The sequence below is a fragment of the Hymenobacter sp. PAMC 26628 genome (genome assembly GCF_001562275.1).
GTDB lineage: Bacteria > Bacteroidota > Bacteroidia > Cytophagales > Hymenobacteraceae > Hymenobacter.
In genome coordinates this window covers 739,961-851,937 of record NZ_CP014304.1, presented here as the reverse complement: position 1 = coordinate 851,937, position 111,977 = coordinate 739,961, and the positions used below count along the sequence as shown (strand labels likewise).

The following is a 111,977-nucleotide window of genomic DNA, read 5'->3' as shown; positions in this document are numbered from 1 at the left end:
ATCTTCTTGCCGATGCTGTCCACCAAGTGGAAATGCACCTCCGGAAACGCAACGGCCAGCGGCAGGCCGGGCAGGCCCCCGCCGGTGCCCACGTCGAGCACGGCGCTGCCCTTCGGGAATTGGACCACCTTGGCGATGCCCAGCGAGTGCAAAATGTGCCGCTCCGCGAAGTTGTCCATGTCGGCGCGCGACACCAAGTTCACCTGCTCGTTGATGATGCGGAACTCAGTTTCGAACTGCTTAAATAGCTGGAGCTGCTGGGGCGTGAACGTGGGGAAGTGCTGCTGGAAGAGGTTCATGCGTGCAAAGTTGCACGGTTCGGCGACTTTGGGGCCCCGGCGGGGGGCTTGCGCTTGGCGGGGCTATTCGACAAAATAAGTATCTTATACTTAATTGCTTTACGATATAAATTTATTTTTTATCAACACATATTTATTGAATATCAATAAATATGTGTTCCTTTGCCAGTGTTCAATCAATTCTTTTATCACATGGCAGCCATAAGATTAAAACGCTTAATGGGGTTAAAAAATACCGTCGTCTTCAGTCGGGTGCTCGTCGGACTATTTATGTTCGGTACGTTTGTATTCTCCTGCCAGATGATAGGCAAGACCTACGAAGCGGCCACGGGTAATCCCGAAGTGCGGTTGGCGCTCAACACCACTTCGCCCAACCTATTTTCGGCGGCACACGACATGAACGCTGGCTTCGAAGATGGGGCTGCTGGCCGGCCAATGCGGCCGGAGCGGGGGCCCCTTCCGGCGTTGAGCGCCGCCGTGGGTTTTGAATTGGCAGCGGATCCACACACGCCTTTACTTCGCTACCGCGAACCCAACCCCTGGAAAAGAGTAGCGCTGCTGCACCTGGGGGCCGCCGATGGTCTTTTTTCGTTGTCCTGGCTTGTATTCATCGGCGTGGGCAGTTGGCTGCTGTGGCATTTACTGCTCGATGTAACGCCCGAAACGCCTTTTACCCGCGCCAATGCCCGGCGGCTGGCCCGGCTGGCCTTGCTGGTGTTGCTGCTGGGCCAGGCCCAGCATTTGGCTTATCTGGCGCTGCGGGCGCTGGTACCCGCGTTCCACACCCCCGGCGTGGCCGAAACCCTCAACCACTACGTGCGCCTGAACACCGACGACAGCCTGCCGGGCACTTGGTCGGGCGTCATGCTGGCGGTAATCGCCGTCGTGTACCGGCGCGGCGTGGAGTTGAGCCAGGAAGCCGAACTCGTTATCTGATGCCGATTATTGTGAACCTTGACGTGATGCTGGCCCGGCGCAAAATGACACTCAGCGCCCTGGCCGAGGCCGTGGGCATCACCCTGGCCAACCTATCTATCCTGAAAAGCGGCAAGGCCAAAGCGGTGCGCTTCAGTACGCTGGCCGCCATTTGCCAGGCCCTGGACTGCCAGCCGGGTGACTTGCTGGAGCACAGCCCCAACCCGGCCGACCTGCGCCCGGGGGCCGACGGCGAATGAGCACTGGGGCCCCAGCGGCCATAAAAAAAGCCCCGACTGGCGAGGCTTCTTTTTATGGCTAGATGATTTGCTTGGTGTGTTTCATCATGTCGTAGAGCAGCTCGCGGGCGCGGTGCAGCTGGGCTTTTACGGTGCCGAGGGGAGCTTTGAGCTCGGTGGCGATTTCCTCGTAGCTCAGCTCGTCGAAGTAACGCAGGCTCACGAGGCGCTGGTACTTGTCGGGCAGGCGCGAGACGACGTGGCGCATGATTTCGATTTTCTGGTTGCGCACGGCGTGCTCGGCCGGGTTCAGGTCGTTGTCGCGGAAATCGATGGTGATTTCGTCGCCGTTGTCCACCTTAATGGCCGAGTCAATCGACATCGTTTTGATTTTATTCTTGCGGATAAAATCGATGCAGTTGTTGGTGGCGATGCGGAAGAGCCAGGTGCTGAAGGCGTACTCGGGGTTGAACTTGTGCAGGTTTTTGAAGGCCTTGGCGAAGGCCTCGATGGTGAGGTCCTCGGCGTCGTCCTGGTTGCGCACCATTTTTAGCACCACGTGGTACACGGGCTTCTTGTAAATCTGCATCAACTCGGCGTAGGCCTTCTCGTCGCCGTGGTCCACGGCGGCGCGAATTAGCTTGAAGTCGTGCTTGGCCTTGGCGGAGAATTGCTTCTGGATATCTTGATTATTAGTTACTTCCATCGAAGGGAACGCTTGAATAGCAAGGAAAGGCTGATGGTAACGTATTGGGCGAAGTAAAGGCCGTCGAGCAGCGGTAGCCACGCAGTCGGCAATTTCTGTTCCAATCGCCGGCCAAGGACGCCATACACGTAGGCCTGCGCAAAGGTTCGCAGGGCCCAAACAACCGCCAAAGGTACCCAATGTTCGGGCGAAAATACTAGCCCGACGGTAAGGGCGTAGGCCAATACATTGGCCATTACGAAGGTGCCGATGCGGGCGCGGTCGGCCAGACGGTAGCGGCTACCGGCCGAAAGGTGGCGGCGCTTCTGCGTCCACCAAGCCCCCCAAGTGGCGGCCGGCTCGCTGAGCGTGTGGGCAGGCGGGTCGGCCACCACGGCCGCGCGCAGGCCTTGGGCCACTGCGTCTTGCACCAGCAGGTCGTCGTCGCCGCTAAGGCGGCGGATGTGGCTGGCGAAGCCCTTGGTGGCCACAAACGTGGCCCAGGTGTAGCCCAGGTTGCGGCCCACGCCCATGTAGGCCCGCCCGCGCCAGGCAAAGCTGAGGTACTGAGCGGCCGTGAGCAACGTTTCGTAGCGGATGAGGCGGTTGAGCAGCCCGGGGCCCTCGGCGTAGCCCGAGAAGCCGAGCACCAGGCCGGCCGGGGCCCCGGGGCCCCCAAAGCCGCGCTGCATCAGGCGCAGCCACTGGTTGGTGGCCGGGATGCAGTCGGCGTCGGTAAATAGGAGCCGGGCGTGGGCGGCGGCCTTGATGCCCAGGGTGAGGGCGTACTTTTTGGGGGCGAAGCCGTCGGGCGTGCTCTTCACCGTGACGAGGCGGAAGCGGCCGGCGTAGTACTGCCCCAACTGCTGGGCGTAGTCCTGGGTTTCGTCGTAGCTGCGGTCGTCGATGAGGACGACCTCGAAGCCCGCCGGGTAGTCCTGCTTCAGCAATAAAGGCAGCAGGCGGCGCAGGTTTTCGAGCTCGTTGCGGGCGCAGACGACGACCGATACCGGCTCGTCGTCGGGCCCCGGGGCGTCGGCCGGGGCCTCGGCGGGGCGGCGGGCGAAGGGCCCAAAGTAGTAGAACCAGTAGTAGAACTGCGCCAGCACGCAGGCCACCAGCAACCAGAAAATGGGGGACTTGGGCAAATACGGAGGCAACGGCAAACGGCGCGGATGAGCCGGCAAAGGTAGGGGCCCCGGGCCGGCGGGGTTACCTTTGCGGGTGCTTATGACCTTTGACCTTCTCGCCCGCGACCCCGCTACCAAGGCCCGCGCCGGGCTGCTGCACACGGCCCACGGGGCCATCGAAACGCCCATTTTTATGCCTGTGGGCACGGCCGGCACCGTGAAAGCCGTGAGCCAGCAGGTGCTGCGCACCGATGTGCAGGCCCAAATCATCCTCGGCAATACCTACCACCTGTACCTGCGTCCGGGCCTGGAGGTGCTGCAAGCCGCCGGAGGCCTGCACCAGTTCAATGGCTGGGACGGGCCTATTCTGACGGACTCGGGGGGCTACCAGGTGTTTTCGCTCAGCAACACCCGCAAGATCAAGGAAGACGGCGTGACGTTTCGCTCGCACGTCGACGGCTCGAAGCACCTGTTTACGCCGGAGGGCGTGATGGACATCCAGCGCGTGATTGGGGCCGACATCATCATGGCCTTCGACGAGTGCACGCCCTGGCCCTGCGACTACGACTACGCCCGCCGCTCGCTCGACCTGACGCATCGCTGGCTGCAACGCTGCATCCAGCGCTTCGACGCCACCGAGGGCCTGTACGGCTTCGAGCAAAACCTCTTCCCCATCGTGCAGGGCAGCACCTTTAAGGACCTGCGGGTGCAGTCGGCCGAGTTTGTGGCGGCCCAGGGGCGGGCCGGCAACGCCATCGGGGGCCTGAGCGTGGGCGAACCCGCCGAAATGATGTACGAGATGACCGAACTGGTCTGCGACATCCTGCCCGCCGACAAGCCGCGCTACCTGATGGGCGTGGGCACGCCAGCCAACATTCTGGAAAACATTGCCTTGGGCGTGGACATGTTCGATTGCGTGATGCCGACCCGCAACGCCCGCAACGGCATGCTGTTCACCACGCAGGGCATCGTCAACATCACTAATAAGAAGTGGGCGACGGACTTCACGCCCATCGACCCCGGCCTGCCGGGCGTGGCCAGCACGTTCTACTCGCGGGCTTATTTGCGGCACCTGTTCCAGTGCAAAGAGCTGCTGGGGCCCCAAATTGCCTCGGCCCACAACCTGGCCTTCTATTTGTGGCTGGTGCGCGAAGCTCGCACGCAAATCCAGGCCGGCACGTTTGGGCCCTGGAAAGACCGGATGGTGCAGCAGGTGATGACCAGATTGTAATTAAAAATTATGAATTAAAAATTAAAAATGTCCGACAAGAATAGCCACTGAACTGCCGGGCCCAGGTTTAAATTTTTAATTCATAATTTTTAATTTTTAATTCCTTTTCAGGTGAACATCCTCGATAAATACATTATCAAGAAATTCCTCACGGCGTTCGTCTTCACGGTGCTCATCATCGTGTCGGTGATTTGCGTGATTGACTTCACCGAGAAGAACGACGACTTCATCCAGCACAAGCTGACGATGAAGCAGATTGTGTTCGAGTACTACGTGTTCCTGTTTCCGTACTTCTCCAACCTGCTGGCCCCAATCACTATTTTCATCGCTGTGGTGTTCGTAACGGCTCAGCTGGCGACGCGCACCGAGATTGTGGCCATTATGGCCAGCGGCGTGAGCTTCAAGCGGTTGCTGGCGCCGTACCTGGCGGCGGCCGCGCTAGTGGGGCTGTTCATTTTCGCGCTCACGGGCTGGGTGCTGCCGCTGGCTAATAAGCAGCGCGTACGCTTCGAGCGGGCCTACGTGAAGCTGCCCTATACCTTCAAGGGCCACGACGTGCACATCCGCATTGGGCCCCGCAGTTACGTCTACATGCAGAGCTACGACAGCAACCGCAACGTGGGCTACCGCTTTGCCTTAGAGACAATTGACAGCACTATTCTGCACCGGCGCATGACGTCCGACGCCATCAGCTGGGACTCGACCAAGCAGGCTTGGCACATGTCGCCGCAGCTCATCCGCACCTTCCGGGGCCCCCAGGACGAGACGCTGCTGACCGTGGCCGCCCGCGACACCACGCTGCGCCTTACGCCCAAGGACTTCGCCAGCCACTACCACGAGGAGGAAACGCTGACCCTGCCGCAGCTCAACGCCTTCATCCAGGAGATGGTGGACCGCGGGGCCGACGACACGGCCACCTACATGAGCGCCAAGTACGAGCGCTACTCCTACCCCTTCGCCACGCTTATCCTTACCCTCATCGGCGTGTCGCTAAGCGCCCGGAAGTCGCGGGCCGGGGTGGGCGGGCAAATTGCGCTGGGCTTCGTGCTGGCCTTCGTGTTCATCATTTTCGTGATGCTGAGCCGCAACCTAGCCCAGGTGGGCACCCTCGCCCCGCTGGTGGCCGCCTGGGTGCCCAACAGCATTTTCCTGGTCATCGGCTTGGCGCTGTACCGCTTCGTGCCGAAATAGGTGAATGGGCGACTGAGGGAATGGAGGAATGAGGGAATGAAAAAAGGCCGTCATGCCGAGCGCAGCGCAGCATCTTTATAGCTGACTAATTAATTCCTGGCGCGGTAAAGATGCTGCGCTGCGCTCGGCATGACGGCCTTTTGCTTTTAAATAGGCGGCCTCTTTTGCTCCCCTCATCCCCCATATTTCTTCGTTCCTCCATTCTCTCATTCAACCATTCCTCCCTTGCTCAAAGACTACCTCCGCCTTCATTTCATTGTGCTGCTGTGGGGCTTCACGGCCATTTTGGGCAAGCTGCTGGCCCCCACGCCGGCCGTGGAGCTGGTATTTTGGCGCACGCTGCTGGCCAGCAGCGGGCTGGGGCTGCTGCTGGCGGCGCGGGGCCTGGGCGGGCGCCTGCCGTGGCGCGAGGCCCTGAAGCTGCTGGGCGTGGGCACGCTGGTGGCCGCGCACTGGATTACGTTTTTCCTGGCCGCGCGCCTCTCGTCCGTCAGCGTGTGCCTGGCGGGCCTGGCTACGCTGGCCCTATGGACCTCGCTGCTGGAGCCGCTGTTGCTGTGGCACCGCGTGCGGGCCTACGAAGTAGCCCTGGGCCTGGGGGCCATGCTGGGCCTCTACCTCATTTCGCAAGCCGAGCTGAGCCAGCTCACGGGCCTGCTGGTGGCGGTGGGCTCGGCGGGGCTCTCGGCCTTGTTTAGCGTGCTGAATTCGCAGCTGGTGAAGCGCCACGCGCCGGTCAAGCTTACCTTTTATGAGATGGCGGGGGCCTGCCTGAGCATCGCCCTGTTCCTGCCTTTCTACGGGCGCTACTTCACCCAGGGCGCGGGCGTGCAGTTGGCCCTGCACGGCTACGGCTGGCTGTGGATGGCCGTGCTGGCGGGCGTGTGCACGGTGTACGCCTTCTCGTCGTCGGTGGAATTGATGAAGCGCCTGTCGGCCTTCGTCGTCAACCTGACCATTAACCTGGAGCCTGTCTACGGCATTTTGCTGGCCCAGCTGCTGTACTGGTGGCGGGTGCCGGGCTTCGGGCAGGAGCGCATGTCGGGCGGCTTCTACCTGGGCACGGTCATCATCCTGGCCAGCGTGCTCATCCACCCCGTGCTCGACCAGTGGAACCGCCGCCGGGCCCGCCGCACCCAGGCCCTGGGCGCAGTGGTGTAGCGTGGGGCGCTGCACGCTGGGGGCTCCAAGAAGCTAGTTGAGTCAATAAGAACGCCCTAGGCGGTCATGCTGAGCGCAGCCGAAGCATCTCTCCCGCTGAGTAAATCTGATTAGTGGAGCGGTAGAGATGCTTCGGCTGCGCTCAGCATGACCGTTTTTAGTAGCTCAGTCAGCTCATAAGGAGGTTTTTCGGGTTGCTTTGTTGAAAGGCCTACTACGCCTCTTCCCATGACCATCATTTACTGGCTGCGCAACGACCTGCGCCTGCACGACAACGAAGTGCTGGCCGCCCTGCCGCCCGGCGCCACGGCCCTGCTGCCGGTGTACTGCTTCGACCCCGCCGCCCTGGGCCCCGACGCCTACCTGGGCCTGCCCAAAGTGGGGCCCCACCGCCTCCCCTTCCTCCTCGAAACGCTGGCCGACTTGCAGGCGCGCTACGCCGCGCTGGGCTCCGGCATCCATTTCGCCACCGGCCAGCCTGCCGACGTGCTGCCCGCGCTGGCCCGGCAGCTGGGCGCGCAGGCCGTGTGGGCCAGCGCCGAGCCCATTACCGAGGAGGCAGCCGCCGAAACCGCCCTGGCCGCCGCCCTGGGGCCCCAGGTGCCGCTGCGCCGCTTCGAGAACCTGTCGCTGCTGCCACCCGCCGACCTGCCCATTGCCGTGCGCGACCTGCCGTTTTCGTTCAGCAAGTTCCGGTTTGACGTGGCGGCGAAGGTGCCGGTGCGGCCGCCGCTGCCCCCGCCGCACCAGCTGCCGCCACTGCCCGCTGGCTTCGCGCCGGCCGCGCTGCCCACGGCGGGGGCCCTGGCCGCGGCGCTGGGCCAGCCGGCGCTGGCCTTAGTGGACCGCCACCGCCACTCGGCCCGGCCAGCGCTGGGCGGGGGCGAAACTGCCGCCCTGGCCCGCCTGCACGACTTTGCCGTGGCGCGCCGCCTCATCGGGCGCTACGACGACACCCGCAACCAGCTGCTGGGCGAGGCTTTTAGTACCAAGTTTTCGGCCTGGCTGGCCAATGGCAGCTTATCGGCCCGCCAGGTGTGGGCGGCCATTGATGGCTACGACGCCGCCCACGGAGCCCGCAGTAAGGGGGCCCAGCAATTGCGGCTGGAGTTGCTGTGGCGCGACTACTTCCGGCTGCTGGCGCGGCGCGTGGGGCCGGCGTTTTTTGGCTGGCGCGGCCTGCGCGACCAAATTCCCAAACCTATCCGTCCCGACCGGGCCGTGTTCGACGCCTGGGCCGGCGGCCGCACCGGCAACGGCTTCGTGGATGCCAACATGCGCGAGTTGGCCGCCACCGGCTTCATGAGCAACCGCGGCCGCCAGAACGTGGCCAGCTACCTCATCCACGACCTGCACCAGGACTGGCGCTGGGGCGCCGCCTGGTTCGAGCACCAGCTCGTGGACCACGACGCGGCCCTGAACTGGGGCAACTGGAAGTACATCGCCGGCACCGGCACCGACGTGCGCGACACCGCCTTCGACGTGGCCCAGCAAGCCAAGCGCTACGACCCGCAGGGCCGCTACGTGCGCACCTGGCTTGCGCAAGCCGTTGGATTTTAAACGCTTTTCTGGGTTAATAGCACGGTCATGCTGAGCGCAGTCGAAGCATCTCTCCCGCGGACTAATCATCATTACTGCCGCGGGAGAGATGCTTCGACTGCGCTCAGCATGACCGTTTTACCAGTTTAAGTAGCTTCTCATACGATACCTCACAAACCAACTTATCAACCGCCCTGGGGCCCTACAGCTGCCCGCGCCACACCAGGTACTCGGTGGGCCACTCCAGCGCCGGGGCCTCGGCTTGGCCGGGCCACAGGCCGTACACGGCCGAGCCTGAGCCCGACAAGCTGGCGTAGGCCGCACCGGCGGCGTAGAGCTGCTGCTTGATGGCGGCCAGCACCGGGTAGGTGGGCGTCAGGGCGGTTTCGAAGTCGTTGGCTACGGTGCGGCGCCAGGTGCTAATCGGGGCCCCCAGGGCTTCGCGTAGCGGGTGGGCGGGCGCGTGCGGCACGATGCGGGCGTAGGCTTCGGCCGTGCTGATGTGCAGGCCGGGGTACACCACGGCGCAGGCCGTGCCGGACAGGTCGAGGCTAATTTCTTCGAACACGTCGCCTTTTTCGCGGGCCAGCACGGGCTTGTTCTGGATAAAAAAGGCGCAGTCGGCCCCCAGGCGGCGGGCGTAATTTTCCAGCGCTTCCGTTGATAAATTCAACCCAAACAGCTCGTTGGCTGCCTTCAGGGCAAAGGCCGCATCGGCCGAGCCGCCGCCCAGGCCCGCCCCGATGGGCACCACTTTGTGCAGGTGCAGCTGCACGGGCGGCAGCTGCGGAAAATCGGCTTGCAGCAGCGCGTAGGCTCGCACGCACAGGTTCGTATCGGGGGCCCCGGGAATGGGGCGGCCGCTGAGGCCCAGGCTGGTGGAGTGGCCCGGGGCGGCGGGCAGCAGCTCCAGTGCGTCGGTCCAGGGCAGGGGCACAAACACGGTTTCGAGGGTGTGGAAGCCGTCGGGGCGGCGGGCCGTGACGTACAGGCCCAGGTTGAGCTTGGCGTTGGGGAAGTTGAGCAAGGCGGGAAAGAGTGCTGGGTGGAGAATAATTAAATAGCTACAGTAGACCGTCATGCAGAGCGCAGCGAAGCATCTTTACCGCGGCAGCAATCAGAGTTAGTTACGCAGTAGAGATGCTTCGCTGCGCTCTGCATGACGGTCTAATAAATCTGTACCGGAGCCCCTGGAACGTTTTAATAAATCTGCCTGGGAGCCCTGGGGATTACCGGGCAGCCGGCGAAAAGCTGGCCGCCCGGGCCGGGGGCCTATTTTTGTTCATGCCCGCGGCCGCCCAAAATTCAGCATTCCCCGCCCAAAGTTTCTACGTGCGCCGTGGCAAGCGCTGGCTCGACGTGGCCGGGGCCCTGGCGCTGCTGCCCCCGGCCCTGCCACTGCTGGCGCTGGGGGCCCTGCTGGCCGCCGCCCAAAACCGGGGCCCCTGCCTGTTTCGGCAGCCGCGGCCGGGGCTGGGCGGCCGGCTGTTTACGCTCTACAAACTGCAAACCATGACCATGGCCCGCGACCCAGCCACTGGCCAACTGCTGCCCGACGCCCAGCGCCTGCCGCGGCTAGGCCGCTGGCTGCGGGCCACTTCGCTCGACGAGCTGCCCCAACTCTGGAACATCCTGCGCGGCGACCTAAGCTTGGTGGGGCCCCGGCCGCTGCTGCCGCAGTACCTGCCGCTGTATTCGCCGGCGCAGGCGCGGCGGCACCTGGTGCGCCCTGGCCTCACGGGCTGGGCCCAGGTGAACGGGCGCAACGCCATTGCGTGGGAGGAAAAATTCGCTTTTGATACCTGGTACATCGACCACCTGTCGTTGGCGCTGGATCTGAAAATACTGTGGCGCACCGCGGGCCGCGTGCTGGGCGGCGCGGGCGTGGCGGCCCCGGGCCAGGCCACAACCGAGGCTTTTCGGGGCCCGGCGTAGGCGGTGTGGGGCCCCGGGCCGACCTTTGCGGCTCACTTGCCCCCTGCCCCACCTGCCCGCCGCATGACCCAATTGTTCTTTTCGGATTACTACGCCGGGCCCGGCACCGGCCGGCCGCTCGTCATTTTTGGGGCCGGCGGGCTGGGGCGCGAGGTGCTGGGCCTGGTGCAGCAGCTGCCCCCGGGCCCCGACGGGGCCCCCGCCTGGGAGGTGCGCGGCTTTTACGACGACGTAGCGCCTGCCACGCCCACCGTGGCCGGCCTGCCCTACCTGGGCACCGGCGCCGACCTCAACGCCACCGCTGAGCCGCTGGCCGTGGCCGTGGCCGTGGGCAGCAGCGCCGGCCGGGCCACCGTGGTGGGCCGCCTCACCTCGGCGCAGCTGGCGTTTCCGGCGCTGGTGCACCCGGGCGTGGTGCTGGGGCCCGCCCAGCGCATCAGCTTGCGCGAGGGCTGCATCATCCAGCAGGGCTGCATTTTGACCTGCGACATCGCCCTCGACCGCTTTGTGCTGCTCAACCTGGGCTGCACCGTGGGCCACGACGCCGTGCTGGGCGAGTTCTGCTCGCTGATGCCGCGCGCCAACGTGGGCGGCGCCGCCCGGCTGGCCCCCGGCGTGTACCTTGGCACCGGGGCCACCGTCATCCAGGGCGTGGCCGTGGGCGAGTACACCACCGTGGGGGCCGGCGCCGTGGTGGTGCGCGCCCTGCCGCCCCGCACCACGGCCGTGGGCGTGCCGGCCCGGGTGATTAAATAGGTTAATTAAAAATTAAAAATGATGAATTAAGAAGGGCTGCTCAAGCAGAGCCGAACAATTCCTCCCTCAAAATTTTTAATTTTTAATACATAATTTTTAATTCCCCTTAGTGCGCAGCCAAGACCACGACCGAATTTTCCTTTCCCCACCCCACCTCGGCCGCCACGAGCTGAACTACGTGCACAAGGCCATCGAGGACAATTGGGTGGCGCCCGTGGGGCCCAACTTGGTGGGCTTCGAGGCCGACATCTGCGCGGCGGTGGGCGTGCCGTTTTGCGTGGCCTTGAACTCGGGCACGGCGGCGCTACACCTGGGCCTGCTGCTGCTGGGCGTGGGCGCCGGCGACGAAGTGCTGTGCCCCTCGTTTACGTTCGTGGCCACTGCCAACGCCATCCGGTACTGCGGGGCCACGCCGGTATTCGTTGACAGCGAAGGCGATACCTGGAATATCTGTCCCGTGCGCCTGCGCGAAGCCATCGAGGACCGGCTGCGGCGCGGCCGCAAGCCCCGGGCCCTGCTGCTGGTGCACCTCTACGGCATGCCGGCCCAAGTGGCGGAGATTGTGGCCCTGGCCCAGGAGTTCGATATCCCCATCCTCGAAGACGCGGCCGAAGCCCTGGGGAGCACCTGGCGGCAGCAGCCGCTGGGCGGTTTCGGGCGAGTGGGCGTGTTCTCGTTTAATGGCAATAAGATACTGACCACCAGCGGCGGCGGGGCCCTCGTGACGCACGACCCAGCCTTGGCCGAGCGCGCCCGCTACCTGGCCACCCAGGCCAAGGACGCCGCCCCCCACTACCAGCACTCGGAGGTGGGCTACAATTACCGGCTGAGCAACGTCCTGGCCGGCATCGGCCGCGGCCAGATGGGCCTGCTGGCCGACCGCGTGAAGCGCCGCCGCGAGATTTTCCGGTGGTACCAGGAGCACCTTGCCGGCCTGCCCGGCTTGGCCGTGGCCCCCGCCGCCGAGCCCCCCGGGGCCCAGTCCAATCGATGGCTCACCACCGTGCTGCTCGCCCCGCCTGACCCGACCGCCGGGGCCCCCGCCGCCACCCCCGAAACCCTGCGCCTGGCCCTCGAAGCCCGCAACATCGAAAGCCGCCCCCTCTGGAAGCCCATGCACCTGCAGCCGCTCTTTGCCGAGGCGCCGATGTACGGCGGCGCGGTGTGTGCCGGCCTGTTTGCCCGGGGCTTGTGCCTGCCCAGCGGCACCGCCCTCACCGATGCCGACCTGCAGCGCATAACAGGGGCCCTAAAAGAAGCGTTGCACTGAAGGAGGCGCCGCGCAGCCTGGCCCCTTTATTGCCGTAGGGCCCCCGCGGGGCCCCGCTTTGCCGTTAAAGGCCCAGCCAATCTTTTTTACCCATGAATCATTCCCGACTTCTTGCCGCCGTGCTGCTGCTGGCGCTGCCCGTGGCCGCCCGCGCCCAAACCAACCCCGCCACCAAAACCACCACCGTGGCCAAGCCCACCACTGCGACTAAGCCCGCCTCCGAGCAGGTAACCGAAGTAATTGAGGACCTGGACCCGGCCACGGGCAAGGTCATCCGCCGCACCACCCGTACCACCACCCTGCCCGCCGGCACCGCGTTGCCCAGCGGCGGCAGCACTGCCATAGCCGCCGATGGCCGGGCCACCGATTCGCAGGTGTCGGATTTCTTCCGTGAGAAAACCACCGTAGGGGCCCTCACTGCCCCCGCCCTGCTCGACGCTTACAGCCGCTTCATCGAGAAAGTGCGCGCCGAACGCCGCACCTGGACCCCAGCCAACTGGGCAAACGCCGCCGCCGTGCTCGGCAGCCTCAACGGCCGTTACGAGCAGGTGCGGGCCAACTTCGTGCTCGACGACAAGGTGACCATCCGCTCGCAGCAGGCCGAATTCCAGACCCTGCGCACCGCCCGCCAGCTCTCCGACCAGGTATCGGACAAGCTGTAAAAGGGCCCCGAACCTGAACATTGGGCCGTGCCGCTGGGTTGGGGCCCTTCACCGTTTGCGTTTTTCATGCCCCTTTCCAAACCCACCGTCCTCATCACCGGCGCCACCGGTCAGATTGGCGGTGACACCCTGCGCCGCCTGCTCGCCGGCGACTCCATTACGCCCGTAGCCGCGGTGCGCTCGGCGGCAAAAGCCCAGCCGTTTCACGACCCGGGCATTCGCACCGTTATTCTCGACTTTGACAAGGAAGAAACCCTGGGGCCCGCCCTGCACGGCATCGACCGGGCCCTGCTGGTGACTGGCTACACCGTGGACATGCTGCGCCAGAGCAAGGCGTTTCTCGACTAGGCCCAAAAAGCCGGGGTGCAGCACCTGGTGCACCTGGGGGCCTGCGGGCGCGACGATGCCACGGTGGCCCACTGGGCCTGGCACCAGCTCGTGGAGCGCTACATCGAGTGGCGCGGCTTCTCCTTCACGCACCTGCGCCCCGAAACCTTCATGCAAAACCTGCTGAGCTACGGCGGCACCCAGGTGGCGCGCCAGGGCCTCAATACAGCAGTACGTGGGCGACGCGCGCCTGAGTTGGGTGGATGCCGAGGACGTGGCCCAGGTAGCAGTGCAGGCCCTGCTGCACCCCGAGCGCCACGCCGGCCAAACCTACCGGTTGGGCTACGAGGCCAAATCGTACGACGAAATTGCCGCCACCATGGCCGAAGTACTGGGCAAGCCCTTTCGCTACGAAGCCGAGGCCCCCGAGATTTTCCGCAAAAACATGCGCGCCGCTGGCGCCGAAATGGCCTACATGGACTGCGTGTACGACCACTACAAGCGCTACGCTGCCCACACCATCCCGGGCGCCGACGACACGTTCGACAACTTTCCCGCCATCACCGGTTAGCAGCCCACTTTATGGGCCGATTTCGTGCAAAAGCACCGCGCTTCGTTTGATTATTAGCGCCTCCGGGCGCTCGTAATCGGTTGATGGGTTTCCAGATATTTGTCTGGAGAAAAACAACGGTCATGCAGAGCGCAGCGAAGCATCTTTACCACGCAAGTAATCATTTACTGCTGCGGTAGAGATGCTTCGCTGCGCTCTGCATGACCGTTGTTTTTATAGCCTTACGACTACATCCTTACCTAGGGCCCCAGCCAGCTCAATGGTGATGATGCTCCTCCTCGGGCGGCGGGGGCAGCTCGGCGGCGGCGCGGTAGAGCAGGGCGGTGGGCACGCGCGGGTAGTGGTGGTGCAGGTGATGGAAGGCGAACGAGGCCGTAATGGGCGTCCAGGCTTGGGCGAGGGCGGCGGCGGTGCGGGCCACCGGGTTGCGCGACGACACGTGGTGCGGCACGTACGAGGCCCAGATGGGCATCGTAGCGCTCATGAAAAATGCTACGGCCCAGTACACCAGCCCCACCGGCGAGCCGGTGAGCCAGTACAGCGCCACAAACCCCGCCAGCAGCGCCAGCGTGCTGGCCGTTTCCAGCAGCTGGATTTGTTTGGTATTGGGCGCGATGCGCAGGGCTTCGCGGCGCAGCATCAGCGTGTGCCAGGGGCCTTGCCAGAGCACGCGTCCGAAGCTCCAGGTGGCGGGGGCCCCCTCGGGGTCGGCCTCGGTGAGGCAGCGGCCGTGGTGGCGCAAGTGCGTCACCTGCAAACCGTGGCCACTTTTGAGGATGAGCAAGCCGCTGAGGCTGAGCACCCGCTTGTTGGCGGCTTTGCTGAGGCCCAGCGCGTTGTGCATGGCGTCGTGCATCTGCACGAAGGCCGCCAGGCACACCACCACCACCAGCGGCACGGCCAGCCACCACCAGCCCGCCATCGCCAGCAAAACGTAAATGCCCAGCAGCACCCAGGGCCGGGCCAATTCGATGCGCCGCTGGGCGGGCGTGAGTTGCAGGTTCATACCGGATAAAGCTGGTTGAAAAATGCCTTTTGGGGCCCCGCAGCGCGCTGGGGCCCCGCGCGGCTCAGTCGCGGATTTCGTGGCGTACGGGCAGCGCGTAGGCCGGAATGTCGGCCGCGGCCACTGTGCGCCAGGTGGGCCGGAACGAGCCATAGTAGCCGAAGAGCTTGCCAAACACCGGGTTGCGTACCTCCACCTGGATGCGGTAGCAGTCTGCCTCGTCGTCGTACCACTCCTCCACGTCGGCCAGGCCCGAAAACAGCATCGGGAACCGGAACGTCACGGGCCCCTCGTGGAAGCGCTGCTCGCCCGAGCGCAGCCGCAGGCCGCCCCGCGCGGTCACGGCCAGGTCGATGTCGACGGCCAAGTGCTGGTGCGTGCCCAGGTAATCGACGATGCGGCCGCGGGTTTCGCTCCGAATCATGGTGGCGTCGAAGCAGCGGGTGTGGCCCGGGAAGGCGAAGCGCCGCACCCAAGTCACGGTTTCGCGGCCCAGCGGGTCGCGGTAGGCGTAGTTTTCGATGCGGAACGGCACGTTCTGGCCCGCGTCGGGAAACATAATGTTGCGCCGTAGTCCAATGCGCAAAAAAGGCTGGGTGTAGAACGGCCCGTGCCACACGCGCTCCATCGTGCCCTCGCCCACAAAGGCGCGATTGTCCTCGCTGCTAAACGCCAGCCGCTCCTGAATGCGCGGGTGCAGCTTATAAAAATCGGCGCCAAGCTGCTGCTGATAAATGGAGGCCATGGACGGGGTTGAAGAAGGGAGACTTGTTTTAGATTATAAAAAAGGCCGTCATGCAGCGCGTAGCGAAGCATCTCTCCCGCAGCAGTAATCCTGATTAGTTGAGCAGTAGAGATGCTTTGGCTGCGCTCAGCTTGACGGCCTTTTTTTGGGTTTTTTATTCGGGAGAAGCTCTGGCAAATTCGGGAACCACTCTAATGAGCAAGACGAACTAAACGAGTTGGGGCACAGGCGCTACAGCGGTAGGCGCGGCCACGGGGGCCCCAAGGGGCGGCTGGCGCAGGCAGCGAGCGGCGCGGGGTACCATTTCGGCGGGTAGCAGGAGTGCCACGGCGGCCAGCGCCATCAGCGAGACGTTGAGCGTGAGCGGGTTGAAGGGCGCCACGAACACGGCTGGCTGGCTAAACAGGGCCCCGGCGCCCAGCACCAGCAGCCCCACCAAGTGCAGCCAATACACGGGCCGCAGCCGCTGCGCCGGCAGCAGCCAAAATAGCAGGCCAAACAGGATTTCGCCTATTCCCACACCCGCCGCTATGTAATGCGCCGCGCCGGCCGAAAAGCCCGCGCCCTGCAAAATGGACAGCTCGCCGGTGTCCGGAAACAGCAGTTTGGGCACCACGCCCTGGTACACCCACACCGCGCCCAGCGTGGCACGCGTCAGCCCGTCGGCCAGGGCCAGGCGGCGCGACACGGCCGGCCGCTGCCCGGTTTCGAGCCATAGCCGCAGGCAATCGAAGCTCCAGGCAGTGGCCCAGCCGATGAGCGGCCGGAACGCCAGCCGGTCGAGCCACTGGCCCGCGGGGCCCCCGCGCGTTTGGTAGTCGTACTTGGTGAAGAACCGCAGGCCATCAGCCGTGGGCACGTACTTCCAGAAGCCAGCGCCCTCGCGGATGAGCGACACCCATTCGTCGGACCAAAACTTGAGCACCGACGTGCGTTCGCCGTTCTTTTCCTTGGTGCCCAGGCTCTCGCCGCGCCCGGCCACGCCCAGCCCAAAGCCGATGCGCGTGGCGTACAAAAACTGCTGGGGCGCGGCCTCCGACGGCCGGGGCAGGTAGGTGATTTCGGTGAAGCGCAGGTCCCATTGCTGGTGCAATTCGGGCTGCTGGGTGTGCTCCCACAGCGCCTCCAGGGGGCAGCGGATGCGGGCTTCAACGTAGAGCGGCGGGTTCTTCATAGCGCGTGCGAAAGGTAGCCCAGCCCGGCCGCGAAGCCAAGCGCTGGTGCTACCTATTCGCCTCCTTCTCAGGAGAATGCCGCACCTGCTTGGCTTAATGCAACGGCCAAGCGGGTCCCGGGGCCCCTACCCCAGCGCCTGGGCCAAATCGGCGAGCAGGTCGCTCGCTTCCTCGATGCCCACGCTGAGGCGGATGAGGCCCGGGGTGATGCCCAGGGCCCGGCGGCGCTCGTCGGGGATGTGGCGGTGCGAAGTGGCCAGCGGGTACGAGCACGACGAATCGACGCCGGCCAGCGACGGGGCCAGCGGAAAGAGCTGGCTCTTCTGAATAAAGGCATCGGCGGCCGCCGCGGTGTCGTCGGCCAGCCGGAACGAGAGCATGCCGCCGAACTGGCCGCCGCGCAGCTGGGCCGCCGCCAGGGCGTGGCCGGGGTCGGTGGGCAGGCCGGGGTAGAACACCTGCCCCACGGCCGGCTGCTGGGCCAGGAACTGGGCCACGGCCAGGGCATTTTCGGAGTGCTGGCGCATGCGCAGGCGCAGAGTTTTGGTGCCGCGCAGGGTCAGCCAGCTTTCCAGCGGGGCCAGGGTGAGGCCGAGGCTGCCGCCCACCTGGCGCAGGCGTTGGGCCACGGCCGGGTCGCGGGCCAGCACCAGGCCGGCCGTCACGTCGGAGTGCCCGCCGAGGTACTTGGTGGCTGAGTGCCACACCAGGTCGGCGCCCCAGCTAAATGGCTGGCTGATGGCGGGCGAGGCGAACGTGTTGTCAATCAGCAGCAGCACGCCCTGGGCCCGGCAGGCGGCGGCCAGCCGGGGCCCGTCGAGCACGGTCAGCAGCGGGTTGCTCAGGGTTTCGGCCAGCACCAGCTTGGTGTTGGGGCGGGCGTGGCGGGCCAGGTCGTAGAGGTCGGCCAGGGGCACGTAGCTGGTTTCGATGCCCAGGCGGCTCAGCTCATTGGAGAGCAGCACCACCGAGCCGCCGTACAGCTCGGCGGGGCAGAGCACGTGGTCGCCGGCCTGGCAAGTGGCCAGCACGGCGGCCAGCAGCCCGCTTAGGCCCGCGCCGGTGGCCACGCCGGCCAGGGCCCCGCCGGCTACGCCCTCAAGTTGGGCTACGGCGGCCACCAGCTCCTCGGTATTGGGGTGCTCGGAGCGCGAGTAGCCGTAGCGGCCGCCGCGGCCCGGGGCGGTGTAGTACTCTTCTAACTCGGCCAGGGAGGCAAATTTGAAGACCGAAGTTTGGTAGATGGGGGTGACTTTGGGATGGATATTGGTCAAATTCATGGCAAAGGGCTCAGACCCGGGCGAAAGAATGCGTCAAAGTAACGCCGAAGTTAGGGCTCGTTGATGGCCCCGACGTATCTTTCCTTCCCCATTCTCCCCCCACATTTATGCATTATAAAATTACGTTACTGGGCTTGTGCTTGGCCGCGGCGCCGCTGCTGGCGCAGGTGGCGCCGGCGCCGCCCCACGCCCCGCGCGCCGCCGCGGGAGCCCCCGTAGGGCCCCGCGCGGCCACCGACCCCAACTCGCGCATCGGCGGCGAACTGCAACAGCTATACCAGCAGTGGCACACCGGCAGCGCAGCCGCCGGCAAAGGCGGGGCCGGGCGGCTGGCCGCGGCGTTTCCCCAACTGCACGTAGCCCCCACCGACGACGCGGTGCTGGTGCGCATCACGGCCAAAGACGTAGCTACGCTGCTTCCGGCGCTGTTGGCCCGCGGCTTCGTGGTGGTGTCCGACCAAAGCAAATTTCACTTCATCGAAGGGCGGCTGCCGGTGAGCCAGTTGGCGCCCGGCACGGCCGGCGTCAGTGCCCTGGCGGCGCAGGGCCTGCTCGGCGTGCTGCCCATTTACCTGCCGGCCGGCCGTGCGGGTAAGGTGGTGAACCAAGCCGATTTCGTGCTGGAGGCGGCCCGCGTGCGCGCCACCCGCCCCGGGGCCTACGACGGCACGGGCGTCCGCATCGGCGTGATGAGCGACTCGTACAACGCCCTGAACGGGGCCCCGGCGGGCGTGGCCTCCGGCGACTTGCCCGCCACCGTGCAGGTGTTGCAGGAGTACTCGCGCGGCACCGACGAGGGCCGCGCCATGATTGAGCTAATTCACGACATCGCCCCCGGCGCCGGCAAGGCCTTCAGCTCGGTGGAGTTCGGCGAGGCCGACTTTGCCGCCCAGATTGCCCGGCTGGCCAGCCCCACGGGGGGCAACTGCAAGATTTTGGTCGACGACATTGGCTACTTTGCCGAGCCCCTGTACCAGGACGGCGTGGTGGCCCAGGCCATCGAAACGGCCGTGGCCGGCGGGGCGGCCTACTACTCGGCGGCCGGCAACCAGGCCGACGAGGCTTCGGAGTACGTTGCCCCCACGTTCACTAACGCGGCGAAGGGGGCTGATTTGGACTTCGGCCTTTCCACTGGGGGCCCTACCGACACGCGCCAGCCGTTCACCATCGCCGCGTCGGCTAAGTTCACCATCAGCTTGCAGTGGAGCGACCCGTTTTACACCGCCGCCGGCGTGAAGACTGACCTCGACGCCTACCTGGTCATTGCCCGCGCGGGGGGGGCCATCAAGGGCGATACCGTGGCCACGGCCGCCAACAACAACATCGCCAGCCAGGCGCCCTACGAAATCCTGAGCTTCACCAACGGCGCGGCTAGTACCAACACGGCCTACAACCTGATCATCAACCGCCGGGCGGGCACCGCCACCCCGGCCCGCGTGAAGTACGTCTCGTTCGGCGACGTGTTTGTGCCCACCAAGTACTGGACGCACAGCGGCACCATTACGGGCCACGCGGCGGCCGCTAGCGCCATGGCCGTGGCCGCGGCGCCGTCGTTCAACCGCCTCATGGCCGAGTCGTACTCGTCGATTGGCACCCCTACTATCCTCTTCAACCCCGACGGCTCGGCGCTGGGGGCCCCGGCCACGCGCCAAAAGCCCGACTTCACGTCGATTGACTACGTGAGCACCACGTTCTTTTCGGGCACGGTGTTTCCCGACCCGGCCGATGGGTTCATCTTCGCCGGCACCTCGGCGGCGGCTCCCAACGCGGCGGCCGTGGCGGCGCTGCTGCTGCAAGCGCGCCCCACCAGCACGCCCGCCCAACTCAACGCCCAACTCAAGGCCACGGCGCTCGACCTGAACACGCCGGGCTTCGACATTTCAACCGGCGTGGGCCTGATCAACGCCTACGCGGCCGTGTATGGGTTGCCCACCGCGGCCACCGTGCCGTTTGTAGACGTGTTCGACGGCACGGCCCTGGGGCCCAACTGGAGCGTCACGAGCCGCGGCGCGGCGCGGGTAGCCCTCCGCTCGGACTTCTCGCCCGCCTCCAGCCCCCGCCACTTGGTGCTGGATGCATTCTTCCCGTACTACGGTTTCAGTAGCTACACCGGGGCCCGGACGGCCCAGGCCGACCTGCGCCTGAACCTGGCCAGCGCCCCGGCTGGCGGCGTGCTGCTCACCTTCCGCCACAAGAAAATCCTGGGCGAAATCGACCAAGCGATGCCCGCCACCTTCACCGGCAGCAGCGACACCGACGGCGTGGCTATGAGCGTGGACGGCGGTACCACTTGGTACAGCCTGGCCAGCATCACGGGCGCCAACGCTACCACCGACTACCAAACGGTGAATGTGAACCTGACCCAATTTGCCGCCGCCAACGGCCTGACGCTGGGCGCCGACGTACGCATCCGCTTCCAGCGCACCGGTATCACGCAGGTAGACGCGGCCACGAGCACTTTGCGCGGTGGCCGGGCCTTCGACGACATCGCCGTAACCGGCACCACCGCCGCCCCAGTGGCCTTGTTCAACACGTCGGCCAGCGCCGCGGCGCCCGTGTGCCCGGGCACCGCTGTGCAGTTTGCCGATGCTTCGCTGCTGGGCCCCACCGCCTGGAGCTGGAGCTTCCCCGGCGGCACGCCCGCCACCAGCACCGCCCAAAACCCGAGCGTGACCTACGCCCGCGGCGGCACCTACGACGCGACCCTGACCGTGACCAGCGCCAACGGCACTTCCACCCGCACGGCCACGGGCGTCGTGGTGGTATCGGGCGCCGTACCGGTTGCTAGCTTCACGGTGAAGCCTTCGCCGGTGTGCGTGGGCGGGGCCGTCACGTTCACCAGCACGTCGGGCCCCTGCCCCAGCACCTACGCCTGGAGCTTCCCCGGCGGCACGCCCACCACCAGTACCGCCGCCAACCCCGTGGTGACCTACGCCACCGCCGGGGCTTACACCGCCACCCTGGTGGTGAGCAACGGCAACGGCACCAGCGCCGCCGCCACCGCCACGGTGGCCGTGCAGGGCAACGGCCTGGCCCTGCCCTACGCCGAGCCCTTGTCCGGTGGCATTCCCGCCACTTGGACGGTGGCCAACCCCGACAACGCCCTCACCTGGGGCCCCACCGACAACGTGGTGCGCAAAGACGGCACCACCGGCCCGGTAGCTGCCATCAAGTTTTACAACTATTCGGCCCGGGGCCAGCGCGACACGCTGCGCACCCCCGCCGTGGACTTGCGCGGCCAGGCCAAGGCATTTTTGCGCTTCGACTTAGCCTACGCCGCGGTATCGGCGGCGCCCACGGCCAACAACGATTCGCTGGCCGTGGATGTGTACACGGCTTGTTCGGCCACGCGCCTCGGCCGCGTGTACTTGCAGTCGGCAGCTACGGGCTTGGGCACCGCCCCTATTCAAGCTTCCGCCTTTGCCCCCACGGCCGCTAGCCAGTGGCGCACTGAGAACGTGGACCTGACGGCCTTTGCCGGCCAGCAGGTGTATTTCCGCTTTACGGCTTTCAACGAGTACGGCAACAACCTATACCTCTCGAACGTGCGGGTTGAAAACACCGTGGCCACCGCCACCCGGGCCCTGGCCGACTCGCCGGCGCTGCAAGTGTACCCCAACCCCGTGGCCGGCGGCCGCAGCCTCGCCCTGGCCCTGCCCCTGGGCGCCGGCACCGCCACCCTGCGCCTGGTCGACGCCCTGGGCCGCACCGCCTGGCACGGCACGGCTACCTTGAGCCCCAACGCCGCCGCCCGCCGCACCCTCGACGCCCCCCTGGCCGCCGGCCTGTACACCGTCCTCTGCCAGGCCCCCGACGGCCAACTCTACTCGCGCCGCGTCGTGGTAGAATAGTGCGCTCCGACGACTAAAATAGTTTACCAAAAAGGGCCACCCAACTCAGTTGGGTGGCCCTTTTTATGTGTGGCTTCGGGCGGCGGGCTACTAATCTTCGGTGGCCGCCAGGCGTTTTAGGGCCTCAGCCGCCGCGTTGCTGACGTGGGCCCGGGCCCGGTTTTCGCGGGCAAACACCTCCATCAGCACGATGAAGTACGAGAGCAGCAGGGGCCCTATCACCAGCCCGACGATGCCAAAAATCTCCACGCCCAGCGTGAGGCCCACCAGCGTGATCCACGGGTGAATGTTGCCCATGCCCTTCGCCAGCCAAATCCGCAACACGTTGTCGGCGTTGATGATGACGACTAGGCCCACCACCAAAATGCCGATGCCTTGGTTGGTTTGCCCCTGGGCAAACTGGTAGAGCGCGGCGGGCCCCCAAACGAGCGGCGTGCCCAACACCGGAATAAAGGCCATAAAAAAAGCCACCAGCGTCCAGAACAACGGGTCGGGCACTTTGAAAATCCACAGCGTCAGCCCCGTCAGAATGCCCTGCACCAAGGCCACCAAGGCTTGGCTCAGCACGTTGGCATTTACGTTGTTGCGCAGCGAAGCACTCAATTCGTTCATCGTTTTCTCGCGGAAGGGCAGGTAACGGTGCAGGCCGGCCAGAAAAGCTTCTTCCTGCATGAATAGGTAGTAGAGCGTGAACAGCATGAGGCCCACGATGACGATGACATTCAGCACGCTGCTGGCCAGCGTCGGAATCCACTGGCTCACGCGGGCGGCCCCTTGCTGCAGTAGTTGGCGCACGTTGCTTTCCTGCGTTACCTGCATGCCCACTTTGCGCTCGATGCGCTGCACCACCAGCAAAATCTGGTCGGTGTTCTGAGCCAATATATGCAAGCGGTCGATGAGCAACGAGGTCAGGGCGAAGAACGGAATGACGAGCACCACCACCGCAAACAACAGCAGCAGCACCGTTACGAAGGCCCGGTTCCAACCGCGCCGGTGCACCAGGGCCGTGAACCACGGCCGGAACACTACGTACAAAATGCCTGCCCCAAGGAACGCCGTCAGGTACTGGAGCAGCCCGAAAAGGGCCAGCATGCCCAGCAGCACCAGCGTGACGATGAGCAGCAGAAACCGCTGGTACGGCGTGTAAATATTGGTTTCGGCAGGACTGGCAGACATAAAGTGCCGGGGCATGAAGATTGGATTAATTTTATTCGCTCCTTACGAGAGATCGGGCCGGTGGGGCCGAAAACAGCAGCGCCCGCCCCAGCCGAAGCCGGAGCGGGCGCTGCCCTTCGTAGGGGCCCCAGGGCCCTAGGCGCTGGCGCCTTCGGCCAGCACAATCACGTTGTTGCGCAGCACTTCCACTACGCCGCCTTCGATACGGAACGTGTCGCGGCCGGCGGCGCTGGTCAGCATCACGTTGCCGGCCTTCAGGGCGGCAATTAGTGGGGCGTGGTTGTTCAGCACTTCGAACGAGCCGTCGGCCCCCGGAAAGTTGGCCGACGTCACTTCGCCTTCGAACACCTTGCGGTCGGGGGTGATGATTTCTAAATGCATCTTTTTTAAATGTGAAGAGGTGACAAATGTGAAAATGTGCTGATGCGGGACGTGAAGGCTAATTTTCACATCTCCGTATCAGCACATTCTCCACATTTAAGAAATCTACTTGGCTTCGGCGATGAGGCGCTCGCCTTTCACCACGGCATCCTCAATGGTGCCCACTAGGTTGAAGGCGGCCTCGGGCAGGTGGTCGTACTTGCCGTCGATGATTTCGTTGAAGCCGCGGATGGTGTCCTTGATATCTACGAGCACGCCGGGCAGGCCGGTGAACTGCTCGGCCACGAAGAAAGGCTGCGACAAGAAGCGCTGCACGCGGCGGGCGCGGTTCACGGTCTGCTTATCCTCCTCACTCAGCTCGTCCATGCCGAGGATGGCAATGATGTCTTGCAACTCCTTATAGCGCTGGAGCAGCTCCTTCACACGCTGGGCGGTGTTGTAGTGCTCGTCGCCGAGCACATCGGCCGACAGGATGCGCGAGGTCGAGTCCAGCGGGTCCACGGCGGGGTAGATGCCCAGCTCGGCAATTTTGCGGCTCAGCGTCGTCGTGGCGTCCAAGTGGGCAAAGGTGTTGGCCGGGGCCGGGTCGGTCAAGTCATCGGCCGGCACGTACACAGCCTGCACCGAGGTGATGGAGCCGCGCTTGGTGGAGGTGATGCGCTCCTGCATGGCGCCCATTTCGGTGGCCAGCGTGGGCTGGTAGCCCACGGCCGACGGCATGCGGCCCAGCAGAGCCGATAGTTCCGAACCGGCCTGCGTGAAGCGGAAGATGTTGTCGATGAAGAACAAGATGTCGCGGCCGGCGCCGGTGCCGTCGCCGTCGCGGAAGCTCTCGGCGATGGTCAGGCCCGACAAGGCCACGCGGGCGCGGGCTCCGGGGGGCTCGTTCATCTGGCCGAACACCAGGGTAGCCTGCGATTTTTCCATCTCGGCCATGTCCACCTTGCTCAGGTCCCAGCCGCCTTCTTCCATCGAGTGCTTGAAATCAGCGCCGTAGCGGATGATGTCCGACTCGATGAATTCACGCAGCAAGTCGTTGCCCTCGCGGGTGCGCTCGCCCACGCCGGCAAACACCGACAGGCCCGAATAAGCCTTGGCGATGTTGTTGATGAGTTCCTGAATGAGTACGGTTTTGCCCACGCCGGCGCCGCCGAACAGGCCAATTTTGCCGCCCTTCACGTAGGGAGCCAACAGGTCAATTACTTTAATGCCGGTAAAGAACACCTCCGACGTCGTGGCCAAATCCTCGAACGCCGGGGCATTGCGGTGGATGGGCAGGCGAGTGTCGCTCTTGGGCTGGGGAATGCCGTCGATGGCGTAGCCGATAACGTTGAACAGGCGGCCTTTCACGCCGTCGCCGGTGGGCATCGAGATGGGGGCCCCCAGGTCTCGCACCTCCGTGCCGCGGGCCAGGCCCTCGGTCGAGTCCATGGCAATGGTACGGACCCGGTCTTCGCCCAGGTGCTGCTGGCATTCGAGCAATACCACCTGGCCGTTTTCTTTGGTCACCTCCATCGCATCGTAGATGTTCGGAAGCTTGGTGGCTTCCCCAGCGAAGCTCACGTCGACGACGGGGCCGATAACCTGGGTGATTTTGCCGGTATTCGCCATTGTGTTTTTTATATAAAAGAGATGAAGCTGCGAGTTTTCAGGCCGCAAAATTACGCCAGCGCCGCCGCTTTTCCAACCTTGCGCACAGGCGCTGGGGCCCCTGGTTTTGGCCCGAGGGGCCGCGCCGGCGGACTGAAAATCAGCCGGTAGGCCCCGATCACCCACCTTTCGCGGCGGGCACCTCTCAAAGCGAGCAAGATTTTTTTCGACAAAAACTTGCTTAGAATCGAATGGCTCGTACATTTGCAGTCCCAAACGGCCATGGCCCGCGGGGAAATTGTCCGATGGTGTAACCGGCAACACGCTTGATTTTGATTCAAGAAAGTCCAGGTTCGAGCCCTGGTCGGACAACGACAAAGCTCACGTAACACAAGCGAAAGGCGCTGGCTTCTCTTTCTGGAGAGGTCGGCGCCTTTCGCTTTTTACCCCCTGCCCCGCTGGGCCCGTGCGCTGCCTGCCTTCTCCCTACACAACCAGTTCTTTACGCCTTCCCCCAAACCCATGAAGCAAGTAAGAATTTTTGCCGGCAGCGCCTCGCGCGAGTTGGCCGCCGGCATTGCCGCCGCCTACGGCCAGCCGCTGGGCGACCTTAGCATCCAGCGCTTTGCCGACACCGAGTTGGGCCCCAGCTTCAACGAGAGCGTGCGCGGCTGCGAGGTGTTCTTGATTCAGAGCACGTTTCCGCCGGCCGAAAACCTGATGGAGCTGATGCTGATGGTGGACGCGGCCAAGCGCGCCTCGGCCCACAAGGTGAACATCGTGATGCCCTACATGGGCTACGCCCGGCAAGACCGCAAGGACAAGCCGCGCGTGAGCATCGGGGCCAAGGTGGTGGCCAACATCATCCAGAGCGTGGGCACCGACCGGCTGATGACCTGCGAGCTGCACGCGGGCCAGATCCAGGGCTTTTTTGACATCCCCGTTGACCACCTCGACGGGGCCACCGTCACGGCGCCCTACATCAAGTCGCTGAACCTGGAGAACCTCATCTTTGCCTCGCCCGACGTAGGCGGCGTGGTGCGCACCCGGGCGTTTGCCAAGAAATTTGGGGCCGAAATTGTGGTGTGCGACAAAACGCGCCTGCGGGCCAACGAGATTGCCTCGATGCAAGTAATTGGCGACGTGACGGGCATGAACGTGGTGCTGGTGGACGACATGGTGGATACGGCCGGCACCATTTGCAAAGCCGCCGACCTGCTGATGGAACGCGGGGCCCTATCGGTGCGCGCCGTGGTCACGCACCCGCTGCTCAGCGTCCCGGCCCACGAGCGCATCCGCGCCAGCGCCCTCACCGAGTTGGTGGTGACGGACACGATTCCGCTGCAACAGGAAAACGAAAAAATCCGGGTGATTTCGGTGGCCGGTTTGTTCGCCCACGCCATCCGCAACGTGGTGACGCACGAGAGCATCAGCTCGCTGTTCGTGTAACGAGCCAACGCGTAGGGCCCCGGCCGGTGAATAACCGTGCCGGGGCCCTATTCTTTTGATATTATGCCGTTTGCCTGCTTCTTATGCGGGCTGCCAGCTCCCCCCGGGGCCCCTCCCCGTGCCAATGCAAAAGGCCGCCCAACGCAATGCCGGGCGGCCTTTTCTATTATGCGGCTATTCAGCGGCATCAACCTCAGACTTTTACGTCGTAGCGGTCAAGCATCATCACCTTGTCCCACGCCTTCACAAACGCTTTCACGAAGCGCTTGTGGCCATCGTTGCCGGCGTAAACCTCCGCGACTGCGCGCAGTTGGCTGTTGGAGCCGAAAACGAGGTCCGAACGAGTCGCCACGAAGCGGCTTTCGCCGGTTTTGCGATTGTCAAGCGAGAAAGTCATGCCCTTCGCATCCGCCTTCTTCCAATCGAATTCCGTGCTCGTGAGCACCGTAAAGAAGTCGTTGGTGAGCACGCCTACGCGGTCGGTGAAGATGCCGTAGGGGGAGCCGTCGTGGTTGGCGTTCATGGCCCGCAGGCCACCGGTCAGCGCCACCCACTCGGGCGAGGTGAGCGAGAGGAGCTGTGCCTTGTCGAGGAACATCTCCTCCGGCGAAACGTCCTGCGCTATTTCCCCGAATCCTTTGTCAAGGTAGTTGCGGAAACCATCGGCCACGGGCTTCAGCCACGTAAACATCTCGATGTCGGTGAGTTCCTGCGTGGTGTCGCGGCGGCCCGGTGTGAAGGGCACCTCGGTGGCAACGCCCGCATCAGCGGCGGCTTTTTCGAGGGCCGCGCAGCCGCCTAGCACGATGAGGTCGGCGAGCGAAACCTTTTTGCCACCCGCTTGCTGGCCGTTGAACTCCTCCATCACCTTGCGCAAGGCCGCGATGACCGGTACCGTCCGGCGGTTAACTGCCCAGTCCTTTTGCGGAGCCAGGGCGAGCCGCCCGCCATTGGCGCCACCGCGCTTGTCGCTGCTGCGGTGCGTAACCGCCGCCGAGAAGGCAGTGTACACCAGGTCGGACACGGAAATACCCGAAGCCATCACCGACTGCTTCAGCGCCGCGATATCTGCTGCGTCTACCAGGGCATAGTCGGCTACGGGGATGGGGTCCTGCCACAGCAGGTCGTTCTCGTTGCGCTTCTCAGCGCCGAGGTAGCGCTCGCGCGGGCCCATGTCGCGGTGGGTCAGCTTGTACCACGCCTTGGAGAAGGCCTGGGTGAAGGCGTCGAAGTCGTTGAGGAATTTCTCGCACACCGCGCGGTACTCGGGGTCCACCTTGAGGGCGATGTCGGTCGTCATCATCATCAGGGCGTTCAGCTGGCCGGGGATGTGCGCGTCGGGCGTCTGGGGAGCGTTCTTGTCCACCGGGGTCCACTGCAGCGAGCCAGCCGGGCTCTTGGTCTGCTCCCATTCAAACTTGAACAGGTTGATCAGGTAGTCGTTGTCCCACTGGGTGGGGTTCGGCGTCCAGCTGCCCTCGATGCCGTTGGTCATCGTGTTTTCGGCGTTGCCCGCGCCCTTGGGGTTGTGCCAGCCCAGGCCCATCTGCTCCATCGGCGCAATCTCGGGCTGGGCCCCGATTTCGGCCGCCGGTACCATGCCGTGGCTCTTGCCGAAGGCGTGGCCGCCGGCAATCAGGGCCACGGTTTCCTCGTTGTTCATGGCCATGCGCGAGAAGGACGTGCGGATGTCGCGCGCCGCACCCATCGGGTCGCCCTTGCCGTAGGGGCCTTCGGGGTTCACGTAAATCAGGGCCTGGTGCGTGGCCCCGAGCGGGTTCTCCAGGTCGTAGTCGGCATCGCCGTTCTGGCCACGCCAGCGCTTGTCGCGCGTCACCATTTCGTCGGGCGTATGTTTTTGATGCCCGTCCCACACCTCGGGGCCCCAGTAGGTGGCGTCGTCGGCCTCCCAGGCGTCGTGGCGGCCGCCGGCAAAGCCGTAGGTGGGAAAGCCCATGATTTCCAGCGCGCAGTTGCCGGTCAGCACAATAAGGTCGGCCCAGGACAGAGCGCTGCCGTACTTCTGCTTGATGGGCCAAAGGAGGCGGCGCGACTTGTCGGTGTTGCCATTGTCCCACCAGCTGTTGATGGGCGCAAAGCGCTGCAACGCCTCGCCAGCGCCCCCGCGGCCGTCGGCAATGCGGTAGGTACCGGCGGAGTGCCAGGCCATGCGAATCATCTGGGGGCCGTAATTATTGTAGTCCGACGGCCACCAATCAACCGAAGAAGTCAGGAAGCCTTTGATTTCCAGCTTCAGCGCTTCCAAGTCGATGGCGTTGAACGCCTCGGCGTAGTTAAAGTCCTCGCCGAGCGGATTGGCACCCGCGGCATTGTGGTGCAAAAGCTCCACGCGCAGCCGGTTGGGGTACCAGTCGGACAGCGTAGGCGACGACCCTTCCGCGCCGCCGATGCGGTCGCCGCCGAAGGGGCATTTGCCGCCCATTTCAAATGTTTTGGTGTCGGTCTTATCGTGGCTTATGTTGAGCATTGTGATTTCCTTTGAAGTGGGTTTGTTAAACAAGCGTAGGTTGTGTTCTATCTAACTGTTCTACTAATCCTTTAGCGACTGGATTTTCTATTTCTATATTTCTATAACATAGGAAAGGCACTTACTTCTTGTTCATTTTTGCCTTTTCCCCTCACACCGCCAGTTTTTATGACGGGGTACCGCTTATTTCGAATCGTCGGCCTGGGCTTTGGGAGTAGGCGCCGAGCCGTCTTCGACTTCGGCGGGCTTGGTGCGCTCGATGACGGAGAATAGCAGGCTGAATACCACGGCGCTCAGCAGGGTGGCCCACACCGCCGGCGAGGTAGCCAAGCCCATTGCCAGGGCCACGGCGGGGTTTAGCACCCCGTGGCTGACCAGCAGCCCGGCCAGCAGCGCGCCGCCTACCGCAATGCCGCTGCCCGCCTTGGCTACCTGCTTCTCGGTGGTAGCCGCCACCGTTATCATAAGGATGCCAAACCCCAAAAACTCAGCGGCGGCGGGGCCCGCCTGGTAGCTGTGGCCCAACTCACCCACCAATCCGGCCCCGGCCACGAAGCGCGCCAGCAGGGCCCCGGCCACTTGGGCCACGAGGTACAGCAGCCCGTGGGCGAGCGGAAAACGCCGGCTGGCCATCAACCCCACGGTTACGGCCGGGTTGAGGTGCGAGCCCGACAGGCTACCCACCGCGTACACAAAAACGAGCAGCGTGAGCCCCACTGCGAAAGGCGTGAGCGGCGCCGCTATCGTGAGGGCGGCCAGGGCCAGAAAAAAGGTACCCAAAAGCTCAGCCAAAGCAGACCGAAAGGCTTCGCTTCCCAACGGATCAGCGGATGTATCACTCATAAAAGAGAAGGAAGAATTAAGGAATGCGCAGCATCGGCACTATGCCTGCCCGCTACGGCTACCACGCCCGTAAAGGGCTGGCTTATAAATATGACTACGCACCAGATAGTCGGCTTTAACGGCTATGTATCTTAAGACCAGCTTAAGCCCGGCTTAAAATCTGGTTAAATTACTATCAGCCAGTTTTTTGCGAGTTGTTGCGCAAGCAGCGTCCTTGCCCCTGTTCTACCACCGGAAAGCCACGGCGGCTACCACCGGCGGCCAGGCTTTTCAGAAATCAGCCCCACAGCCCGCCTAATGGTGTACCAACTCAGCTTTAGCCCGATCCATACCGGAGCTGGGAGAAGCGCGGGAGCTGATTATAAAAAGGCCGCACCACGCAGCGTGGGGCGGCCTTTTTATAATCAGCCAAAACTGGGGCCCCTACTGAGCGGGCGGCGTCGCGGGCAGCACTTCCACGTCGAGAAAGCTGTCGCCGAACACGCTGTGGGTGGCTTTTACGTAGTCGCTGTCGGCAGCCTTATAGGGGTTGGGCACGAAGGTTTGCGGGTTGCGGGCGATGAAGGGAAACCAGGTGCTTTGCACCTGCACCATGATGCGGTGGCCCTTTTTGAAGGTGTGCAGCACGTCCTGCAAGTGGAAATCAACGGCCGTTTTCTGGCCCGCCACCATCGCCTCGGGCTTCTCGAAGCCGTTGCGGAAACGGGCGGGCATTACCTCCGAGCGCACCATCTGCCAGTAGTTGCTGAGCAGGATGTTCTTATTGGGCATGTAGGCGTGGTTGGGCTCGTCGGCCGGGTACACGTCGATGAGCTTCACCACCCAGTCGGCGTCGGTGCCCGAGGTGGCCACTTTCAGGTTGGCCATTATTTCGCCGCCCAGCGTCACGTCGTCGGCCAGCACGTCGGTTTGGTAGACAAGCACGTCGGGGCGGCGGCCGGCGAAGCGCTGGTCTTCGCTCATGTAGTTGTGGGGCGTGAAGCCCATGGTCGTCGTCATATCCTCGGTGTAGGGCACGGGCTTCAGCGGGTCGCTCACGAAAGTGACGGGCCCCGGGGCCCCGGGCTGTTTATCCAGCTTGCCGTCGGCGCTCAGGTACAGCTTTTGGTGGGTAGCGGTGGCGGCGGGCCACTGCGCGAAGGTGTCCCACTGCTTCTTGCCCGTGTCGTAGAGGTAAGCTTCGGGCAGGCCCGAGTTCTTGTCGCCGTTGCCTTTCAGAAAGTGGGCGAAGAACTTGGCCTCAATGTTTTTCTGGTAGAACGTGGCGATGCTGTCGCCAAAGTACACGTTGCTGTGCAGGGTGTGGCCCGTCTCGCGCGACCAGCGGCCGTGGCCGAAGGGGCCCATTACCAAAGTGTTGTAGGTGCCAGGGCTTTTCTTCTCGATGGTTTTGTAAATGGCCAGGGGCCCCCGTAGGTCTTCGGCGTCAAACCAGCCGCCCACGGTCATCACGGCGGGCTTTACGCCGGCGGTGTAGTGCGGGGGCAGGGCGCGCTTCTGCCAAAAATCGTCGTAGTTGGGGTGGTTGACGGTTTCCTGCCAGAAGAAATTCTTGCCGTAGTACTGGTCCGCGTTTTTCAGGGCCCCTAGGTCCAGCAGAAACTGGTAGCCGTCTTTGGCGCCCGTGGTGATGCCCTGGTCGGCGTACCAGGCCTTGCTGGTGGTGTCGGTTTTCTGCACTCCAAACACCGGGTACGTGAAAATGTACGACTCTAGAAAGGCGCCGTTGTGGTGGAAATCGTCGAAGAAAAAGTCCGATACCGGGGCCTGGGGCGACGACGCCTTCAGGGCCGGGTGGTTGGAGAGGATGCCGGCGGCGGTGTAGAAGCCGGGGTACGAAATGCCCCACTGCCCCACGCGGCCGTTGTTGCTGGCCACTTTCTTCACCAGCCAGTCGATGGTGTCGTAGGTATCCGAGCCCTCGTCCACGTCTTTTTTACCCTTCTTCTTGTCGATGACGGGCGTCATGTTCGTCCAGGTGCCCTGGCTTTTCCAGCGGCCGCGCACGTCCTGGTACACAAAGATGTAGCCCTGCTTCATCATGGTTTCGGAGGGCCCCAAGCGGGCCGGAAACTTGGCGGGGCCGTAGGGCGCCACGCTGTAGCAGGTGCGCTGCATCATGATGGGGTACTTCTTGCCGGCGCCGGCGTCCTTGGGCGTGTAAATGGCCGTAAACAGCTGCGTGCCGTCGCGCATGGCCACGTACACCTCCTGCTTGGTGTAATGCGCCTGGGCGTAGGCAGCGGCCGGCGGGGCCTGGGCCAGCAGCGGGCCGCTGCCTAGCGCCAGGAGCCAAGCGAGAATAGCAAATCTTTTCATGGGCAAAGAGTTAGGGGTGGGAAAGGATGCTGGATGGCCGGGGCTGCGGCGGGGCCCCGCGGGTGGGGGCCCCAGTTAAATATGGCCCCGGGGGTAGCAAATCTAGCAGCGATTCCGTACCTTTGCGCCCCGTTTGGGGCTGATTTTCAGCTCGGGCGGGTTTCTTTTTTCTTTTTTCAAAAACTTCTTTTATGAAAAGCCTCGAGATTGTAGGGTTTAAAAGAGCGAATCTCGGTAAGACGGATGCCAAGGCCCTGCGCCTGGATTCGCAAGTGCCGTGCGTATTGTATGGCGGTGCCGAGACGGTGCACTTTTCAGTGCCCGCCATTCTGTTCCGCGAGTTGCTGTATACCCCCGAGGCCCACATCGTGGACCTGAACGTGGAAGGCACCATGTACCGCGCCATCGTGCAGGATTCGCAGTTCCACCCGGTAAACGAAATGCTGCTGCACGTCGATTTCCTGGAGCTGGAAGACGGCAAAGAAGTGAAAATGGACATTCCGATCAAGTACGTGGGCGTGTCGCCGGGCGTGCTGGCCGGTGGCCGGTTGGTGAGCACGCTGCGCAAGCTGAAAGTGAAGGCCAAATCCGAAAACCTGCCCGACTACGTGGAAGTTGACATCAGCGGCATGGAGCTGGGCAAATCCATCAAAGTGTCGGCCGTGGAGACCAAGAACTTCACCATCCTCACCAACCCCTTGGCCCCCATCGCCAGCATCGCCATCCCGCGCGCCCTGAAAGGCGAGCTGGCCGCTGGCAAGTAAATCACTGATTTAAACTGATTAACCGTGATTTCGCTGATTTGGGCGACGTTGTGAAAATTAGTCAAAAAAGGCGCTTCTCCGGAAGCGCCTTTTTCTTTGTCAGTTATTTCCTCTTTCCACTTCTTCCATGGTTAATCAGCGCAATCACGGTTAATCAGTTTAAATCAGCGATGAAGATTCTAGTCCTTGCCCTGGGCAACATCGGCCCCGAATATGCCGACACGCGCCACAACATCGGGTTCATGGTGGCCGATTATCTGGCCGCGAAATTCGACGCGCCGCGTTTTGAGGTGGGCCGCCACGCCTTCACCACCGAAATTAAAAGCAAGGGCCACACCTACGCCCTCGTCAAGCCCACCACGTTCATGAACCTGAGCGGTAAGGCTGCCGCGCACTGGCTCAGCACGTTGAAGATCCCGGCGGAGAACATGATTGTCGTCACCGACGACCTGGCCCTGCCCTTTGGCAAGCTGCGCCTCAAGGGCCAGGGCTCGGCCGGGGGGCACAACGGACTGAAGGACATTCAAGCCACGCTGGGTACCGACGTGTACGCGCGCCTGCGCTTCGGCGTCGACGCCAACTTCCCCAAGGGCCGGCAGGTCGATTACGTGCTTGATCCGTTCAGCGCCGACGAACGCATCGAGTTGCCCACGCGCATCGAGAAGGCCGCCGAAGCCATCCTGGCTTTTGGGGCCCTGGGCCTGGAGCGCGCTATGAACGTGGTGAACGTGAAATAAATAAGGTGGGGCCCCGCGGCGCGTAACTACGCGCCGCGGGGCCCCACCTTATTTATTTCACGTTCACCAATTAATTAACCGCACTGCCGTTGCGCACCGCTTTGCCGGGCTGCATCAGGGCCAGGCTGCCGTCGGCGTTTTCAGCCATCAGCAACATGCCTTGGCTTTGAATGCCTTTGAGCTCACGGGGCAGCAAATTGAGCAATACCTGCACCTGCTGGCCAATCAATTCTTCGGGCGTGAAATACTCGGCAATGCCGCTCACAATGGTGCGCTGCTCCAGGCCCAAATCGATGGTGAGCTTGAGGAGTTTCTTGGTTTTAGCCACTTTCTCGGCTGCCACCACGGTGCCCACGCGCAGATCCATTTTCTGAAAATCGTCAAAACTCACGGCGGTCTTGGCTTCGGCTACCGGCGCATTGGCCAGCAAGTTGGCTTGCTTGGTACCGAGCAGCTTTTGCACCTGCGCCTCCACTGTGGCGTCTTCTATTTTGGCGAATAGCAAGGCAGCCTCGCGCAATTGGTGGCCCGCCACTAGCGCATCGGGGCGGCCCGCGGCAGCCCAGGAACCGGCCTCAATGCCGAGCATGGCACCCAATTTTTCCGCCGACTCGGGCAGGAAGGGCCCCAGCACGGGCACCAGGGCGGCCGCAATTTGCAAGGCCACGTGCAGCACGGTGCCGGTGCGCACCGCGTCGGTTTTAATTAGGTGCCAGGGCTGGGTATCGGCCAGGTATTTATTACCCAAACGCGCCAAATTCATAACCTCGGCCAGTGCATCGCGGAAGCGGTAATTCTCAATTAATTCGCCAATCTTGGCCGGGAACGCGGCCAGTTGCCGCAGCGCATCCTGGTCAATCTCCAGCAATTCGCCCGCGGCGGGCACTTGCCCTTCAAAGAATTTGTGCGTGAGCACCACCGCGCGGTTCACAAAATTACCCAGCGTGGCTACCAGCTCGTTGTTGTTGCGGGCCTGGAAGTCCTTCCAGGTGAAGTCGTTGTCCTTGGTTTCGGGCGCGTTGGCGCACAGTACGTAGCGCAGCACATCGGCCTGGCCGGGGAAATCCTGCAAGTACTCGTGCAGCCACACCGCCCAGTTGCGCGACGTGCTGATTTTATCACCTTCCAGGTTCAAAAATTCGTTAGCGGGCACATTATCGGGCAAAATATAGCCGCCGTGCGCCTTCAGCATGGCCGGGAAAATAATGCAGTGGAACACAATGTTGTCCTTGCCAATGAAATGCACCAGCTTGCTGCCCGCGTCTTTCCAATACAGTTCCCACTCGTCGGGAAAGGCCTCTTTGGTGGCCGAAATGTAGCCAATGGGCGCATCGAACCACACGTACAGCACCTTGCCCTCGGCCCCGGGCAGCGGCACGGGCACGCCCCAGTCGAGGTCGCGCGTCACAGCGCGTGGGTGCAGGCCTTGGTCAATCCACGACTTGCACTGGCCGTACACGTTGGTTTTCCAATCGTTTTTGTGGCCTTCAATAATCCATTCGCGCAGCCACGGCTCGTACTCGTCGAGCGGTAAAAACCAGTGCTTTGTGTCGCGCAGCACCGGGTGGGCCCCGCTGAGCATGCTGCGCGGATTAATTAATTCGGTGGGGCTGAGCGACGTGCCGCAGCGCTCGCACTGGTCACCGTAGGCGTTTTCGTTGCCGCAATTGGGGCACGTGCCCACGATGTAGCGGTCAGCTAGAAATTGCTGGGCCTGCTCATCGAAATACTGCTGCGTGGTTTGCTCGATAAACTTGCCGTCGTGGTAGAGCTTGAGGAAAAACTCGCTACTGACGGCAGCGTGCGTGGCCGAAGAAGTGCGCGAATAAACGTCGAATGACACGTTGAAATCGCGAAACGAATCGCGAATAAGCGTGTGGTATTTATCGACTACCTGCTGGGGCGTAACGCCTTCTTTCTGGGCACGAATGGTGATGGGAACCCCGTGTTCGTCGGAACCACAAATAAATTTCACGTCGCGTCCCGCCGCCCGTAAATAGCGCACGTAAATGTCGGCGGGAAGGTATACGCCGGCCAAATGGCCGATGTGCACGGGGCCGTTGGCGTAGGGCAAGGCCGCCGTAACGGTGTAGCGCTGAGGAAGAACAGCCATAAAATCGAGAGTTGAAAACAGCAATTGAACCGTACCGAACAGTGGAGGAATTAATTCCGGCGGCGTGGGGCCAAATGATTAATTATGCAGAAGAAAGAAGGAGTTAGAATTAAATTCGGGAAAAACTCTAGGAAAGCTATTTACGTCGGTATTTAAATTTTATATTTGGCCCTAATTAGTGGCAATAACACCGAGGATTCTACCCTGTTTGGTGCGGGCGCACATTTCATTCACTCTTTTCTCATCATGAAAAAACCTGCTCCATCCGTTAAAGCGGAGAAAAAAACCAAGCGCACGCCGGCCGAGAAAACCCAGCAAAAATCGGAGAAAGCCGCTAGCAAAGCCAGCACCGACCTCAAAGATGACCGGGCGGATAAGAAAGCCAGCCAGAAAAAGTCGTTGCGTTCCGCTTCCAAGCAGCTGCAGAAAGAACTCGATGGCCGAATGAACGAAGTAGTGGCTCGCATTCGCAAAGAAACGAAAGCCAAGCTGAAGGAAGTGGTGCGCGAAGCCACCCGCCGCCTGGACGGCGACACGGAACGTATGTTTGAACAGGCGCTGCACACCATTATGCAGCACTACGATGCCTCCGCACCCGCCAGCGTAGCCACCACCGCGGCTCCCACTGCCACCAAAAAGGACAGCAAGGATAGCAGAGCCAAGAAAAACAACTCGCCGCGCAAGTCGCACACCAACCAGGCCGCTGAGCCTGTGGCCGCGGCCCCTGCCGAAGCAACCGAAGCCGCCCCGGTAGCCGCCGCGCCCGCTACGAAGAAGCGGGGCCCCAAGCCCGCCGCCGCGGTTACTACTCCCGCTGCTCCCGCCGCCAAGCGCAGCACAAAAGCCGCCGCTGAGCCCGCCGCCAAGAAGCGGGGCCCCAAGCCCGGCACGCCGGCCACCGGCGCCAAGCGCGGCCCTAAGCCCCGTACCGAGCAAGCTGCGCCCGAAGCCACGGCCTCCGAGCCGGAAACCACGGACCTGCTGAACTCGTCGGACAGCGCCAGCACCGGCGAGGTTAGCGAATAAGCCCCTGGCATTGCCCGCCAAAAAGCCGGCCCGCTGCTTCCCTTGCGAAGCGGCGGGCCGGCTTTTTGGCGGGCTAAACCCCTGGCGGGTCTACGGCTGGCGGCCCAGCGTATCGCCCTCGTAGCGAATGCGGCGAATGCGGGTTTCGGGCGTGGTGGTATTGGCCGAGTTGGTGCCCAGAGTTTCGATGCGCTTGCGGGAGTTGATGTCGGCGGCCTGCTCACCTAAGCGGACGCGGCCGAGCGTGGCGTCGGGCACGGCCCCACCCGGGGTGTTGTAGCCACCGTTGCTGTTGTAGATGGCGCGGCGGTCGGCGTCGGAGTTGACGACGGTGGGCGTCACGCGGGGCGTGGCTAGTTCGGAGGTTTGCTCCGTGGCAGTGCAGGCCCCCAGGCCGGCCGCCGCGCCCAGGGCCACGAGTAGTCGAAGTAGTTTCATAATTCCGGGATGACGCAAAACGGCCGCCCAGATGCGGGCGGCCGTTGCTTCAAACGCGGCGCGGGGCCGGGGGGTTGGGGCCCGGCTACGCGGCCACCAGTGCCAGGGCCCCCAGCACGCCGTCCCACAGGGCCAGACGGGCCTCCAGGCTGCGCTGGGCCACATTTTGGGCAGCTTGCCAGCGCAGCGAATCATCGGCGCACAGCTCGCGCACCATCTGCTGGGCCAGGGGCGTGTGCACCTCTTCGTCGAGCTGGATGTGGCGGTCGAGGTAATAAATAAACGTGTCGAGCTGGCTGGGGAATTGCGTTTGCAAGCGCCCCACCAATTGCCGGAACATGTCGGGAATCAAGTCCTCGCGGCCATAGGTGAAGGCCGCGGCCACCGCGTGCGGCTGCCCGGCCCCGATGATGTCGAACGTGGTGTTGACGAACTGGCGCACCGACGCGGGGGCCCCAGCGGCCTCCAGGGCGGCGGCCACCGACTGGCCGGTGGCCAGCGCGGCCAGCAATCGCTCGGCGGGCGCGGTGTCGGCGCCACACTCGCGCATGGCCTGCAGGTACAGCTCGAAGTGGCTGGTGGGGCGGCCCTGTGGGTCCACGTCCGACTCCTCCTCCAGCACAATTTCGTTGATGAGGCGGCGGGTGGCGGGGTTGGCCGTGGGGTACCAGGGCAGCGTCACGCAGGTCAGGTCGCGCTGCAAGGCTTTCAGCAGCGACATGAAATCCCACACCGCAAACACGTGGTGCGACATGAACAGCCGCAGGTCATCAAGAGACTGGATTTGGTGGTAGAGTCCGTGGGCCAGCAGGCGCTGGCGGGTGGGCAGCAGGCCGGCTTGCAGGGCCTCGGTGGTGTTGGAAGTAGGCGACATGGGCAGCAACGAATGAAACGAGTGACTTAGGGTTTCAAAACCCCGCCGGGGCCCTAAATTGTTTGCCGGGGCCCCGGCCGGCCCATGCAAAAGCCGCCCCTGCGCAATGGGCAGAAACGGCTTTCGCAGCAAACTCAAGGAAAGTCTCAGAAAGCTATTTTTTCTCGAACACCATGGCGTTGCCGTCCATGCAGTACCGCTCGCCGGTGGGCTTAGGTCCGTCGCTGAACACGTGGCCGAGGTGGCCGCCGCACTTGGCGCACACAATCTCGTCGCGGCTCATGCCAAAGCTCTCGTCCGACTTCACCTTCAGGCTGGCGTTGTTGGCCGGGGCCCAAAAGCTGGGCCAGCCGGTGCCCGAGTCAAACTTGGTGGCCGAGCTGAACAGCAGGTTGTGGTCGGCGGCGCAGTAGTAAGTGCCGGCGGCGTGGTTGTCGTGGTACTTGCCCGTGAACGGCCGCTCGGTGCCCTCTTCGCGCAAGATGTAGTACTGGTCGGGCGTGAGCTGCTTGCGCCACTCGGCGTCGGTTTTTTGGATGGGGAACTCGCCGGGCTTGCCCGTGACGGCGGCCGGCTTGGGGTAGGTGCCAGGGGCGGCGGTTTGGCCCTTGGGGGTGGCCAGGGCCACGGCGCCGGGCTGCTGCTGCGAGCAGGCCACGTTGAGGGTGAGGGCAGAAACGACGAAAAACAATAGGGCGGAACGCATCGAAAAAGAGGATTAATTTTAAGGGGTGAAGCTCGAACAGCCCAACATACGGAGCTGGGCCCCGGTTCGGTCGGTGGGGTGGACGCCGACCGGCCGGGAACCTTACACCCCACCTAACCGATTTAGGGCGACACGCTTGGCTGCGCGGCTCCACGCCGCGGCGGCCAGGGGTTAAGACTTGATTACCACGAGGCTTTGCGCCTTTTTGTACGTACCTTTGCACCCGCAAAACCAACCCATATGGCCAACAATATTCGGAACATTGCCATCATCGCTCACGTTGACCACGGCAAAACGACCCTGGTGGATAAGATTATCCACGCATCCAAGATTTTCGACGCGCACCAGCACTTCGACGACCTGATTCTAGACGACAACCCCCTGGAGCGCGAGCGCGGCATTACCATCGTTTCTAAAAACGTATCGGTACGCTACAACGGCACCAAAATTAACATCATCGATACCCCTGGTCACGCCGACTTTGGCGGCGAGGTAGAGCGCGTGTTGAAACTGGCCGACGGCGTATTGCTGCTCGTGGATGCCTTTGAAGGTGCCATGCCGCAGACCCGCTTCGTGCTCGGCAAAGCCATTGCTTTGGGCCTGAAACCCATCGTGGTGGTGAACAAAGTGGACAAAGAGAACTGCCGCCCCGACGAGGTGCACGAGCAGGTTTTCGATCTTATGTTCAACCTGGGTGCTAGCGAAGACCAGCTTGATTTCGTGACTTTGTACGGTTCCTCAAAGCAGGGCTGGATGAGCACCGATTGGAAGCACAAAACCGACAACCTGATTCCGCTGCTCGACGCGGTTATCTCGTCGATTCCGCCCGCGCCGACTCTGGAAGGCACGCCCCAGATGCAGATTACCTCGCTCGACTACTCGTCGTTCGTGGGCCGTATCGCCATCGGCCGCGTGCACCGCGGCACGCTGAAAGAAGGTACCAACATGAGCCTGATGAAGGCTGATGGTACCATCAAGAAAGTGAAAATCCGCGAGCTGCACGTATTCGAAGGCCTCGGCCGCGTGAAAGTGGACGAAGTGAGCAGCGGCGAAATCTGCGCCGTGTCGGGCATCGAAGGCTTCGACATTGGTGATACGCTGGCCGACGCGGATAACCCCGAGCAGTTGGAGCGCATCAGCATCGACGAGCCGACGATGAACATGCTCTTCACCATCAACAACTCGCCGTTCTTCGGCAAGGAAGGCAAGTTCGTGACCTCGCGCCACCTGCGCGACCGCCTGTTCAAAGAGACCGAGAAAAACCTCGCCCTGCGCGTGGAAGCCACCGACAAAGAGGACACCTTCTTGGTGTTTGGCCGTGGTATCCTGCACTTGTCGGTGCTGATTGAAACCATGCGCCGCGAAGGCTACGAGCTGCAGGTGGGCCAGCCCCAGGTGCTGTTCAAAGAAGACGAAAAAGGCAAGCGCACCGAGCCCATCGAATTGCTGGTGGTGGACGTGCCCGAGGAATCGGCCGGTAAGGTGATTGAGCTGGTGAGCATGCGCAAGGGCGAAATGACCATCATGGAGCCCAAGGGCGACTTGCAGCATTTGGAGTTCACCATCCCGTCGCGCGGCCTGATTGGCCTGCGCAACAACGTGCTGACCGCCACCGGCGGCGAGGCCATCATGAACCACCGCTTTGTGGATTACGAAGAGCACAAGGGCCCTATTCCGGGCCGGATTGCTGGTTCGCTGATTTCGCTGGAAACTGGTGCCGGCACCGCCTACACCATCGACAAGCTGCAGGACCGCGGCTCGTTCTTCGTCGACCCGGGCGAGGAAGTGTACGGCGGCCAGGTAATCGGCGAGCACACCCGCCCGAACGACCTAACCGTGAACATCCAGAAAGGCAAGAAGCTGACCAACATGCGCGCGTCGGGCACGGACGACAACGCCAAGATTGTGCCCAAGCGCCAGTTCTCGCTGGAAGAAGCCATGGAATACATCCAGAAGGACGAGTACCTGGAAGTGACGCCGAAGTCGATCCGGATGCGCAAAATTCTGCTCGATGAAAACGAGCGCCTGCGCTACGCCAAAACGGCTGAATAGATTGCCAGAGTTTTTTGGAAAAGGGGCGCGGCTTTGGTCGCGCCCCTTTTTTTATTAGTTATTGCCACCAGAAATTTCCGCCGCCGTTTCCGTTCCCACAATATGAGCCCCACCCCACTGCATCAATTCGTTCAATGCTTCACCGGCGCCAACGCTGCCGCTACCGAACGGGCAACTGCCCGGCTGGCCCTGGTGCTGGCCGACCCAGAGGCGTACCAAATAGAGTTTGCCGGGGAGCTGGCCGAGCGGGGCATGGCCGGGGCCCTGCCCGCCCAGGAGCTGCGCGATGTGGCCCTGCTCGACGCCCTGTTGGCCGAAAACTTGGCCTGGGAAAGCGACGAGCAGGACACCTCCGCCGAGCTTGCGGAAGCCCTTAATGATATCTTGACGCAGCAGGGCGAAGGGCTGGCCTTGCCCCCCGGGGCCTTGGCCGGCCGCCGCGGCTCGGGCCCCGAGCAGCTCGACGCCGTGCAGGACGCGCTGGAGGCGCTGGGCTTGGCACTGGTGCTGTTCACGCTCGACAGCGACGTATTTCCGCTGGGCGTGGTGGCCGATGCGCAGGCAGAGGCCGTGCGCCAGCAGGCCGGGGCCCTGGGCTTTGGCTTGACGGTATATTAGCGCACAGGCCATTCCTGGGGCCCTATACAGGGCCCGCGCTTTTGGTTAAAGCACCGGCCTCGCGGGGCCGGTGCTTTGCTTTACGCCAACTTGCGGCTGCGCCCGCGCATGGGAGCATACCGCCCCCCCCACCTAGCCTGGTGACGACCGGCCAGCAAGCTGGGGAAGCCAATTAGCCAGGGCCCCGGGGTAAATTTTTACCGTACAAGTCCTATTAAGCGGCGCCGCAACCGGGGAGCAGGCCTTAGCTTTCGGGCCAAACCCTGCTTCCCATGCCCCGTCCAGCCCTCCCACTGAAGGCCCTGGCCGCCACGCTGCTGCTGCTGGCCGCCCGCCCCGCCACCGCCCAAGCCCGGCACGAGTACCTGCTCGATACTAATTGGAAATTCAGCAAGGGCGACGTGGCCGGGGCCCAAAACCCGGCCTTCAAGGACGCGAAGTGGCAAACGGTGCGCGTGCCCCACGACTGGGCCATTGCGGGGCCCTTTGACGGCAACAATGACTTACAAGCCGTTAAAATCGAGCAGAACAACGAGGCCAAAGCAACGCTGAAAGCGGGCCGCACCGGGGGCCTCCCGTTCATCGGCACGGGCTGGTACCGGCGGCGGCTAGCGGTGCCGCAGTTCGGGGCCGGCCAGCGGGCGGTGCTGCTCTTCGACGGCGCCATGAGCAACGCCCACGTGTTTGTGAACGGCAAGGAAGTGGGTTTCTGGCCGTATGGCTACAACTCGTTCTCGTTTGACATCACCTCGTTTCTGAACCCCGGGGGTGACAATGTGCTGGCGGTGCGGCTCCAAAACCAGCCGGAGACCTCGCGCTGGTACCCCGGCGCCGGCCTCTACCGCAACGTGCACCTCATCGTGACCGACGACGTGCACATCCCCGTGTGGGGCACGTACCTGGCCACGCCCGAAATCACCGCCAGCTTCGCCAAGGTGAAGCTGCGCACCACGGTGGCCACGCCCACGGGGGCCTACCAGCCGCTGCGGCTCGACACCGAAATCCGCGACGCGGCCGGCCAGGTGGTGGCCACCACGAGCACGCCCCTGGCGGCCACCGACGGGCTGGAATTTGAGCAGAACCTGGTGGTACCCCAGCCCAAGCTGTGGGCCCCTGAGACGCCCGTTTTGTACACGGCCTCGTCGAAGCTCTACGCCGGCGACGCGCTGAAAGACGCCTACACCACGCGCTTTGGCATTCGCTCGTTCAAGTTTGAGGCGGGCAAAGGCTTCTCGCTGAATGGGCAGCCGCGCAAGTTCAAGGGCGTGTGCAACCACCACGACCTGGGGCCCCTGGGCGCGGCCATCAACACGGCCGCGTTGCGCCGGCAGCTGACGCTGCTCAAGGACATGGGCTGCGACGCCGTCCGCACCTCGCACAACATGCCCGCCCCCGAGCTGGTGAGCTTGTGCGACGAAATGGGCTTCATGCTGATGGTGGAGGCGTTTGACGAGTGGAAATCGCCGAAAGTGAAGAATGGCTACAGCCAGTACTTCGACGAGTGGTCGGAGCGCGACATCGTGAACATGGTGCACCGCGACCGCAACCACCCCTCGGTCGTTATGTGGAGCATCGGCAACGAGGTGCCCGACCAGAGCACGCCCGGCGGCAACAAAATCGCCAAGCGCCTGCAAGACATCTGCCACCGCGAAGACCCCACGCGCCTGGTGATGGCGGGCATGGACCGCTTCGACGACGACCTGAAGAACAACTTTGCTTCGGTGCTCGACGTGCCGGGCTTCAACTACAAGCCGCACCGCTACGCGGAAGCGTTCGGCAAGCTGCCCCAGGGCTTTCTATTCGGCTCGGAAACGGCTTCGACGGTCAGCTCGCGGGGGGTGTATAAGTTCCCGGTGGTGAAGGGCAAAGACAAGAAGTACGACGATCAGCAGTCGTCGTCGTACGACCTAGAGGCCTGCAACTGGTCGCAGACGCCCGACGAGGAATTTGTGGCCCAGGACGATTTGCCCTACGTGATGGGCGAGTTCGTGTGGACGGGTTTTGACTACCTCGGCGAGCCCACGCCCTACGACGAGAAGTGGCCCTCGCACAGCTCCATGTTCGGGATGCTGGACCTGGCCACCATGCCCAAGGACCGCTTCTACCTATACCGCGCCCGCTGGAACACCGCCGCCGCCACCCTGCACCTGCTGCCGCACTGGACCTGGCCCGGCCGCGAGGGCCAACCAACGCCGGTGTTTTGCTACACCAGCTACCCCTCGGCCGAGCTGTTTGTGAACGGCCAGAGCCAGGGCCGCCAAACCAAGGGGCCCTCCGACCAGCCCCAGACGCGTTACCGCCTGATGTGGAACGACGTGAAGTATGCGCCCGGGGCCCTAAAAGTGGTGGCCTACGACGCCCAAGGCAAGGCCGTGGCCGAGGAGACCGTGCGCACCGCCGGCAAGCCCGACCACATCCGCCTGGTAGCCGACCGCACTGCCCTCGCCGCCGATGGCCAGGACCTAGCCTACGTCACGGCCCGCGTGGAAGACGCCCAGGGCAACCTTTGCCCCGCCGCCGCCACCGAGCTGAAGTTTGCCGTGAGCGGCGCCGGCACCTTCCGCGCCGTGGGCAACGGCGACCCCACCAACCTTGAATCTTTCCAGAAGCCCCAGATGAAGGCCTTCAGCGGCCAGGTAATGGCCATCGTGCAAGCCAGCAACAAGGCCGGGGCCCTGCGCCTAAAGGCCACCGGCGCGGGCCTGAAGAGCGACGAAATCGAGCTAAAGACGAGCACGGCCGCGCAGTAGCCTTGGTTTTTACAGACGCAGAACTGCCGCGCTGGGGCCCCAGCTGTATATTTAAGTTGCGTTTTATCGGTTTTATTCCCTTTGCTATGAATCCCCAAGACAAGCGCGACCTGCCCGAAGTAGTGGCCGAAATATTAATCGAGCAGCATGCTATGCGTCAAGATATTGGCGAGATGCGTCAGGATATCAACGGCTTGCGCCGAGAGATAAAGGAGGAAATTGGTGGCTTACGCCAGGAAATGCGGACCAGTCAGGAGAACCTAGTGCTGCTGTTCAACAATATGACCAACGCAATTCTTGACGCTATGAACCGGGGCAACGACCGATACGACCGTACCGGCCAGGAACTTGACCAACTGAAAGTCCGCGCCACGAAGCTGAAAAATCCGGCGGCTTAAGCCCCCACTTGGCGCTGGCGCACGGCCTCGAAGGCCAGCACGGCGCCGGCCACGCTCACGTTGAGCGAGTCGATGCGGCCCATCATGGGGATGATGATGGTGTCGTCGCAGGCGGCTTGGGTGGCGGGCGTGAGGCCATCGGCTTCGGTGCCGAGCACCAAGGCGGTGGGGCCCCGGAAGTCGCACGCGGTGTAGGCATGGGCCCGGGGCGTGAGGGCGGCGGCGTAGGTGCGCACGCCTTTTTCCTTCAGAAACGCCAGGATGTCCGCCATCGGCGCGGCCACCAGCGGCACCGTGAACACGCAGCCGATGCTGGCCCGGATGGCGTTGGGGTTGAACAAATCGGTGCGCGCGTCGCCGATGAGCACGGCGTCGACCGGGGCGGCGTCGGCGGTGCGCAGGATGGCGCCGAGGTTGCCGGGCTTCTCCACGGCTTCGAGCACGAGCACCAGCGGGTTGGGCGGCAGGCGCAGCGTGGCCAAGGTGCGGGCCGGCGTGTGCAGCACGGCCAGCACGCCGTCGGAGCCCTCGCGGTAGGCCAGCTTTTCGAACACTGAGCGCGTGAGCTCCAGCCACTCGGGCCGGCCAATTTCGGCGGCAAACAAGGTTTGCAGGGCCTCGGCGGTGGCCGCACCGGCCAGCTCGGGGCAGGTATAGAGGGCAGCCACCGCCACGCCCGCGCCCACGGCGATGGTGAGCTCGCGCAGGCCCTCAACCAGGGTGAGGCCCTGGGCGCGGCGCTCGGCGGCTTTCTGCTGGAGGCGGGCCAGGGCCTTCACGCGGGGGTTCTGGGGGCTGCTGAGGCGGTCGAGCGGGGCAAACGGCATGGCGCGAAGGTACGCCGTACCTTCGCCCTGGGCCCGCCGGCGGGCCCTTTTCCGCCCGGCCCACTCCGCATGTCCCTTCGCCCCGACACCAAGTTTACCCTGGGCTTTACCGGGGCCCTGGCGGTACTGCTGCTGAGCGGCGCTGCGGCGCTACTCAGCATCCAGGGCTTGCAGCAGCAAACCCAGCAGGTGCAGCACACCTACCAGGTGATACAGGAAGCCGACGCTGTGAACGCTGTGCTGCGCGACGCCCAGGCCGGCGTGCGGGGCTACCGCCTCACCGGCGATACGGCCTTCTTGCGCACTTACTACAAGGCTGTGCACCAGCTGCCCAGCCTACAGGCCGGCGTGCGCCGGCTCTCACAGGGCCACCCCACCCAGCAGGCGCGCCTCGACTCGCTGTGGGCCATGGTGGGCTTGGAGTTCCGGGTGCTGCGGCCGCTGGCCAACCCCGACGCGGCCCTCAGCCACGCCGACCTGCTCACGGCCCTCAACACTGACCGCCTGACCATGCGGGCGACGCACATCATTTTCCGGCGGGTGAAGGACGAGGAGCTGCGGCTCCTGAACCAGCGCAGCGCCTCGCAGTCGGTGTTTGAGCGCGCCGCGCCGCGGGTGGTGGGCGCCGCGGGCGTGCTGGCCCTGCTGCTGGTGGGCTGGCTGCTGGCGCGCATCACCCGCGAGCTGCACGACAACCGCCGCCTGCAAGCCCAGTTGGCCGCCGTGAACGCCGACGTGGCCCGGCGCATCGGCGCCATCCGCGACTTGGCCGAGCAGGTGGTGCGGGGCGACTACACGGTGAAAATTGCCGACGCCGCCGACGGCCTCGGCGACCTCGCCGCCCTGCTCAACCAAATGACCCAAAGCCTCGACCAAAGCTTTGAGGCCCTGGCCCTGCGCAACCGCGAGCTGGACCAGTTTGCCTACGTGGCCTCGCACGACCTGCGGGCCCCGCTGCGCGGCATCGCCACGCTGGTGAAATGGCTCGACGAAGAGCATGCCGCCGAGTTTTCGCCCGAAGTGCGCACGTATTTCGACCAGGTAAAGGGCCGCTTAGCCCGCCTCGAAGGCCTCATCAGTGGCTTGCTGGCCTACGCCCGGGCCGGGCGCGAGGCCCGCGCGCCGGCCGCAACCGACGTGGGGGCCCTGCTGCGCGAGGCCGCCGAGCTGGTGGTGCCGCCTAGCTTCGTGCTCGACCTGCCCCCCGGACTGCCCACCTTTTGTACCGACCGCCTGGGCTTGCAGCAGGTGTTCACCAACCTGCTCGACAACGCCGTGAAGCACCATGAGGGGCCCGGCGGCCGCATTGCGGTGCACTGCCGCGACGCGGGTGGCCACTACGAATTCGCGGTGGCCGACGACGGCCCTGGCATTGCCCCGGCCCACCACCAGAAGATTTTCCAGCTCTTCCAAACCCTGCGCGAGCGCCACTCGGCCGCCGAAAGCACCGGCATCGGCCTCAGCATCGTGAAAAAGCTGGTGGAGGAGCAGCCCGGCAACGTGCGCGTGGAGTCGGCGCGGGGGCAGGGCGCAACCTTTATTTTTACCTGGCCCAAGGAAGCCGCCCCCCCCGCGCCGGCCGCCCGGCCGCCGGGGCCCGCTGCAACGCTTCGCCCAGCCCCAGTGCTCTTGCCGTAGCCCGCGGGCGAGTTCATCGGGGCCCCATTGTTTGGCTTTTTCTTTCCCTAAAATTTCTCCGCCATGCGCTCCGTACTGCTGATTGAAGACGATATTTTTGACACGATGACGGCGCAGAAATCCTTCGCCCGCTTCAGTGTGCCCCACACTTTGTACACGGCCTTCAACGGCGAGGAAGCCCTCGACCTGCTGCTGGGCCGCCAGGGCCAAACCGCCCTGCGGCCCCTGCCCGAGGTCATTTTACTCGACCTGAACATGCCCCGCATGAATGGCGCCGAGTTCCTGGCCGAGCTGCGCGCCGACCCCGAGCTGTGCGATATCCCAGTGTTCGTCACCACCACTTCGGGCATGGACACCGACCGCGCCGCCGCCGAGGCGATGGGCGTGCACGGCTACATCCTCAAGCCCCTCGATTTCGAAACCAGCCCCGACCTCATCGACAGCCTGAGCCTGCTGGAGCACCTGCTCAAATAAGCCCGGCCGCTTTTGCCCCGGACCCCGGGAATTTCTGGCCGTGGGCCGCGGTTTGCCCCACAGGGCCCCACCGGCTGCGGTCCGCTCGCATTTCTTTTGCTTCTTGCCACATGAAACTTCCGGTTTTCTTCGCTTCTCTGCTCGTGCTGGGCGCTGCCGCCCGGGCCCACGCCCAAGACGATGGCCCCCGCCAGCTGGGGGCCCCGCCCACCGCGGCCCCCGCCCCGCGCCGCGCGGCTCCGGCCGCCGCGGTGCCCACCCCCACCGCAGCTGCCGACACCGCAGCCCGCCAAGTGGTGAGCCAGCCCGTGCCCGCCGGCGTGGCCCCGACGCCGGGCCCCATTGCGGGCCCTGCGCCAGTATATGCGCCCACGCCCGCCGGCCAGTTGCCGGGCGGCACCACGCGCCCAACCCGCTTTCAGGTGGGCCTGAAGAACGGCATGGTGTACAACGTTTACAACGTGGAGCAGCACAGCCCCATTTTTGGGCACAGCTACTTGCTGCTCGACGGCCAGCGCAAAATTGATTTTGCCGACGTAGGCTTTTACGAAGACGAGAACGGCCACTTCGTGCGCACGTCGCTGCCCGGCTCCTCGCGCGAAACCACGTTCCGGCGCGACCGCACCGGCCGCATCAGCCTGTATTCCACCCTCAGCAGCTCCTACAGCCCCGGCTACGGGGGCTACGGCATGGGCGGCTACGGCTTGGGGGGCTACGGCATGGGCGGGTTTGGCGGCTACCCCGGCGGGGGCTACGGCTCGCCCTACGGCGGCTACCGCACCACCAAAACCGAGTATTTCAGCAAAGACAACGGCCCCATCCAGAACCTAAACTACCGCAACCTGGCCTTGGCCACCCGCGACAACGCCGGGGCTCAGGAGCTGCTGGCCCAGGGCCGCCACTACCAAACGGCCATCACGGCGGCCTACGTAGTGGGTGGGGGCCTGCTGCTGGCCGGCGTGCTGCAATCGCTGCGCGGCACCAACGGCCAACAGACGATTTCGCCACTGCTCTACGCGGGCATTCCCATCCTCATCGTGCCCATTGTGCTGCAAGGCAAGCAGGCCACCTCGCAGCGCCAGGCCATTTCCCTCTACAACGGCACGCCGGGCCAGCGGTAGGTTCTAGTTGGTTTTGAAGCCGATTCAGGAAATCGTCAGGCCGTCACGCTGAGCGCAGCCGAAGCATCTCTACTGCGCTAGTAATCATTTACTGCTGCGGAAGAAATGCTTCGGCTGCGCTCGGCATGACGGCCTGACGATTTACAAGAAGCTCCTTCAACCTTCGACAACTAACAAAGCAGCGTTCCGGCGCGTACCCCGGGCATGAAAGCCCCCGCCGCCCCGCCCGAAACCGCCGAAGCCTTTGCCGCGCGCCAAGCCAAGGCCCTGCGCGTGCACGCCCAGCTCTGCGCCGAGTACGGGGCCCCGTTCCGGTTTTTCAGCACCAAAGACCCGCTGAGCGAGTTGATGAGCGCCCTGCTTTCGCACCGCACCAAAAACGCCGATTCGCACCGCGCCTACCAGGAGCTGCGCGCCACGTTTGCCGACTGGGACGCCGTGCGCGACGCGCCCACCGAGGCCGTGCAGCACGCCATCCGGGCCTGCACCTGGCCCGAGCAGAAGGCGCCGCGCTTGCAAGCCGTGCTGCGCGAGGTGAGCAACCGCTGCGACGGGGGCCCCTGCGGTGACCTGCGCTTCCTGGGCGAGATGGGCATTCCGGAGGCGCGTACCTGGCTGGAAACGCTGCCCGGCGTGGGCCCCAAAACCAGCGCCGCCACGCTCCTGTTCAGCGACTTGCGGCGGCCAGCCATGCCCGTCGACAGCCACCACCACCGCGTGGCCCAGCGCCTGGCCCTCATCGGCCCGAAGGTGGACGAGAAGGCGGCCCACGTGCTGCTGGCCAACCTGCTGCCGCCCAATTGGGATGCCCAGCAGGTGTACGACCACCACGAGGCCCTTATGTTCCACGGCCAGAAGTGCTGCTTTTACCAGAGCCCCGCCTGCGCCCGCTGCGTGGTACTGGCCGAGTGCCCGTTTGGCCAGGCCCGCCTCGGCCGGGCCGAATAGCGCATTTTTGCGGGCACGATGGCCATTCTGCACCTCAAAGCCAAACCCGGCAGCCGCACCAGCCAGCTACTGGTGGGCCCCGACGGCGCCGTGACTGCCCGCCCGGCCTCCCCCGCCTACGACGGCCAAGCTAACGCCGCCTTGCAAGGGCTGCTGGCCGCCGCCTTCGGCCTGGCCAAGCGCGACGTGACGCTGCTGGCCGGCCACACCGCCCCGTTCAAAAAAGTGGAACTGGCGGGCTTGAGCGACGAGGAGCTAGCCCGGGCATTGGCTCAACTACGGGGCCCGGCAAAGGCCTAACCGCCGCCCGCTTAGGCGCTACGAAGCGGCAGCAGTACGGCGGAGCTTATTACTTATTTAAGGCGATTTATACTTATTCTGCGCCAAAAGAGCAACTCAAGGCTTGGGGTTGGTCGTAACAATGGCAATTCCTCCACCCTCATTCCTTCCTTCCCATGGCTGAGCAAGTTGCCGTTACCCAAGACGTTAGTAAGCTTCTGGACAAGATCAAAGAAGTAAAGTACACCACCCTTACCACCCTCGACGCGCGCAGCCGGCTGCACGGCCGGCCGATGTACACCTGCGAGTCGGACAGCGATGAGTCGCTCTGGTTTTTTTCGGAGAAAGATGCCCAAAAAATCACCGAAATCCGGCACAATGCCCAAGTGGGCCTGGGTTATTCGGACCCCGACAAAGCGACCTATGTGACCATTGCCGGCAAAGCCGAAATAGTGGAAGACCACCACAAGATCAAGCAGTTGTGGCGCGAAGATTTCCGCGGCTTCTTCCCCAAAGGCACCGACGACCCCAACATTGCCCTGATTAAGGTGACCATTGAAAACGGCGAGTACTGGGATACGCCGGGCAATGTGCTCGTGCGGGCGTTTGCCTACGCCAAGGCCATCACGACCGGCGAAAAGCATCACCCTACCCCCGACGAGCAATCTAAGGTGCAGCCCAACTAGGGCCCCAGCGTACTGCTGAATGTTTGGGCTTAGCGGCCCTACCGGCGCGGCTGCTTTTCTTGAGGGAAGGGCGGCCGCGCTTTTTTAATGGCGGCCGGCCCAGCTATTTGCCGCGTTTGCGGCGGTAGTATTTGCGGTACCAGGAGGCGGTTTTTTTGAACAGGCTGGCCGTGGTTTCGTGCGAGAACACGTTGATGCGGAACACTTGCAGCCGGTCGTCCTCTAGGTGCAGGCCGCCGGTGTCGGTGGCCACGCCGAAGGCAAAGCCGGCGGCGTGCACGGCCGCTTTCAGGTCGTCGTTGAGGTCGCCGTAGGGGTAGGCGAAGCTGACGATTTCGGTGTGCAGCACGGTTTCCAGGCTGGCTTTGCTGCGCTGGATTTCGGCGGTGGCGGCGGGCAGCGGCAGGGCCGTCAGGTGCGGGTGCGACAGGGTGTGGGCCCCTATTTCCCAACCGGCGGCCACGAAGGCGCGCTTCTGGGCCTCGTCCATGAGGTCGGCGCGGGGCTCGGTGGGGTCGGCGGCGAGGTCCCACTGGTTGTAGCGCACGTCGAAATCGCCGAGCAGGTAGAGCACGCCGCGGTAGCCGTACTGCTGCATGAGGGGCAGCAGGTTGGTGTAATTGTCGAGGTAGCCGTCGTCGAAGGTGAGCACCAGCGGCCGCCGCGGGAACTCGGCCAGGGGCCGCTCGCCGCGGGCGAATTGCAGGTAATCGGCGAAGGTGATGGGCGTAAAACGGAGGCTTTTGAAGAAGGCCAGGTGATTGGCGAAGTGGTCTTTCGTGACGAACGTTTGGTGCTTGGTAGCCGGCGGCGCGTCGGGGATTTTGTGGTACATGAGCACCGGCAGGAAGTCGGGCACGGCCTTTTGCATGCGCGCCGATTGGTACACGGCCAGTACTTCGGCGGCCACCCGGGCTAAGTCGTAGTGCGCGCGCACCCGCGCTTGCAGGGCCCCCGGCACCGGCTGGGGCCGCGCCAGAAACGCCCGTGCATCGGCCAGCAGGGCCCCAAAATCAACTTCTGAAGAAGCCACACGGGGCGAAATATCGCCGAAGTTAGAGGCAGCAGCATCAGCAAAATTAGCTTCCGTAACTAAGCCGGCGTAGCTGGCTTCGCCTAGGGCCAGCACGGCGTGGCCGGCCCCCAGGGCCTCGATGGCCACCCGGCCCGCGCCGATGGTGAGCGTGGTGCGGGCCAGCCAGCCGGCCACGTCGTCGGTGAAACCCACCACTTCCACCCGCTCGCCGAACTGCGCTTGCAGCTGCGCCAGGGCCCCCTTGCCGGCCGCGGGCAATTGCGCCAACTCGCCGCCAATTAGGGCCAGGCGCAGCGCGGGAAACTCGGCCAGTAACGGCGGAAATACCTGCTGCAACAGCGCCGCCGCCCGCTCGCCCTTGCCGCCGTTGAAGCGGCCAATGAAGGCGACGCGCGCGGGCCCCGGGGCCCCGGCTTCCGCTGCTGCGCCGAACCGCACGCCGTTGGGCAGCGCCACGATTTTGCGGGCCTCCATTTGCACTTCTTCGATTAAGTGCGTCCGCAAATTGGCGCAGATGGCGATGACTTTATCGCCGTAAATATCGAAGAGCGACGTGGAGGTGTGTAGGTGCTGGCGGCCGTGCACGGTGCTTACCAAGGGCACTTTGAGGCCGCGCAGGGCCGCGTAGCTCACCCAACTGGCGGCCCGCGAGTGGGCGTGCACCACGTCGATTTGCTCGGTGCGCACCAACTGGCGGATGAGGCGGGCGTTGCGCAGCCGCTGCCCGTAGCGGCGGTTGCTGATGGCCGTTTTCACCTGGGGGGCCCCGGTGGGCAGCTGGTCCGAATCGGACACCAGCCACACGGCGTGGCCCTGGGCCCGGTGGGCTTCGGCCAGGGCCACGGCGTAGGCCGCCGAGCCGGCGAAAAACTCGGCGGAGAGAACGTGGAGGATGAGCATCGGGCGCAAAGGTCGGGGGCCCCAGGGGAATCGGGGCCCCGCGCGCAGCGGCCTTATTAAAGCGTCATGCTCATCTGGCGTCCGCGCAGCCGAAGCATCTCTCCCGCGTAACTAACTCAAACAACTGAATTACCTGTGCGGGAGAGATGCTTCGGCTGCGCGGACGCCAGATGAGCATGACGTTCTGATTTATTTTATTATTCAACCAGTTATCTAACCTGCAACTACTTAGGCCTGGCTCCGGCCCTGCACGTTAGCCAGGTACTTTTGGGCGCTGCCGGTGTTTAGGAGCAGGATTTGCTCGTTGGGTTGCAGCCAGCCGCTGGCCAGGAGCCGGCGGGCGGCCATCCAGACGGCACCGCCTTCGGGGGCCACGAACAGGCCCTCCTGCTGGCCCAGCTCGCGCATGCCGGCCAGCATGTCTTCCTCGCTGATGGCCACCACCGTGCCTTTCGATTCGCGCAGTACGCGCAGCATCAGGGCCTCGCCCAGGGGGTGGGGCACTGCTAGGCCGTTGGCCAGCGTGGGGCGGCCCTGGTAGGCGTGGCAGTTGGCTTGGCGGCCCGCGTAGGTTTCGAGCAGGGGGCAGCAGTTTTCGGCTTGCACGGCTACCATGCGGGGCAGCTTGGCATCGGGCGCCAGCCAGCCCAGGGCCTGCATTTCACGGAAGGCCTTCCAGATGCCAATGAGGCCGGTGCCGCCGCCGGCGGGGTACAGCAGCACGTCGGGCAGCTGCCAGTTCAGCTGCTCGGCGATTTCGTAGCCCATCGTTTTCTTGCCTTCGAGGCGGTAGGGCTCCTTGAGGGTCGAGACGTCGAGCAAGGCCCCGTTGGCGTTGAGCTGGCGTACCCGGGCCCCGCAGTCGCTGATGAGGCCGTCCACCAGTTCCACATCGGCCCCGTACCAGTAGCACTCCTCTTTGAAGGCGTCGGGCGTGTGGCGCGGCATCACCACGGTGGCCGGCAGGCCGGCGCGGGCGCAGTAAGCGGCCAGGGCCACCCCGGCGTTGCCGGCCGTGGGAATGATGCACCCGGCCACGCCCAGCTCCAGGGCCTTCGACACGGCCATGCTCAGCCCGCGGGCCTTGAACGAGCCGGTGGGGTTCTGGCCTTCATCTTTGAGCAGCAGCGAGTTCAGGCCGTACCGCCCCCCCAGGCGCGGCAGCGGCAGGATGGGCGTGAAGCCTTCGCCCAGCGTCACTTTGTAGCGCTCGTCGAGCAGCGGCAACAGGGCCCCGTAGCGCCACATGGAGGCGTCGGCGGCGTTGATGCCCTCGGCGGGCGTTAGGGGTTCGGCCGTGTCGTAGTCGGCCACGAGCGGCACGGCGCAGCAGGCCGACACGCGTTGCAGCTCAAAGGCTGAGTGCGCGGTGCCGCAGGCCGAGCAGTGCAAGGCCCGCAGGCGGGAAACGGAGGAGGTGGCTACCAGCATAGTGCCGGCAAAATTACCAGCACCGTGGGGCCCCAGGCATGCCGAAACGGGATGGAATTTTGGAATAGCCTATGCCCTATCGGCATAGTAATGCTTGGTGAAGAGCAGAAAATCGCGGTACGGCTCGTTGTTTTCGGTGCCCTTGCGCTGGATAAAATTGAAATGCCGCCGCATGGGCATATCCTTGATTTTCACCTCTACCAGCTCGCCCGAGGCCAACTCCTTCACCACTGCCTGCCGGGGCAAAAAGGCCAGGCTGCTATCCACGCGCACGAAGTTTTTGAGGGCCTCGGTGCCGCCCAGGCGCACGCGCACCGGCAGGGCGGCCAGCTTGAGGCCCCGATGGCTCAGGGCTTCCTCCAACACAGCCAGCGTGCCCGAGCCGTCTTCGCGCAGCGCCAGCGGGACGCTGAGCAGGTCGCGCGCTTCGAGCACGCGGGCGCCGAGCGGGTTGCCGGCCGCGCACACTGCCACCACGTCGTCGGCCAGCAGCGGCGTGTAGGTGACGTGGCTGACTTTGTGGATGCCCTCGACGATGCCCAGCTCGATTTCGTGGGCCAGCAGGGCCCGCAGGATATTGTCGGAGTTGCGGTTTTTAAGGCTGAGCTGGCGGTTGGGGTGGCGCTGCAAGTAGGCCGACACCACAGGCGGCAGCAGGTAGAGCGAAATGGTGGTGCTGGCCCCGATGACCAAGTGCAGCGCCGGCGCGAAATCGGGGCTCAGCGCACTCATTTCCTGGTGCAGCTCGTGTTGCAGCTGCTTGGCTTGCAGCAGCTTCTGGTAGAGGCGCTGCCCAGCTGGCGTCAGCAAAATGCTGCTGCCGAGCCGCTCAAATAAGCCCGTTCGGTAGTGCTCCTCCAGGGCCTTCACCTGCTTGCTGACGGCCGACTGGCTAACGAACAGCGCCTGCCCAGCCTTGGTGAAGCTGAGCTGCTTGGCAACTTCGAGGAAGACTTCGTGGGCCTGGGAAAGCATGGGCGAAGGTACTTGAACGGAGCGGGTGCCTGCGGGCTGCCTGCTTTTCGCTGGCTGCCCGCTAATCGCTGGGGCCCCAGAGACTGCAATGAGCTGCCGAATGTGCGACTGGTTTCATCCCTGTTCTTACGGCACCGTGCTGGCGATTCAACGATTAGCGGGCAGCCGGCGAAAAAGCCAGCAGCCCGCCCCGTAAACTCCGCAGTATAGTATACTTTCAGTATTACCTTCCGGCCGGTTTTCTACCCCTTCCTTTCCATGCTGGCCCGCTTCCGTTTTTTGCCGCTGCTGTTGCTGCTGGCTACTTTTTCGTGCTCCAAAAAAACGGCCCAGGAGCAGGCCGCCGCGCAGGCCCAAACCGACGGCGACGAGGTGGACCCGCACTCGAACGTGGTGTTCACCTTCGACGAGAAAGTGGTGGACGAAGCCCAACAAAACCGCTGGGATACCACGCAGTACGTGAAGTTCACCCCCGCCGTGCGCGGCAAGTTCAAGTGGACCGGCGACCGGGAGCTGACGTTTTCGCCGCTGGAGGCGTTCCGGCCCAGCACCGTGTTTGCCGCCGACCTGCGGCCCGGGGCCCTGCCCAGCGGCAAGCAAAAGCTGGCCCTCAACCGCAGCCGGTTCCACACGCCGTACCTGCGCATGGGCGACCCGCAGGTGTTCTTTGGCCGCTCGGCCAAGGCGGCGGGCACGGCCGAGCTGCGCGCCAACCTAGTGTTCAACTACCCCGTGCGGCCCGCCGATGTGCGCACCCGCCTCAAAGTGACCCAGGACGGCAAGCCGCTGGCCGTGAACCTCATCAGTGCCGAACCCGACCAAACCCTGGGCCTGAGCTTCGCCCAGGACGTGCGCCCGGGGGCCCCCATCACGGTGGAAATTGCGCCCGGCCTGCGCCCCGCCACCGGCACCAAGGCCACCACCGCGGCGCTCGTGGCCCAGGCCGAGGTGCCCGACCAAAGCACGCTGGAAGTGCGCGAGCTGACCGGTTCTTTGCTCGACGGCCGGCCCGTGGTGACCGTGAACCTGAGCCAGCCCATTGCGGCGGCCGACGTGCAAAAAAACCTGACCGTGACGCCCGCCGTGGCCTTTTCGGTGGAGGCGCAGGAGAGCGGCTTTGCGCTGCGCGGCGGCTTCGAAGTGGGCAAAACCTACCAGATTGCGCTTGCCGCCGGCACCCGCGGGCTGCTGGGCGGCACCCTGCGCGACGCGTTCCAGCAGGCCGTGTCGTTTGGCGACGAGGACCCAAGCATCACCTTTGCCAGCGGCGACAAGGCCCTGTATCTAAGCGCGCTGGGGAGTCGCAACCTGGGCCTGCGCATCAACCAGGTGGCCAAGGTGAAGGTGACCATCGCCAAGGTGTACGCCAACAACATCCAGCAGCTGCTGCGCCAGGAGCAGCAGTACGGCTCGCCCGAGTACGAGGAGGGCCAGCGCGAATCGAGCACCGACGAAAACGGCGACTACATCGACCGCAGCTACCGCTACTACGACCTCGAAACGCTGGGCAGCGTCATCTCCGAGCGCACCGTGTCGGTGGACGGGCTGCCCAAGGAAGCGGGGCTGCGCCTGCTCACGCTCGACCTCAAGGAGCTGGAATTCCAGGGTCCCCTGAAGGGCTTGTACGTGGTGAAAGTGGCGGATACCGAGCACCAGTACCTGCAAGTGAGCAAGCTGGTGGCCGTGACCGACGTGGGCCTGATTGTGCGGCAGGGCGCCACCGGCGGCACGCTGGTATTTGCCAACTCCATCCGCACGGCGCAGCCCATCGGCGGCGTGGCGGTGAACCTGGTGAGCACCAACAACCAGGTGATTGGCTCGGCCACCACCGACCAGGCCGGCGTGGCCAAGTTTGATTCGGCGGCCTCCATGAAGCGCTTCACCCTAGGCATGGTGACGGCGGCCAAGGACGCGGATTTTTCGTTCCTGGACCTGACCCGGAGCCGGGTCGAAACCTCGCGCTTCGAGGTGGGCGGCTTGCAGCGCAACGCGGCCCGCTACCAGGCCTTTCTGTACGGCGACCGGGACCTGTACCGCCCCGGCGACACCGTGCGCACCAACGCCGTGGTGCGCACCGACGAGTGGAAAACGCCGCCCGTCGGCCTGCCCATGAAAATCCGCCTGCTGCTGCCCACCGGCAAGGAATACAGCAGCTTGCAGCAAAAATTGAATGGCGCGGGCGCGTTTGAGAGCCGGTTCATTCTGCCGCCGTCCATCATGACCGGGCTGTACACGCTGGAGGTGCTGACCGGCAACGACGTGCTGCTCAGCTCTAAGCAAATCAGCGTGGAGGAGTTCATCCCCGACCGCCTGAAGGTGACCGTGACGGCCGCGCCCGCCGTGCTGCGCCCCGGCCAAACCGTGACGGCCAGCCTCGCCGCCGTGAACCTGTTTGGGCCCCCAGCCACCGACCGCAAGTACGAGGTCGAGTTTTCGCTGAAGCAAAAGGCCTTCAACCCCAAGGGCTACGCCGATTATAGCTTCGCCATCAACAACGGCCTGCGCCGCAAAACCACCAGCAGCGACGACGAATCGGCCGAAACTGCCCTGGGCACGCGCTTCGAGAAAACCCTGCGCGAGGGCCGCACCGACGCCGCCGGCCGCGGCACCGCCGCCTACCAGGTGCCGCAGTTTGCCGACCTGGGCACGCTGGAGGGCGCGGCCTTCGCCACGGTGTTCGACGAAACGGGGCGGCCGGTGAACCGCCTGGCCACCTTCGAGGTGCACACCCAGGCCACGATGTTCGGCCTCCAAAACCTGCCCGATTTGGTGAACACCCGCCAGGCGCTGCCGCTGCGGGTGCTGGCCCTCACGCCGGCCGGGGCCCCCACCCGGGCCCCCGCGCAAGTGCGCGTGGTGCGCCTGCTCTGGGAAACCGTGCTCGAGCGCCAGGGCGGCCGCTTCGTGTACAACTCGCAGCAGCGCGAGCAAATCGTGCTGACCCAAACCCTGACGGTGGGCCCCGGCACAGCCCTGAACTTCACCCCCATCTATTCGGGCGAGTACGAGGTGCGCGTGAGCCGGCCCGGGGCCCTGCCCTACGTGATGCAGCGCTTCTACGCCTACGGCTACGGCGACACGCAGGCCAACTCGTTCGAAGTCAACAACGAAGGCGAGGTGACCATTGAGCCCGACAAGGCCAAGTACGCCCCCGGCGAAACGGCCAACCTGCTGCTGAAAACGCCCTTCGCCGGCCGCATCCTCGTGACCGTGGAGCGCGACCACGTGCTCGACCACTTCTACGTGAACACCGACCAGAAATCGGCCCGCGTGAAGATTCCCATCAAGGCCGACCACGTGCCCAACGTGTACGTGACGGCCACCGCCATCCGCGCCATCACCGACCACGGCCTGCCCCTCACGGTGGCGCGCGGCTTCGTGCCCCTCACCGTGGAGCGCCCCGCTGCCCGCCTGGCCGTGGCCATTGCCGCGCCCGCCACCAGCCGCTCCCAAACTTTCCAAACCATCGAAGTGAGCACCGCGCCGGGGGCCCAACTTACGCTGGCGGTGGTGGACGAGGGCATTTTGCAGCGCAAAGGCTACCTCACGCCCGACCCCTACGGCTACTTCTACCAGAAGCGCGCCCTCGAAGTATCGGCCTACGACGTGTACCCCTTCCTGCTGCCCGAGCTGGGCACCAGCAGCACGGGGGGCGACGCCGCCGACCTGCGCCGCCGCACCACGCCCGTGCCCAGCCGCCGCGTGAAGCTGGTGGCCAACTGGAGCGGGCTACTCACCGCCGACGCCAGCGGCAAGGTGCGCTACCGGGTGCGCGTGCCGCAGTTCTCGGGGGCCCTGCGCATCATGGCCGTGGCCTACAAAGACGATGCCTTCGGCGCGGCCGAGCACACGATGAAGGTGGCCGACCCGGTGGTCATTAGCACCGCGCTGCCCCGTTTCCTCAGCCCCGGCGACACGGTTGACGTGCCGGTGACGCTGACGAACACGACGAATTCTATTTTGGATGTAATGCTGATTCCTTCTAGTAATTTATTAAAGCAAACACCTGACATTCCAATTGGTGCGGGTGGTGGTCCGAATTATCACGTACTCAGTGCTGTGCTGAAGCCTAATGCAGAAACCAAGTTGATATATCATTATTCAGCCAATTCGATTGGGTCAGGGTTTATCGAAATTATAGCCAATGTTTATAAGCGCAAAGATCCCAATACACCAGGTTATGACAAAGAAGGCACCCTTCCAACCTACGTATTAAGCGAGAAAACAGAACTCCCCATCCGCCCCGCCGCGCCGCTGGAAAAGCGCACCGGCAGCGGCGTGGCGGCCGGCGGCACCACGGTGCCCATCAGCCTGACCAACGATTTCCTGCCCGCCTCGCTGCGCAGCCAACTGGTTATCAGCCGCTCGCCGCTGACGGAGTTCAGCAAGGACTTGCGCTACCTGCTGCAATACCCCTACGGCTGCCTGGAGCAAACCGTGTCAGCCGCGTTTCCGCAGTTGTACTATGGCGACTTGGCGGCCACGTTGCAACAGAAAACCGGGGCCCCGGCCAAGGCCCAGCGCTACAACCCCAACGCCAACGTGCAGGCCGCCATCCGAAAAATCGAGTCGATGCAGCTCTACAACGGCAGCCTGAGCTACTGGCCGGGCGGCGACTACGACAACTGGTGGGCCACGGCCTACGCCGCTCACTTCCTGCTCGAAGCCCAGCAGGCCGGCTTCGCGGTGAATAAAGCGACGCTCGAAAAAGTACTGGGCTACTTGCAGTTCCGTCTCAAAAAGCGCGAAACCGAGGAGTACCGCTACTTCGACGCCAGCAACATTGCCCGCCAGAAGGTCATCGCCAAGAAGGAGATTGCCTACTCACTCTACGTGCTGGCCCTGGCCGGCCGCCAAGACGCCGTGGCGATGAACTACTACCGCGCCAACCGCGCCGCGCTGGCCGAAGACTCGAAATTTCTGCTCGCCTGCACCCAGGGCATCCTGGGCAACCAGCGCCAGTTCCGCGAGCTGCTGCCCACCAAGTTTGGGGGCGAAACCGCCGCCGGCCGGGCCCTGGACGGCTCGTTCTACTCGCCCATCCGCGACGAGGGCGTGGTGCTGAATGCGCTGCTCGCCACCGACCCCACCAACCCGCAAACCCTCGCCCTGGCCCGCCAGCTCAGCCGCCAGGTAAAGCAGGCCGGCTACCTCAACACCCAGGAAACGGCCTTCGCGCTGCTGGCCCTCGGCAAAATTGCCCGCCAAAACGCCAAGAGCACCGCCACCGGGGCCCTGTTTTCCGATGGCAAATCCATCGGAAATTTCACCGGCCAGGACCTGACCGTGGGCAACGTGGCCAACCACAACCTGAGCCTGCGCACCGCCGGCCGCGGCAGCCTTTACTACTTCTGGGAGGCGTCGGGCATCTCGCCCACCACGCCCGTCCGCGAGGAGGACGCCTACCTGAAAGTGCGCCGCCAGTTCCTCACCCGCACCGGCCAGCCGCTGGGGGCCCCCACCTTCGCCCAGAACGATTTGGTGGTCGTCAAAATCACGCTGCAAGCCGCCGACGCGGCCGGCGAGGTGAAGAATGTGGCCATCACCGACCTGCTGCCCGCCGGCCTCGAAATCGAGAACCCGCGCATCGGCGCCGTGCGCGAGCTGGACTGGGCCAAGGACGCCGCCACGCCCGACTACCTCGACGTGCGCGACGACCGCCTGAACCTCTTCACCACCGCCAGCGCCCAGCCCAAAGTGTTCTATTACCTGGCCCGCGCCGTCAGCAAAGGCACCTTCAAGCTGGGCCCCATCAGCGCCGACGCCATGTACAACGGCGAGTACCACTCGTATAATGGGGCCGGCGTGGTGCGGGTGAAGTAGCGCCTGTAGCGTGGACTCTGCGAGTCCGCGCCGCTCGCTTCGTCCTGCCGATTACCGGGCAGCCCGCGGACTACAAAGTCCGCGCTACAGATCGGGCAGCGACCGTTCAACCGCGCGGACTCGCAGAGTCCACGCTACCCCTAACTTGCGCCGCATGGCCGATTTCCTCCTTTACCAAGCCTACGGCAATCCCGACGTGCTGAACGAAGCGCTGTTCAGCATCCTGTCGTATTTGCGGCAGCCGGTGGGGGCCCGGGTGGTGATTTATACCGATAACCCGGCGCACTTCCAGCGCATTTTGGGCGGCGAGCCGGCGGTGGAATACGTGCCCATTGCGCCCGCCCAGTGGCGGGCGTGGCGCGGGGAAATCGACTTCGTGCACCGCGTCAAAATCGAGGTGTTACAGCACGCCGCTGCGCGCTACGCCGGCAACCTGCTGTACGTCGATACCGACACCGTTTTTGTGCAGCCGCTGACCGAAGTTTTTGGGGCCCTGGGCCGGGGCGAGCGTTTCATGCACGTGGGCGAGGGGCGGCTGCGCGAAGGCAACTCACTGAACCGCAAGATCAACCAGGCCTTGCAGCAGGACGGCGGCCGCACCGCCCTGGCCGGGAGGGCCATCAGCCCCGATACGCAGATGTACAACGCCGGGGCCCTGGGCCTGCGCAGCACCGATGCGCCGCTGCTGGCCGAGGTGCTCGCCCTCACCGAGCAGATCTACCGCCTCTACCCCAAACACGTGATGGAGCAGCTGGCCTTCAGCGTGGTGCTGGCGCGGGCGGGCGTGGTGCGCGCGGCCGCGCCCTGGGTGTACCACTACTGGAACCTCAAAGAAATCCGGTCCGTGCTGGCCGAGCTGTTTGCGCCCGCGGGGCCCCGGCCGCTAGCCGCCTGGCAGGCCCGCGCCGCCGCCCTCGACGTGCCCGCGCTGGCCGAGGGCCAGGCCCGGTTTAGCCAAAACCCCGGCTGGCGCCGCGCCGTGCTCCGCTGGCTGGGGCGCGACTGGAAGATGCCAGCGGTTGACTTGCAACCGCTATGAAAACCGGGCTGCTGCGCAGATGGGCCGCCTGGGGCCTCGGGCTGCGCCGCGCCGGCCTGGCGCTGCTGGGGCTGGTGGTGGCCGCTGTGCTGCTCGACCGGCTGTTTCCGCTACCGCCCGCGCCGCAGTACTCACCGCTGGTGACGGCGGCCGACGGCTCGGTGCTCCATGCCTTTTTGAACCCGACGCAGAAGTGGCGCATGAAAACTGAGCTGCGCGAGATTAAGCCGGCCTTGCAGCGGGCCATTATCTACAAGGAAGACCGGTACTTTCGCTACCATTTTGGGGTGAACCCGGTGGCCATCGTGCAGGCGGCGGGGCGCAACCTGTTTGGGCGCGGGCGCACCACGGGGGCCAGCACCATCACCATGCAGGTGGCCCGGCTGCTGGAGCCCAAGGCCCGCACCTTCGGCAACAAGCTGCTCGAAATGCTGCGCGCTGTGCAGCTGGAGGCCCACTACAGCAAGGCCGAAATCCTGCAGCTCTACCTGAATTTGGTGCCCTACGGCAGTAACATCGAGGGCGTGAAATCGGCCGCGCTGCTCTACTTCCAGCAGCCGCCCGACTACCTCTCGCTGGCCCAGACCGTGGCGCTGGCCGTCATCCCCAACCAGCCGCGGGTGCTGGTGCTGGGCCGCAACAATCCCCAGATTCTGGCCAAGCGCAACCACTGGCTGCGCCAGATGCAGCGGGATAAAATCTTCCCCGCCCAGGACCTGGCCGACGCCCTGGCCGAGCCGCTCGACGCCCGGCGCCACGGGGCCCCCACGCTGGCCCCGCACCTGGCGCGGCGGCTGGTGGCGCAGTTTCCGGGCCAGGCCATCATTGCCTCTACCCTGCGCCGGGGCCCCCAGGCCAAGGCCGAAGACCTGACGCGCAACTACGTGCGGCGCCTGCGCGCGCTGGGCATCACGCAGGCCGCCGTGCTGGTGGTGAACAACCGCACCCGCGCCGTGGAGGCCTACGTGGGCTCGGCGGACTTTGCCGACGCGGCCAGCCAGGGGCAGGTAGATGGCGTGCGGGCCGTGCGCTCGCCGGGCAGCACCCTCAAGCCGCTGCTCTACGGCCTGGCCTTCGACCGGGGCCTGGCCACGCCCAAAATGCAGCTGCCCGACGTGCCCACCAATTTCAACGGCTTTCGGCCCGAAAACTTCGACAAAAACTGCCAGGGCGAAGTGACCGTGGAGCGGGCCCTGGTGTACTCGCTCAACATCCCCGCCGTGCGCCTGCTGGCCGATGTGGGCGTGCCCGCCTTCACCGATAAGCTGCGCCAGGCGGGCTTCCGCAGCGTGGCCCGCGCCGCCCCGCGCCTGGGCCTGAGCACCGTGCTCGGCGGCTGCGGCGCTACTTTGGAGGAGCTGACGGGGCTGTATGCGGCGCTGGCAGATGGCGGGCGGTACGCGCCGCTGCGGCTGACCGGGGAGAGCGCTGAAATTAAAAGTTATGAATTAAAAATTAAAAATGAACGCTTGGGTAGTCCGCATAAAAAAGGCGCGACCGGTGCACCAATTTTTAATTCTCAATTTTTAATTTTTAATTCAAAAACCCTCCTCTCCCCCGCCGCCACGTTCCTTGTCACCGACATCCTGGCCCAGCGCACGCGGCCCGACCTGCCGCTGGGCTACGAAAACAGCCTGCGCCTGCCCAAAATTGCCTGGAAAACCGGCACTAGCTATGGCCGCCGCGACGCCTGGAGCCTGGGCTACAACCGCGACTACACCATCGGGGTGTGGGTGGGCAACTTCAGCGGCCAGGGCAGCCCGGCCCTGACCGGGGCCGACGTGGCCACGCCGCTGCTGTTCAACCTCTTCAACGCCTTGGCCTACAACTCGCCCAACCACTGGACGGCTCCGCCCGCCGCCCTTGATTTCCGGCTCGTCTGCGCCGAAAGTGGGCTGGTGCCCGGCGAGCACTGCGCCCACCAAATCCTCGATTACTACCTGCCGGGCGTGTCGTCGGCGCGGCGCTGCGCGCACGTGAAGGAAGTGCTCGTATCGGCCGACGGGGCCCTGAGCTACTGCCGCGCCTGCGTGCCGCCCAGCGGCTACCGCCGGCAGCTCTTTGCCAACCCGCTGCCCGAGGTACTGGCGTTTCGGGCGGCGCAGGGGCTGCCCGCGCCGCGCCTACCCCCGCACAACCCCGCCTGCCGCCTCGTGCGCGGCGCCGACGACGGCACGGCCGCCCCGCTGGCCATCACCTCGCCCCTGCCCCACGCCGAGTACCTGCTCAACCACGGCGAGCGGCAGCAACTGCTGCTGAGCTGCGCCGCAGGACCGGAGGTGCGGCGGGTGTTTTGGTACGTGAACGACCAGTTTCTGCGCGCCGCCGGGGCCGCCGAGCGCGTGTTTTTCCGCCCGTCCGCGGGCCCCGTCAAGGTGTCGTGCGCCGACGACCACGGCCGCAACGTGGACGTGCAATTGCTGGTGGCCGAGCAGTAGCCGTTGTTGGCCGGGGCCCCGGCGCCGCTGGCCGGCCCGCCCGGAACCGCGCCCGGTGGGGCCCCGTACCTTCACCCGCCTGGCACGGTGCTTGTAAAACGCCAGCCCCAGGACCTAATACAGCCGGTTCTTGACATTGCCTACTTCATTCTTTCCAACATCTTATTTCTTTCCTCCCATGAAAAACACTAGCTGGTTATTCCTGATCCCGGTCCTGCTGTTCAGCATCTTTTTTAGCTCGCAGGCGCAAGCCCAACGCAATTGGAGCCCGCAGGGCAAAGGCGCTGCCATCGGCGGGGCCGCCGGCATCCTGGGCGGGGCCCTCATCAATAAGCGCAACCGCGTGGTGGGCGGCGCCATCGGCGGCGTGGCCGGCGCCGGCATAGGCTACGCCATTGGCAAGCACACCGATAACAAGCGCAAACGAGCCACCGCCCTAGCCAACGAGCGCGCCGCTGCCAACGAGCGCATCGCCGCCGCCAATGCCCGCGCTAATGCTGCCGAGCGCGCCGCCACCGAGCGCCGCAGCGTGGCCGCCGCCCCGGGCAGCCTGGGCCGCGTGGCCGGTGCTACCGCCGCGGCCGCCGGTGCCACGGCCCTGGTTGCCAGCACCGGCCCGGCCAGCATCACCCCTGCTTCGGGCTACCTGCCCAACCCCGATTACGGCAATGCGCAGACGGCCTACCCGGGCTCGCCCGTGCGCCGCAAAAGCTGGTAAGTTTCTAGCTGTTATTTAATAAAACCCAGGCCCCGCCAGCCTGGGTTTTAGTTGTTTTATCTTCGCTTCTTTTCTTTCACAACCTGCTCTCTTCGTTACCATTATGAAAAATTATCTGCTTGCGCTGGGTACTGCTGCTTTATTAGCCTCGTGCGGCGGCAACAACGCCCCGGCGGCCAACGGGGCCCCGGCCGCTACAACTGCCACCACCAGCGGCAACGTGAGCGTGTCGGACCTCAACCAACAGTTCCTCAGCGCCTGGAACAACAAGGACGCCGCCAAAGCCGCCTCCTTTTTGGCCGACGACGCCCAATTTTTGCAAGGTGCAACGCGCTTCAGCGGCAAAGGTGAAATCACTAACAAGTGGATTACGCCCACCATCGGCACCGTTTCCAACCTGAAAACCAGCACCGCCAGCAGCGGCACCGACGCCAACATGGCCTACGAAGCCGGCACCTTCTCGGTAGATGTACTGGCCACTGCCACCGAGCCCCAGGCCGGCATCGGCGAAGGCAACTTCCTGCTGCTCTGGAAAAAAGGCAGCGACGGCACCTGGAAACTCAGCTACGCCCAGCTCGAAGACCTGCCCGTGCAAGCAAAGAAATAACCCGTTTTTCCGAAACGCAAACAGCCCCGGCAACGCAAGTTGTCGGGGCTGTTTGCTTGGGTACGACTGGGGGCCCTATGCAGTTTCCAGGTATTCTTCGCCGTTCAGCACCGGGGCCATGTCCTTGGATTCTTCCTCACTGAACAGCCGGGAGCGGATGAGGAAGCGCACGCCGAGCGGAATTTCCAGCGAGAAGCTGGCCCCGCGGCCTTTCGTTACGTCGATGGTGAGCTGCGTGTGCTGCCAATACTCGAACTGGCTGGTACTCATAAAAAAGTCGCAGCCGTGGATTTGGCCCAGCCACACGTCGTTGCCGCCAATCCGAAACTCGCCTTTGGTGAAGCACATCGGCGAGGAGCCGTCGCAGCACCCGCCGCTTTGGTGAAACATCAGCGGCCCGTGCTCGTCGCGCAGGAGGTCGATAGTGGCTTCGGCAGCCTGGGTGGCGAGGACGCGGGGGGTGGGCATGATTGAAGGAGGGCGAAGGAGAAAGTTTTACTTGGGCACGCTGGGCAGGCGGTGCCATTGGCGCGCCGCGGGCCGGGGGGCCCGGCGGCCGTAGGTGTACGTGGTGCCGGTGCGCTCGTCGCGCACGGTTACCGAGTTGTGGGGCCCCACGCTGCCGGCTTGGTTCGGCCATTCGTAAGTTAGCTGCCGGGCGGCGTCCCAGTGATAGCTGCGGTTCCCGTTGCTTAAGACACTCTTTTGGAGGGCGTTGGGCATCCGGTCTCTGGGCATGGTCAGGATACTGGGCTCCTGGCGGTAAGCGTCGGGCACGGTGGTTTCCAGGGCCCAGTCTGGGTTACGAGCCCCGGGCACGGGCAGCACCTGGGCCTGCGCCCGACTGGCAAATCCTGCCGTTCCAAGGAATAATAGCGCCCCTGGCAGCCACGTGTTTCTGTACCGCATTGCCCTTGAAAGAATTGGTTGAACGCTAGCGAATATACGTGGGGGCCTGGCAAGCAGCTGGCTCCCTTCCCAACAAAAAAATGGCCCGGCAGCCAAACCGCCACCGGACCATTTCTTCATCCAACCATTGGCCTAGAAGAAGCCCAGCTTTTGCTGGCTGTAGCTGATGAGCATGTTCTTGGTCTGGCGGTAGTGGCCGAGCATCATCTTGTGGTTTTCGCGGCCGAAGCCGGAGGCTTTATAGCCGCCGAAGGGGGCCCCGGCGGGGTAGTCGTGGTAGCAGTTCACCCACACGCGGCCGGCCTGGATGGCGCGGGGCATCTGGTACAGCTCGTGGGCGTCGCGGCTCCAGAGGCCGGCACCAAGGCCGTAGAGCGTGTCGTTGGCCAGCTCAATGGCTTCGGCGCTGTCCTTGAACGTCGTCACCGACAGCACCGGGCCGAAGATTTCCTCCTGAAAAATCCGCATCTTGTTGTGGCCCCGGAAGATGGTGGGCTGGATGTAATAGCCTTCGGCCAGGGCCCCATCTTCTTGGGTGTAGGCCTCGCCACCCACCAGTACCTCGGCGCCTTCGGCCTTGCCGATTTCGAGGTAGCTCAGGATTTTCTCGAACTGGTCGTTGCTGGCCTGGGCCCCCATCATGGTGTCGGTGTCCATCGGGTTGCCGAGCTTGATGGCCTTCACCCGCTCAATCACGCGGGCAATGAACTCGTCGTAAATGTCTTCGTGCACGAGCAGGCGCGAGGGGCAGGTACAGATTTCGCCTTGGTTGAGGGCAAACATCACCGCGCCTTCAATGCACTTGTCGAGGAAGTCGTCGTCGTGATCCATTACGCTCTTGCAAAAGATGTTGGGCGACTTACCCCCCAGCTCCATCGTGACGGGAATAATGTTTTCGGCGGCGTATTGCAGGATGAGGCGGCCGGTGGTGGTTTCGCCGGTGAAAGCTACTTTCTGCACGCGCTTGTTGCTGGCCAGCGGCTTGCCGGCTTCCAGGCCGAAGCCGTTCACCACGTTCAGCACGCCGGGGGGGATTACGTCCTGGAGCAGCTCCATGAGGCACATGATGCTGGCGGGTGTCTGTTCGGCGGGCTTCACCACCACGCAGCAACCGGCGGCCAGGGCGGGCGCAATTTTCCAGGTGGCCATCAGCAGCGGGAAGTTCCAGGGGATAATCTGGCCCACCACGCCCAGCGGCTCCTGAATGACGAGCGACAACGTGTTCTCGTTCAGCTCGGTAGCGGAGCCTTCTTCGGCCCGAATCACGCCCGCGAAGTAGCGGAAGTGGTCGATGGCCAGCGGCAGGTCGGCGGCCATCGTTTCACGGATGGCCTTGCCGTTTTCCACCGTTTCTACGGCGGCTAGGTACGGCAGGTTGGCTTCCATGATGTCGGCAATTTTCAGCAGCACGCCGCTGCGCACGGCCGGCGAGGCCTTGCTCCAGGTTTTGAAGGCGTCGTGGGCCGCGTCGAGGGCTAGCTCAATATCTTCCTTAGTGCTGCGGGCCACCTTGCAAAAGGCCTTGCCGTCGATGGGCGACGGGTTGTCAAAATACTGGCCCTTCACCGGGGCCACCCATTTGCCGCCGATGAAGTTGTCGTAGTGGGATTTGAACTGGGGACGGGCCACCACGGTGGTGGACTTTTCAAGCACTTCGGCCATAACGGAGGAATGGATTGGTTGAGGTTGACGAATAGCCAAAGGTCCTGTATTAATAGAACAACCGTTTGCGTTATCGTCGCAGAAAGTGCTGGAATTGTCGCAACTTGCGTCCGCCGGGCGGCGCGCAGTGGTCTTCGTCATTCGTTTAGCTTATGAATCCTCGCGTCCATTTGCCCGCTGCCGTGGCCCCGCTGCCGCCGCACCAGTTAAAGAGCCTGGTGGAAAACCGCACCGTTTTCGCCCTGGATTCTTACGAACTGAACATCTTCGAAACCCACCAAAAGGCCTACCGCGTGGCACTGCGCCTCGACGGCCTGGCCCTGACCACCATGCTGCGCGGTAAAAAAGTGATGCACCTGCCCGGCCGCCCGGCCTTCGATTACTTTCCCGGCGAGTCGGTGGTAGTGGGCGAAGACGAGCGGATGGAGATTGACTTCCCCGAGGCCTGCGCCTGCCAGCCCACCCAATGCCTGGCCGTGGCCATTGCGCCCGATACCATCCGCCACACCGTGGAGCTGCTGAATGAGCGCTACCCGCGCGCCGAGGCCCACACGCCCTGGGCCCTGGCGGGCCCCGAGCACGCCCACCTCACCAACACCCCCGAGCTGACTGGCACCCTGGAGCGCCTCGTGGCCGTGTCGCGCACCACCGACGCCGCCAAGGACGTGCTGGCCAATTTCACCCTGCAAGAACTGCTGGTGCGCCTGATGCAAACCCAGGCCCGCGAGCTTATTTTCCACGACTACGCCCGGCACCTCACCACCCACCGCTTCGCCGCCGTGGTGGACTACATCAAGCGGCACTTGGCCGAAAACCTATCGGTGGACAAGCTGAGTGCGCTGGCCTGCATGAGCAAGGCTACCTTCTTCCGGGTGTTCAAGCGCGAGTTCGGCCTCACGCCCATCGAGTACATCATCCGCGAGCGGCTGGCCGAGGCCAAGCGCCTGCTGCGCCAGCCCCTGGCCAACGTGGCCGACGTGTGCCTGCGCGCCGGCTTCAACAACCTGTCGCACTTCCAGGCCCTGTTCAAAAAGTACGAGGGCCTGACCCCGGGGGCTTATAAAAAGCTGACGGTGTGAAGGGCCCCGGGCAGCTGGCGGCTTACGAACCAGAAGCACGTCATGCTAAGCGCAACCGAACCGGCTCTTCCGCGCAAGTAAATAGTTGTTCGCACGGCATGTTGGCCGACGACGCAGGCAACTTCTGTACCTCCGCCTCCCCAACCACGCCAGCTAGCGCGTCACGCCAGCCGCTTCAAAACCGTGGCCCCGATGCGTTCCTGCTCTGGCCTGACACGCCCGTGATGGGCCCCGACGGCCATCCCTCCCTGCGGCCGCCCATATCCACCGCCTGCCCAATTGAACGGTAATCACTCAGCGGTAACCGCCGGAATGAAGCGCAAGCCGTGGCCCCATGGCGCCCACGCCGCGCACTATTGGTTGCTGGGGTTTCTTTTGGCGATGACCTATCCGCAGCTTTTACCGCTGTATACTACATTGCTGTGCATTCTTATTTTCTGCCGCTTGCTCCTTCTTTATGAAAATAAACCTACGGTATTGCTGGCTGCTTGGACTGTGCTGGGCTTTGGCCCTGCTTAGCGGCTGCGGCAAAAAGAACCAAGACCCCACGCCGACGACTGGCATCGCGGGCACGGTCACGGTCATTGACCAAAATCGCAAGGCCCAACCCAGGGAAGGCGTAACGGTTACGGTACTGAATACAAACCCCGTACTTACGGCCATCACGAACGACGCCGGCGAATTTATTATTAGCGCAGTGCCGGCCGGCACCTATAGCCTCGTATTCACCAAGTCCGGCCTGAGCACGTTTCTGCTCCGCAGCGTAGCCCACCCGCAAGTGGAGGTAATTACCCGGTTACCCGAAACCTACTCGCTCGTTCAGGAGCCCACCATTCGCGCCACCGGCCTCCAGGCCACCAGCATAATGGCCACCACTGGGGGGGGAGGGGCCGTACCAGCCATTAATTTCCGAACTACCCTCACCACCCCGCTACCGGACATTAACCACGACTACGTGCTATACTTTGGTACGACGCCTGACGTAAGCTACCTCACGGCCACCAGCGCTCTCCACATTTTTACCGGCGGTTCGCAAGCCACGGCCGTGAGTGCTTCTACCTGGACGATGAGTCGGGCTGACCTGCTAGCGCGCGGTTTTAGCCCCGCCAGTGGCACCACCGCCTATGCCGTGGCGTATGGCACGGGCCAGGGCAGCTTTTACAACGACTTGGTTACGGGCCTCCAACTCACCTGGTTCAACCCCAACCTAACGCCTTCACCCGTCGTCAGCTTCACGATGCCGTAGGCAAGGAAGGCAGCGCTTCAGCGTAAGCAATGCTTACCACCTCCACCACTTCCGGCGGGGGCCCCAGCGGCAGCGTGGCTTTTTTGCCCAGCTTCACGCCGATAAGGGCGCGGGCAATGGGCGCCACGAAACCCACTTTGCCCGCCGCCACGTCGGCCTCATCGACGCCCACAATGGTAAAGGTGCGCTCGAAACCCACTTTGCCGCCACTCACGGTGCGCAGCCGCACGGTGGCCCCAAAGCGCACCTCCTTGGCCGGTTGTCCTTGCGGGTCAACCACTTTGGCGCTGGTGATGCGCTCGGCCAGCAATGCCAGGCGACCGTTCAGTAACGAGAGGCGGTGGGTGCGGTCGGTGTCGTTGTCGTGGTTGGCCTCGGCGGCCGTGTGCTCAGCTTCGAGGGCGAGGCGCTCGGTGCGCAGCTGCGCCAAGCCCTGGGGCGTGACGTAGTTGGGCGTGCCCGGTGGCAGGGCGGCGCGGGGCGGCACGATGGGCGCGGCCTGGACGTCGTCTTCTTTGGTAAATGCGCGGCTCATCGGGGTTGAACGCAGTGGCTGGGGCGGGGTTGCCGGTAACCATTATAGGGCCCCGGGGGTTAAGAACTTCTGTCCGGCCCGCGCTACTTGTTCCATCTTTCTGTTGCCATGAATTCATCCCCGGTGGCCCTCCCGCCACTTGCTGAAAAACTCGCTGCCCCGCGCCTCGACAATGCGTTGGTTTGGTTAATGGCCCTCACCTGCGGCCTCGTGGTGGCCAACATTTACTACAACCAGCCGCTGCTGGCCGCTATCGGCCGCACGTTCCACATTCCCGATAGCCGCGCCAGCCTTGTAGCCACGGCCACCCAGGTGGGCTACACGCTGGGCATGCTATTGGTGGTGCCACTCGGTGACATGCTGGAGCGCAAGCGCCTGATGTTGTTGATGCTGGTGGGGGCCGCCGGCTGCCTGGGCCTGGCCGCCGGGGCCCCCAGCTTTGGCGTGCTGGCGGTAGCCAGCGTGCTGGTGGGCATCTGCTCGGCGGTGCCGCAGCTGCTGCTGCCCATGGCCGCCCACCTCGCCCCCGAGGAAAGCCGCGGCCGCATCGTGGGCCGCATCATGAGCGGCCTGCTCATCGGCATCCTGCTCTCGCGCACGGCCAGCGGCTACGTGGGGGCCCACTTCGGCTGGCGCGTGGTGTTTGAGGGCGCGGCCGCGCTGATGATGCTGCTCATCGGCCTGCTGGCCTGGCGCTTGCCTACCGACCGGCCCAATTTCACGGGCACCTACGGCTCTCTCATGCGCTCCTTGCTGACGCTGGTGCGCGAGCAACCGGCCCTGCGCCGCTCGGCGCTGGTGGGCGCCGCGGTATTCGCCGCGTTCAGCGTGTTCTGGACCTCGCTGGTGTTTTACCTCGAAAGCCCCACCTATCACTACGGCAGCGACGTGGCCGGTTTTTTCGGCTTGGTGGGTGCCTTTGGGGCCCTGGCCGCGCCGCTGGCTGGCAAAACTGCCGACGCCCGGGGCCCCCGATACGCCATCACGGCGGGCATTGTGCTAGCGCTGGGCGCTTATCTGGTGCTGGGCCTGGGCGGCGGTTACCTCGCCGGCCTAGTCGTTGGCGTGCTCCTGCTCGACGTGGGCGTGCAGTCGGCCCACATCTCCAACCAAACGCTCGTGTTTTCGCTGGTACCCGAGGCCCGCAGCCGCCTCAACACCATCTACATGACTGGCTATTTCACCGGCGGCTCGCTGGGCTCCGTCGCCGGCGGCCTCGCCTGGACACACTTCGGTTGGACCGGCGTGTGCCTGGTGGGTGCGGCTTTCGTAGCCCTAGGCCTGCTGGTACACCGGTATTATGGGCGGTCGGGCAATCAGCGTTAAACAGTATTTTCAGGAAGCCGCTACGCAAAAAACTTCCAGTGGCAAATCTTTCCCGTCTATTTGCGCAGTGCCAATGAAAGTAATTATTCCGCTCGTGGCTACCGAGAGTATACCAGCTAAATCGCTGTGTGCTAACAAGTAAAAGGCGACATCATAATTATCTAATAGCTCCTCGCTGATAGTCAACATCTTGACCCCATTGATTAATGCATAAGGGACGCTTCTAAAATATATTTTTGGTGGGTAGAGAATCCAGCTAAATGCTTGTGTCTCATCAGCGGCGATAGTATTGGCTACCTCTTCGCTACCTGTTATTTCTAGCGTAAGGACTTGTTCAGTTTCTTTTACTAATAACTGCACCTTTCCAATGCCAAAGTCAGTTTTATTGAGCCGAAAATAATAGCTGTCCATGACGGAGATGGGCAAAGTGATTAGCTACTTCAATCGCCCAATGCATGTCGCCAAACTGGTGCGCCAGTGCGGAATAGCCACGCCGAGCACCGTTTTGGCTTTGGTCTTGTCCATTACCGAATAGGCGGGGCGGGTGGCTTTGGTGGGGTACTCGGCGGTGCGGATGGGCACGGTTTTCACCGGCGTACCGCTTAGCTCGAAGATGGCCGTGGCAAAGTCGTACCATGACGTAACGCCTTCGTTGCTATAGTGGTAGATGCCGTATTGCTGGCTTTGCGACTGGATGATAGTGAGGATGCAACCGGCCAGGTCGATGGCGTAGCAGGGCGTACCAGTCTGGTCCCAGATGACGCGCAGCTCGTCGCGGTCCTGGCCCAGGCGCAGCATGGTTTTCACGAAGTTGTTGGCGTATTCGGAGTACAGCCAGCTCGTGCGCAGGATGAAAAACTGGCTGGTATGGGCCGGAATTACCTGCTCGCCTTCGAGCTTGGTGAGGCCGTACACGCTGATGGGCTCGGCGGCGTCGGTTTCCACCAGGGGCGTGTTGCCGGTACCGGCAAACACAAAATCGGTCGAAATCTGGATGAGCGTGGTGCCGAACTCGCCGCATAAGCGGGCTAGGTTTTCCACCCCGTCGCGGTTGATTTTGCGGGCCAGCTCCAGTTCGTCCTCGGCCTTGTCCACGGCCGTGTAAGCGGCGCAATTGATGCAATACGTGGGCTTATGCTCGGCGAAAATCGACTGGATGCCATTCACATTCAATATGTTGGCTTGTGCCTCGGGTGGAAATACGATGCCCGGTACCTTCCGCTCCTGCGCCACGTGCGCCAAGCACTGCCCCAATTGCCCGGAGGCGCCAAAAACCAAAATGCTGCCCATCAAAAAATCAAAAGCGTGGGAAATGTAGAAAAGATGGGGAAAGTGCGCGCCGCGCCTCTCCCCTTCGGCCCACAAAGTAACCGCGCCAGCGCCTTACTCCGCGCCTAGTAGCGGGGGCCCCGGGGTGGGCGGGCGCTTGTTTTGGATGGGCTGGAACGGCTGGGCGCGGGGCTGCTTCTCGCTCAGGTACTTCCAGTAGCGCAGGGGCATGTGGCGGCGGTGCAGCTTCAGGTTGCGGCGCTCGGGGATGTTTACGTGGTCGAAATACGCCTGCCAGAGCACCTGAAACAGCGGCTCGCGCTCGTCGAGCACGGTGGCGGCCACGTCGGTGGCGCGCGCCGGGGCCCCAGTTTCCTCGAATTGCACAATGTCGGTGCGCGTCAAATCATAGTACAGGCCGTAGCGGCGGCGGCGGTCGTAAATCAGCCAGCGCTGGTCGGCGTAGCGTTTGGTGAAGTGCGGGGCGATGAGCGGCAGCACGTCGTAATCGGGCTCAATGGTAGCGTGAAACAGGCCGTCGCCGGTCTTCTCAAACCGCACGAAGGCCTCCATCCGGTGCTTCTCGCGGAACATCTGCTGGGCCAGGCGCTGCACCCGGCGCACAGTGGCGTCGGTGTAGTTTTCCGAGATGTCGGCCGCGGTGCGCAGGGCCAAGTCCACGTACCTGAAAATAAGCAGTTCCCGCTCGGCGTCTTCGCTCAGAAACACGTGGTAAAGACGGGCGCGGGCCTCGTTGGTCATCGTGCGCAGCAGGCCGTCCCACACGCGGGTGGCTTGGGCTTCGTCGGTGTCGCGGTGCGCCGGCTGGGCAAACAGGCCCGTTTGGGCCGTGGCTTCGGGCTGGATGGAATTGGGCGCGGCGCGCCAGTCGTACACCGTGAAGAGCACTGTCAGCAGGCCCTCAAATGTGCCGTCGTAGGTGTAGTCGCGCGGGGCGGCGGTGAGGGCGGGGGCCCCCACGGGCCGGGCCGCCGCGGGGCCCACCGCCGCTGGCCGGCGCAAAGATGGGAACTTGCTCATGCGGGCGTTTCGCGTAAAAATTCAATCAACAGCTCGTTCACCTGCGCCGCTTCTTCGTGCTGCACCCAATGGCTGGCCTTGAGGTAAGTCAGCCGCCCATCGTCGCAATAAGCCAGGCTTTCCTGGGCCAGGTTGGCGTTCAAAAACGCGTCGTGCCGGCCCCAAATGATGTGCAGCGGCACCGCCACGCGCCCAGTTTGGCCCAGGCGCCGGGCAAACCGGGCAGCGGCCCGGTACCAGTTAATCATGCTGCGCAGGGCCCCCGGTTGGGCCCAAGCCGCCCGGTATTCTACCAAATCAGCGTCGCTGAACGTGCCGGAGCGGCTCGTGCGCCGAAGGGCTTGGCGTGCCAGCCACGCCCCACGCAGCCGCGCCAGGGTTTCGGGCAGCCACGGCAGCTGGAAGAAAAATACGTACCAGCTCTTCAGCAACTGCCGCGGCTGCCGGCGCAGGGCCCCGGCCAGCACCCGCGGGTGGGGCACGTTCAGCACCGCGGCGCGGCGAATGCGGGCGGGAAAATTGGCCGTCAGGTACCAGGTTACGGCCGCGCCCCAGTCGTGGCCCACCACGGCGGCGGTGTCGTGGCCGGCGTCGTCGAGCAGGCCCAACACGTCAGCCGCCAGCTCGTTGATGGCGTAGGCGCGTACGGAACGGGGCTTGTCGCTCAGGTTGTAGCCGCGCTGGTCGGGGGCCCACACGCGGTAGCCGGCGTCGGCCAAGGCCCCCAGCTGCTGCCGCCACGCGTACCAAAACTCGGGGAAGCCGTGCAGCAGCACCACCAAGGGCCCCGCGGCGGGGCCGCACTGCACCACGTGCAGCGTCAGGCCATTGGTGGGCACAAAGTGGTGTTCGAGGGGATAAGCCATACGGGCATACCGTGGGCCGGGGCCCTAAGTTGCGCCGCCCGCCGCAGCGTAGACTCTGCAAGTCCGCGCGGCTGAACAGTAGCTGCCCAGTCTGTAGCGCGGACTTTGTAGTCCGCAGCTCTGCCCGGTCGCCTAACGATCATCGGCAGCACGAAGCGAGAGTCGCGGACTCACAGAGTCCGCGCTACAGCGCGCCGCCAACTCCTTAAGCAGCCTGCTGGTTTTCCTGTTCCTGGCGGGCTTCGGCGGCGGCGCGGGCCATGCCGTGGAGCTGGCGCACCAGCGGCATCAGCTCGCTGATGTGGCAGCAGCACGAGAGGCGCGGGGCTTTGCCGCTGCCTTCGTAGGCGAAGCGGCGAACGACGTTTTGACGGTGCGAAACTTTCATAACCAAGGAGTTAAAAGGCGAAACTGAAAAGTTAATTAGCTGGCTTGGGCGAACAAATCGAGCTGCTGCGTAACGAGGGCCGAGCGGACGGAGCCGGCGCCGAACAAAATTTGGCGGCGCACTTGCTGCTCGGTCAGCTCGCCGAGGGCGGTGCGCTGCTCGCCGCGGCAGGTGAGGAAAAACTTGGCCCGCTTCAGCACCACGCCGAAGCTGTGCAGGTGCTCGGTGGTGAGCGGGGCGAAGCGCCGGGCCGCCACAATGCGCTTAGCCGACCGGGCCCCCACGCCGGGAATGCGCAGAATCATCTCAAAATCAGCCGTGTTCACGTCGATTGGGAACACGTGGCGGTTGCGCAGGGCCCAGGCCAGCTTGGGGTCAATTTCCAGGTCGAGGTGCGGGTGCGCGGGGTCGAGGATTTCGTCGGCCTGGAAGCCGTAAAAGCGCATCAGCCAGTCGGTTTGGTACAGCCGGTGCTCGCGGATGACGGGCGGCTGCGTCACCTGCGGCAGGCGGGCGTCGTCGGTCACGGGCACGTAGCCCGAGTAGTACACGCGCTTCAGGCCGTAGCCCTGGTAGAGCGAGTCGGAGAGCTTGATGATTTGCAAGTCCGTCTCGCCGCTGGCCCCCACAATAAGCTGCGTGGTTTGGCCCGCGGTGGCGAAGGCCGGCACTTTTTTGAAAAGCGCTTTTTCCTCCTTATTCTGGATGATGCCGTCCCGAATCTGGGCCATCGGGGTCAGGATCTCCTGGTAATTTTTCTCCGGGGCCAGCGTTTGCAAGGCCAGCTCTGAGGGCAGCTCAATGTTCACGCTCAGGCGGTCGGCGTAGAGGCCTGCCTCCTGGATGAGCTCTTCGGAGGCCCCAGGAATAGTTTTGACGTGGATGTAGCCGTTGAACTGGTGCTCGGTGCGCAGCTTTTTCACGATGCGCACCAGGCGCTCCATCGTGTAGTCGGGGCTGCTGAAAATGCCGGAACTTAAGAACAACCCTTCGATGTAATTGCGGCGGTAGAAGTTGATGGTCAGGTCCACCACTTCGTCCACGGTGAAGGCGGCGCGCTTCACGTCGTTCGAGCGGCGCGACACGCAGTAGGCACAGTCGAAGATGCAGTGGTTGGTGAGCAGGATTTTGAGCAGGCTCACGCAGCGGCCGTCCTCGGTATAGCTGTGGCAGATGCCCATGCCCTCGGCGTTGCCCAAGCCTTTGCTTTCGTTCTTGCGCTTGCCGCCGCTGCTACTGCACGAAGCATCGTACTTCGCGGCGTCAGCTAATATACTTAGTTTTTCCTGAATGCGCTCGTTCATCGGGAATGGCTGCTTTTCGGTGTTAAAAGTAGTGCAAATCCCGCTAGCGGGCAATGCTTGTTAAGCTAATTTTCTTGGAAAAAGTTTCTTAGCAGACTTCTTCCAGCCCGGGGCCATGCTAAAGCGGGGCCCCGGGCGTTTCGTATCTTGCCTGTGGCTGCTCAAGGGCCCCATTATGTTGTTGTGCCGCGTCTTCTTTCTTTTTTTACTGCTGGGGCTGGGCAGCGCGGCGCGGGCGCAGTCGTTCGACCCGCGCTCGGCGGTGCCGCCCGACTCGCTGCGCACCGAGGCCGCCCTGCGCCGCGAGCAGCCCGATTCGCTGCGCCGCGACTTCGACGAGCAGCGGCTGCGCCTGAAGCTGCAAGCCTATACCCGGCGCAAAACCATTGTCGGGCGGGCGGCAGCGGCGGCCCTGCGCCTTACCCGCCCCAAGGAGGAAAACGCGGGCCTAGACGCCGTGCTGCTCGACCGGCAGTTCGACCGCCACACGTTCAAGGTGGTGCGCCGCGTCACGGTTCGGCCCAACGATGCGTTCGGCTACAGCCTCACCGATTCGACGCGCCAGCCCCGCTCGCTGCTCGACCGCACCGGCAACTGGGTGCACATCCGCACGGCGCCCTCGCGCATCCGGCAGGTGCTGCTGTTCCGGCCGGGCCAGCGGCTGGCCCCCCAGGCCCTGGCCGAATCGGAGCGCCTGCTGCGCCAAACCGACGAGATTCTCGACGCCCGGGTGCTGGTGAACGAGCGCACGTCTACCGCTGACAGCATTGACATCGAAGTTATTACCACTGATGTGTTCAGCATCACGGGCAATTTCGAACCGGGGGGAGCTGCAGCGGGCCGTGTGGACGTGGGCGACCAGAACTTTCTGGGCCTGGGCCACCACTTTAACAACACGTACCAGTACGGGCGCAACCTGGACCAGCGCTGGCGCTACGCCGGCGACTACTCGGTGCCGTTCCGACACTTCTTCCTGGCCCAGGCGCGCTACAACAACGAATTCCGCGACGAGCACGGCGGCGTGTCGTTGCAGCGCGACTTTTATTCAGTGAACACGCGCTACGCCGGGGCCCTGTCGATGGATTCCTTCAACCAGCAAATCACCCTCACGGTGCAGCAGCCGGGCGAAATCCTCGACTACTACAACCTACGCTACAACCGGCAAGACCTCTGGGTGGGCCGCTCGCTGCGCCTGCGCTCCTACGACCTGGGCTACGAAAACCCAGGCCGCCTCATCGTAGCCACGCGCTTCACCCGCACCAATTACACCGTCAGCCCCAGCCCCGATTACCGCAACACAAACCTGATTTTGGGCACCGTGGGCTACTCGGTGCGGCGCTACTACAAGGACCGCTACCTGTTCGGCTTCGGCCGCACCGAGGACGTGCCCACCGGCACGCTGCTCAGCTTCACGGCGGGCCTCGACGCCAACGCCATGGTGCCGCGCCGCTACTTCGATATGCGCCTGGCGGCGGCCATCTTCAGCCAGCGCCACGGCTACTTGTTTGGCAACCTGGAGTTTGGCACTTTCCAGCGCCTGGCCGACCACAGCGCCTGGGAGCAGGGCCTGCTCAACGCCCAGACCACGTACTTCACCCGCCTCTACCGCCTGGGCAACTACCAGTACCGGCACTTTTTGGGCACCACCACCACGGTGGGCTTCAACCGCCGGCCGGGCGAGCTGCTGCAAGGCATTTCCGACGAGCGGGGCATCCGGGGGTTTTCGCCGTCGGTGCCCATCCTGGCCACCAGCCGCTTCGCCTTCAACTACGAAACCACGGTGTTCACGCCGCTCTCGCTGCTGGGCTTCCGGGTGGCCGGCGTGGCCTTTGCCGACGCGGCCTGGGTGGGCGAAAAGGTGGGCGGCGGCACGCCCTTCGGCAACACGCCCTACACGGGCTTTGGCCTGGGCCTGCGCCTGCGCAACGAGTTCACGGCCCTGCGCACGTTCCAGATTTTACTGGGCTACTACCCGCGCGGCCTCGTGTCGGCCAACGGCCTGCGCGTGTTCGAAACCGCCCGCGAAACCGTTTCTTTCACCGACTTCGGCATCGGGGCCCCGGGCGTCACCATCTACCAATAGGGACCCGGCCCGCGGCGCCCAATAAAAAAAGGGCAAGCCGCCGCTTGCCCTTTCTTGAAGAATTGCCCACAGCTTTTGCTGGGGCAGGGCCAATCATTGGCCCCAAAACCGTGCTTAGCAGGCTGCCAGCAAAACACAGTAAATCAGTGCTGCGTGTCGAAGTTGATGGGGATGGTGCAGGCCACCCGCACGGCCTGCCCCTGCTGGCGGGCGGGGGCCCAATTGGGCATCAGCCACACCAAACGCAGGGCCTCGTCGTTGAGGCCGTAGCCAGGGCCCCGCACCACGTGGGCGTCGGTCACGCGGCCTTCGCGATTCAGAACAAACGACACGTATACCCGGCCCGACACGTGCTGCCGCAACGCTGCTTCAGGGTAACGAATGTTCTTGGTGAGGTAAGTAGTCAGCGCCGCGTCGCCGCCAGCGAAGGTGGGGCGGCTGTCTGTATTGACGTAGATGGAGTCGGGCGAAACAACGGACGCCGGGGCCAGGGCGTCGCCGCCGCCTGCGTGTGCACCAGTCGTCAGAATACCCTGGGCCTGCACCCGCCGCGCGCCCAACAGCAGCACGGCTACCAGAAACAGAAATTGCGTAAAGTTTTTCATGTTAATAGTATTTTGTAATGAATAACTTGATTTGATTTAAACGCCCTATGCTCAAATATACAGCACTTTACGTTCACGTATCCAAGCAAAATATTAATTTTTTTATTGTCCATTTCGGTCTTCGAAAATTGCACTTGCACCGGCCGTAGCTTTGCGCTTCTAGTGGGCCCCGCCCGCTTCTTTTTGCTTTTCTTATGAACCTCGGCGATTACAACGACCTCGAAGTAGCCCGCGAAACCAGCGTCGGCCTCTACCTCACTTCCGACGACGGCGACTTGCTGCTGCCCAACAAGTACATTCCCGAGGGCACCCGGGTGGGCGACGTGCTGCGCGTGTTCGTGTACCGCGACTCGGAGGACCGCTTGATAGCCACTACCCTGCGGCCGCTAGCGCTGGTCAACTCCTTCGCTGCGCTGGCCGTGCGCGACCACGGCCCCGCCGGCTCCTTCCTCGAGTGGGGCCTGGAAAAAGATCTGCTCCTGCCCTTCCCCAACCAGCGCCGCGACCTGCGCGTGGGCGAGCGGGTGTTCGTGTTCGTGTACTTGGACGAGGAGAGCGACCGGCTGGTGGCGTCGGCCAAGTGGAAGAAGTTCTTGTCTTCCGAACCCTTCCCCGGCCAGCCCGGCGACGCCGTGCGCCTGATGGTGGCCGACGAAACCGACCTGGGCTACCCCGTCATCGTCGACGGCACGCACCAGGGCCTGCTGTTCCACAACGAAGTGTTCCGGCCCTTACGGCTGGGCGAAACCATTCCAGGCTTCCTGCGCCAGGTGCGGGCCGACGGCAAGCTCGACGTGCGCCTCCAACGCGAGGGCTACGGCGAGGTCGAAACTGCGGCGACCACCCTGCTCGTGGCCCTGCGCGCTGCCCCCAGCGGCGCGCTGCCCATCGGCGACAAGAGCGAGGCCGACGACGTGTACCGCCGCGTGGGCATGAGCAAAAAAGTATTTAAGAAAGCGCTGGGGGCCCTCTTCAAGCAGGGCGTCATAGAGTTGGCCCCGCTCGAAACCCGCCTGCGGGCCTGACACCCCCGGCGCCGGCCACGGCCAAGGCGGAGGTTAGCAATTGTACTTCTGCTAAGGAAGGCCGGTGCCCGGCGGCATTCCTGCACCTCTCGCTCAAATTCTTCGGCCCGGGGCGGCTAGGAATACACCCGGCGTAGCAGGGCATTTTCCAGATTGGAGGGGCCCATTTACTGCGCGGGAAAGCAGCCGCGCTACTACCTAGCAACGCCGCCTTACGCAGGCATTTTACTCAGATATAATTAATTGTTCAACAAACAATTGCACAATACCAATGGGGAATAACCGGGAGTTCGCCGGGGGCCTAAAAAAGCCGTTCGTAGGCTTTGCAATACTGCACTTATTTGGTAGTTTCGGCCATTCCATTTCCCATTCTATGAACCAACTACTAATCACCCGCAACACCCTCCTGCTGAGCCCGGCGCACGGCACGCATTTCTACCACAACAGCCCCACCCACCACTACCCGATGGTGTGCGGCGGCTTCAGCTTCGACCGCCTGCCCATGCTTGTGTGCAAGGCTCACAGCGCCTCGCATGTCGAGTTTGAAGATGTACTCTTCGAACTCGACGAATGGGTGAGTTGCCCGCAATGCCGCGCCCGCTACCAAGCCGCTTTTGCGGCGGCTGCGCCGTTGCCCACATCCACCAGCGACGCGCCGCTGCCCTCGCCCCTCATCCCCGGCTAGGGCAGCGGCGGCCCGTTGCGTTGCTGGCGCCCGGGCCACCGGTTTTGGTAGGCAGAACCCCAACGGCCGGGCCGCATTGGCGCTGAAAAATAATGCTAAGGTGCATTATTTTTCAGCGCCAATGCGGCCCGGTGCTCTTTTGCACTCGGCGGCGATTAGTTGCTGGGAAAAACTGGTTTTTCTTGCGGCCGCATCTGGAAAAATCGACGGATCTGGACCCAATCTGGCAAATCATTTCCGTCGACCCCAGTTTGGCATTCGACGTCATCCAGCCTGAGCGGGTAGCTATTTCGAATCGCTTGCGTACACTGCTGGGGCCCCGGGCGGCTACTTCGCGCTTTGAGGGCCCCGCACTATGCAAAAGACTGCTCTCCTGGCTGGGGCCACCGGCCTCATCGGCGCGGCCTTGCTGCCACTGCTACTCGCCGATGCTCGCTACGCCAAAGTGGTAGTGGTAGGGCGGCGGCCCGTGGCCCTGGCCCACCCCAAGCTGGTGCAGGTCGTCACGGAGCTGAGCGAGTTGGAAAGCCACCGCCTCCAACTCATCGCCGACGACGTGTTTTGCTGCCTCGGAACCACGCGCCAGCAAGCCGGCTCGAAAGAAGCGTTTTACAAGGTTGATTTTTTGTACGTGGTACAGCTAGCCGCGCTGGCGGCCAGCAACTTCGCCAGCCAATTCTTGGTGGTGTCGAGTATCGGGGCCAATGCCAGCCGCCGCATGTACTACAGCCGGGTGAAGGGCGAGATGGAGGCCGCTGTGGGGCCCCTGCCCTTCCGGGCGCTGCATATTTTCCGGCCGTCGCTGCTGCTGGGCCGGCGCGCCCACCCGCGCCTGGGTGAGCGAATCGGCGCCGTGGCCCTGGCCCTGGCGGGGCCCCTGCTGCGCGGCAGCTTGGCCAAGTACCGGCCGGTAACCGCTGCCGCCGTAGCCGCCGCTATGCTGCACGCAGCCCGCACCGATGCCACTGGGTTGCGGGTGCACGAGCCCGCGGTGGCCTAGGGGGTGTTCTCAGTTAAATTTCTAATTTAGGGACCTGAACGCAGACCGCACGTTGCTGACCGATTCGATGTGGGCCGAGTTGTCGCCCCTGTTGCCTGGACAGGCCAATTGCCGGGGCACGACGGCGCGTGACACGCGTGGCTTTGTCGAGGCGGTGCTTTGGCTGGGGCGCACGGGCGTGGTCTGGCGCGGCCTACCCCCGCACCTAGGCCACTGGCACCGCGTATACGTGCGCTTTGCTCGTTGGCGCGATTCAGGGGTGTGGGAGCGCGTCGCGCACTGGCTGCTTGCCCATAACCGACGCCTGCCGCATCCGCGCCAGCGCCAGGTGCCACTCGACTCGACTCGCATCCGCGGGCACCAACACGCAACTGGGGCAGCCAAAAAAAAGGCTCGCAAGCGATTGGCCGCAGCCGAGGCGGACGCACCAGCAAGCTGCATCTGAGCTGTGACGGGGCCGGCAACGTGCTGAGCCGGCAGTTGACACCGGGTCAGGCCGGCGACTGCCCTGAGGCGTCCGGGCTGCTCGCGCCCTGGCTGGCACCGGCCCAGGAAGTCGTGGCCGACACGGCCTACGACAGTGACGCCTTGCGCGGCTTGATTGCCGCAGCCGGGGCCATTGCCGTCATCCCCCCGAACCCGCGCCGCCGATATGTGCCCCATTTTGACCCCTGCGCCTATGCCAAACGACAGCATATCGAGCAGACATTTAACAAGTTAAAGCAACATCGACGCTTGGCCACTCGCTATGACAAACTTGACAACTCCTGGGAAGCTTTGCTCTGCGCCCGCATCTGGACGCTGTACCTCAATTGAGAACACCCCTTAGCGCTGGGGCCCCAGGCTAACGTACTTTTCAATAAAAAAACCCGACCGTAATGGTCGGGTTTTTTCTTTATAGCTTAATTAATGAAGTGCGCTTTAGTAGCGCCGGCCGTAGTAACCACCGCGGTACGGGTACCGGGGGCCATAGTAGGGGCGCGGAGCGTAGTAGGGCCGGGCGTAGTAGGGAGCCGGGTACACCACGGGCACGGGCGGCGCGTAGTACACCGGCGGGACCACCACCACCGGGCGCGGGGCGTAGTAGCGGGGCCGGTAGTAAGGCCACGGGTAGTAGCCGCCGCCGATGGAAACCCGAACCTGGGCCGAAGCAGCACCGCTGCTCAGCAGCAACAGGAACAGCGCCGAAATGAATATCATGGACTTGCTACGCATAGGATGGAGGCGCCGAAACACCTGGTTTAGAAGATGGAAGGAGGGCGATTGATGAATAAGTTTGCAAATAAAATGCCAGATTATATCCGGTTAGAGGGCCCCTACCGGCCGGAGTTTAATGAGCCCTAACAGGTTTTTTACGAGCCGGGCACAAAAAAAGTGGCGCACCCAAGGGCGCGTCACTTTCACTTATCGCGACTGGCCAGCCTACTTCTTATACGTCTGGTTGAGGTAGGCGAGCACGGGCGTGGTCAGGTCGAGGTCTTTGCGGCCGTAGGCGATGGTGCCGCTGGGGGCAGCTACCAGGATGAGCTTGTAGCCGTGGGCTTTGCCGTAGGCTTCCACTTTTTTGTTCACGCTGCCCAGCACGCGCTGCGTGAGCTTGCCCTCTTCTTCCTGGGCCAGGGCTTGCAGCTTCTGCTGCTGCTCGCCCGACTGCTGCTGCTGCGCCTGCAGTTTCTGCTCGGCGGCGGCGCGCTGCTCGGGCGTGAGGCTGGGGGCCTGCTTCTGGTAGGCCTCCACGGCGCTGCGGAAGCTGGTGACCAGCACTTGGTTCTGGCGTTCCCAACCCTTGGCTTTTACCTCAAACGAGCGGCGGGCGTCCTTCATGCCCTGGTAGCCGTCGAGCAGCTTGGCCGACTCGATGTAGGCAATCTGGTCGGCGTTGGCGGCGGCTTCGGCGGCGGGCACGGAGGGCGGCGTCACGGGCTGCTCGGCCACGGCGGCCAGCGTGGTGGTATCGGCCGGGGCAGCGGTGGCGGAAGCCGTGGTTTCGGTGGGGGCAGGCGTGGTGGCCACGGCCGGGGCAGCGGGCTGGCGGAAGTGCAGGAAGTACAGCACGGCCACGGCGACGAGCAGCACGGCGTTAAACGCCAGTTGGAGCGGGTTTTTCATTGAAACAGAAAGTGAAACGATGCACAAAAGTACGGCCGGGGCCCCTCACGCCGGCAAGCCGATGTGTAGTAGGGCGTCGCCCTGGTTCACGACGGGCATGTAATTGATACCCACCACATAACCGCTCACCGGCGATTCGAGCCGCACGGTGCGCTCACCATAAGGGTCGGCCACGGAACCGTACACCTGGCCTTTTTGCACGAAGTCGCCGTTTTGCACCAACGAGCGCCATAGGCCCGCAAACCGCGCCCGCAGCCAGGTGTGGCGGCGGCACACCACGCCGGCCTGCGCGGGCGGCGGCGCGGCGGGGCCCATGCCCAGGTGGTGCAGCATGCGCAGGGTGCCGGCCACAGCCACTTCCACCCCGGCGTCATCGATGCGCAGGCTCTCGCCGGTTTCGTACACAATCAGGCGCTTGCCCAAGCGGTGCGCGGCCTCGCGTAGCGAGCCCGGCCGCAGGGCCGCGTGCAGCGTGAACGGGGCCCCGAAGGCAGCGGCCAGCGCGTCGGTTTTGGGGTCAACTTCCAGCTCGCAGCGCACCTGCGGGTGGTTGGCCCGGGCCGCGCCGCCGGTGTGAAAATCGATGCCGTAGTCAATCAGGGGCATGATTTCGCGCATAAAGCGGTGGGCCACGCGGCTGGCCAGTGAGCCGCGCGGCGAACCCGGAAACGAGCGGTTCACGTCCTTGCCGTCGGGTACTTCGCGGCTAAAGTTCAGGAACCCGTAGATATTGAAAATGGGGATGGCGATGATGGTGCCGCAGGTAGGCCGCAGCAAGTCGCGCCGCAGCATGCGCCGGATGGTTTCGATGCCGTTCACTTCGTCGCCGTGCATGCCGCCCATCAGCAGCAGCACGGGGCCCGGCACAGCCGAGCGCAGCACGTGCACTGGCACGTCGATGAGGGTGCCCGAGGGTAGGCGCGAAATCACCAGGCGCGTCAGGACCCGCTCGCCGGGCAAGATGGTTAGGTCGTTGAGGTAAATCGGGTCGAGCAGGGGCATCAGGCAAAGGTAGCGGCGGGGCCCTAGGCGGCGGGGGCGTCGGGGTGGGCATCGGCGGCCTTTTTGGTCTTGCTCTTGCTCCTTTTTTTGGCCGCCAGCGCGGCCGTATAGTCGATGATGCGGCCGGCAATATCGAGCTGGGTGGCCTTCTCAATGCCCTCCAGGCCGGGCGAGGAATTCACTTCGAGCACCAGGGGCCCCCGCTTGCTTTGCAGCATATCGACGCCGGCAATGCCCAGGCCCAGGGCCTTGGTGGCCAGCAAGGCGGCGGCCTTCTCAGCGCGGCTCAGCTTCACGAGGGTGCCGGTGCCCCCGCGGTGCAGGTTCGAGCGGAACTCGCCCTCCTTGCCCTGGCGCTTCATGGCGCCCACCACTTCGCCGTCCACCACAAAAGCCCGCAGATCAGCGCCTTTGCTCTCGGCAATGAATTCCTGCACAATGATGCGCGCCTTGAGGTTGTGGAAGGCTTCGATGACCGATTGGGCCGCCTTCACGCTCTCGGCCAGCACCACGCCCAGGCCCTGGGTACCTTCGAGCAGCTTGATGATGACGGGGGCCCCGCCCACTTGCTCGATCATGGCAGGCACGTCCTGCGAGAAGTTGGTGAACGCCGTTTTGGGCATGCCCAAGCCGGCGCGGCTCAAGATCTGCATCGAGCGCAGCTTGTCGCGCGAGCGCACAATGGCTTGGCTGTCGACGGCAGTACGCACCTTCATCATCTCGAATTGCCGCACCACGGCCGTGCCGTAAAACGTGACCGAGGCCCCGATGCGCGGCACAATGGCGTCGAAGTGTGCCAGCGGCTCGCCCTGGTAGATGATGCCGGGGTGGCCTTTTTCCAGCACCAAGTTGCACTGGAGGTGGTCGATGACTACGGCGTCGTGGCCGCGGGCGACGGCCGCGGCCACCAGGCGCTGGGTCGAGTACGATTTGGGTTCCCGCGAGAGAATGGCCAGTTTCATTGGTCGGAGGGTAAGAAGGCGGGCAGGGAACGGGCAATGGTAGCGGCCACGAGCGGGCCGCGGGGCCCCAACAAGCGGCGCGCCCACTTGGCTGGCCCGCGGCCCAAATTTACGGCCGAAACCGAGCTACGGCGCCGCCCGGCGGGCAGCCGCCCGAACGGCCGCCTTGTGCGAAAGGTTGCGCCGGGCCACGTCGACCACGAAGCGGCCCTGGCGCAACAGGCTGCGGCCCAGCAACACGGGGTACTTCATGTCGGAGCGGTCGGAGAGCGAAAATTCCACCCTAAAGTCTTTTCCGTAAAGCCGCACCACGGCCTCGATGACGTAGCGCTCCTGCACCTCGCCGTTGGACGAGCGGATGTCACGCCGCGTGAATTCGGCAAATTCCAGGGCCCGGCCGTCGAAGCCGGGGTGGTCGGGGTCGAGCAGGCGGCCGCGCAGCACGGGGGCCCCGGCGGAACCCGGCGCTTCGTGCACGCCGGTGCAGTGCAGGGAACTGGTGTAGGCGCCAGTGTCCACCTTGGCTTCCACGCCAAGCAGGGCAAAGCCTGGGAAATCAACCAACTCGCGCCGGCCCAGGGTGCGCATGGCGGGGCGGATTTTCATGGCGGCGAAGGTAGAACGCAAAACGCCCTTCCGGCAGCGGAAGGGCGGGTAAAAGTGAGTGTTAGTTGTTTGGTGCTAGTTGTCAGTTGTTCGTCAGTCGGTGGCAAAGGCCCGGACAACGAGCAACTGACAACTAGCACCAAACAACTAACAACGAGCAACTGACAACTAACAACGAGCAACTCAATAGGAGCCCTGCTGCTCGCGAAGCAGGCGGTCGTATTCGCGTTGGGTGCGTTCGGAGCGGCTATGGCCGGCGTAGGTGGCCAAGCCCTGCATCAGCAGCCCGAAGCCCCAGAAGGCCGTCGACCAGATGGGCCAGGGCAGCAGCTCGCGGCCGTGGGGCGTGAGGGCCCACAGCAGCCACAAGCCACTGTTGACGAGGCCGTACACGAGCAGGTGCGATTGAAATTTGGTGCGGGCCTTGGCTTTCTGCCACAGGTAGGGGTCGCGGGCTTGGGGTTCCATGGGCGGCGGGGGTAAAGTGGTGGATGGATTTGATACTCAAAACTATCCCGGGGCCCCGGGGCCCGCAATTGCTTGTGGCCGAAGCGTCGGCTTCGGCGGACCAAGCGCCCAAAACGGCGCCCGAAGCGCGGGGCCCCAGCAGCTTTTTAGCCCTATTTCTCGTTGGCCCTTTTCCCTTGCTCCCTCCGCCCATGCCTACCTCCCCCGTCCTTGCCGCCCGCATTCGCCTCGTGCAGGGCGACATCACCCGCCAGCCCGTGGCGGCCATCGTCAACGCCGCCAACTCCAGCCTGCTCGGCGGCGGCGGGGTCGACGGCGCCATTCACCGCGCCGGGGGCCCCCAGATTTTAGAAGACTGCCGGCAGATTCGGGCCACACGGTACCCGCAAGGCTTACCTGCCGGTGAGGCCGTCATCACCACCGGCGGGCGGCTGCCGGCGGGCCACGTCATCCACACAGTGGGCCCCGAATGGAACGGTGGACGCGACGGTGAGCCCAAATTATTGGCCAGCTGCTACCGCAACAGCCTGCGCCTGGCCACCGAAAACAACTTAGAAACCCTGGCTTTCCCGGGCATCAGCACCGGCATTTATGGCTACCCCAAACCCGAAGCGGCGGCCATTGCCGTGCGCGAAGTGCGGCAGTGGCTGGGGGCCCACGCGGCGCCGGCTACGGTCACGTTCGTGGTGTTCGACGATGAGAGCCGGCAGCTTTATGAGCAGGCGCTGGCTGAAATTTAGGGCCCCGGGGCCCCTACACTAGCTCGCCCACGGCTTCGATGCGGGCCTGCACCTGCTGCATCAGCCAGAGCGGCGTGCTGGTGGCGCCGCAGATGCCCACGGTTTGGGACCCGGCAAACCACTCATCTTCGAGCTCATTTTCGTTTTCAACGAAATAGCTGCGCGCGTTGAACTGCTGCACGATGGAGAACAGGGCTTTGCCGTTGGAGCTTTTGCGGCCGCTCACGAAAACGATAACGTCGTGCAAGGCGGCGAATTTGGCCAGCTGCGGCTCGCGGTTGCTCACCTGCCGGCAAATGCTGTCGTTGGCGTCGAAGCCCTCCAGGGCCCCGCCGGCGGCGGTGATTCGGGCTTCTATCAGGGCCTTCATCTTGTAGAAGCCGGCCGTGCTCTTGGTGGTTTGGCTGAAGAGCGTAACGGGCCGCGCGAAGTCAATTTGGTCGAGGTCGGCCTCCGTCATCACGATAATGGCGCGGTTGCCGGTTTGGCCCGCAAGGCCGGCTACTTCGGCGTGCCCAGGCTGGCCGTAAATTACAATTTGTCCGTCCTGGCGCTGGCTCAGGTCGAAGGCGTGCTTGACGCGGTTTTGCAGCTTGAGCACTACCGGGCACGAGGCATCGATGAGTTCCAGGTTGTTGCGTAGCGCCAGCGCGTAGGTTTCGGGCGGCTCGCCGTGGGCCCGGATGAGCACCTTACAGTCGTGCAGCTCAGCGAGTTGCTGGCGGTCGATGATGCGCAGGCCGCGCTGGTGCAGGCGCTCCACCTCCATGCGGTTGTGCACAATGTCGCCGAGGCAGTACAGGGTTTCTTCGTGCGCCAGCTCGTCCTCGGCCATCTGAATGGCAAACTCGACGCCGAAGCAATACCCGGAATTCTTATCAATCGTAACTTCCATAGCGCTATAAAAACACAGTATAAGTAGATAGGGTTCTGGCCCGCGGCAAAGGTACGCCGGGGCCCCGGCCCTAGCCGCAACCGTGCCAAGAGCCGCTACGCTACGCCCGGCTGGCCGCAAACAGGGCCGACGATACTTGGTCAATCACGAAATCGACCTGCTCGCTGATGGTGATGTGGGTGGTATCGAGCAGCACAGCATCGGCGGCGCGGCGCAGGGGGCTTTCGGCGCGGGTCGAATCGATGTGGTCGCGCTTGCGCAGGTTGTCGATGATGTCGGCCAGGGGCACGTGCTCGCCTTTGTCGGCCAGCTCCATCTGGCGGCGGCGGGCGCGCAGCTCCATGTCGGCGGTCATGAAAACCTTCACCTCGGCGTCGGGGAACACGGTGGTGCCGATGTCGCGGCCGTCCATTACCACGCCGCGCTTTCGGCCCATGCGCTGCTGCTGGGCCACCAGGGCGTGGCGCACTTGTGGAATGACCGACACTTCGCTCACAGAGTTCGAAATCCGCATCTGGCGGATGTCGTCCTCGCGGTTCACGCCGTCCAGAAACAGGTCGTTACGCCCCGTCTGGGGGTGGCGGCGGAAGCTGATGGTGAGGTTTTTGAGTACCTGCTCCACGGCGGGCAAGTCATCGAAGGCGATGCCGTGCTCGAGCAAGTGGAGCGTGACGCCCCGGTACATAGCGCCGGTGTCGACGTAGGCGTAGTGCAGCAGGTGGGCCACCGCCTTGGCGGTGGTGCTTTTGCCGCACGAGGAGTAACCATCAATGGCGATGACGAGCTGTTTCATAACGAAGCGGGTGGCCACTAGCCCCGCAAGATTACGAAATCCAGCGCTTACGCCCGGCCGCCGGGGCCCCCAGCCGCCCGGGCACCGACGCGAAAAAAGCGGCGATGGATGCCGCGTCGCCCTTATCCAACTGCTGACTAACCAAATAAAAAGGATTGAAAAAAAGTCGGTCGGCCAGGCCCACGCCCGTGCTGCCGTCGGGGCCAGCCGCCCATTCGCCGCCGTATACGCGCACCAGGCACTCGCCCAAGTAGCAGCCAAACGCCTGCGCCACGCCCGCCTGCTGGCCGGCCGCCACCTCCCCCCGCTGCGCCGTGATGAAGTGGTCGAGCCGGGCCACGCCCGCGGCATCAAAGCTAGCCAGGCCCAGCTGCTGGCGCACGGCTTCGGCCGCCGCTTCGAGGGCGGGCACGGGGTTGGGGGCGGGTTGGTCGGGCATAAAACGGAAGCTATTTGGGCCGGGCATTGAAGGCCTGCCACCGGCCGTAGGCCCCCAGCACGCGCTGCAAGTCTTCGGGCTGGAACTCCTTCATTTGCAGCACTTGGGTGGATAAAGCGGGGTAGTCGCGCACCAGGTAGGCCGCCACCCGCTGCATATCCTGTGGGCTGGTGGGCACCACCACGGTGGTATCGGGGCGGCAAAGCAGGGTGTACGATTTCGAATACCGTAGGCCAACCGGGTAGTCGGTGTAATCGTTCGCCTGCACATTTCCCGCCCGGTACATTTTCCGGGCGAAGCCGCTGCGGATGTACTCGCCGGTTTTGGGCACTGTGAAGCGGTGCACGATGCAAAAAGTATCGGTGCCGAAGGCAAACCCGCGCAGGCTATCGACGGCGCAGCGCTGCGGCGGCGCCTTCTTGCTCTGCGGGTCGGCGATGTACAGGTTTTGCCAATCGTAATAAAACCGTCCCGATTGCCACGTGCCGTTAGCCAGCTGAAACGTGCCTTTGCGGTACACCGCATCGGGGCCCCGGAACTGGTTCTGGCTTTTGGAAACGCCGCCAATAATCAACCCAGTAATGGCCCCCGCCAATTGTGCCTGAGCCGCCGGGGCCCCCAGCAGGGCCGCGCCGCCAACCAGCGCGAATGAGCAGTAAAGTTTATTCACGCAGGAGCGGCAGCAATGGTGAAGAATTAATGCCCCTCGCAGGGGCAGGGCACGTGCTTGCCCGATTTGTGGTGCTTGTACCAGCTGGTTTTCTTCTGCATGGAGCTTTGGCGGGCGCAGCCGCCGCTGGCCAGCAGCAGCGGGGCCAGCAGCGCAAAGGCGATAATCTTTTTCACGGGAATACTAGGTTAGGATAACGGCTTGTTTAGCCAAATGTAAGGTTCTTTGCCAGTCCGAACCCCATTGCCCGGCCCGTCCGTTCCGCTTATGTCCACTGATTTTTCTTTGCTTGCCAACGTCGTCGACGTCTTCGCCCGCACCGTGCGCCCCGCCACCGTCCAGGTGGCCGACGGGCGCATTGCGGCCATCGTGCCCACCGGGGCCCCAGCGCCCGACGCGGCCCTGCCCTACGCCCTGCCCGGCTTCGTGGACGCGCACGTGCACGTGGAAAGCTCTTTGCTGGTGCCCAGCGAGTTTGCGCGGCTGGCGGTGGCCCACGGCACGGTCGCCACCGTGTCGGATCCCCACGAAATTGGCAACGTGCTGGGCGTGGCCGGCGTGCAGTACATGCTGGACAACGCCGCTACCTCGCCGTTCAAGTTTTGCTTCGGGGCCCCCAGCTGCGTGCCGGCCACGCCGTTCGAGACGGCCGGGGCCGAAATCACGGCGGCCGACATTGCCCAGCTGTTCGAGAACCCGAAAATCGGCTACCTGGCCGAGGTGATGAACTGGCCCGGCGTGCTGGGCCGCGACCCCGGCGTGATGGAGAAAATTGCCCTGGCCCAGACAGCCGGCCGCCCCGTGGATGGCCACGCGCCCGGCCTGCGGGGCCCCGACGCCGCCCGGTACGCCAGCGCCGGCATCGCCACCGACCACGAGTGCTTCACCGCCGACGAGGCCCGCGACAAGCTGGCCGCGGGCATGAAAATCCTGATCCGCGAGGGCTCGGCGGCCCGCAACTTCGACGCCCTCATCGAGCTGCTGCCCGAGCACTTCCCGCACCTCATGTTCTGCTCCGACGACAAGCACCCCGACACACTCGTGCTCGGCCACATCGACCAGTTGGTGCGCCGGGCGTTAGCACTGGGAAACAACGTGTTCGACGTGCTGCAAGTGGCCTGCGTGAACCCCGTGCAGCACTACCGCCTGCCCGTGGGCCTGCTGCGCGTGGGCGACCCGGCCGACTTCATCGTGGTCGACAACCTCACCGATTTCCAAGTGCGAAAGACGTACCTCGACGGCCAGCTGGTGGCCGAAAATGGCCAGTCGCAGCTGCCCGCCGCACCCATCGCAGCGGCCAACAACTTCCACGCCCAGCCCGTGCAGGCGGCTGATTTCCAGGTGCCCGCGCCGGCCGCTGGGGCCCCCACGCTGCGCGTCATCGAGTGCTTTGATGGGCAGCTCGTCACGGCCCGGCTTGATGTGCCGGCGCGCGTCGAACACGGCAAAATTGTGGCCGACCCGGCGCGCGACGTGCTCAAGCTGGCCGTGGTGAACCGCTACCGGGCGCACGTGCCGCCGGCGGTGGCGTTCATCAAGGGCTTCGGGCTGATGGGCGGGGCCCTGGCCAGCAGCGTGGGCCACGACTCGCACAACATCACGGCTGTGGGCTGCGACGACGCCAGCCTGGCGCAGGCCGTCAACCTCGTCATCGGGGCCCGGGGCGGCCTGGCAGCGGTGGGCCCCGGCGGCGAGGAGCTGCTGCTGCCACTGCCCGTGGCCGGCCTCATGTCGGACCAGCCGGGGGCCGACGTGGCGGCCGCCTACGCCGCCCTCGACGCCTTCGCCAAGCGGCTGGGCTCGCCGCTGGGGGCCCCGTTTATGACGCTTTCCTTCATGGCCCTGCTCGTCATCCCCAGCCTGAAGCTGAGCGACAAGGGCTTGTTCGACGGCGAGGCCTTCCGGTTCGTTGATGCCGTAGCCTGAGCAGCTGTTCGAAGGAAATTTGTCATTCCGACGAAGGAGGAATCTGAGGACTGCCTATTGGATGGGTTTGCTCAGATTCCTCCTTCGTCGGAATGACAAGTCCTCCTATTCGGATGATTCTTAAGCCATTCAGGCACGAAAAAGCCGCCGGATAATGCATCCGGCGGCTTTTTCGTTTTTCAGATAATTCTCGGCTAAGCTTGCTGAAAGCGCTTGTCCAGCAGCTTTTGCATTTTTTCTTCGGTCAGGGGCTTGGTGAGGTATTCCACGTTGGGGTACTCGGCCACGCGGGCGGTGTCGGCCTGGTGCATGGAGGTGGTGAGCACGGCCAGTACCGTTTTGTTTTGCACGGGCTCGGGCAGGTTGCTGTACATTTTCAGGAACTCAAAGCCCGATACGCCGGGCATTTTCAGGTCCACAAACACCAGATCGGGCGCCGGGGCCCCGTCGGCCCAGAGGTTGGTAAAGGCCTCGTCGGCGCGGGTGTACGTCGTCACCTTTTCGGCCACCGCCAGCCGCCCCAACAAGCGGTTATTCAAAAAACTGGTGGTTTCGTTGTCGTCCACTAACACGATGTGGTTTAGAGAACTGGGCATAAACTAATCGTTTTATTAAACAAGAACCCGCGAAATTACGCGTCGGCCGCAACACGCACAACCCCAACAGTAGGGCGAAAGGGCGAATAATTCTGACCCTGAAGGCCCTACAGCCAGCCCTGGGCCTGCATCCAGTCGTCGTTGTAGATTTTGCCCAGGTAGCGGGTGCCGTGGTCGGGCAGCAACACCACCATCGTATCGGTTTCCTTGAGGTGCTCGCGGGCGTAGGCCAGGGCCCCGGACACGGCCGAGCCGCAGCTCCAGCCCACAAACAGGCCTTCTTCCTTGGCCAGGCGGCGCGTCATCAGGGCGGCGTCTTTGTCGGTCACCTTGAGGAACTGGTCAATTACGTTGAAGTCCACGTTTTTTGGCAGAATGTCCTCGCCGATGCCTTCCGTTTTATAAGGATAAATTTCGTTGGGGTCGAAGATGCCGGTTTCCTTGTACTTCTTGAACACCGAGCCGTAGGTATCGAGGCCGAGCGTGAACACGCTGGGATTCTGCTCCTTGAGGTACTTGCTCACGCCGCAGATGGTGCCGCCCGTGCCCACGCCGGCCGCCCAGTGGGTGATCTGGCCTTCGGTGCCGGCCCAAATCTCGGGGCCCGTGTGCTCGTAGTGGGCGGCGGTGTTCGAGAGGTTGTCGTACTGGTTGGGGTAGAAGGAGTTGGGCGTTTCCTGGTTGAGGCGGCGGGCCACCGAGTAGTAGGAGCGCGGGTCGTCGGGGGCCACATCCACGGGGCACACCACTACTTGGGCCCCCACGGCGCGCAGAATGTCCTGCTTCTCCTTGCTCTGCTTGTCGCTCATCACGAAGATGGTTTGGTAGCCCTTCGCAATGGCGGCCAGCGCCAGGCCCATGCCCGTGTTGCCGCTTGTGCCCTCGATGATGGTGCCGCCGGGCTTGAGCAAGCCGGCCTTTTCGGCGTCTTCCACCATGCGGATGGCCATGCGGTCCTTCACCGAGTTGCCGGGGTTGAAGTACTCGACTTTGGCCAAAATGGTGCCTTTGATGCCTTCGGTAACTTTGTTGAGCCGGACGAGCGGGGTGTGGCCGACGGCTTCGATGATGTGATTATAATGCATGACCAACGTTGGGTAGGAAGCGGCAAAGGTACGGCATTCGGGCAGGGCCCCGGGGCCCCGGGCCGGGCGGGCGGGCCCCGGGGCCCCTATTTTTATGTGCCGCCGCCCGCCGAATTAGCCCTACTTTTGCGGCGGCGCAGGCCACCCCTTCCCATCGTTTTCATCCCCCAAATCCCCAAGAATGAGCGTTCTGGTCAACAAAAACTCCAAGGTTATCGTGCAGGGCTTCACCGGCTCCGAGGGCTCGTTCCACGCCGGGCAAATGATTGACTACGGCACCCACGTGGTGGGCGGCGTGACGCCGGGCAAGGGCGGCACCCAGCACCTCGACCTGCCGGTGTTCAACACCGTGGCCGACGCCGTGGCCGCCACCCAGGCCGACACCAGCATCATTTTCGTGCCCCCGGCCTTCGCCGCCGACGCCATCCTCGAAGCCGCCCAAGCCGGCATCAAGGTCATCGTGACCATCACCGAGGGCATCCCGACCAAGGACATGATTGCCGTGAAGCACTACCTGAAGGACCGCCCCGACATCACGATGATCGGGCCGAACTGCCCCGGCGTGATGACCGCCGGCGAGTGCAAAGTGGGCATCATGCCCGGCTTCATCTTCACGAAGGGCCGCGTGGGCATCGTGTCCAAGTCCGGCACGCTGACCTACGAAGCCGTTGACCAGCTCACCAAGGCCGGCCTGGGCCAGACCACAGCCATCGGCATTGGCGGCGACCCCATTATCGGCACCACCACCAAGCAGGCGGTAGAAATGTTGATGAACGACCCCGAAACCGAAGGCATCGTGATGATCGGCGAAATTGGCGGCGGCATGGAAGCCGAAGCCGCCCGCTGGATCAAGGAAACCGGCAATAAGAAGCCCGTCGTGGGCTTCATCGCCGGCCAAACCGCGCCTCCCGGCCGCCGCATGGGCCACGCCGGCGCCATCGTGGGCGGTGCGGACGATACCGCCGCCGCCAAAATGGCCATCATGCGCGAGTGCGGCATCCACGTCGTGGATTCGCCCGCCGAGATTGGCGACACCATGCTGCGCGTGCTGGGCGCCAAGTAGGTTTGATGGTCTTTGCTTAGTAAACCATCTTGAATAAAAAAGGCCTTGGCAAGTTGCCAAGGCCTTTTTTATTCTTTGGCGAGAATTAAATAGTCCGAAAGTTTTTGTACGCCAAATTCGGTCGATAATGCATCTATCTTATCTGAAAAATTTAGAATTACTAATTCAGCTTTCTCAATAGCAGCAGCTAATTCATTTACTCCAACAATTATTTGTTTCTGAGCTGGCTGGTCAAATGTTTCGTCTTTATCCTGACAGTTAATGGTGAGTAAGTTTCCTTGTCTTTCAGCCCTGGGTACTGGATGGCCTTCAAGGCAGAAATAACCTGACCCAAACGATGGGGCTACTATTTGTTTCCAACCATAGAAATCTGCAATTGTACTGCAACACTGCGGTACCAAAACAGGCACATCATCGACGAAAAGCACGCCGCCACCAAAAAGAGCACAAGACTCATTCACCGGTACGGGTTCATCTTCAATAAGCAAATGAGCTTTTATGAGTTTCCGTAAATCTGGCAAGCTCCACTGGTTGAGATGAAGAAAAGGACTTCCTTTGATCACTCGACTATAATCAGCCAATCCTGCGACTTCTAAAACTCGTCTTTGATAATCATCCCATTCAGCTGGGTTTCGCTGAAAATCGCCAATTGGGTGCTGGCCAACTCTTTCCCAGTCCACAGCGGTTCGCGAAATCTCTATCGCGGGGATTAATTCGACTTTCATAGCTGGAAAATTACTCTTCTTTTCTCACCCAACTCAAAAAAGCAGGGGCCCCGGCGCAATGCACCGGGGCCCCTGCCTTTACAAGCCTAACCTAAAACTACGCGTTGGTCGTCGTGGTCAGGTTCACTTCGATGTTGCCGCGCGTGGCGCGCGAGTAGGGGCACACTTGGTGGGCCTTGGCCACGAGGGCTTCGGCCTGGGCCTGGTCCATGTTGGGGATGTTCACGGCCATGTCCACGGCCAGTCCGTAGTTGTCGCCGTCTTTGCCGAAGCTCACGTCGGCGGCCACGGTGCTGCCGGTGATGGGGGTTTTCTCCAGGCGGGCCACCAGGTTCAGGGCCCCGTCGAAGCAGGCGGCGTAGCCGGCGGCGAAGAGCTGCTCGGGGTTGGTGCTGTCGGCTTTGCCGGGGCCGCCCATCTCTTTGGGCGTGCTCAGGGGCAGGTCGATAACGTTGTCGGACGAAACGGCGCGGCCGTCGCGGCCACCGGTGGCCTTGGCGTGGGCGGTATAGAGGCGTTCGATGCTCATGGTGTTGGGGGTAATAAGTAGTGAATTTAAACGGTTAACCCGGAACGGTTTCACAAGGTTTAGTTGTGCACAACTAAACCTTGTGAACTCAACGCAATGAATTGATTTTCAACCTAAATTTTTTCAGTGCGCCGTTTACTGTGCGCCTGGCTTCCACGAATTGCTGCCCCCGAGGCCGATAATCAGGCCGAGTTGAAACACCGAGTTGGCGGCCTTCAAGTAGTCGTTGGGGTGGAAGCCGAAGGCCTGGCCGCTCATGAGCTGGAGCTGGAAGGGCCCCGCCAGCTGCACCCGCGTGAAGGTGATGGGCTCGAAGATGACGTTGCCGATGGGGGCCTGCCCCTGCCCGTCGATGCGGAAGTTGTTGAGCTGCACGTAGCTCAGGCGCAGGGCCGTGCCGTAGCTCAGCGGGAAGTCGTGGTGGCCGAGGTGCACACTGCGTTTCTTTTTGCTGGCGTAGTTCACCTGCACGAATACCTTGCTCAGGCTGCCTTCGAGGCGGCGGGTGGTGAGCTGCTCGGCGTTGCGCTCGGTGCGGTCGGTACTGCCGCCGCCCGCGCCGGCGTACACCTCCAGCACGCGCTTGTCGGGCAGGCGGGTGAAGTAGCCCACGCTGGCCTCGGCAAAGTCGAAGTTCTCGGTTTTGTCGCTCTTCGAGCGGTGCAGCGACGAAAACGTGCCCGCTGCCGCCAGGTGGTCGGCAAAGGCATAGGCCCCTTGGAAGGCAAAGTTGTTTTGCAGGTTGGTGCTGACGCTGCCGTAAAATTCGCTCTTTTGGGTGAGCAACGGCACATGTGGCGGCGGCGGAAAGTAGAGCGACGTGCAGCCGGCCAAGCCTGCGGCGGCCACGGGCACACCGCCCCACACCAAGGCAGTAAATAGGGAACGAAATAGCTTCTGGGGCGGCACCATACCTCAACGGCGAAGGTAAGGATTTCTTGCCCACTCCGCCCTTCCGGGGCCCCGGCCCGTATGCCAAGGCAAACTCCTCCGTTATGCCTGCTTCTATTAAATACGACGCCCTCATCATCGGTTCTGGCCAAGCCGGCAACCCCCTCGCCACGGCCCTGGCCAAAGCCGGCCGCCGGGTTGCCCTCATCGAAAAGGCGCAGCTCGGGGGTTCCTGCATCAACTACGGCTGCATTCCCACCAAAACCCTGCTGGCCGCCGCCGACCGCCTGCACCTGCTGCGCACGGCCCCCGAAGTAGCTGCCCCGGTTGTGCCGGGCGCTGACGAGATGAAAGTGGACCTGGAAGCCGCCATGGCCCGCAAAAATGCGTTGCTGGACAAGCTGCGCGCTGGCATCGAAGAAAACCTGACCGCGCCCGAAGTGGGCGTAACCGTGCTATACGGCCACGCGGCCTTCACGGGGCCCCGCACGATGCGCATGGTACCCAACGACGCCCCCCACGAGTACCAAGACCTCACCGCGCCGCTCATCTTCATCAATACGGGCACCCGCGAGGCCGTGCCCGACGTACCGGGCTTAGCCGAAGTGAAGTACCTAACCACCACCCAGCTGCTCAACATTGACAAGCTGCCCGAACACCTCGTCATTCTGGGGGGCGGCTACATCGGGCTGGAATTCAGCCAGATGTTTCGGCGCTTTGGCAGCCGCGTCACCATCGTCGAACACGGCACGCAGCTGCTCGAGCGCGAAGACGATGACGTGTGCGAGGCGCTGCAAACCGGCCTCGGCGCCGACGGCGTGGAGTTTGTGCTAGGCGCCGACGTGCACCGCGTGAGCCAGGGCCCCGACGGCCACATTACCCTCACGGCCCACACTCCGGAGGGCGAACGGCGCATTCGCGGCACCCACCTACTGGTGGCCACCGGCCGCACGCCCAACACCGGCGACCTGGGCCTGGGCTTCGCCGGTATCGAAACCGACGAGCAGGGTTATGTCCAAGTCAACGACTACCTGCAAACCAACGTGCGCGGCGTGTACGCGCTGGGCGACGTGCACGGGGGGCCCCAGTTCACGCACCTGTCCTACGACGACTACCGCATTGTGCGCGACGCCCTTTTGCACGGCAAGCGGCGCTCGGCCAAGCAGCGGCCCCTGCCCTACTGCATCTTCACCGAGCCGCAAGTGGCCCGCATTGGCTTCAGCGAAGGCCAGGCGCAGGAAAAAAAGCAGCCCTATCGGGTGGCCGTCATGCCGGTGGCCACCACCGGCCGCGCCCAGCAAACCGGTGAAATCGAAGGCTTTTGGAAAGTATTGGTGGGCCCCGACGACCGCCTCCTCGGGGCCACCATCGTGGGGGCTGCCGCCGCCGAGGTGATGGCCATGCTCGAAATTGCCATGGCCGGCCGCCTCAAGTACCAGGTGTTGCAGGAAATGGTGTTTGCCCACCCTACTTGGGCCGAATCGCTCAACAACGTGTTCCGCGAGCTGAAAGAAGGAAAAGTTGAGGCCGGCAAATAAGCGCGCCGGGGCCCTATAAGTACTTCTTGTACAGGTTGAACAGCACGCGGCGGTCGTCGTGGGTCAGCACGGCGTTCACGTTTTGCGGGATAAAATGCCGCTTGAACGCCATAATGGCCGCGCCCAGGTCCCGCGTGTCGTAGCCAATGATGCGCAGCGCCTCGCGCGGGTCGAAGGCATCAACCGGGCTCAGCGGGGCCCTGGCCGTGCTGTCGGCGGGCATCAGCCCGGGCGTGGGCATTGGCTTGGCAAGTGGAGCAGCCTTGGGCGTTAGCATGGGGGCAACCTTGGGCGTTGGCATGGGTGCCGGCGTGGGTGGAAAGACAACGGCTGACGGCGCCACTACAATGGTATCAAGCAGCGCTGCCTCGTCGTACCATAAGCCAAAACCCTTGTCCGCCAGCCGCTTCCACGGAAAGGTTACGTTAGGATCGTTCTTGCGGGTGGGCGCAATGTCGGCGTGGCCAATGAAGTTGGCGGTGGGGATATTGTAAGTTTTTTTCAGGTATTTCAGCACCACCAGCAGGCTCTTGATCTGCGGCTCGGCGAAGGGTTCGGTGCCGTCGTTGTCCAGCTCGATGCCGATGGACGAGGAGTTGATGTCGTTGTCGTTGCCCCAGCGGGCCGCGCCGCCGTGCCACGCCCGCAAGTAGTCATTCAGCAGGTGAAACGTGCGGCCGTCGCGCCCAATTACGTAGTGCGCACTCACTTGCGTACGCGGCAGCGTGAAGGTTTTGAGCGTTTCGTCGGCCGAATGCTGCGCCGTGTGGTGGATGATGACCAGGTTGGGCTTGCGCAGGCCGAAGTTGGTGGTGCCCACCCAGTATGGGGCCTGGGGCAAGCTGTCGGGGCCCACAATTGCCTGCGGTTGGGCCCGCAAGGTGCGGGCGTAGGCTTTGGCCTGTTGCTGGTACGACTTGTTGGTGAGCCGGTACGGGTTGGTGGCGCAGGACGCCAGCAGCGCCGCCAGCGCTAGCGCGGAAAAAACGTATTTCATAGAAACCAAAAAGCAGGAGCCGCCGGCGTTCAGGGCCGGCGGAACAAGGCAGCGGGAAAGAACCCCAGACCCAGCGTAAAGTAACTGTTTGGTTTTAACAAATTGCTTTCCGATCCTGTCCCGGTTTGGCCAGGCCGGGTGCTCAGCAAACGGGAGCCGCCGCACCCAAACTGCGCGTACAAGGGCCGTTCGCCGCGGGGGCCGTTGCCGAACGCGCCGCGCACAAAAAGCATTGGTTCGCCGCGCAGCATGCTGCGCAGGTTCAGCGGTTGTCCCTGATCGGTCAGGCCAACAAATTGCACCTGGGTGAGCCGGTAAGCAAAGCCCAGACTAAAAGCCGGGCTGAGTTGCACAGCGCCATAAGCTTCGCCGAAGTATTTGTTGTAGCGCGCATCGTAGCGGTGCTGCTCGTAGCTGTACGTACCCCCGCCCGCCACAAAGTATTTGGTGTCGCTATAGCCCACTTGGCTATGCGCCTGCCCTACCCCGCCCAGGGCCCCCAGCAGCACGCGCTTGCCCAGCGGCCAATACGTGCCCACGGCCAGCTCGTACTGGGCAATGCGGCTGTAGGTGCTGTCGTTGTTGTCGCCCTTACCGTCCAGCGCGGCCCGCACCAAAAAATGCCGCACCGGCGAGTAGTTGACGCCGCCGTTGAGGCGGGTGTTGAAATAAGCGTTGCCAGTCACTTCCACCTGGCCCTTGTCTTGCACGGCGGGGGCCGCGCACTGCATGGGCCGGTACACGGCACAACCCGGCGAGGAAAGCATTAGCAAGCACAGTCTTAGCAGTAGTTTTTGCCTCATGAAGCAGCGGTTAATGGCAAGTTGTAACGACTGGATTTACCGAAGGCAGCACAAGGTTGCATCAACCCGACCAAGCCGGCAATAATAGCCAAAAAGCCCCCGCAGCTGCTGCTGCGAGGGCCCTCAGCGAACTTAAGCAGTTGTGCAAAAGTAAACGAGTACAAGAACGGTCATGCTGAGCTTGTCGAAGCATCTCTATTGCTCCACTAATCCAATCGATTGGGTTTACTGCTGCGGGAGAGATGCTTCGACAAGCTCCGCATGACGGCCTTTATAATTACATGATTACTTATGCACAGCTACTTAGAAACAAGCTGATTACTTGGCGTAGGCCACGGCGCGCATCTCCCGGATTACGGTGATTTTGATCTGGCCGGGGTACTGCATTTCCTTCTCAATTTTCTGCGAAATTTCGAAGCTCAGCTCGGCGGCGCGCTCGTCGGTCACGTTCTCGGCGTCCACCATCACGCGCAGCTCGCGACCGGCCTGGATGGCGAAGCACTGGTTCACGCCTTTGAAAGCACTGGCTGTTTCTTCGAGTTGCTTGAGGCGCTTGATGTAGCTCTCCATCATCTCGCGGCGGGCCCCCGGGCGCGAGCCCGAAATGGCGTCGCAGGCCTGCACGAGCGGCGAAATCATGGCCGTCATCTCCATCTCGTCGTGGTGGGCCCCAATGGCGTTCACTACGTCGGGGTGCTCCTTGTACTTCTTGGCCATCTCCATGCCCAGGATGGCGTGGGGCAGCTCGGGCTCCTCGGTGCTCACCTTGCCGATGTCGTGCAGCAGGCCGGCACGCTTGGCTTTTTTCACGTCGAGGCCCATCTCGGCGGCCATCGTGGCGCAGAGGTTGGCCACTTCGCGGCTGTGTTGCAGCAGGTTCTGGCCGTACGACGAGCGGAAGCGCATCCGGCCCACCATGCGCACCAGCTCGGGGTGCAAGCCGTGAATGCCGAGGTCAATGATGGTCTTCTCGCCGATTTCGATGATTTCCTCCTCGATTTTCTTGGTCGTTTTGGCCACGATTTCCTCTACCCGGGCGGGGTGAATGCGGCCGTCCTTCACGAGCAAGTGCAGCGAGAGGCGGGCAATTTCGCGGCGCACCGGGTCGAAGCCCGAGATGATGATGGCCTCCGGGGTATCGTCCACAATCACTTCCACGCCCGTGGCCGCTTCCAGGGCCCTAATGTTGCGCCCCTCCCGGCCAATGATTTTGCCCTTGATGTCGTCGCTCTCAATATTAAACACCGACACGCAGTTCTCGATGGCGTGCTCCGAAGCGGTGCGCTGAATGGTTTCCAGCACAATCTTCTTCGCGTCCTTGGTGGCCGTCAGTTTGGCCTGGGCCACGGTGTCCTTGATGAAGGAGCTGGCTTGCAGCTGGGCCTCGTTCTTGAGCGATTCCACGAGTTGCTCGCGGGCCTCGGCGGCGGTGAGGTTAGCCACGGTTTCGAGCTGGCGCTGCACGGTCTGGAGCTGGTTATCAGCTTCTTCTTCCTTCTGCTTCAGCTCGGCCACCAGGGCTTCGTGGGCGGCGCGGCGCTTCTCGTTCTGGTCCTCAATTTTGTCGCGCAGCTGCTGGGTGTCGGCCTGGTTTTTCTCGCGGGCCCCCTCCAGCTCCTTCTCCTTGCGTTGCAGTTGTTCGAGTTGCTTTTGCGTGGTTTCGGTGAGCTTTTTGATGCCCTGCTCCTGCTCCATCACGCCCTGGCGGCGCTGGGTCAGCTCGGCTTCCAGCTCGGCTTTGAGGCGGCGGCTTTCCTGCTCGAATTCGTTGCGCTGCTGGCGGTTCTTGTCTTTCGACTGCTGAATGCGCTCGTCGCGGATGCGGTTGCCTTTTTCTTCGGCTTCCTGGAGCAATTGTTGGGCCCGCGCTTGCGCTTGGCCCTCTAGGTCTTGGCGGGCTTTGCCGGCCAGCTGCCGGCCCACCACTATGCCCGCCACAAGGGCGACCACAGCGGCCAACAGACAGTATAATAGTATGGTAGACATGTAGTTACGGTTTTGAAAAGGTTCAATACCCACAACCGGCAAACTTCCCCCTGCCGCGCCCGGTGCGGCCCCGCCGATTGCGAAGCCAGGGCCCGGGCGGGGCCAACGTATGCCAGTGCCGGCGGCCGCTAGGCCGCCAGCACCACGCCCGACAATAGCCCGTCCAAGCGGGCCAGGCGCTCGGTGAGCGCCGCGTCGGTACCATCTTTTTCCTTGCTTACCTTCAGCTGGTCGGCCATCGTGGCCAGGGCCACCATCGCCAGCAAGTCCTGCTTGTCCTGAATGCCGTATTGCTCACGGAATTCGCGCAGCCGTTCGCCCAATTGGCGGCCGGCCAGGCGCAGCCGTTCTTCGTCGGCCACGTCCACCCGCATGGGGTAGTCACGTTCGGCAATTCGGATTTTTATGGCTAACTCGCTCATAAAGCGTCAGTTGAGAAAAAATCGAGTTATTCCTTCAAATAGGCAAGGCACTTATCCAGTTCGCGGATGTATTCGTTGAGGCGTTGTTTTAATTCGTTGGCGTGGGTGGGTTCCCCAGCTATGGTTTGCACAAGTTTAACGATATTTTCCTGGTTTTGCCGCTCCTTGAGCTGGCGGTCGCGCTCGCGCACGTCGGCTTGCAGCTGCTGCACGGTGGTGTTGGCATCGGCCAGCTCCTCGCGCAGCTGCTGATAGGCAGCCACTAAAGTGGTTACCTGCCGTTCCAGGCGGTCAAGTTGAGCCAGTTGTTGGGACGATGCCAAGGAGGTAAGTTTTTTTCGGGACGTAAGGTACAGCGCGGGCTACACTCGCGCTTGTAGAACGGAGGGGTGCTCCGTTTCGGCAGCCGCGGGCCGCACGGCGCTCCGTTCTACCGCGCTTGGGCAAGAACGGAGTGCCACTCCGTTCTACCATGCCTTACTTCCGAATCAGGGCCCCGGCCTGCTGCTCAAACTGCGCGATGAGCCGCTGCATCACCTGGTCGATGGCCTGCTCGCTGAGCGTCTGGGAAAAGTCCTGCAAGGCGAAGCTCACCGAGTACGACTTCTTGCCCGCGCCCAGGTTGGGCCCCTCGTACACGTCGAACACGTTGACGCTTTGCAGGAGTTTCTTCTCGGTGCGCAGGGCAATGCGGCGCAGCTGGTCGAAGGTCACGCTCTGGTCCACCACCACGCTCAAGTCGCGGCGCACCTCGGGGAACTTGGGCAGCTCGCGGGCCACCAGGGCGGCGCGGTACTTGCGCACCAGGGCGTCCCAGTCCAGCTCGGCGTACCACACCGGCTGGCCCACGTCGAGGCGCTTGAGCAGGGGCCCCGCCACGGCGCCGGCCTGGGCCACGGGCTGGTTGTGGGCCAGCAGGGCCAGGCCGCCGGCCAGGTACGGGTGGTCGGTGGGCTGCTGGGCGGGCTGGGCGTGGCCCAGGGCCCCCAGCACCTGCACCACGGCCCCGGCCAGGTCGGGGAAGGCCGTCTTATGGGCCGGGTGCTGCCAGGTTTCGGCGGTGGCGTTGCCCGTGAAGTAAAGGGCCAGCACGTTGCGCTCCTCGGTGCCACCGTCGGCGCGGCGGTGGTAGGTTTTGCCGAACTCGTAGAGCTTGAGGTCTTTCTGGCGGCGGTTCACGTTGTAGCGCACCGTTTCGAGGCCCGAGGGCAGCAGCGAGGGGCGCAGCACGTTCAACTCGCCGCTGTTGGGGTTGAGCAGGCGCACGATGGTTTCGTCGGGGGCCCCGGGGCCCTCGAAGTAGGCGGCGTTCACCACCGAGTTGGTCAGGATTTCCGAAAAGCCCTGGCCGCTGAGCAGCGCCGCCACCTTCTGGCGTAGCACCTCGGGGTCGGGGTTCGGGAATTTGGCCAGGAACGTGGCCGAGTTGTGGGGCCGAAGCGCCACGTTGTTGTAGCCGTAAATGCGCAGGATGTCTTCGATGACGTCCACCTCGCGGGTCACGTCTACCTTGTGGCGGGGCACGGCCAGCGTCCATTCCTCCTGGCCCTGCTCATCACGGTGCTCAGCCGTTATTTCAATGTCCAGGTCGCTCAAAATCTGCCGGATGCGGGCGGGCTCGATGAACTGGCCCACCAGCCGCTCGACGCGCGGCAGGCGCAGGCGCACGGCCGTGGGGCCCAGCGGCAGCGGGTACACGTCCACCACGGGCGCGGCGGGGCGGGCGCCGGCCACCTCTTGCAGCAGCAGGGCCGCGCGGTGCAGGGCCACGGGCACCATGTCGGGGTCGGTGCCGCGCTCGAAGCGGAACGAGGCGTCGGTTTTGAGGCCGTGGGCTTGGCTGGTGCGGCGCACGGCGGCCGGCGCGAAGTAGGCGCTTTCGAGGAACACGCGGGTGGTGGCGGCGCTCACGCCCGAGGCCTGGCCGCCGAACACGCCGGCCAGGGCCAGCGGGGCCCCAGAGCCGTCGGCCACCACCAGATCTTCACCCTTCAGGGTGCGCGCCACGCCGTCGAGGGTCACAAATTTCTCGCCCTCGGTAGCGCGCTTCACGATGATTTCGTGGCGCGCCAGCCGGTTGGCATCGAAGGCGTGCAGGGGCTGGCCCAGCTCGTGCAGCACGAAATTGGTCACGTCCACCACGTTATTGATGGGCGAGAGGCCAATGCTGCGCAGGCGGCGCTGGAGCCACTCGGGCGAGGGCCCTACCTGCACGTTGTCGAGCAGCAGGCCGGCGTAGCGGGGGCAGGCGGCGGCGTCCTCCACAATCACGCCGATGGCAGTGCCGGCCGTGGTGGGAGCCCTAAACTGGCTCACGTCGGGCAGGTGGGCGGGCTGGTGCAGCAGGGCGCGCAGCTCGCGGGCCACGCCGTAGTGCGAGGCGGCGTCGGCGCGGTTGGGCGTGAGGCCGATTTCGAACGCCGTATCGGTGCCCAGGCCGAAGTAGTCGGCGGCGGGCGTGCCGTTGGGCAGGTCGGTATCCAGCACCATAATGCCGGCGTGCGAAGTGCCCAGCCCAATTTCATCCTCCGCGCAAATCATGCCCTCGGAGGCCGCGCCGCGGATTTTACTCTTCTTGATTTTGAACGGCTCGCCCGCCGTGGGGTGCAGCATGGCGCCTTCCAGGGCCACCACCACGCGCTGGCCAGCGGCTACGTTGGGGGCCCCGCACACGATTTGGCGCGGCGTGCCGTCGCCCACGTCCACGGTGGTCAGGCTGAGCTTGTCGGCGTCGGGGTGCTTTTCGCGGGTGAGCACCGTGCCCAGTACCACGCCGCGCAGCCCGCCCGGAATGCTTTCCAGCTCCTCCAGGCTCTCCACTTCCAGCCCCGAGCCGGTGAGCAGGGCCCCAATCTCGGCGGCGGTTTTATCGGTGGGAATGAGCGTTTTGAGCCAGTCGAAGGAGATGCGCATTGGGAAAATTATTTAAGGGCTGAAGGGTTGATTGTTGCCGTTCAACTCGGGCAAAGGTACGGCGGGGCCAAATGACCGAATAGGGCCCCGCGGCGTATCTTAGCCTAGCCCAACGCATTTCTCCACCATGACCCACTTCCCCGATTTTGCCGAAGCCACCGTGTTGCGCGGCGCGCTCATCGCTGGGTTCAGCGACGACGATTTTTTTCAGTTTTGCCAGGAAAATGACTCGGCCCGCATCGAGCGCACCGCCGACCACGAAATCATCATTATGCCCCCCGTAGGAGGAGATTCCAGTGCCGCTAGCGGCGACGCTTATTTTCAATTGGCGCTGTGGAGCCGCCACAATGGAGGCCGCCCATTCGAGTCATCAGTAGGCTTCCGCTTGCCCGATGGAGCTATTTTATCCCCAGACGTCTCCTGGCTGCCGACCGCGGCCTGGGAAAGCCTGACGGCGCAGCAACGGCAAAAATTCTTGCCCATTTGCCCCGATTTCGTTGTCGAAATTAAATCGCCCTCCGACCGTCTTCCCGTCCTGCAAACCAAAATGGAGCAGTGGCTACAAAACGGCGTGCGCCTGGGCTTTCTTTTGAACACCGAAACCGAAACGGCCTACGTGTACGCCGCCGGCCAGCCCATGCAGACCGTGCAAGGCTTCGACCAGGAGCTGAGCGGTGAGCCGGTGCTGCCAGGCTTCCGGCTCGATTTGCGGGAGCTAAAGAGCTAGCCCCGCGCCGGTTTCACGTTCCTTTCCCACTTTGCCCCGCCTCTCATGCCCTTCATCAACAAAGGATTCCATGCCAAGCGGCCCACCGATGGGCCCCACAAGCTGCCGCCCGGCCAGTACGAAACCCAGGATTTCCCGGTGCTCACGGCCGGGCCCACGCCGCGCATCAACTTGGCCAACTGGGAATTCCGGCTCGAAGGCCTGGTGGAAAACCCGGTGAAGTGGAGCTGGAACGAGTTCAACGCCCTGCCGCAGCAGGATTTCAATCCCGACATTCACTGCGTGACCAAGTGGTCGAAATTTGACACCAAGTGGCGCGGCGTGAGCCTGGACACGCTGCTCGAACACGTGCAGCTCCAGCCCGAAGCCGAGTTTGTGCTGGCCTTCTCCTACGGTGGCTACACCACCAACCTGCCGCTGGCCGACCTGCGCAACGGCCAGGCCTTCATCGGCTTGCAGTACGAGGGCAAGCCGCTGACGCCGGAGCACGGGGGCCCCGCGCGGCTGGTGGTGCCGCACCTCTACTTTTGGAAAAGCGCCAAGTGGGTGCAGGGCCTGCGCTTGCTGGGGGTGAATAAACCGGGCTTCTGGGAGGAGGCGGGCTACAGCATGTACGGCGACCCGTGGAAGGAGCAGCGCTACGGCAGCGACGATGACGACGAGACCGATACCAGCAGCTTGCGCCTGTGAGCCGGCTCGATTGGCAAATTGGGACCGTAGCGGCCATCACCACCGACACACCGCGCGTTAAAACCCTCACCCTCAGCTTACCGAACTGGACGGCTCACCGCGCCGGCCAGCACTACGACCTGCGCTTGAGCGCCCCCGACGGCTACCAAACCGAGCGCAGCTACTCCATCGCCTCGCCCCCGGAGCAGACCGGCGAAATCGCCCTCACCGTGGAGTTGATTGCCGACGGCGAGGTATCGGGCTACCTGCACGAGGGCGTGGCCGTGGGCGACCAACTGGAGCTGCGGGGCCCCATCGGCGGCTATTTCGTATGGCCCGCCGGGGCCCCGGATGCCCCGCTCCTGCTGGTGGCCGGCGGCTCGGGTGTGGTGCCGCTGATGGCCATGCTGCGCCACCGCCAGCGCGCCGGGCTGCCCAGCCCGGCCGTGCTGCTGTTCAGCATCCGCACACCGGAAGAGGTTATCTACCAGCAAGAACTGGAGGCCATGGCGCAGGCTGACCCCGCCTTTACCCTACTTCTCGCCTACACCCGCCAGGCCCCGGCCGGCTGGGCCGGCTACCACCGGCGCATCGATGCCGCCATGCTGGCCGAGGCGGTGGCGCGCCTGCCCGGGGCCCCGCAATGCTACGTGTGCGGCCCCACCGGCCTGGTGGAAAGCGTAGCCACGCTGCTGCAAGCCCAAGGGCTGCCCGACGAGGCCATTCGCACCGAGCGGTTTGGGCCCACGGGGCCGTAGCGTGGACTCTGCGAGTCCGCGTCGCTCGCTTCGTCCTTACGATTAATCGTTGGGCGACCGGGCCGCGACGCGGACTATAGAGTCCACGCTACAGCGCCATTAGTTGTGAAACGACTTCTCGCCGGCCGGTATGGGGGCCGTCAGGCGGTTTTCGGCGGGCGGGACGGGGCAGCTGTAGCCATTGTTGTAGGCGCAGTACGGGTTATATACCCGGTTGAAATCCAGCACGATGGTAGTGGCGCCTGCGGCCGGAATGGCGGTATCGAGGTAGCGGCCGCCGCCGTAGGTTTCGTGGCCGTTGCTGGCGTCGGTGAAAGGTACGAACAGGGTGGAATCGGTGGCTTTGCGGAACAGCGTGAGTTGCTGGCGCTGGCCGTTCAGGTCGAACGTGGCGCGGCCCCAGGGCGTGTAGGGTTCGGTGCGGCGGTCGGTCATCCGCATCGCTACCGGGGCCAGGCGGGCCAGGGACGCGTACTGGGCCGTGACGACGTACTTCTTATCGGGCGCGAAGTATTTCAGGCTGTCGAATTGCGGGCGCTGCGCCTCGGTCAGCGGCGACTCGTTACCGCCCCGGAAGGCGCTGTTTTTGGCCTTCCGCGTCACTTGCACCTGGGCAAAGTACGGGTCGGGGCCCTGGGCGATGTCCCACACCGAGAAACCCACGACGGCCACCACGCCGCCAATAATCAAGAGCTTGGTTTTCATAAAACGGGCGTCAGGTTCGCACAGCGGCAACGGCAGCAAGAAGGATTTCCACTGGATAGGGCCCCTGGGAAAGCGTCTTTTCCTCCCGTTCGCGCAGTGCAAAATTACTCACAGTACGCCCTCGTCAGCGAAGCTGTAGTAGCCGCAGTCAGTGTAGATGAGGTGGTCGAGCACGGGCAAGTCGAGGAAATCGCCGGCCTGGCGCAGCTTTTTGGTGAGGGCCAGGTCGGCGGCGCTGGGCTGGCGGTTGCCGCTGGGGTGGTTGTGCACCAGGATGATGCTGCTGGCGAGCTGCTCCAGGGCTTCTTTGAAAATCATTTTTGGGTCGGCCACGGTGCCGGCCACGCCGCCCTGGCTCACGGCCACCTTGCGCATCACCACGTTGGCGCGGTTGAGCAAAATGACCCAGAACTCCTCGTGCGGCAGGTCCATCAGATTGGGGCGCACGAGGTTGTAGATGTCGCGCGAGCAGGTGATGGTGGGGCGGGCCGGCGCGTCGGCCTCCTTGCGGCGGCGGCCCAGCTCCAGGGCGGCCACCACCGCAATGGCCTTGGCCTCGCCGATGCCCGGGTGGCGGCAGAGCTGCTTCACGCTCTGGCGGGCCAGCTCGTTGAGGTCGTGGCCCACGCCTTGCAGCATGAGCTTGGCCACGTCCACGGCCGAGAGCTTGACCGTGCCCGAGCCCAGCAGGATGGCAATCAGCTCGGCGTCGGACAGGGCGGCGCGGCCCTTGGCCAGCAGCTTCTCGCGGGGGCGGTCTTCCTCGGCCCAGCTTTTGATGCCCAGGGGCCCCGGCACGGCATAAGTTGGTACTGGCTTTTCAACCAGGTTATCAAGCACTTTCATAGGTAGTATAATTTAATAAAAGGTGAAATTTAGCCCGCCGCCAAGCAAAAGGCGCCGCTTTACGTTTACGGGACAAATATTCTTGCTGCGCTGCTTTTTCTTCTATGCGAAATCCAACCATTTTGCTGCTTGTGTTGGCCACGGTGCTCCTGGCCGAGTGGTACGGCTTCCAGGCCACCCGCACCCTCACCCAGCACCTCGACGCGGGGCCCCGGCGCGCGTGGGCCTGGGGCTACTGGCTGCTCACGGCGGCCGGGTGGGGCTTAGCCCTGTGGGCCGGGCCCACCCGGCAATCGGGCAACACCCTGCTCAAAAGCCGCTTAATCAGCCTGCTGCTGCTGGTGCTCGTGACCAAGATTGTGCTGCTGCTGCCGCTGCTGCTCGAAGACCTGACGCGGCTGGGGCGCTGGGCCCTGAGCGCCGCCACGCGGCCGGCCGGGGCGGCGGGCGCAGCGGTTTCGCGCAGCGAGTTCCTGGCCAAGGTGGCGCTGGGGCTGGGCGCCCTTCCGTTCGTGGCGCTGCTGTGGGGCGTGGTGCGCGGGGCTACCGCCTACCAGGTGCGCCGCGTGGTGCTGAACTATCCCAACCTGCCACTGGCCTTCGACGGCTTCAAAGTGCTGCAAATTTCAGACTTGCACACGGGCAGCTTCACCTCCACCGAACCGCTGCAACGGGCCGTGCGCTTCATCAACGCCCAGAAAGCCGACCTGATTTTGATGACCGGCGACCTAGTGAACAACGTGGCCACGGAAGTCGAGCCGCACATTCCGGCGCTGGCGGGTATTCGGTCGGAGCTGCCCATTTTCTCCAGCCTCGGCAACCACGACTACGGCGACTACGTGCAATGGAGCAGCCCCGCCGCCAAGCGCGCCAACCTGGAGCGCCTGATGCAAAACCACGCCAAAATCGGCTGGACGCTGCTCAACGACACGAGCCACACCATCGAGCGCGGGGGCGACAAAATTGCCGTGCTGGGCGTGCAAAACTGGAGCAGCCACGCCAACTTCCCCAAGCACGGCAACCTGCCGCAGGCCCACGCGGCCAGCGGCGATGCGCCGTTCAAAATCCTGCTCTCGCACGACCCCTCGCACTGGGAGGCGCAAGTTCTTGATTATCCTGATATCGACCTGACCCTCAGCGGCCACACGCACGGCATGCAGTTTGGGGTTAACCTGCCGTTTTTCAAGTGGAGCCCCGTGCAGTACAGCTATAAGCAGTGGGCCGGTCTCTACCAACAGGGGGCCCAAAGGTTGTACGTGAACGTGGGCCTGGGCTTCCTTGGCTACCCGGGGCGGGTGGGTTTCCTGCCCGAGATTACGGTGTTTGAATTGCGGCGCGCGTAGGGCCCCGGGGCCCCAACCCTGGCCGAACGGGGCCCGTATAGGGGGCACTATTTTCCTCGCTAATTCCCTTTCGCTCACCCAATCATCATGAAAAACTACCTGTTCTTAGTGGCCGGCA

General features: G+C 63.8%; 106 protein-coding genes, 1 tRNA gene and 1 pseudogene (2 of these 108 running past the window's edge). 51 read left to right on the top strand and 57 right to left on the bottom strand.

The annotated features are described in order from the left end of the window. Positions 1-299, bottom strand: partial view of a 16S rRNA (guanine(527)-N(7))-methyltransferase RsmG gene (rsmG, locus tag AXW84_RS04060; protein ID WP_068229050.1) — the 5' end (the start) only. The gene continues 331 nt to the left of window position 1, outside the view; only the first 299 of its 630 coding nucleotides appear in the window; its start codon is at positions 297-299; its stop codon lies off the left edge, out of view. 300 nt (positions 300-599) lie between these two features. Between rsmG and AXW84_RS04055 the strand changes: the two genes are divergently transcribed. Further along, positions 600-1,235 (top strand): DUF2975 domain-containing protein, encoded by a 636-nt coding sequence (locus tag AXW84_RS04055; RefSeq protein ID WP_068229047.1) that lies wholly within the window; start codon positions 600-602, stop codon positions 1,233-1,235. Further along, positions 1,235-1,474 carry a helix-turn-helix domain-containing protein gene (locus tag AXW84_RS04050; RefSeq protein ID WP_068229043.1) on the top strand — a complete coding sequence of 80 codons (240 nt, stop codon included), beginning with the start codon at positions 1,235-1,237 and terminating at the stop codon, positions 1,472-1,474. The genes AXW84_RS04055 and AXW84_RS04050 overlap by 1 nt, the downstream gene beginning before the upstream one ends. A gap of 58 nt (positions 1,475-1,532) precedes the next feature. Here AXW84_RS04050 and AXW84_RS04045 read toward each other — a convergent pair whose 3' ends face one another. Then, the gene (locus AXW84_RS04045; protein ID WP_068229040.1) at positions 1,533-2,159 is read right to left on the bottom strand and encodes an RNA polymerase sigma factor; all 627 of its coding nucleotides are present in this window, start codon (positions 2,157-2,159) and stop codon (positions 1,533-1,535) included. Then, complete coding sequence (locus AXW84_RS04040) at positions 2,150-3,286, bottom strand: glycosyltransferase (RefSeq protein ID WP_068229037.1); 1,137 nt, start codon at positions 3,284-3,286, stop codon at positions 2,150-2,152. Before AXW84_RS04040 ends, AXW84_RS04045 begins: the two co-directional genes overlap by 10 nt. A gap of 82 nt (positions 3,287-3,368) precedes the next feature. Here AXW84_RS04040 and tgt point away from each other — a divergent pair, with 82 nt between their 5' ends. The 4 genes from tgt to AXW84_RS04020 all read left to right on the top strand — a co-directional run bounded on the left by tgt (position 3,369) and on the right by AXW84_RS04020 (position 8,411). Further along, positions 3,369-4,499 (top strand): tRNA guanosine(34) transglycosylase Tgt, encoded by a 1,131-nt coding sequence (gene tgt / locus AXW84_RS04035; RefSeq protein WP_068229034.1) that lies wholly within the window; start codon positions 3,369-3,371, stop codon positions 4,497-4,499. A 111-nt stretch (positions 4,500-4,610) separates the two neighbouring features. Further along, complete coding sequence (locus tag AXW84_RS04030) at positions 4,611-5,690, top strand: LptF/LptG family permease (protein ID WP_068229031.1); 1,080 nt, start codon at positions 4,611-4,613, stop codon at positions 5,688-5,690. A gap of 225 nt (positions 5,691-5,915) precedes the next feature. Beyond that, positions 5,916-6,851 carry a DMT family transporter gene (locus tag AXW84_RS04025; RefSeq protein WP_082773685.1) on the top strand — a complete coding sequence of 312 codons (936 nt, stop codon included), beginning with the start codon at positions 5,916-5,918 and terminating at the stop codon, positions 6,849-6,851. Between the two features lie 228 nt (positions 6,852-7,079). Further along, positions 7,080-8,411, top strand: coding sequence for a DASH family cryptochrome (locus tag AXW84_RS04020; RefSeq protein WP_068229025.1), 1,332 nt, complete (start codon positions 7,080-7,082; stop codon positions 8,409-8,411). A gap of 181 nt (positions 8,412-8,592) precedes the next feature. Here the strand turns inward: AXW84_RS04020 and ispE are convergent, their stop codons facing one another. Next, a complete protein-coding gene (ispE, locus tag AXW84_RS04015) occupies positions 8,593-9,417 on the bottom strand; it encodes a 4-(cytidine 5'-diphospho)-2-C-methyl-D-erythritol kinase (protein WP_068229022.1) in 825 nt (274 codons plus the stop codon). A gap of 257 nt (positions 9,418-9,674) precedes the next feature. On the opposite strand from ispE, the gene AXW84_RS04010 reads away from it, so the two are divergent. The 6 genes from AXW84_RS04010 (at position 9,675) to AXW84_RS25430 (ending at position 13,911) form a co-directional block, all read left to right on the top strand. After that, positions 9,675-10,325, top strand: a complete 651-nt coding sequence (locus AXW84_RS04010; protein WP_068229017.1) for a sugar transferase — start codon at positions 9,675-9,677, stop codon at positions 10,323-10,325. A gap of 63 nt (positions 10,326-10,388) precedes the next feature. Further along, entirely contained in the window at positions 10,389-11,081 is a 693-nt protein-coding gene (locus tag AXW84_RS04005; protein WP_068229014.1) for a NeuD/PglB/VioB family sugar acetyltransferase, read from the top strand. 109 nt (positions 11,082-11,190) lie between these two features. Next, the gene (locus tag AXW84_RS04000) at positions 11,191-12,351 is read left to right on the top strand and encodes a DegT/DnrJ/EryC1/StrS family aminotransferase (protein ID WP_068229011.1); all 1,161 of its coding nucleotides are present in this window, start codon (positions 11,191-11,193) and stop codon (positions 12,349-12,351) included. A gap of 92 nt (positions 12,352-12,443) precedes the next feature. Next, on the top strand, positions 12,444-13,013 hold the full coding sequence (locus tag AXW84_RS03995; RefSeq protein WP_157886799.1) for a hypothetical protein: 570 nt from the start codon (positions 12,444-12,446) through the stop codon (positions 13,011-13,013). Positions 13,014-13,079: 66 nt separating this feature from the next. Beyond that, a complete protein-coding gene (locus AXW84_RS25440) occupies positions 13,080-13,361 on the top strand; it encodes an NAD(P)H-binding protein (protein WP_204248419.1) in 282 nt (93 codons plus the stop codon). A 214-nt stretch (positions 13,362-13,575) separates the two neighbouring features. Beyond that, positions 13,576-13,911: an NmrA family NAD(P)-binding protein gene (locus tag AXW84_RS25430; protein WP_204248418.1), complete on the top strand. Its 336-nt coding sequence runs from the start codon at positions 13,576-13,578 to the stop codon at positions 13,909-13,911. Between the two features lie 256 nt (positions 13,912-14,167). On the opposite strand, the gene AXW84_RS03985 is transcribed toward AXW84_RS25430, so the two are convergent. From AXW84_RS03985 to AXW84_RS03970, 4 genes are all read right to left on the bottom strand, one after another. After that, the gene (locus AXW84_RS03985; protein ID WP_068229004.1) at positions 14,168-14,917 is read right to left on the bottom strand and encodes a fatty acid desaturase; all 750 of its coding nucleotides are present in this window, start codon (positions 14,915-14,917) and stop codon (positions 14,168-14,170) included. Positions 14,918-14,981: 64 nt separating this feature from the next. Beyond that, entirely contained in the window at positions 14,982-15,662 is a 681-nt protein-coding gene (locus tag AXW84_RS03980) for a DUF4166 domain-containing protein (protein ID WP_068229002.1), read from the bottom strand. 208 nt (positions 15,663-15,870) lie between these two features. Beyond that, on the bottom strand, positions 15,871-16,836 hold the full coding sequence (locus AXW84_RS03975) for a DoxX-like family protein (protein WP_068228999.1): 966 nt from the start codon (positions 16,834-16,836) through the stop codon (positions 15,871-15,873). Positions 16,837-16,962: 126 nt separating this feature from the next. Beyond that, positions 16,963-18,117, bottom strand: coding sequence for a trans-sulfuration enzyme family protein (locus tag AXW84_RS03970; protein ID WP_068228996.1), 1,155 nt, complete (start codon positions 18,115-18,117; stop codon positions 16,963-16,965). Positions 18,118-18,224: 107 nt separating this feature from the next. Between AXW84_RS03970 and AXW84_RS03965 the strand changes: the two genes are divergently transcribed. Beyond that, a complete protein-coding gene (locus AXW84_RS03965; RefSeq protein WP_068228993.1) occupies positions 18,225-21,968 on the top strand; it encodes a PKD domain-containing protein in 3,744 nt (1,247 codons plus the stop codon). A gap of 90 nt (positions 21,969-22,058) precedes the next feature. Here AXW84_RS03965 and AXW84_RS03960 read toward each other — a convergent pair whose 3' ends face one another. The 3 genes from AXW84_RS03960 to atpD all read right to left on the bottom strand — a co-directional run bounded on the left by AXW84_RS03960 (position 22,059) and on the right by atpD (position 25,136). Then, the gene (locus AXW84_RS03960; RefSeq protein WP_068228990.1) at positions 22,059-23,144 is read right to left on the bottom strand and encodes an AI-2E family transporter; all 1,086 of its coding nucleotides are present in this window, start codon (positions 23,142-23,144) and stop codon (positions 22,059-22,061) included. Positions 23,145-23,279: 135 nt separating this feature from the next. Then, a complete protein-coding gene (gene atpC, locus AXW84_RS03955; RefSeq protein ID WP_068228988.1) occupies positions 23,280-23,525 on the bottom strand; it encodes an ATP synthase F1 subunit epsilon in 246 nt (81 codons plus the stop codon). A gap of 105 nt (positions 23,526-23,630) precedes the next feature. Further along, positions 23,631-25,136 carry a F0F1 ATP synthase subunit beta gene (gene atpD, locus AXW84_RS03950; RefSeq protein WP_068228985.1) on the bottom strand — a complete coding sequence of 502 codons (1,506 nt, stop codon included), beginning with the start codon at positions 25,134-25,136 and terminating at the stop codon, positions 23,631-23,633. A gap of 278 nt (positions 25,137-25,414) precedes the next feature. Here atpD and AXW84_RS03945 point away from each other — a divergent pair. Together AXW84_RS03945 and AXW84_RS03940 are read left to right on the top strand one after the other, a co-directional pair. Next, positions 25,415-25,487: transfer RNA gene (locus tag AXW84_RS03945), tRNA-Gln, on the top strand. 150 nt (positions 25,488-25,637) lie between these two features. Beyond that, the gene (locus AXW84_RS03940) at positions 25,638-26,564 is read left to right on the top strand and encodes a ribose-phosphate pyrophosphokinase (RefSeq protein WP_068228982.1); all 927 of its coding nucleotides are present in this window, start codon (positions 25,638-25,640) and stop codon (positions 26,562-26,564) included. Positions 26,565-26,757: 193 nt separating this feature from the next. Here the strand turns inward: AXW84_RS03940 and katG are convergent, their stop codons facing one another. From katG to AXW84_RS03925, 3 genes are all read right to left on the bottom strand, one after another. Then, positions 26,758-29,052 carry a catalase/peroxidase HPI gene (gene katG / locus AXW84_RS03935; protein WP_068228979.1) on the bottom strand — a complete coding sequence of 765 codons (2,295 nt, stop codon included), beginning with the start codon at positions 29,050-29,052 and terminating at the stop codon, positions 26,758-26,760. 183 nt (positions 29,053-29,235) lie between these two features. Next, positions 29,236-29,895 (bottom strand): aquaporin, encoded by a 660-nt coding sequence (locus AXW84_RS03930; RefSeq protein ID WP_082773682.1) that lies wholly within the window; start codon positions 29,893-29,895, stop codon positions 29,236-29,238. Between the two features lie 423 nt (positions 29,896-30,318). Then, positions 30,319-32,214 (bottom strand): CocE/NonD family hydrolase, encoded by a 1,896-nt coding sequence (locus AXW84_RS03925; RefSeq protein ID WP_068228973.1) that lies wholly within the window; start codon positions 32,212-32,214, stop codon positions 30,319-30,321. A gap of 191 nt (positions 32,215-32,405) precedes the next feature. Between AXW84_RS03925 and AXW84_RS03920 the strand changes: the two genes are divergently transcribed. Beyond that, on the top strand, positions 32,406-32,978 hold the full coding sequence (locus AXW84_RS03920; RefSeq protein WP_068228970.1) for a 50S ribosomal protein L25/general stress protein Ctc: 573 nt from the start codon (positions 32,406-32,408) through the stop codon (positions 32,976-32,978). Between the two features lie 170 nt (positions 32,979-33,148). Continuing rightward, complete coding sequence (gene pth, locus AXW84_RS03915) at positions 33,149-33,715, top strand: aminoacyl-tRNA hydrolase (RefSeq protein ID WP_068228967.1); 567 nt, start codon at positions 33,149-33,151, stop codon at positions 33,713-33,715. A 70-nt stretch (positions 33,716-33,785) separates the two neighbouring features. On the opposite strand, the gene metG is transcribed toward pth, so the two are convergent. Beyond that, positions 33,786-35,828: a methionine--tRNA ligase gene (metG, locus tag AXW84_RS03910; RefSeq protein ID WP_068228964.1), complete on the bottom strand. Its 2,043-nt coding sequence runs from the start codon at positions 35,826-35,828 to the stop codon at positions 33,786-33,788. A 246-nt stretch (positions 35,829-36,074) separates the two neighbouring features. Here metG and AXW84_RS03905 point away from each other — a divergent pair, with 246 nt between their 5' ends. Next, a complete protein-coding gene (locus tag AXW84_RS03905) occupies positions 36,075-36,854 on the top strand; it encodes a hypothetical protein (RefSeq protein ID WP_157886798.1) in 780 nt (259 codons plus the stop codon). A gap of 90 nt (positions 36,855-36,944) precedes the next feature. Here AXW84_RS03905 and AXW84_RS03900 read toward each other — a convergent pair whose 3' ends face one another. The 3 genes from AXW84_RS03900 to msrB all read right to left on the bottom strand — a co-directional run bounded on the left by AXW84_RS03900 (position 36,945) and on the right by msrB (position 38,872). Beyond that, on the bottom strand, positions 36,945-37,292 hold the full coding sequence (locus AXW84_RS03900; RefSeq protein WP_157886797.1) for a hypothetical protein: 348 nt from the start codon (positions 37,290-37,292) through the stop codon (positions 36,945-36,947). Between the two features lie 85 nt (positions 37,293-37,377). Next, positions 37,378-38,166: a DUF3050 domain-containing protein gene (locus AXW84_RS03895; RefSeq protein WP_068228955.1), complete on the bottom strand. Its 789-nt coding sequence runs from the start codon at positions 38,164-38,166 to the stop codon at positions 37,378-37,380. Positions 38,167-38,320: 154 nt separating this feature from the next. Then, positions 38,321-38,872, bottom strand: a complete 552-nt coding sequence (msrB, locus tag AXW84_RS03890; protein WP_068228953.1) for a peptide-methionine (R)-S-oxide reductase MsrB — start codon at positions 38,870-38,872, stop codon at positions 38,321-38,323. 240 nt (positions 38,873-39,112) lie between these two features. Here msrB and typA point away from each other — a divergent pair, with 240 nt between their 5' ends. The 4 genes from typA (at position 39,113) to AXW84_RS03870 (ending at position 44,690) form a co-directional block, all read left to right on the top strand. Further along, positions 39,113-40,924: a translational GTPase TypA gene (gene typA, locus AXW84_RS03885; protein ID WP_068228950.1), complete on the top strand. Its 1,812-nt coding sequence runs from the start codon at positions 39,113-39,115 to the stop codon at positions 40,922-40,924. 102 nt (positions 40,925-41,026) lie between these two features. Next, positions 41,027-41,542, top strand: a complete 516-nt coding sequence (locus AXW84_RS03880) for a DUF6630 family protein (protein WP_068228947.1) — start codon at positions 41,027-41,029, stop codon at positions 41,540-41,542. 272 nt (positions 41,543-41,814) lie between these two features. Then, the gene (gene galB, locus AXW84_RS03875; protein ID WP_068228944.1) at positions 41,815-44,292 is read left to right on the top strand and encodes a beta-galactosidase GalB; all 2,478 of its coding nucleotides are present in this window, start codon (positions 41,815-41,817) and stop codon (positions 44,290-44,292) included. A gap of 86 nt (positions 44,293-44,378) precedes the next feature. Continuing rightward, positions 44,379-44,690, top strand: coding sequence for a hypothetical protein (locus AXW84_RS03870; RefSeq protein WP_068228940.1), 312 nt, complete (start codon positions 44,379-44,381; stop codon positions 44,688-44,690). Here the strand turns inward: AXW84_RS03870 and AXW84_RS03865 are convergent. Continuing rightward, positions 44,687-45,517, bottom strand: coding sequence for a TrmH family RNA methyltransferase (locus AXW84_RS03865; protein ID WP_068228937.1), 831 nt, complete (start codon positions 45,515-45,517; stop codon positions 44,687-44,689). The genes AXW84_RS03870 and AXW84_RS03865 overlap by 4 nt on opposite strands. Before the next feature lie 69 nt (positions 45,518-45,586). Between AXW84_RS03865 and AXW84_RS03860 the strand changes: the two genes are divergently transcribed. The 6 genes from AXW84_RS03860 to AXW84_RS03835 all read left to right on the top strand — a co-directional run bounded on the left by AXW84_RS03860 (position 45,587) and on the right by AXW84_RS03835 (position 50,663). Continuing rightward, positions 45,587-47,155, top strand: a complete 1,569-nt coding sequence (locus tag AXW84_RS03860; protein ID WP_068228935.1) for a sensor histidine kinase — start codon at positions 45,587-45,589, stop codon at positions 47,153-47,155. Positions 47,156-47,218: 63 nt separating this feature from the next. After that, on the top strand, positions 47,219-47,629 hold the full coding sequence (locus AXW84_RS03855) for a response regulator (protein WP_071890957.1): 411 nt from the start codon (positions 47,219-47,221) through the stop codon (positions 47,627-47,629). A 110-nt stretch (positions 47,630-47,739) separates the two neighbouring features. Further along, positions 47,740-48,750: a hypothetical protein gene (locus AXW84_RS25355; protein ID WP_068228932.1), complete on the top strand. Its 1,011-nt coding sequence runs from the start codon at positions 47,740-47,742 to the stop codon at positions 48,748-48,750. 204 nt (positions 48,751-48,954) lie between these two features. Next, positions 48,955-49,698: an endonuclease III domain-containing protein gene (locus AXW84_RS03845; RefSeq protein WP_068228929.1), complete on the top strand. Its 744-nt coding sequence runs from the start codon at positions 48,955-48,957 to the stop codon at positions 49,696-49,698. Positions 49,699-49,716: 18 nt separating this feature from the next. Continuing rightward, positions 49,717-49,998 (top strand): DUF167 domain-containing protein, encoded by a 282-nt coding sequence (locus AXW84_RS03840; RefSeq protein WP_071890954.1) that lies wholly within the window; start codon positions 49,717-49,719, stop codon positions 49,996-49,998. Between the two features lie 155 nt (positions 49,999-50,153). Further along, positions 50,154-50,663, top strand: a complete 510-nt coding sequence (locus AXW84_RS03835) for a pyridoxamine 5'-phosphate oxidase family protein (RefSeq protein WP_068228926.1) — start codon at positions 50,154-50,156, stop codon at positions 50,661-50,663. A gap of 103 nt (positions 50,664-50,766) precedes the next feature. Here AXW84_RS03835 and AXW84_RS03830 read toward each other — a convergent pair whose 3' ends face one another. The 3 genes from AXW84_RS03830 to AXW84_RS03820 form a co-directional block, all read right to left on the bottom strand. Then, the gene (locus tag AXW84_RS03830; RefSeq protein WP_068228923.1) at positions 50,767-52,599 is read right to left on the bottom strand and encodes a polysaccharide deacetylase family protein; all 1,833 of its coding nucleotides are present in this window, start codon (positions 52,597-52,599) and stop codon (positions 50,767-50,769) included. A gap of 228 nt (positions 52,600-52,827) precedes the next feature. After that, complete coding sequence (locus AXW84_RS03825; RefSeq protein WP_071890951.1) at positions 52,828-54,030, bottom strand: threonine synthase; 1,203 nt, start codon at positions 54,028-54,030, stop codon at positions 52,828-52,830. Between the two features lie 69 nt (positions 54,031-54,099). After that, entirely contained in the window at positions 54,100-55,005 is a 906-nt protein-coding gene (locus AXW84_RS03820) for a LysR family transcriptional regulator (protein WP_068228920.1), read from the bottom strand. Between the two features lie 258 nt (positions 55,006-55,263). Here AXW84_RS03820 and AXW84_RS03815 point away from each other — a divergent pair, with 258 nt between their 5' ends. The 5 genes from AXW84_RS03815 (at position 55,264) to AXW84_RS03795 (ending at position 65,630) form a co-directional block, all read left to right on the top strand. Continuing rightward, positions 55,264-60,828 carry an alpha-2-macroglobulin family protein gene (locus AXW84_RS03815; protein WP_068228917.1) on the top strand — a complete coding sequence of 1,855 codons (5,565 nt, stop codon included), beginning with the start codon at positions 55,264-55,266 and terminating at the stop codon, positions 60,826-60,828. Between the two features lie 154 nt (positions 60,829-60,982). Then, the gene (locus AXW84_RS03810; RefSeq protein ID WP_068228914.1) at positions 60,983-61,867 is read left to right on the top strand and encodes a hypothetical protein; all 885 of its coding nucleotides are present in this window, start codon (positions 60,983-60,985) and stop codon (positions 61,865-61,867) included. Beyond that, positions 61,864-64,305: a penicillin-binding protein 1C gene (gene pbpC, locus AXW84_RS03805; RefSeq protein ID WP_068228911.1), complete on the top strand. Its 2,442-nt coding sequence runs from the start codon at positions 61,864-61,866 to the stop codon at positions 64,303-64,305. The genes AXW84_RS03810 and pbpC overlap by 4 nt, the downstream gene beginning before the upstream one ends. 178 nt (positions 64,306-64,483) lie before the next feature. After that, a complete protein-coding gene (locus tag AXW84_RS03800) occupies positions 64,484-65,023 on the top strand; it encodes a glycine zipper domain-containing protein (protein WP_068228909.1) in 540 nt (179 codons plus the stop codon). A 103-nt stretch (positions 65,024-65,126) separates the two neighbouring features. Further along, positions 65,127-65,630: a YybH family protein gene (locus AXW84_RS03795; RefSeq protein WP_068228907.1), complete on the top strand. Its 504-nt coding sequence runs from the start codon at positions 65,127-65,129 to the stop codon at positions 65,628-65,630. A gap of 75 nt (positions 65,631-65,705) precedes the next feature. On the opposite strand, the gene AXW84_RS03790 is transcribed toward AXW84_RS03795, so the two are convergent. The 3 genes from AXW84_RS03790 to AXW84_RS03780 all read right to left on the bottom strand — a co-directional run bounded on the left by AXW84_RS03790 (position 65,706) and on the right by AXW84_RS03780 (position 68,201). Continuing rightward, positions 65,706-66,098, bottom strand: coding sequence for a DUF779 domain-containing protein (locus tag AXW84_RS03790; protein ID WP_068228903.1), 393 nt, complete (start codon positions 66,096-66,098; stop codon positions 65,706-65,708). 27 nt (positions 66,099-66,125) lie between these two features. Then, complete coding sequence (locus AXW84_RS03785; protein ID WP_157886796.1) at positions 66,126-66,449, bottom strand: hypothetical protein; 324 nt, start codon at positions 66,447-66,449, stop codon at positions 66,126-66,128. 222 nt (positions 66,450-66,671) lie between these two features. Further along, positions 66,672-68,201 carry an aldehyde dehydrogenase family protein gene (locus AXW84_RS03780; RefSeq protein ID WP_068228896.1) on the bottom strand — a complete coding sequence of 510 codons (1,530 nt, stop codon included), beginning with the start codon at positions 68,199-68,201 and terminating at the stop codon, positions 66,672-66,674. A gap of 152 nt (positions 68,202-68,353) precedes the next feature. Between AXW84_RS03780 and AXW84_RS03775 the strand changes: the two genes are divergently transcribed. Next, the gene (locus AXW84_RS03775) at positions 68,354-69,280 is read left to right on the top strand and encodes an AraC family transcriptional regulator (RefSeq protein WP_068228893.1); all 927 of its coding nucleotides are present in this window, start codon (positions 68,354-68,356) and stop codon (positions 69,278-69,280) included. A 457-nt stretch (positions 69,281-69,737) separates the two neighbouring features. Next, positions 69,738-70,526: a carboxypeptidase-like regulatory domain-containing protein gene (locus AXW84_RS03770; protein WP_068228890.1), complete on the top strand. Its 789-nt coding sequence runs from the start codon at positions 69,738-69,740 to the stop codon at positions 70,524-70,526. Here the strand turns inward: AXW84_RS03770 and AXW84_RS03765 are convergent. Beyond that, positions 70,513-71,061 (bottom strand): GreA/GreB family elongation factor, encoded by a 549-nt coding sequence (locus AXW84_RS03765; protein WP_068228888.1) that lies wholly within the window; start codon positions 71,059-71,061, stop codon positions 70,513-70,515. The two genes, AXW84_RS03770 and AXW84_RS03765, sit on opposite strands and share 14 nt — an antisense overlap. A gap of 108 nt (positions 71,062-71,169) precedes the next feature. Here AXW84_RS03765 and AXW84_RS03760 point away from each other — a divergent pair, with 108 nt between their 5' ends. After that, a complete protein-coding gene (locus AXW84_RS03760) occupies positions 71,170-72,387 on the top strand; it encodes an MFS transporter (protein ID WP_071890948.1) in 1,218 nt (405 codons plus the stop codon). Between the two features lie 9 nt (positions 72,388-72,396). Here the strand turns inward: AXW84_RS03760 and AXW84_RS03755 are convergent, their stop codons facing one another. The 6 genes from AXW84_RS03755 to AXW84_RS03730 form a co-directional block, all read right to left on the bottom strand. Continuing rightward, complete coding sequence (locus tag AXW84_RS03755; RefSeq protein ID WP_068228882.1) at positions 72,397-72,798, bottom strand: hypothetical protein; 402 nt, start codon at positions 72,796-72,798, stop codon at positions 72,397-72,399. 24 nt (positions 72,799-72,822) lie between these two features. Next, positions 72,823-73,677, bottom strand: coding sequence for a dTDP-4-dehydrorhamnose reductase (gene rfbD, locus AXW84_RS03750; RefSeq protein WP_068228879.1), 855 nt, complete (start codon positions 73,675-73,677; stop codon positions 72,823-72,825). Between the two features lie 93 nt (positions 73,678-73,770). Next, entirely contained in the window at positions 73,771-74,697 is a 927-nt protein-coding gene (locus AXW84_RS03745; RefSeq protein ID WP_068228876.1) for a TIGR03915 family putative DNA repair protein, read from the bottom strand. Then, complete coding sequence (locus AXW84_RS03740; protein WP_068228873.1) at positions 74,694-75,563, bottom strand: alpha/beta fold hydrolase; 870 nt, start codon at positions 75,561-75,563, stop codon at positions 74,694-74,696. Before AXW84_RS03740 ends, AXW84_RS03745 begins: the two co-directional genes overlap by 4 nt. Positions 75,564-75,768: 205 nt before the next feature. Next, complete coding sequence (locus AXW84_RS03735) at positions 75,769-75,951, bottom strand: hypothetical protein (protein WP_068228871.1); 183 nt, start codon at positions 75,949-75,951, stop codon at positions 75,769-75,771. 35 nt (positions 75,952-75,986) lie between these two features. Next, positions 75,987-77,255 carry a putative DNA modification/repair radical SAM protein gene (locus AXW84_RS03730; protein WP_068228867.1) on the bottom strand — a complete coding sequence of 423 codons (1,269 nt, stop codon included), beginning with the start codon at positions 77,253-77,255 and terminating at the stop codon, positions 75,987-75,989. Between the two features lie 175 nt (positions 77,256-77,430). Between AXW84_RS03730 and AXW84_RS03725 the strand changes: the two genes are divergently transcribed. Next, a complete protein-coding gene (locus AXW84_RS03725) occupies positions 77,431-79,338 on the top strand; it encodes a hypothetical protein (protein WP_157886795.1) in 1,908 nt (635 codons plus the stop codon). 143 nt (positions 79,339-79,481) lie between these two features. Here the strand turns inward: AXW84_RS03725 and AXW84_RS03720 are convergent, their stop codons facing one another. Then, the gene (locus AXW84_RS03720) at positions 79,482-79,943 is read right to left on the bottom strand and encodes an energy transducer TonB (protein ID WP_068228861.1); all 462 of its coding nucleotides are present in this window, start codon (positions 79,941-79,943) and stop codon (positions 79,482-79,484) included. Positions 79,944-80,137: 194 nt separating this feature from the next. On the opposite strand from AXW84_RS03720, the gene AXW84_RS03715 reads away from it, so the two are divergent. The 5 genes from AXW84_RS03715 (at position 80,138) to AXW84_RS23850 (ending at position 83,469) form a co-directional block, all read left to right on the top strand. Next, complete coding sequence (locus AXW84_RS03715) at positions 80,138-80,968, top strand: CvfB family protein (RefSeq protein ID WP_068228859.1); 831 nt, start codon at positions 80,138-80,140, stop codon at positions 80,966-80,968. 373 nt (positions 80,969-81,341) lie between these two features. Beyond that, the gene (locus AXW84_RS03710; RefSeq protein ID WP_068228857.1) at positions 81,342-81,653 is read left to right on the top strand and encodes a hypothetical protein; all 312 of its coding nucleotides are present in this window, start codon (positions 81,342-81,344) and stop codon (positions 81,651-81,653) included. 355 nt (positions 81,654-82,008) lie between these two features. Then, entirely contained in the window at positions 82,009-82,653 is a 645-nt protein-coding gene (locus tag AXW84_RS03705; RefSeq protein WP_068228854.1) for an NAD-dependent epimerase/dehydratase family protein, read from the top strand. 67 nt (positions 82,654-82,720) lie between these two features. Then, positions 82,721-83,098, top strand: a complete 378-nt coding sequence (locus AXW84_RS26480) for a transposase (RefSeq protein WP_442905607.1) — start codon at positions 82,721-82,723, stop codon at positions 83,096-83,098. Continuing rightward, the gene (locus AXW84_RS23850) at positions 83,056-83,469 is read left to right on the top strand and encodes an IS5 family transposase (RefSeq protein ID WP_082773680.1); all 414 of its coding nucleotides are present in this window, start codon (positions 83,056-83,058) and stop codon (positions 83,467-83,469) included. The genes AXW84_RS26480 and AXW84_RS23850 overlap by 43 nt, the downstream gene beginning before the upstream one ends. A 105-nt stretch (positions 83,470-83,574) precedes the next feature. Here the strand turns inward: AXW84_RS23850 and AXW84_RS03695 are convergent, their stop codons facing one another. The 6 genes from AXW84_RS03695 to AXW84_RS03670 form a co-directional block, all read right to left on the bottom strand. Further along, positions 83,575-83,853: a hypothetical protein gene (locus AXW84_RS03695; RefSeq protein WP_068228848.1), complete on the bottom strand. Its 279-nt coding sequence runs from the start codon at positions 83,851-83,853 to the stop codon at positions 83,575-83,577. 222 nt (positions 83,854-84,075) lie between these two features. After that, positions 84,076-84,762: an OmpH family outer membrane protein gene (locus AXW84_RS03690; protein ID WP_068228844.1), complete on the bottom strand. Its 687-nt coding sequence runs from the start codon at positions 84,760-84,762 to the stop codon at positions 84,076-84,078. A 45-nt stretch (positions 84,763-84,807) separates the two neighbouring features. After that, entirely contained in the window at positions 84,808-85,764 is a 957-nt protein-coding gene (locus AXW84_RS03685) for a succinylglutamate desuccinylase/aspartoacylase family protein (RefSeq protein WP_068228841.1), read from the bottom strand. 23 nt (positions 85,765-85,787) lie between these two features. After that, positions 85,788-86,726 (bottom strand): 30S ribosomal protein S6--L-glutamate ligase, encoded by a 939-nt coding sequence (gene rimK, locus AXW84_RS03680; RefSeq protein WP_068228838.1) that lies wholly within the window; start codon positions 86,724-86,726, stop codon positions 85,788-85,790. Positions 86,727-86,852: 126 nt separating this feature from the next. Beyond that, positions 86,853-87,332, bottom strand: coding sequence for an ATP-dependent zinc protease family protein (locus AXW84_RS03675; protein WP_068228837.1), 480 nt, complete (start codon positions 87,330-87,332; stop codon positions 86,853-86,855). 183 nt (positions 87,333-87,515) lie between these two features. Then, positions 87,516-87,800, bottom strand: coding sequence for a 2TM domain-containing protein (locus tag AXW84_RS03670; protein WP_068228836.1), 285 nt, complete (start codon positions 87,798-87,800; stop codon positions 87,516-87,518). A gap of 191 nt (positions 87,801-87,991) precedes the next feature. On the opposite strand from AXW84_RS03670, the gene AXW84_RS03665 reads away from it, so the two are divergent. Further along, positions 87,992-88,540 (top strand): O-acetyl-ADP-ribose deacetylase, encoded by a 549-nt coding sequence (locus tag AXW84_RS03665; protein ID WP_068238889.1) that lies wholly within the window; start codon positions 87,992-87,994, stop codon positions 88,538-88,540. 13 nt (positions 88,541-88,553) lie between these two features. Here the strand turns inward: AXW84_RS03665 and AXW84_RS03660 are convergent, their stop codons facing one another. From AXW84_RS03660 to AXW84_RS24455, 5 genes are all read right to left on the bottom strand, one after another. Continuing rightward, on the bottom strand, positions 88,554-89,435 hold the full coding sequence (locus AXW84_RS03660; protein WP_068228830.1) for a 4-hydroxy-3-methylbut-2-enyl diphosphate reductase: 882 nt from the start codon (positions 89,433-89,435) through the stop codon (positions 88,554-88,556). Positions 89,436-89,535: 100 nt separating this feature from the next. Further along, positions 89,536-90,228, bottom strand: a complete 693-nt coding sequence (gene cmk, locus AXW84_RS03655) for a (d)CMP kinase (protein ID WP_068228827.1) — start codon at positions 90,226-90,228, stop codon at positions 89,536-89,538. Between the two features lie 31 nt (positions 90,229-90,259). After that, entirely contained in the window at positions 90,260-90,667 is a 408-nt protein-coding gene (locus AXW84_RS03650; RefSeq protein WP_068228825.1) for a hypothetical protein, read from the bottom strand. A 10-nt stretch (positions 90,668-90,677) separates the two neighbouring features. Further along, positions 90,678-91,337, bottom strand: a complete 660-nt coding sequence (locus tag AXW84_RS03645) for a hypothetical protein (protein ID WP_068228822.1) — start codon at positions 91,335-91,337, stop codon at positions 90,678-90,680. 26 nt (positions 91,338-91,363) lie between these two features. Beyond that, positions 91,364-91,513, bottom strand: a complete 150-nt coding sequence (locus AXW84_RS24455; protein ID WP_157886794.1) for a hypothetical protein — start codon at positions 91,511-91,513, stop codon at positions 91,364-91,366. 91 nt (positions 91,514-91,604) lie between these two features. On the opposite strand from AXW84_RS24455, the gene ade reads away from it, so the two are divergent. Continuing rightward, on the top strand, positions 91,605-93,263 hold the full coding sequence (ade, locus tag AXW84_RS03640) for an adenine deaminase (RefSeq protein ID WP_068228818.1): 1,659 nt from the start codon (positions 91,605-91,607) through the stop codon (positions 93,261-93,263). A 194-nt stretch (positions 93,264-93,457) separates the two neighbouring features. On the opposite strand, the gene AXW84_RS03635 is transcribed toward ade, so the two are convergent. Both AXW84_RS03635 and AXW84_RS03630 read right to left on the bottom strand, forming a co-directional pair. Continuing rightward, entirely contained in the window at positions 93,458-93,859 is a 402-nt protein-coding gene (locus tag AXW84_RS03635; RefSeq protein WP_068228814.1) for a response regulator, read from the bottom strand. A 110-nt stretch (positions 93,860-93,969) separates the two neighbouring features. Then, positions 93,970-94,944: pseudogene (locus AXW84_RS03630) on the bottom strand (PLP-dependent cysteine synthase family protein); the annotation flags it as partial. Positions 94,945-95,125: 181 nt separating this feature from the next. On the opposite strand from AXW84_RS03630, the gene sucD reads away from it, so the two are divergent. Further along, the gene (sucD, locus tag AXW84_RS03625; protein WP_068228807.1) at positions 95,126-96,007 is read left to right on the top strand and encodes a succinate--CoA ligase subunit alpha; all 882 of its coding nucleotides are present in this window, start codon (positions 95,126-95,128) and stop codon (positions 96,005-96,007) included. Positions 96,008-96,075: 68 nt separating this feature from the next. Here sucD and AXW84_RS24450 read toward each other — a convergent pair whose 3' ends face one another. The 3 genes from AXW84_RS24450 to AXW84_RS03615 all read right to left on the bottom strand — a co-directional run bounded on the left by AXW84_RS24450 (position 96,076) and on the right by AXW84_RS03615 (position 98,173). Then, positions 96,076-96,732, bottom strand: a complete 657-nt coding sequence (locus AXW84_RS24450; protein WP_157886793.1) for a hypothetical protein — start codon at positions 96,730-96,732, stop codon at positions 96,076-96,078. A gap of 97 nt (positions 96,733-96,829) precedes the next feature. Then, positions 96,830-97,261 carry an organic hydroperoxide resistance protein gene (locus AXW84_RS03620; RefSeq protein ID WP_068228804.1) on the bottom strand — a complete coding sequence of 144 codons (432 nt, stop codon included), beginning with the start codon at positions 97,259-97,261 and terminating at the stop codon, positions 96,830-96,832. A 135-nt stretch (positions 97,262-97,396) separates the two neighbouring features. Next, on the bottom strand, positions 97,397-98,173 hold the full coding sequence (locus tag AXW84_RS03615) for a hypothetical protein (protein WP_068228801.1): 777 nt from the start codon (positions 98,171-98,173) through the stop codon (positions 97,397-97,399). A gap of 83 nt (positions 98,174-98,256) precedes the next feature. Here AXW84_RS03615 and AXW84_RS03610 point away from each other — a divergent pair, with 83 nt between their 5' ends. Then, positions 98,257-99,690, top strand: a complete 1,434-nt coding sequence (locus AXW84_RS03610; protein WP_068228798.1) for a mercuric reductase — start codon at positions 98,257-98,259, stop codon at positions 99,688-99,690. A 13-nt stretch (positions 99,691-99,703) separates the two neighbouring features. Here AXW84_RS03610 and AXW84_RS03605 read toward each other — a convergent pair whose 3' ends face one another. From AXW84_RS03605 to pheT, 6 genes are all read right to left on the bottom strand, one after another. Further along, positions 99,704-100,687: an N-acetylmuramoyl-L-alanine amidase gene (locus AXW84_RS03605; RefSeq protein ID WP_068228795.1), complete on the bottom strand. Its 984-nt coding sequence runs from the start codon at positions 100,685-100,687 to the stop codon at positions 99,704-99,706. A gap of 29 nt (positions 100,688-100,716) precedes the next feature. Continuing rightward, the gene (locus tag AXW84_RS03600) at positions 100,717-101,454 is read right to left on the bottom strand and encodes a hypothetical protein (protein WP_157886792.1); all 738 of its coding nucleotides are present in this window, start codon (positions 101,452-101,454) and stop codon (positions 100,717-100,719) included. Positions 101,455-101,808: 354 nt separating this feature from the next. Further along, a complete protein-coding gene (gene rny / locus AXW84_RS03595; RefSeq protein ID WP_068228790.1) occupies positions 101,809-103,476 on the bottom strand; it encodes a ribonuclease Y in 1,668 nt (555 codons plus the stop codon). A 128-nt stretch (positions 103,477-103,604) separates the two neighbouring features. Next, the gene (locus AXW84_RS03590; RefSeq protein ID WP_068228787.1) at positions 103,605-103,898 is read right to left on the bottom strand and encodes a cell division protein ZapA; all 294 of its coding nucleotides are present in this window, start codon (positions 103,896-103,898) and stop codon (positions 103,605-103,607) included. Between the two features lie 26 nt (positions 103,899-103,924). Beyond that, the gene (locus AXW84_RS03585; RefSeq protein WP_070746400.1) at positions 103,925-104,221 is read right to left on the bottom strand and encodes a hypothetical protein; all 297 of its coding nucleotides are present in this window, start codon (positions 104,219-104,221) and stop codon (positions 103,925-103,927) included. Between the two features lie 154 nt (positions 104,222-104,375). After that, positions 104,376-106,811, bottom strand: coding sequence for a phenylalanine--tRNA ligase subunit beta (gene pheT, locus AXW84_RS03580; protein ID WP_068228781.1), 2,436 nt, complete (start codon positions 106,809-106,811; stop codon positions 104,376-104,378). Positions 106,812-106,938: 127 nt separating this feature from the next. On the opposite strand from pheT, the gene AXW84_RS03575 reads away from it, so the two are divergent. The 3 genes from AXW84_RS03575 to AXW84_RS03565 are packed head-to-tail and all read left to right on the top strand — an operon-like array spanning position 106,939 to position 108,965. Beyond that, the gene (locus AXW84_RS03575) at positions 106,939-107,538 is read left to right on the top strand and encodes a Uma2 family endonuclease (protein WP_068228779.1); all 600 of its coding nucleotides are present in this window, start codon (positions 106,939-106,941) and stop codon (positions 107,536-107,538) included. A gap of 45 nt (positions 107,539-107,583) precedes the next feature. Then, entirely contained in the window at positions 107,584-108,228 is a 645-nt protein-coding gene (locus AXW84_RS03570; protein WP_068228776.1) for a sulfite oxidase-like oxidoreductase, read from the top strand. Then, positions 108,225-108,965: a ferredoxin reductase gene (locus AXW84_RS03565; RefSeq protein ID WP_068228773.1), complete on the top strand. Its 741-nt coding sequence runs from the start codon at positions 108,225-108,227 to the stop codon at positions 108,963-108,965. Before AXW84_RS03570 ends, AXW84_RS03565 begins: the two co-directional genes overlap by 4 nt. Positions 108,966-109,064: 99 nt before the next feature. On the opposite strand, the gene AXW84_RS03560 is transcribed toward AXW84_RS03565, so the two are convergent. Together AXW84_RS03560 and radC are read right to left on the bottom strand one after the other, a co-directional pair. Then, entirely contained in the window at positions 109,065-109,670 is a 606-nt protein-coding gene (locus tag AXW84_RS03560) for a DUF1684 domain-containing protein (protein WP_068228770.1), read from the bottom strand. Positions 109,671-109,778: 108 nt separating this feature from the next. Beyond that, positions 109,779-110,516, bottom strand: a complete 738-nt coding sequence (radC, locus tag AXW84_RS03555) for a RadC family protein (protein ID WP_082773679.1) — start codon at positions 110,514-110,516, stop codon at positions 109,779-109,781. Positions 110,517-110,620: 104 nt separating this feature from the next. On the opposite strand from radC, the gene AXW84_RS03550 reads away from it, so the two are divergent. Further along, positions 110,621-111,859, top strand: coding sequence for a metallophosphoesterase (locus AXW84_RS03550; RefSeq protein WP_068228767.1), 1,239 nt, complete (start codon positions 110,621-110,623; stop codon positions 111,857-111,859). Between the two features lie 87 nt (positions 111,860-111,946). Next, positions 111,947-111,977: the 5' portion of a hypothetical protein gene (locus tag AXW84_RS03545; protein ID WP_068228765.1), read on the top strand. Its footprint extends 650 nt past the window's final position; 31 of the gene's 681 nt are visible here — the first part of the coding sequence; it begins with the start codon at positions 111,947-111,949; its stop codon lies off the right edge, out of view.

Excerpts from the sequence above, each read along its gene's own strand:
- AXW84_RS04055 (WP_068229047.1), top strand. The coding sequence starts at position 600 with ATGATAGGCAAGACCTACGAAGCGGCCACGGGTAATCCCGAAGTGCGG.
- AXW84_RS03650 (WP_068228825.1), bottom strand. The coding sequence starts at position 90,667 with ATGCCCGACCAACCCGCCCCCAACCCCGTGCCCGCCCTCGAAGCGGCG.
- AXW84_RS03825 (WP_071890951.1), bottom strand. The coding sequence starts at position 54,030 with ATGCTGGTAGCCACCTCCTCCGTTTCCCGCCTGCGGGCCTTGCACTGC.
- metG (WP_068228964.1), bottom strand. The coding sequence starts at position 35,828 with ATGGCTGTTCTTCCTCAGCGCTACACCGTTACGGCGGCCTTGCCCTAC.
- AXW84_RS24450 (WP_157886793.1), bottom strand. The coding sequence starts at position 96,732 with ATGAAAGTCGAATTAATCCCCGCGATAGAGATTTCGCGAACCGCTGTG.
- AXW84_RS03960 (WP_068228990.1), bottom strand. The coding sequence starts at position 23,144 with ATGTCTGCCAGTCCTGCCGAAACCAATATTTACACGCCGTACCAGCGG.
- AXW84_RS03780 (WP_068228896.1), bottom strand. The coding sequence starts at position 68,201 with ATGGCCGAAGTGCTTGAAAAGTCCACCACCGTGGTGGCCCGTCCCCAG.
- AXW84_RS03705 (WP_068228854.1), top strand. The coding sequence starts at position 82,009 with ATGCAAAAGACTGCTCTCCTGGCTGGGGCCACCGGCCTCATCGGCGCG.
- AXW84_RS03620 (WP_068228804.1), bottom strand. The coding sequence starts at position 97,261 with ATGAGCATCGAACGCCTCTATACCGCCCACGCCAAGGCCACCGGTGGC.
- AXW84_RS03800 (WP_068228909.1), top strand. The coding sequence starts at position 64,484 with ATGAAAAACACTAGCTGGTTATTCCTGATCCCGGTCCTGCTGTTCAGC.
- AXW84_RS03710 (WP_068228857.1), top strand. The coding sequence starts at position 81,342 with ATGAACCAACTACTAATCACCCGCAACACCCTCCTGCTGAGCCCGGCG.
- AXW84_RS03730 (WP_068228867.1), bottom strand. The coding sequence starts at position 77,255 with ATGAACGAGCGCATTCAGGAAAAACTAAGTATATTAGCTGACGCCGCG.
- AXW84_RS03770 (WP_068228890.1), top strand. The coding sequence starts at position 69,738 with ATGAAAATAAACCTACGGTATTGCTGGCTGCTTGGACTGTGCTGGGCT.
- AXW84_RS03905 (WP_157886798.1), top strand. The coding sequence starts at position 36,075 with ATGAAAAAACCTGCTCCATCCGTTAAAGCGGAGAAAAAAACCAAGCGC.
- AXW84_RS03815 (WP_068228917.1), top strand. The coding sequence starts at position 55,264 with ATGCTGGCCCGCTTCCGTTTTTTGCCGCTGCTGTTGCTGCTGGCTACT.
- AXW84_RS04020 (WP_068229025.1), top strand. The coding sequence starts at position 7,080 with ATGACCATCATTTACTGGCTGCGCAACGACCTGCGCCTGCACGACAAC.
- AXW84_RS03755 (WP_068228882.1), bottom strand. The coding sequence starts at position 72,798 with ATGGACAGCTATTATTTTCGGCTCAATAAAACTGACTTTGGCATTGGA.
- typA (WP_068228950.1), top strand. The coding sequence starts at position 39,113 with ATGGCCAACAATATTCGGAACATTGCCATCATCGCTCACGTTGACCAC.
- AXW84_RS04050 (WP_068229043.1), top strand. The coding sequence starts at position 1,235 with ATGCCGATTATTGTGAACCTTGACGTGATGCTGGCCCGGCGCAAAATG.
- atpD (WP_068228985.1), bottom strand. The coding sequence starts at position 25,136 with ATGGCGAATACCGGCAAAATCACCCAGGTTATCGGCCCCGTCGTCGAC.
- pheT (WP_068228781.1), bottom strand. The coding sequence starts at position 106,811 with ATGCGCATCTCCTTCGACTGGCTCAAAACGCTCATTCCCACCGATAAA.
- tgt (WP_068229034.1), top strand. The coding sequence starts at position 3,369 with ATGACCTTTGACCTTCTCGCCCGCGACCCCGCTACCAAGGCCCGCGCC.
- AXW84_RS26480 (WP_442905607.1), top strand. The coding sequence starts at position 82,721 with ATGTGGGCCGAGTTGTCGCCCCTGTTGCCTGGACAGGCCAATTGCCGG.
- AXW84_RS03820 (WP_068228920.1), bottom strand. The coding sequence starts at position 55,005 with ATGCTTTCCCAGGCCCACGAAGTCTTCCTCGAAGTTGCCAAGCAGCTC.
- AXW84_RS03745 (WP_068228876.1), bottom strand. The coding sequence starts at position 74,697 with ATGAGCAAGTTCCCATCTTTGCGCCGGCCAGCGGCGGTGGGCCCCGCG.
- AXW84_RS03665 (WP_068238889.1), top strand. The coding sequence starts at position 87,992 with ATGCCTACCTCCCCCGTCCTTGCCGCCCGCATTCGCCTCGTGCAGGGC.
- AXW84_RS03965 (WP_068228993.1), top strand. The coding sequence starts at position 18,225 with ATGCATTATAAAATTACGTTACTGGGCTTGTGCTTGGCCGCGGCGCCG.
- AXW84_RS03845 (WP_068228929.1), top strand. The coding sequence starts at position 48,955 with ATGAAAGCCCCCGCCGCCCCGCCCGAAACCGCCGAAGCCTTTGCCGCG.
- AXW84_RS03860 (WP_068228935.1), top strand. The coding sequence starts at position 45,587 with ATGTCCCTTCGCCCCGACACCAAGTTTACCCTGGGCTTTACCGGGGCC.
- AXW84_RS03830 (WP_068228923.1), bottom strand. The coding sequence starts at position 52,599 with ATGCTCATCCTCCACGTTCTCTCCGCCGAGTTTTTCGCCGGCTCGGCG.
- AXW84_RS03635 (WP_068228814.1), bottom strand. The coding sequence starts at position 93,859 with ATGCCCAGTTCTCTAAACCACATCGTGTTAGTGGACGACAACGAAACC.
- AXW84_RS25440 (WP_204248419.1), top strand. The coding sequence starts at position 13,080 with ATGCCCCTTTCCAAACCCACCGTCCTCATCACCGGCGCCACCGGTCAG.
- AXW84_RS03765 (WP_068228888.1), bottom strand. The coding sequence starts at position 71,061 with ATGAGCCGCGCATTTACCAAAGAAGACGACGTCCAGGCCGCGCCCATC.
- AXW84_RS25355 (WP_068228932.1), top strand. The coding sequence starts at position 47,740 with ATGAAACTTCCGGTTTTCTTCGCTTCTCTGCTCGTGCTGGGCGCTGCC.
- AXW84_RS03605 (WP_068228795.1), bottom strand. The coding sequence starts at position 100,687 with ATGAAATACGTTTTTTCCGCGCTAGCGCTGGCGGCGCTGCTGGCGTCC.
- atpC (WP_068228988.1), bottom strand. The coding sequence starts at position 23,525 with ATGCATTTAGAAATCATCACCCCCGACCGCAAGGTGTTCGAAGGCGAA.
- AXW84_RS03675 (WP_068228837.1), bottom strand. The coding sequence starts at position 87,332 with ATGAAAATCCGCCCCGCCATGCGCACCCTGGGCCGGCGCGAGTTGGTT.
- AXW84_RS03550 (WP_068228767.1), top strand. The coding sequence starts at position 110,621 with ATGCGAAATCCAACCATTTTGCTGCTTGTGTTGGCCACGGTGCTCCTG.
- ade (WP_068228818.1), top strand. The coding sequence starts at position 91,605 with ATGTCCACTGATTTTTCTTTGCTTGCCAACGTCGTCGACGTCTTCGCC.
- pth (WP_068228967.1), top strand. The coding sequence starts at position 33,149 with ATGAAGATTCTAGTCCTTGCCCTGGGCAACATCGGCCCCGAATATGCC.
- AXW84_RS03980 (WP_068229002.1), bottom strand. The coding sequence starts at position 15,662 with ATGGCCTCCATTTATCAGCAGCAGCTTGGCGCCGATTTTTATAAGCTG.
- AXW84_RS03895 (WP_068228955.1), bottom strand. The coding sequence starts at position 38,166 with ATGTCGCCTACTTCCAACACCACCGAGGCCCTGCAAGCCGGCCTGCTG.
- AXW84_RS03600 (WP_157886792.1), bottom strand. The coding sequence starts at position 101,454 with ATGCTTTCCTCGCCGGGTTGTGCCGTGTACCGGCCCATGCAGTGCGCG.
- AXW84_RS03970 (WP_068228996.1), bottom strand. The coding sequence starts at position 18,117 with ATGAATTTGACCAATATCCATCCCAAAGTCACCCCCATCTACCAAACT.
- AXW84_RS03720 (WP_068228861.1), bottom strand. The coding sequence starts at position 79,943 with ATGAAAAACTTTACGCAATTTCTGTTTCTGGTAGCCGTGCTGCTGTTG.
- AXW84_RS03715 (WP_068228859.1), top strand. The coding sequence starts at position 80,138 with ATGAACCTCGGCGATTACAACGACCTCGAAGTAGCCCGCGAAACCAGC.
- AXW84_RS03870 (WP_068228940.1), top strand. The coding sequence starts at position 44,379 with ATGAATCCCCAAGACAAGCGCGACCTGCCCGAAGTAGTGGCCGAAATA.
- AXW84_RS03660 (WP_068228830.1), bottom strand. The coding sequence starts at position 89,435 with ATGGAAGTTACGATTGATAAGAATTCCGGGTATTGCTTCGGCGTCGAG.
- AXW84_RS03835 (WP_068228926.1), top strand. The coding sequence starts at position 50,154 with ATGGCTGAGCAAGTTGCCGTTACCCAAGACGTTAGTAAGCTTCTGGAC.
- AXW84_RS03865 (WP_068228937.1), bottom strand. The coding sequence starts at position 45,517 with ATGCCGTTTGCCCCGCTCGACCGCCTCAGCAGCCCCCAGAACCCCCGC.
- AXW84_RS04005 (WP_068229014.1), top strand. The coding sequence starts at position 10,389 with ATGACCCAATTGTTCTTTTCGGATTACTACGCCGGGCCCGGCACCGGC.
- AXW84_RS03795 (WP_068228907.1), top strand. The coding sequence starts at position 65,127 with ATGAAAAATTATCTGCTTGCGCTGGGTACTGCTGCTTTATTAGCCTCG.
- AXW84_RS03855 (WP_071890957.1), top strand. The coding sequence starts at position 47,219 with ATGCGCTCCGTACTGCTGATTGAAGACGATATTTTTGACACGATGACG.
- AXW84_RS04045 (WP_068229040.1), bottom strand. The coding sequence starts at position 2,159 with ATGGAAGTAACTAATAATCAAGATATCCAGAAGCAATTCTCCGCCAAG.
- AXW84_RS03930 (WP_082773682.1), bottom strand. The coding sequence starts at position 29,895 with ATGAGTGATACATCCGCTGATCCGTTGGGAAGCGAAGCCTTTCGGTCT.
- AXW84_RS03995 (WP_157886799.1), top strand. The coding sequence starts at position 12,444 with ATGAATCATTCCCGACTTCTTGCCGCCGTGCTGCTGCTGGCGCTGCCC.
- AXW84_RS03735 (WP_068228871.1), bottom strand. The coding sequence starts at position 75,951 with ATGAAAGTTTCGCACCGTCAAAACGTCGTTCGCCGCTTCGCCTACGAA.
- pbpC (WP_068228911.1), top strand. The coding sequence starts at position 61,864 with ATGAAAACCGGGCTGCTGCGCAGATGGGCCGCCTGGGGCCTCGGGCTG.
- AXW84_RS03560 (WP_068228770.1), bottom strand. The coding sequence starts at position 109,670 with ATGAAAACCAAGCTCTTGATTATTGGCGGCGTGGTGGCCGTCGTGGGT.
- AXW84_RS03575 (WP_068228779.1), top strand. The coding sequence starts at position 106,939 with ATGACCCACTTCCCCGATTTTGCCGAAGCCACCGTGTTGCGCGGCGCG.
- AXW84_RS03740 (WP_068228873.1), bottom strand. The coding sequence starts at position 75,563 with ATGGCTTATCCCCTCGAACACCACTTTGTGCCCACCAATGGCCTGACG.
- AXW84_RS03725 (WP_157886795.1), top strand. The coding sequence starts at position 77,431 with ATGTTGTTGTGCCGCGTCTTCTTTCTTTTTTTACTGCTGGGGCTGGGC.
- AXW84_RS03615 (WP_068228801.1), bottom strand. The coding sequence starts at position 98,173 with ATGGTGCCGCCCCAGAAGCTATTTCGTTCCCTATTTACTGCCTTGGTG.
- radC (WP_082773679.1), bottom strand. The coding sequence starts at position 110,516 with ATGAAAGTGCTTGATAACCTGGTTGAAAAGCCAGTACCAACTTATGCC.
- AXW84_RS03985 (WP_068229004.1), bottom strand. The coding sequence starts at position 14,917 with ATGAACCTGCAACTCACGCCCGCCCAGCGGCGCATCGAATTGGCCCGG.
- AXW84_RS03840 (WP_071890954.1), top strand. The coding sequence starts at position 49,717 with ATGGCCATTCTGCACCTCAAAGCCAAACCCGGCAGCCGCACCAGCCAG.
- AXW84_RS03695 (WP_068228848.1), bottom strand. The coding sequence starts at position 83,853 with ATGATATTCATTTCGGCGCTGTTCCTGTTGCTGCTGAGCAGCGGTGCT.
- sucD (WP_068228807.1), top strand. The coding sequence starts at position 95,126 with ATGAGCGTTCTGGTCAACAAAAACTCCAAGGTTATCGTGCAGGGCTTC.
- cmk (WP_068228827.1), bottom strand. The coding sequence starts at position 90,228 with ATGAAACAGCTCGTCATCGCCATTGATGGTTACTCCTCGTGCGGCAAA.
- AXW84_RS03670 (WP_068228836.1), bottom strand. The coding sequence starts at position 87,800 with ATGGAACCCCAAGCCCGCGACCCCTACCTGTGGCAGAAAGCCAAGGCC.
- AXW84_RS03920 (WP_068228970.1), top strand. The coding sequence starts at position 32,406 with ATGAAAAGCCTCGAGATTGTAGGGTTTAAAAGAGCGAATCTCGGTAAG.
- AXW84_RS03760 (WP_071890948.1), top strand. The coding sequence starts at position 71,170 with ATGAATTCATCCCCGGTGGCCCTCCCGCCACTTGCTGAAAAACTCGCT.
- msrB (WP_068228953.1), bottom strand. The coding sequence starts at position 38,872 with ATGCGTTCCGCCCTATTGTTTTTCGTCGTTTCTGCCCTCACCCTCAAC.
- AXW84_RS03900 (WP_157886797.1), bottom strand. The coding sequence starts at position 37,292 with ATGAAACTACTTCGACTACTCGTGGCCCTGGGCGCGGCGGCCGGCCTG.
- AXW84_RS04010 (WP_068229017.1), top strand. The coding sequence starts at position 9,675 with ATGCCCGCGGCCGCCCAAAATTCAGCATTCCCCGCCCAAAGTTTCTAC.
- galB (WP_068228944.1), top strand. The coding sequence starts at position 41,815 with ATGCCCCGTCCAGCCCTCCCACTGAAGGCCCTGGCCGCCACGCTGCTG.
- AXW84_RS03570 (WP_068228776.1), top strand. The coding sequence starts at position 107,584 with ATGCCCTTCATCAACAAAGGATTCCATGCCAAGCGGCCCACCGATGGG.
- AXW84_RS03610 (WP_068228798.1), top strand. The coding sequence starts at position 98,257 with ATGCCTGCTTCTATTAAATACGACGCCCTCATCATCGGTTCTGGCCAA.
- AXW84_RS03590 (WP_068228787.1), bottom strand. The coding sequence starts at position 103,898 with ATGAGCGAGTTAGCCATAAAAATCCGAATTGCCGAACGTGACTACCCC.
- AXW84_RS03810 (WP_068228914.1), top strand. The coding sequence starts at position 60,983 with ATGGCCGATTTCCTCCTTTACCAAGCCTACGGCAATCCCGACGTGCTG.
- AXW84_RS03685 (WP_068228841.1), bottom strand. The coding sequence starts at position 85,764 with ATGCCCCTGCTCGACCCGATTTACCTCAACGACCTAACCATCTTGCCC.
- AXW84_RS03975 (WP_068228999.1), bottom strand. The coding sequence starts at position 16,836 with ATGAAGAACCCGCCGCTCTACGTTGAAGCCCGCATCCGCTGCCCCCTG.
- rimK (WP_068228838.1), bottom strand. The coding sequence starts at position 86,726 with ATGAAACTGGCCATTCTCTCGCGGGAACCCAAATCGTACTCGACCCAG.
- katG (WP_068228979.1), bottom strand. The coding sequence starts at position 29,052 with ATGCTCAACATAAGCCACGATAAGACCGACACCAAAACATTTGAAATG.
- AXW84_RS03690 (WP_068228844.1), bottom strand. The coding sequence starts at position 84,762 with ATGAAAAACCCGCTCCAACTGGCGTTTAACGCCGTGCTGCTCGTCGCC.
- rny (WP_068228790.1), bottom strand. The coding sequence starts at position 103,476 with ATGTCTACCATACTATTATACTGTCTGTTGGCCGCTGTGGTCGCCCTT.
- AXW84_RS03775 (WP_068228893.1), top strand. The coding sequence starts at position 68,354 with ATGAATCCTCGCGTCCATTTGCCCGCTGCCGTGGCCCCGCTGCCGCCG.
- rfbD (WP_068228879.1), bottom strand. The coding sequence starts at position 73,677 with ATGGGCAGCATTTTGGTTTTTGGCGCCTCCGGGCAATTGGGGCAGTGC.
- AXW84_RS03925 (WP_068228973.1), bottom strand. The coding sequence starts at position 32,214 with ATGAAAAGATTTGCTATTCTCGCTTGGCTCCTGGCGCTAGGCAGCGGC.
- AXW84_RS03880 (WP_068228947.1), top strand. The coding sequence starts at position 41,027 with ATGAGCCCCACCCCACTGCATCAATTCGTTCAATGCTTCACCGGCGCC.
- AXW84_RS03940 (WP_068228982.1), top strand. The coding sequence starts at position 25,638 with ATGAAGCAAGTAAGAATTTTTGCCGGCAGCGCCTCGCGCGAGTTGGCC.
- AXW84_RS03790 (WP_068228903.1), bottom strand. The coding sequence starts at position 66,098 with ATGCCCACCCCCCGCGTCCTCGCCACCCAGGCTGCCGAAGCCACTATC.